The organism is Photorhabdus africana, from assembly GCF_035181445.1.
Classification (GTDB): Bacteria; Pseudomonadota; Gammaproteobacteria; order Enterobacterales; family Enterobacteriaceae; genus Photorhabdus; species Photorhabdus laumondii.
The window spans coordinates 1-115,343 of the sequence record NZ_JAXBVE010000014.1 but is presented as its reverse complement, the minus strand read 5'-3'; the positions used below and the strand labels follow the sequence as shown (position 1 = coordinate 115,343).

Genomic DNA, 115,343 nt, shown 5'->3' with positions numbered 1-115,343 from the left:
GGTTTGTTGGTTATTTAGGATATGAATTAAAGGCGCTGACAATTGGCAACAACAAATACCGTTCAGAACATCCTGATGCCAGCTTAATATTTACTCCGCATTTTTTTGTATTCGATCATCAACAGAGTAAACTTTATGAATGTCTTATCACACCAGTAGGGCAGCCACATCATTGGTCACCGGAACTTTTGGTTACCATGGCAAAAAATACCGGTGAAGTGATACCTGACTTTATTCCTGGCGCTATCGATCAGAATAAAATTTGTCTGGAATATGGCGCTGAGAAGTATATGGCTGGAATCCATAAATCACTCCAATACATCACAGATGGCGAGTCCTATGAAATCTGTCTGACGAATAGGGCAAAGATGACCTATTCAGGACATCCATTGGACGCTTATCGGCGTATGCGTCATGCCAGTCCTGTACCTTATGGCGCTTATCTGGCATGTGGGAATTTTTCTGTACTCAGCGCATCACCAGAAACGTTTTTACGTATTGATGAGGCCAGAAATATTGAATCCAGACCGATTAAGGGGACCCGGCCACGCGGAAAAACGGCAGCCGATGATCAGCATTTGCAGATGGAATTGAGCCAGTCAACTAAGGACAGAGCAGAAAATCTGATGATAGTGGACTTGGTGCGCCATGATCTTAATCAGGTATGTCATCCAGGTAGTGTGCATGTACCTGAATTATTTAAAGTTGAGAGTTTTTCTTCTGTACATCAATTGGTTTCGACCATACGCGGTCAATTATGTGAAGAAACGTCATCCATAGAGGCTATCCGGGCATGTTTTCCAGGAGGATCAATGACCGGCGCGCCGAAGAAGCGCACGATGGAGATTATTGATGCTTTGGAGTCATCGGCTCGCGGTGTTTATTCTGGTGCGCTTGGATGGTTGTCTTTCAGTGGTGAAGTGGAATTGAGCATTGTGATACGTACCGCGGTATTACATCAAGAGTGTGCTGAATTCGGCATTGGGGGGGCAATTGTTGCTCACTCTGATCCTTATGGCGAATTTGAAGAGACATTGGTCAAAGCGAGTGTGCCATATTTCAGTTTTAGTCAGATGGCGGAGGAAGTGTGTGAGTAACCATAAAGTGGTCATTCTTGGTGGGCAAGGTGCTATTGGTTCTTTATTAGAGCGCCTTTTTACTCGCTGTGGTCACATTGTATACAGTGTTGACAAACGAACGCAGGGAGTGCGTTCTCATCACTATCATTCTCATTACTATCAGATTGATATCTTAAATCCGGCTGCTGAGGCTGGAGCGGTTTTGAGTGAGGCAAAGGCGGTCGTCTTTGCCTTACCGGAAGCGGTTGCCATACAAGCGTTGCCTTGGGTGTTATCTGCTATTGGTGATGATGTACAGATCGTGTCAACCTGTTCAGTTCAGGCCCCTTTCTATTCTGCATTAAGAGCTGCCGCCCCCGGGCAGCCTTTCATTGGTGTTAACCCGATGTTCTCGCCATCTTTGCCGGAGCAAAAAAGGCCAGTTGCAGTCATTCTCGATAACTGTCATGTTAGTGAACATTGGATTGAGCGGGTATTGATGCAGGCCGATATGCGTATCAGTAGGATGACACCGGAGGAACACGATCGGGTTATGGCGCTTTGTCAGGCTTTACCTCATGCCGCGATACTGATTTTTGGCTTGGTGTTGGCGAAAAGCCCGTTAGATATTCGTACCTTGGCAACTATTGCGCCACCGCCCATGCGTACAATGCTGGCGTTATTATCAAGGATCTTACGCAATCCAATAGAAGTGTACTGGGACGTTCAATATGAAAATCCGATGGCTGCCGAACCGCGTCAGGCGTTGCTGCATGCCATACAACAGTTAGATTCGATAGTACAGGCTGGCGATCAAACTGAATTTGGCTATAACCTCAGAGATATTGCGCAACAATTGGGGGAACAGCTTGATATCAGTGCGGCTGATTGCCAGCATATTTTTTCAACGCTTGAATAATATAGGAAAGGAGTTGAGGGGATGTCGTTAAATAGAGTTGCTGAGGCTAACGGGCGGGCAGGACTCAGAAATTGGCTGGGATTACTGATATTGATGTTACCCGTATTACTGGTGACTGTGGACAATACGATCTTAAGTTTTGCTTTACCAAAAATAGCTGAAGCTCTGGGACCCAGCGCGAGTCAGCAATTATGGATAATTGATGCTTATTCATTGGCATTGGCTGGTTTGCTGGTCTCAATGGGAAGTATTGGTGATCGTGTTGGTCATCGTTCATTACTGTTATTTGGATCTTTGGGATTCACGGTTATTTCGGTGTTCACGGCACTGTCAACTTCACCTGAACAATTGATTTTAGGGCGAGCCGTACTTGGGTTTTTTGGTGCGATGCTGATGCCTTCAACTTTGGCTTTGATCAGCGTTCTTTTTGAGGATCGTGAACAGCGTCGATTGGCTGTTGCTATCTGGGCGACAACATTAACTATCGGTTCGGCCGTCGGTCCTGTAGTGGGTGGTGTTCTATTACAATTCTTCGATTGGAGTTCAATTTTTCTATTGGCAGTACCAGTATTAGTGCCATTGTTGATCTTCGGACCGATGTTATTGCCAGAGTCCGATAAAAAACAGACGGGCATTATCGATGTGTATAGTGTTCTGTTATCGATCGTTGCTATGGTTGGTATTGTTTACGCGATTAAACACCTTGCTAGTGATGGGTTTGAAATAAGTGTAATACTCGAACTGTCGGTTGGTCTTATTGCTGGTGTGCTATTTGTTCGCCGACAACAGCGTCTGCCTGTGCCGTTGATGGATCTTTCTCTGTTCCGCAATGGTATGTTCACGGGTTCGATTATTGTTAACTTACTGAGTTTGGCATTGCTGGTTGGTTTTGTCTTTTTTGCCACACAGGTCTTGCAAATTGTGCTCGGTATGGAGCCGATTTTGGCTAGCCTGGCATTGGTTCCCGGGCAAATAATGGCAATTGTTATGGGTATGGCGATAGTGCCTATTGCTCAACGGGTTCCGGCTCATTATCTGGTGCCAATTTTGCTGAGTATTGCAGGTATTGCATTTCTTCTGGTCGCGAGTATCGGCAGTGATTTAGTCACTCTGATTGTTGCTTTCGCATTATTAGATATTAGTGTGGGGGCCATTGCTTCGGTGTCTAACGATTTGGTGCTTTCGTCAGTACCCTCCTCTAAAGCAGGGGCGGCATCATCAATAAGCGAAACGGCTTATGAAGTGGGTGTTGTACTTGGCACGACTATTCTGGGGGGATTGGTTACTGCTTTCTATCGTATAACATTGCAATTACCAAATGAGATCTCTCAGGAACAGACGGGATTAGCTTTAGAGACTTTAGCGGGGGCTTACGTTGTCGCGAACTCATTAGCTGAATCAGAGGGGCAGAAGCTGATGACAGCAGCGGCGGAATCATTCACCAGCGCTATTCATATGATGAGCTGGATGACCGTGGTATTGACCGCAGGAGTGGTATTGCTCGCTTGGCGTTTGCTGAAAGCTCCGCAGAAAGAACAAGTGCTTGAATATTGATAGTTTGACATGCAGCCATTGGAAATGGCTGCACTGCATCATGATAATTATTGATTTGGTTCTATACCTTATGGATTTCAAGATGCATCGCGACGGCAAGGGAGCGAATCCCCGGGAGCATAGAGAACTATGTGACCGGGGCGAGTGAGTGCAGCCAACAAAGAGGCAACTTGAAAGACGACGGGTATATTGTTTGATTCAGTTATTTTGATGTATTGCCTATTACTAAGGTTATTTTATTTACTTTTTTATCGGTCATTTAAGCGTTTATTTTCTTATTTTCATTTAAATCACATTCATAATTTTATTGTTTAATAATATCTATAGTTTTCTATTTTTCTGTGATTTTTTAAAAATATAATTATATTTATTGTTTTTATTTGTGTTTTCTAATAATACTCAATAAGATAAATATATACCCTATGGATTTCGAGGTGCATCGCGACGGCAAGGGAGCGAATCCCCGGGAGCATAGATAACTATGTGACCGGGGTGAGTGAGTGCAGCCAACAAAGAGGCAACTTGAAAGATAACGGGTATAGAATTGAAATTTTTAATTGGCTACTATTGAAAGATAGTGATGTATCACAGAAATATTTCCCATAATTAATGGAAAAAGTGGGAATTTATATTAATATTTTAAATTGCATAATTTCAATATTGCGTCTAATTGCTCTCTGTAAAGCGAATAAATACTTACCTAATTAATTCTCATCGTAATTATTTTTCTGGCCTACCTGTTGTTGAAGTGGCTGTATATTTTGCCAGAAAAATCGGTGCTTTCGTTATGGCTAATTTGGTGATTAGCCAGAGGCAAAATTTTGACTATCAGCAAATTAGAGACATAACCAGTAGTGATAGTAGTAGAGACTTTGGAACTTGGTTAGATGATATGAAGTTATTCTAAATGTATAAATTTAAACTCAGGAGAATTCTCATGGATAAAATAAGAACGGTTGCTGAGACTTTGGCAATATTATATCAGTATCATTATCCGTTTGGTCTGGAACGACAGCCGAAGCAACTAAAGACCTCGGATTTTGACGGTAAGGTAATATTCTCCAACGATCCAGAAACAGCGACTGTGCCACCGGCATTTTTTACGGTACAAACCATACAAGAGTTGAAAGCGCTTGGCGGTGTACCTGACAGTGAGTATGGTCCTGGAAAAATGGAACCCCATCATCCGTTACCGGAGCCGTTTTCTGCTGAACGACTAGCAAATGTCACTGGTAATCATATTGATCTGTGCAAAGCTTTTAGGGCCTATATCTATAGTGATTCTGCTTTAGTCAAAGATTATGAAGAAATACTTAATGCTAAGCGCTTCCCGATGAAGGTTGCGTTATACAGTGGTGAGAAAATGATTATCTCCTCCGATAATCCATTGGTTGTTGAAGATAAAGATGATTATGGTGAACCGGTTGTCTTGGTGTATGAGCAGATAATCATTGAACCGGGAGGTCAAATTATTTACCGCACTAATGGTCGAATCGAAGCTAACACTATTGTAGGGAATGAAAATACTGGAAAGGAGAATGTTGTCAATAGAGGCAGTAATGGCGCCGATGGTCTTGATGGTGCGCCAGGAAATCAAGGGGCTAATGGCAGTGATGGTAAAGATGGTAAAGATAGTAAAAATGGCTGCTTAATTAGCGCCACATCAGGTACTGATGGAGCCAGCGGTTCTGTCGGAGGATTAGGGGGGGATGGTGCAGCAGCTGGAAATGCGAATGACCTGACTATTACTACTAGTCAATCTTTTACTGGAACAGTAAATGCGGCAACGATAGGTGGTAACGGTGGTAACGGTGGAAGAGGCGGTCTTGGGGGGCGTGGGGGTAATGGGGGTAATGGGGGTAATTGGGGCAATGGAACAATCAAGTGGTGTCCTGCTGGGGCGGCAGGAAATGGGGGCACTGGAGGAAATGGAGGCAATGGAGGCAAGGGGGGTAAAGGTGGGGACAGTGGTAACATATATATTAATTACTCTGACGGTAGTCCAGTACTTCAGGTTGTGTCAATTAATGGTCTTGGTGGGGAAGGTGGGAAGGCCGGTTGGGGAGGAATAGGGGGTGAACCTGGAAATAGTACCAGAGTACTCGGTGTACATGGTTTGCAGGGAGACTATGGTAAAGATGGTCTTAAAGGAGAATTTGGAGATGACGGTAACACCGGCAAGATATATGTCAACGGTCATGAACGGGAATCTGATCGGAAACTTAATCGCTAGTGGTGCCGTGATCAGACGGGTCTGAACGACGATAAATAAGGGGAAATGGGGGCAGATCTTGGTTTTGCTTATGTTCAAGTAGTTTACATTATGAATTACTGAATACTTATTGGGGCTGGCCTTGCTGGTTGGCTTCGTTTTTTGCCACTCAGGTTTTACAAGTGTGCTGAGTATGAAGCCGATTTTGCATTGGTTCTTGGGTAAATTAATGGCGATTGTTATCGGCATGGCAATAGTGCTTGTTGCTCAATGTGATTTTTGAAAAATATAATCATGATTATATTCTTTTATTTGTATTTTCTAATAATACCTAATGAGACAAATATGAAATTGAAGCATTTAGTCAGTACTTATTAAAAGGTTGTGATGTATCACAGAAATATTCTCCTTAATTAATGAAAAAAGTGGGAAATTACATTAATATTTTAAATTGTGTCATTTAAATATCGCATTCAATCGCTTTCTGTAACGTGGATAAATACTTGCCTAATTTATTCTTATAGAAATTATTTTTCTGGCATACCCGTTGTTGAAATGCGTATATACCCTATGGATTTCAAAATGCATCGCGACGGCAAAGGAGTGAATCCCCGGGAGCATAGATAACGATGTGACCGGAGTGAGTGCAGCTAATAAAGAGGCAACTTGAAAGATGACGGGTATATACCTTATAGATTTCAAGATGCATCGCGACGGCAAGGGAGCGAATCCCCGGGAGCATAGATAACTATGTGACCGGGGTGAGAGAGTGCAGCCAACAAAGAGGCAACTTGAAAGATGACGGGTATAAATTTAAACTCTGGAGAATATCTATGGATAAAATAAGAACGGTTGCTGAAACTTTGGCAATATTACATCAAAATCATCATCTGATTGGTGTAGAACGGCAGCCAAAGCAACTTAAGACCTCGGATTTTGACGGCAAGGTAATATTCTCTAACGATCCGAAGACAGCGACTGTGCCACCTGCATTTTTTACGGTACAAACCATACAAGAGTTGAAGGCACTCGGCGGTATACCTGACAGTGAGTATGGCCCTGGCAAAATGGAACCTCATCATCCGTTACCTGAACCATTTTCTGCTGAACGACTGGCAAATGTCACGGGTTATCATATTGATTTGTGTAAAGCTTTTAGGGCCTATATGTATAGTAATTCTGCTTTAGTCAAAGATTATGAGGAAATGCTTAATGCTAAGCGTTTCCCAATAAAGATTGCGTTATACGTTGGCGAAAGAATCACTGTTACCGCAGATGCACCATTGTTTGTTGAAGATAAAGATGATTATGGCGAACCCGTTGTCTTGGTATATGACCAGATAATCATTGAACTGGGAGGTCAAATTATTTACCGCACTAATGGTAAGATCGAAGCTAATACTATTGTAGGGAACAGCAATAATGATAAAAAGCAGAGCATTATCAGTAAAGGCTCTGATGGAGGCGATGGTTTTGAAGGTGAACAGGGAAGTAATGGGGTTAATGGCAGCAATGGTAATATTGGTTCAGAGAATAAACATGGTTGCTCTGTTAAATCCACACCAGGTACTGATGCAACTGGCGGTTCTTCGGGAGCACAAGGGATGGATGGCAAAAGAGGTGGCAGTGCAAATGACGTAATTATTAATGTTGACATTTTTACTGGAGTAGTCAATGCGGCATCGATAGGTGGTAAGGGTGGAAAGGGTGGATATGGCGGTAATGGAGGGAATGGAGGGAATGGTGGAAATGGAGGAGCTGCAACAAATAAATGTAGTGCTGGATATGGAGGAAGGGGAGGGGATGGCGGTAATGGAGGAGATGGCGGTAATGGGGGTAACGGTGGGGACAGTGGTAACATATATATTAATTTCACTCAGGGTCAGCCAGTAATTAATGCTCTGTCATATAGAGGTGATGGCGGTAATGGAGGGGGCGGTGGTAGGGGAGGAATAGGCGGAGTAGGTGGCGTTGGTAGTAGAGGATTAAATGCTAATGGTTATCTTGGAGTATCTGGTGAAGCGGGTAATGATGGAGAATCCGGCAATGCAGGGACTTCTGGCAAGATATATGTTAACGGTAATGCACGGCAGCATAGTGATAATCAGACTTTAGACTGGCTTGAAGACTATAAATAAGCTGAAGTATAGCAACTGACCGCCTCTCCTGAAAAATTCACTTATTAGTTGAATCCAGCTTGCATAATTGGCGGTCTTATTTTTCTGTGCAAGCAATATTTAATTGTATACCCGTACTCATTGAAGATGCTTGATTTTACCCGAAATGGAGATCATTGTTCTCGCCATGAAAATATTTATTACATCAGAACAAAAAATCAAACTTGAACGTCTTCACGACATAACTCGTGATGGTCAAGAATGTAGCGTATTTAAAGGTTGAGTTTATTCGTGGAAAAATCCTCTTCTGGTAAAGAGAGTTATTTTCTACTTTTAATTTAAATTATATTCATAATTTCATAATTTCATTATTCAATAATATCTATGGGTTTATATCTTATGGTGATTTTTGAAAATACAATTATACTTGTTGTTTTTATTTGTATTTTATAATAATACTTCATGAGATAAGTATAAAATTGAAATTTAATTAGTATCTATTAAAAGGTAGTGGCGTATCACAGAAATATTTTCCATAATTAATGGAAAAAATGAGAAATGACGGGTATATATGTTAACGGCGAATTGCAAGAGTGCGATTAAAGAAAGTCTATTTCCATTTCCTAAACACAAACTGTTTGGAAACGAGTAGATTAAGAATAGTGAGATTATCGGGGTGAAATCTAAGGTTTTTCATCAAAACGACTGTCGTTCTGTCGTTAATTCAGTGCACCATAGGGTTAATGTGTGCACTGAATTTGTAGTGTAAAATTTTCGAGAAAAATTATTTCAACCAACCTTTCTTCTGTGCGATTTCCAATTGTGGCAGCAGATATTGCCACAATTCAGGATAGGTATTGGCAATAAATTTATTGCGGTTAATCACCTGCTCAAAACGAATATTATTTTCTACCCAACTCTGTCCTTTATTATGCAGATTCATCAGCATCGGCATTAGTCTATCCAGTGTAATGGCGAAACGGGCGTCTTGGCTTTCTCCTGCTTCATACTCTTGCCAAAGTGACATAAAATGATTTTTCTGTGGTTCGGGGAGTAAACCAAAAAGACGGTTGGCGGCTTTAACTTCTTGTTCATGAATAGCTTCACGAGCCGTCAAATCGTAAACCATCACATCACCCGCATCAATTTCTACGATATCGTGAATTAATGCCATCTGGATAACTCGTTGGATATCTACTTCTTGTGCATATGGCGCAAAACTCATGGCGGCGATAGCTAAATGCCAGCTATGTTCGGCTGAATTTTCCTGACGATGGTTATCCAGTAACTTAATTCGCCGCTGAACTTTCTTTAACTTATCCAACTCCATTAAAAAACCGACGATATTGGTAAAAGGGCCAAAATCAACGACAGATACTGCTAACGACATACAAACCTCATCTATTTTTCTTCGTTGAGAGAATAAGGCAGAGGCTGAATAGTGAGGGAATGCCCTTCATCGTCACGGACGCGGAATACACTATGACTTTCCATATCATTATTCATGACGACTTGTATCCAGATATTATCATTATTCAACTTAACGGCAGCCAAAATGGTACCCGTTCTCCGCCACTTATCTCCTAATTGCCATTCTAAATCATCTCCGGCCATCGGAATTTTAGAGGCACTGCCCGCCAGCCAGTACATGGCACGTTTATTTGCTCCACGGTATTTAGCACGGGCGACCATTTCCTGACCGGTATAACACCCTTTTTTAAAGCATATCCCCCCTGCCAATGCCTGAAGGTTAGTTGCTTGAGGAATAAATTGCGCACTATTTGCGGCATCAATGATTGGGAAGCCAGCTTCAATATCCAGAGCTAACCACTGTTCGCTGTTATTAAGCCGGGCTTGAAGTTTTTCTGTTAACTGTTCAGCGGTTGCGGTGTTTGTTACCAGAAGGAAACGTTCAGACGGCAAGGTAAAATGGAGTAGAGTAGTGGCTTCATGTGCAACGACAGCGTTATCAGCATCCGGCAAGGTTGGGAAGAGGCCGCTTAATGCTTGCCGACAGTTTTTACCTGCGACGCCTAGCAATACCGCATTTTCATCCTGTGCAAGAGCAATTTTAGAGAATATCGCATATTTTTTTAATTCTGTAAGCTGATTCTCCAGCACACTACGGCGCTCAATATAAGCAAGACTTTCACCACGATGGAAGAGGCGCAGATTACTCCACATTTTACCCTTTGCGTCACAGTGCGCACTAAGCACATGTTGATTTGCTGCAAGTGCAGAAATATCCGCTGTCACCTGACCTTGTAGATATTTTTCTGCATCCGGTCCAGTTGCTGTTACCAATCCCCAGTCATCCAGAGATATTAACGTCAGGGGAAGGATTGATGAAGACAATGGAGATTGTGAAGAAAACGGAGTTTTATAAGCCATGACACATCCTGCCAGTCAGATATTTGAGCCAATGATGCATAATGGTAAAAGAGCTGAAGCACAATGCAAGTAGTTATTATTGCTATTAGCTGGCATGATGCATCAGTTTGCCGGGCGACTCAATGGCTAATAGCGTTAAAACTAACAATGAGAATTAAAAAGGGGATTTTTTGAACATGGATATCGATAATAAAGCACGTATTCATTGGGCATGTCGGCGTGGAATGCGTGAGCTGGATATTTCAATTATGCCGTTTTTTAAGTATGAATATGACTTACTCAGTGATGATGATAAACGACTTTTTATTCGCTTGCTTGAATGTGCTGATCCTGATCTATTTAACTGGCTAATGAATCATGGACGTCCAGAAGATGAAGAGCTGTTTCGCATGATTAAACTTATTCAGAATAGAAATAAAGATCGTGGTCCTGTGGAAATGTGATCTCAGGGTATCTTGGCATACCCAGCTAATTTCTACCTGTGTTCATGGTGCAATAGCGCTTATCGTACTACTTGCTCCGTGGCCTGCGGATGACGCTATTTTCTGGATTTTCTGGCTTCCTTTGGTACTGTTGATTATTACCAGTTGGGGGCGTAGTCAGAAAAATATCCGTAAATCTCAAGGGCTTTTAGTTCTTCTCAGTGATAATAAGTTGCAATGGAAGAAGCATGAGTGGCAAATTATCCGGCGGCCGTGGTTGTGTCGTTATGGCATATTAATTACGGCTCAATCTTTTTATAACCAGAAAAAAATCTGTTTATGGGTCGCATCCGATGGTATGTCACAGGATGAATGGAGGAGTATTAATCAACTGTTGTTGCAATATCCTGATATCTGATTGAGCTGGAATTTCCCTGATTTAAAGTAGAGGCTCCATTTCTTGCAGGATTTGCATACACCATTGCGATAAACGATCATCAGTTTGTTCATACTGGTTTACGTCATCTAAAGCCAGCCCGACAAATTGTGAGCCATTATCCGTTAATGGTTTCGGGCTGGTAAACTCATAACCTTCAGTTGGCCAGAAGCCAATAAAATGCACGCCTGAAGGGCGTAAATGGTGATATAGCATCCCGAGAGCATCGAGGAACCAATCGCTGTAATCAATTTGATCCCCCATACCGTACATGGCGACAATTTTTCCCTGTAAATCGAGGGAAGAGATTTGATCCCAAATAACCAGCCAATCTTCCTGTAATTCGCCAAAATCCCATGTTGGGATGCCGAGAATCAGGACAGAATACGTTTCCATTAATTCAGGTGCTGTCTCTTTGATATTGTGAAGATCAATTAAATCTTCGCCAAGGATATCGCGGATTTTCTCTGCTACCATCTCGGTGTAACAGGTGCTGGAGCCGTAAAAAAGACCAATTTTCATCATTAATCATTATGGTTTTTGAATATCTGGATTGGCATTGTAACAGAATAATTGCTTTTTCAGGCATAATAGCCGACAGAGATGTACAGATTTAAGGAAAGTAATTCATGTCAAAACAACCAACTCAGTTGACTAATCCACTGATAGAGCAATTTCTTGATGCTATCTGGTTAGAACATGATCTTGCGGAAAATACGCTTGCTTCTTACCGGTTGGATTTGCAGGCATTGGATAATTGGTTGATACATCATGGCCATAGTTTATTATCTGTCCAGACGATAGATTTACACTCTTTTCTGGCAGAACGCGTGGATGGAGGGTATAAAGCCAGTAGTTCGGCGCGTTTACTCAGTTCCATGCGCCAATTGTTTCTCTATTTTTATCGGGAAAAAATGCGGGAAGATGATCCGACAGCACTTTTGTCTGCACCGAAATTACCAAAGCGATTGCCTAAAGATTTAAGTGAAAAGCAGGTAGAAGATCTACTTAATGCGCCTTGTACAGATCAGCCGGTGGAGTTAAGGGATAAAGCCATGCTTGAAGTGCTTTATGCCTGTGGTTTGCGGGTATCTGAGTTAGTGGGATTGACACTTTCCGATGTCAGTTTACGTCAAGGCGTGGTGAGAGTGATTGGTAAAGGGAATAAAGAACGGTTAGTGCCTTTAGGGGAAGAAGCAATTTATTGGCTAGAGAATTATCTGGAATATGGGAGAGTTGGGTTGCTAAATGGTGCAACGTTGGATGTCCTTTTTCCTAGCAACCGAGGGCGACAAATGACCCGACAGACATTTTGGTATCGTATTAAACATTATGCGCTGTTGGCTGGAATCGATACTGGACGGCTATCTCCTCATGTTTTACGTCATGCATTTGCCACGCATTTGCTTAATCATGGCGCTGATTTGCGAGTTGTGCAGATGTTATTGGGGCATAGTGATCTATCTACAACACAAATATATACTCATGTAGCAACAGAACGGCTCAAATTGCTACATCAACAACATCATCCGCGTGGGTGAGCACGGATTTAAAGGAACTGAAAATGAAAAAAAGCGTGTTATGTTTCCCTCTTTTGCTGGCCTGGTTTAGTGGAAATGCGCTTGCTGATGATGGTGCTGTCCATAGAACAATGCAAAAACTAGGGATAAAAGCAGAAAGTATCCAGCCATCACCTATCGTTGGTTTAAATACGGTAGTGACTGAGCAAGGTATCATTTATCTATCTGATGACGGGAAATATTTATTACAAGGGCCAATTTATGATGTTAGTGGTAGCGCTCCTGTGAATGTCAGTAATCAATTATTGATGAAAAAGCTGGAAGCCATGACAGATCAAATGATCATCTATAAAGCGCCGGAAGAGAAGCATGTCGTTACCGTTTTCACGGATATTACCTGTGGTTACTGCCATAAATTGCATGAAAACATGAAAGAGTACAATAAACTGGGTATTACTGTGCGCTATCTGGCATTCCCTCGTCAGGGTATGCAGCACCAATCTGCTAAAGATATGCAATCTATCTGGTGTAGTGCAACACCGCAGAAATCATTAGATGCTGCGTTTAAAAATGAAGATGTTTCGCCAATTAAGAGCTGTAAGGTGGATATTGCTAACCAGTACAAATTGGGTCTCCAGTTTGGTGTGCAGGGAACGCCGGCAATTGTCCTTAAGGATGGCAGCCTGTTAGGTGGATATATGCCACCAGAGGCTTTGGCAGCGGCACTGGCGCAACGTGGTAAATAAGTTTAGTGAATATTGAAACACAACTTCGCCGCCGCCCGGCGGTGAATGACAGTCACCTTCCACAACAGATTCATCCATTACTGCGTCGCTTATATGCCATTCGTGGTATCCAGCAAGCTAATGAATTGGAGCGTGGTGTTCAAGGGTTATTGAATTATCAGCATCTGAATGGCGTGGAACAGGCGGTGGCACTCTTGTTGACTGCACTTCATGAACACTGGCGTATCGTTATTGTCGGTGATTTTGATGCTGATGGGGCCACTAGCACGGCATTGGCGATCCGATCATTACGCTCGATGGGATATCGGCATCTGGATTATCTGGTACCAAATCGTTTTGACGATGGTTATGGTTTAAGTTCACAGGTGGTAGAAGAGGTCGTCAAAAAAGGCGCTGACCTGATTATTACCGTGGATAATGGTATCTCTTCCCATGAAGGGGTTGCGGCTGCCCATCAGCACCGTATGAAAGTGATTGTCACAGATCATCACTTGCCGGGTGACATTTTACCGGCGGCTGATGCCATTATTAATCCTAATCTTGCCGATTGTTCGTTCCCGTCTAAATCATTGGCCGGGGTGGGTGTCACATTTTATCTGATGTCTGCCTTAAGGGCGGCGCTGAGGAAAGATCAGTGGTTTGAAAAGCAAGGAGTCGCGTTGCCGAATCTGGCCGAAATGTTGGATTTGGTTGCGCTAGGAACCGTTGCCGATGTTGTACCTTTAGATACCAATAACCGGATTCTGGTTTATCAGGGTTTGAACCGGATTCGTGCAGGACGTTGTTGTGCGGGGATACGTGCATTATTGGAAGTTTCCAAACGTGATGCTTATAAGCTGACAGCCAGCGATTTGGGTTTTTTTCTGGGGCCAAGACTGAATGCCGCTGGTCGCCTTGATGATATGTCCATTGGCGTCACTTTATTGCTAACTGACGACATAGCAAAGGCGCGTCAGATAGCTTGTGAATTGGACAGTCTTAACCAGACTCGGCGTGAAATAGAGCAGGGAATGCAGCAGGAAGCACTGCAAATCTGTGACAAACTTGAACGTACCAGCACTGAACTGCCTTATGGGCTAGCGCTCTATCATCCAGAATGGCATCAAGGGGTAGTCGGAATTTTGGCTTCTCGAATTAAAGAGCGTTTTCATCGGCCTGTTATCGCTTTTGCACCGGCCGGTGACGGTATTTTGAAAGGTTCTGGTCGTTCAGTGCAGGGATTGCATATGCGTGATGCGCTTGAGCGGCTTGATACTTTGCATCCGGGGTTGATACTTAAATTTGGTGGTCATGCAATGGCGGCCGGTTTGTCACTTGAACAGGATAAATTCGAACAATTTCAGTATCACTTTTCTACGCTAATGGCGGATTGGCTAGATATTTCGCAACTTGAAGGTGTTATCTGGAGTGATGGTGAATTAGCGATTAATGAACTGTCATTGGACATTGCAGAAATGTTGCGTGATGGCGGTCCTTGGGGTCAGGCATTCCCGGAACCAATTTTTGACGGTAAATTCAAACTACTGCAACAGCGTATTGTTGGAGAGCGCCATTTAAAAGTGATAGTAGAGCCATTAAACGGTGGGCCGATGCTGGATGGTATTGCGTTCAATATCGATCCTACCCGCTGGCCCGATAACAGTGTCCGCGAAGTAGAACTTGCCTATAAACTGGATGTTAATGAATTTCGGGGCAACCGTAATGTACAGCTTTTGATCCAACATCTCTGGCCTTATTAACTGTTTGATCGGCAGGTAGTCAGTCATTGTCACGTACTCTCGTATGAATACGTGACAAATCTGTTGAAGTGCTATAAACCCTGTGCCGAATCCGTTACAATACGCGGTTCGAAAATTATCCATTTATCTACGACTACATAACGTAAGACACGAAAATATGTTTGAAATTAATCCGGTAAAAAACCACATTCAGGACCTGTCTGAGCGGACAACGGTTCTGAGGGGGTATCTTTGACTACGATGTCAAAAAAGAGCGTTTAGAAGAAGTTAATGCTGAATTAGAACAGCCTGATGTTTGGAATGAACCGGAGCGGGCACAGGCTTTGGGTAAAGAACGCTCCTCATTAGAAGAGATTGTCGAAACAATTGATCAGCTTGAGCAGGGACTGGAAGATGTACAAGGTTTACTGGAACTGGCAGTAGAAGCTGACGATGAAGAGACTTTTAATGAAGCTGTGGTAGAGCTGGAACAGCTTGAAGAAAAATTGGGTCAGTTAGAGTTTCGCCGCATGTTTTCTGGTGAGTACGACGGTGCTGACTGTTATCTTGATTTGCAGGCAGGCTCTGGTGGCACTGAGGCTCAAGATTGGGCAAGTATGCTGATGCGTATGTATCTGCGTTGGGCTGAATCCAAAGGCTTTAAAACGGAAATCATTGAAGAATCAGATGGTGAAGTTGCTGGCTTGAAATCCGCGACCATTAAGATTATGGGCGATTATGCTTATGGTTGGTTGCGTACGGAAACCGGTGTTCACCGTTTGGTACGTAAAAGCCCATTTGATTCTGGTGGTCGTCGCCATACTTCATTCAGTTCTGCTTTCATCTATCCCGAAGTGGATGATGATATTGATATTGAAATTAATCCGGCAGACTTACGTATTGATGTTTATCGCGCGTCTGGTGCGGGTGGTCAGCACGTTAACAAAACAGAATCTGCGGTGCGTATTACCCATATTCCAACCAACATTGTGACTCAGTGTCAGAATGATCGTTCTCAGCATAAAAACAAAGACCAGGCGATGAAACAGCTAAAAGCGAAGCTGTATGAACTGGAAATGCAGAAAAAGAACGCCAATAAACAGGAAATGGAAGAGAATAAATCCGATATTGGTTGGGGTAGTCAAATTCGCTCTTATGTTCTGGATGATTCACGCATCAAAGACTTGCGCACCGGCGTTGAAACTCGCAATACACAATCGGTGCTGGATGGTGATCTCGATAAATTCATTGAAGCAAGCCTGAAAGCTGGCTTATGAGGAACTAAAATGTCGCAACAACAACAGGGTGCGGAACAGGCTCCCGATTTAAATAATGAGCTGCAAACTCGCCGTGAAAAACTGGTAGCTTTACGGGAGAGTGGAATTGCATTCCCGAATGATTTTCGTCGTGAAAATATTTCAGAAGATTTGCATGCGAAATACGACGGCAAAACTCAGGAAGAGCTGGAAGCACTGAATATTGAAGTGACGGTTGGCGGTCGTATGATGACACGTCGCATTATGGGTAAGGCTTCTTTCGTGACGCTACAGGATATGGGCGGTCGTATTCAGTTATATGTTGCCCGTGACGATCTGCCGGAAGGTATTTATAACGAACAGTTTAAAAAATGGGATCTGGGAGACATTCTGGGGGCTCGTGGCAAACTGTTTAAAACCAAAACCGGTGAACTTTCCATTCACTGCACTGAATTGCGTCTGTTGACAAAAGCGCTGCGTCCATTGCCGGATAAATTCCACGGCTTGGCTGATCAGGAAACTCGCTATCGCCAGCGTTATTTGGATCTAATCGCGAATGAAGAATCGCGCAAAACTTTCCAAATTCGCTCTCAAGTCTTGTTGGCCCTACGTAGCTTTATGGTCAGTAAAGGCTTTATGGAAGTAGAAACACCCATGATGCAGGTAATCCCTGGTGGTGCGGCGGCTCGTCCGTTTATTACTCACCATAATGCGTTGGATATTGATATGTATCTGCGTATTGCACCGGAACTTTACCTGAAACGTCTGGTTGTTGGTGGTTTTGAACGTGTATTTGAAATTAACCGCAACTTCCGTAACGAAGGCGTATCTCCGCGCCATAACCCTGAGTTCACCATGATGGAACTCTACATGGCCTATGCGGATTACAAAGATCTGATTACCCTGACGGAAGAGCTGTTCCGTACGTTGACGCAGAATATTTTGGGGAATACCCTGGTTAAATATGGCGAGCAGGAATTCGATTTTGGTAAACCGTTTATCCAAATGACCATGAAAGAGGCCATTTGCAAATATCGTCCTGAAACCAACATAGCTGATTTGGATGATATGGATAAGGCGGTGGCTATCGCTGAATCTCTTGGTATTGAAGTGGAAAAAGGTTGGGGCCTTGGTCGTGTTCAGTGTGAAATCTTTGAAGAAACGGCGGAAAGCCACCTGATTCAACCGACATTTATCATTGAATATCCGGCAGAAGTTTCTCCGCTAGCGCGTCGTAATGATGCAAATCCGTTTATCACCGACCGTTTTGAATTCTTTATTGGTGGACGTGAGATTGGTAATGGCTTCTCGGAATTGAATGATGCCGAAGATCAGGCTGAACGTTTTGCTGAGCAGGTTCGCCAGAAAGACGAAGGCGATGACGAAGCCATGTTCTACGATGAAGATTATGTAACGGCTTTGGAACACGGTATGCCGCCAACAGCGGGTTTGGGCATTGGTATTGACCGTATGATAATGTTGCTGACAGATAGCCATACTATCCGTGATGTCATTTTGTTCCCGGCAATGCGCCCGCAGAAATAACAGTTTGAATGAAATTTCAAATTCCAACTCCTCTATAGCATAGCTGTCAGGGGAGTTTTTATTTTCAACTGCCTGAAATATAGACAACTTAAACAGATAATGGCTTGCTGATGCCAACGAAGTCGCTATAATAATTTATGTTATCCTTAAGCGAGCGTAGTTCAATGGCAGAACGAGAGCTTCCCAAGCGTGCGACCTGAGAGTCGTGGAGGTAGCTAGCCTCTTCGCCACGATATAGAGTGAAGAAAATAGCATTCTAGACCAAGTGAAATCAGACCTCGTGTCGGTTTCGCATCCATGATGCAAGCCGGGTAAATGATTGTTCAGCAGATGCAAGTCTGTAGCGAACCGGATGTCCGATCATCCGTCATCTAGGAGCGGTGCGTGGCGGGTAACTGCCGGGTGCTAAGCGCTCTGACAATGTAATCACCCTCATGGGTCTATTATACCCCGTAAGGGTTATAATAGGATCTTGCTTCCGTGAGCAAGTGAGATGCTAGATGAAGTTGCAAGGTTAACGTAAGTGAATCATCGTTGAAGCGTCGTCAAGCTCAATGGGCTTATACGGACAAGTGGCTCATCCCCTTAATTGGGGAGTTGGTTTGGTTAGAGTACTGCTTGGTTGCTCTACATCGGCAGAATAACCACCGGCGTTAAGATGGAACCCTAACAACTTGTGTCATTTACCCGGAACAGGGTAAGACCCATATCATGTCTCATCGAGACTAGCGAACCGTAAGGGGCTGCGAAGTGGTAGGGGTTAAAGGATGATGGAAAAAGCGAATGCCATGCTGTAATGGTATGGATAGGGGATGCAAAGATCGCCCCAACCCGAAAGGGTGCTGACTTCTATCAGGTAGTCTGTTGCTAAACAGATTTTTTTGCAGTCCAACTGAAAATTCCAGAGGGGCGTAAACAATAACCCATCCGGGTCTAGCGTTCACGCCACATGGTTTCTCATGAGCGGGTGTAGCTCAATGGTAGAGCAGAGGCTTCCCAAGCCTACGACGGGGGTTCGATTCCCCTCACCCGCTCCACTTCCTTAATAAGTGGAGGCAGATATGGACGCGAGCCATCGTGATATCGTCTCTCTCCAATGGTCTGAATGGCACTCAATTGAGTGGCGATCAGTGACCACTCGGGTTAGGAGACTGCAAGTCCGAATAGCAAAGGCAGCTAAAGAGTGTAACTGGCGACAAGTCAGGCAGCTCCAGCGCTTGCTCACGCGGTCCACAAGTGCGAAGGCATTAGCCATCAAACGCGTAACCGAAAACCGCGGACACAAAACACCGGGTATCGACGGTGCTTTGTGGGGTTCGCCAATGATCAAAAGGCTTGCGCTGAATAATCTTTCGCTGAAAGGTTACAGGGCCATGCCGCTACGTAGGATTCACATCCCAAAATCCAACGGGGGAAAACGCCCGCTAGGTATTCCGACAATGAAAGACAGGGCCATGCAGGCTTTATTTCTGCTGGCGTTGGAACCTATATCGGAAACATCGGGTGACGTTAACTCCTACGGTTTTCGCCCTCACAGATCCACACAGGATGCAATGATGCAGTGCTGTAATGCGCTGGCTCGTTCGCATTCCCCACAATGGATACTGGAAGGTGATATTAAAGGGTGTTTTGACAATATTAGTCATGAGTGGCTGCTAAAGAATGTTCCACTAGAACGAAACATTTTAAAACAGTGGCTTAAGGCTGGCTTTGTTGAGTTACGTAAACTATTTCCCACCGAGGCAGGAACGCCACAAGGGGGAATCATTTCACCTGTACTGGCAAATTTGGCTCTGGATGGCATGGAAGGAATGCTCAAAGCGCATTTTCCAAGACGTCGAAAGGTCAATTTCGTCAGATATGCCGATGACTTCATTGTCACCGCCACTGACCCAGAAACTTTGGAAATAGCTAAGCGGCTTATCAGGGACTTTCTGGCAGAGCGTGGTTTGGAGCTGTCGGAACAGAAAACCAAAATCACTCACATCAGTGATGGGTTTGATTTTCTTGGTTGGACGTTCCGCAAATTCAAAAACAAGTGGCAAATGATACCATCACAGAAAAACCAGAAACGGTTCTACGCCAGAATCAGAGAAGTAGTCATGGCACACCGGGGATCTTCCCAGGAATCACTGATTATTGAGCTGATACCGATCCTCAAGGGTTGGGGAATGTACCACAAGCACGTGGGTGCAACGCGGACATTCGCCAAACTGGATCATAAAATCTGGCAATTACTCTGGAGGTGGGCTAAGAGAAGGCATCCAAATAAAGGGCGTCGATGGTTAAAAAGCCGATACTGGCGGAAAATCGGCAAACGGGATTGGGTGTTCTCTATCGGTGAGTTGCAATTGTTCCAGCTCTCCCGGATTCGCTGCACAAAGTATGTGAAGATCCGATCAGAGGCAAACCCATATGATCCCGCCTTCGAGGAATATTTCGAGGGGCGGATTCAGAAGTGGATGATGGAACATGCCAAAGCCAAGATCAACCGGATTTGGCGCGCTCAACAGGGGAAATGTCCTATCTGCCACGAACCTATCACTCCAAAGACCAAATGGGATATTCACCACAAAGTCTGGAAGAGTCTAGGAGGCGGCGAAGAGGAAAATAATCTGATTCTCTTACATGGCAACTGTCATCGACAAGTTCATGTAAGAGGTTGCACTCAATGGCCACCGGTCTGGTTGAAAAACCAGATTTAATGGCTGCTTGAGCCGGATGCAGGGAAACTTGCACGTCCGGTTCTTAGGGGGGAAGACAGCCGTGAGGCTGTCTTCCTACCCGACTCTATACGAGGGTTCGATTCCCTTCGCTCGCTCCAGTTCTGTATTCTTTCTAGAAAATGCTGTCGCATTGAAAATATACCTTTTGATATGATGTAAATTAAATCAAAAGAATTTACGAATGATAATCAATATAAGTTAATAATTAACTCATTATCTAATATGAAAAGAATCCCGTTATTAAATCAACCCCGAATCAGCTAGGCGTGATGTATTTTGAATGCGAATACATCACCATAGAAAGCATTCTATGGTAAATGAATAATTAATAGAGACAGACTATTTACCATGAAAGAAAAACATTGGTCAAAAATTCAATTCCTACATGAAGCTGTAACTAATCAGAGTATTGTCATCAAAGGAACCCATAGCTATTATAGCGATTGCTGGAGTGGCGGTTTTGAAGAATCTGTCGTTCGCTATTTATACGGTGATAAAATCAGTCTTCAATGGGAGTCTAAGTGGCCAATTGATAAATTGTATATTGGCGATTATGTTTGCATAGGTGCTGAAACTATCATTCTTATGGGTGGAAATAATACGCACAGAGCGGATTGGTTCTGTTTATATCCATTCATGGAATACATCGAAGAGGCATACGTAGGCAAAGGTGACACGCATATTCATGATGGCGTATGGCTTGGTATGCGTTCAATGATTATGCCTGGCGTTACTATTGGTGAAGGCGCTATCGTTGCTGCTAATAGCGTTGTTACTAAAGATGTTGAGCCATATAGTATTGTTGCTGGAACGCCTGCTAAATTAGTTCAATATCGCTTTGCGCCGCACATTATCAATGAGCTACTTGCGTTAAAAATATATGATTGGTCAGAAGAGAAATTTAATGCTTTAAAACCCTATCTCTGTGCTTCGGATATTAAGGCATTAAAATCTGCTGTAAGATCATATTAAGAAAAACAGTTAATTAATTCCGTAAAATAATTAATTAGGCTTGATTCGATTAATTAAGTATATTTTTTAAAAATGTTCTATTGCTGAATTATTTAACCGAAGTCCATTAATTGTTAGCTTAAATACCGTTTCGGCATTCAAGCCGCAAACGGTATTTATTTAATATTACTTCAATATAAAAGAAAATATGCTACTATCCTCTTATGAAAAGAAAAAATACACCGACGCCACATGATGCTATTTTTAAAAAGTTTTTAAGTCATATTGATACTGCCAGAGATTTTCTAGAGATACACTTACCTGCCACATTACGGGCAGTTTGTGATCTTGATACACTGCGACTGGAATCGGGGTCATTTATTGAGGACAATCTGCGGGTACATTATTCCGATATCTTGTATTCACTAAAAACTACGCAGGGTGAGGGCTATGTGTATTGCGTGATTGAACATCAGAGTTCCCCGGATAAGATGATGGCATTCCGGCTGATGCGTTACAGTATTTCAGCCATGCAATGGCATCTGGAGCAGGGACATAAAAAATTGCCGCTGGTCATTCCAGTGTTGTTTTATCACGGAAAAATACGGCCGTATCCGTGGAGCACCAACTGGCTCGACTGCTTTGATGCTTCGGCTCTGGCGGAAGAGATCTATTCCAGCGCGTTTCCGCTGGTAGATGTGACGGTAATCCCGGATGATGAAATCCTGACGCACAAACGAGTTGCACTACTGGAAATAGTACAAAAACATATCCGGCAACGTGATATGGCGGAGTTACAGCAAGAGCTGACCATGTTGTTTGCGTATGATTATTATACATATGAGCTGCTAAAAAGCATGCTAAACTACATATTACTGGTGGGAGATACCGCCGATCCAGAAGGTTTTATCCGGCAACTGGCAGAACAGTTCCCGAAGTATGAGGAGGTACTGATGACAATAGCGCAGAAATTGAAACATAAAGGACACCAAGAAGGATTACAGAAAGGTGAAAAACGGGCGAGTCTGAAAATCGCGCGTGCATTGATGGATAATGGTATCGATCATGAAACGATAATGAAAAGTACAGGGTTGAGCCAGAAAGAACTTGAACAAATACATCACTGATTCGTGCTGAGAGCCGTAATCGGTATTTAAAGATTCGTGTTAGAAGAGGGGCTTGTCCAGCGAGTAACGGGACCGTCCCCTAGAAATATGAGGAGGTAATTGATGACAATAGCTCAAAAACTGGAGCAGAAAGCGTTCCAAGAAGGATTTCAGGAAGCATATCAAGAGGCATACCAAGAAGGATTACAGAAAGGTAAAAAACAGGAGATTCTGGAAATCGCCTGTAGAATGATGAACAATGGTATTGATCATGAAATAATAATGAAAACTACTGGATTGAGCCAGAACGAACTTGAGCAAATACATCACTGATTCGTGCTGAGAGCTTTAATCGGTATTTAAAAATTTGTGTTAGAAGAGGGGCTTATCCGGCGAATAGCTGAACCGTCCCCTAGAAATATGAGGAGATACTGATGACATATGAAGAACTACTGATGACAATAGAACAAAAACTGGAACAGAAAGAATTCCAACAAGAATTTCGAGATGGATTACATATAGGGAGGAAACTGGCGATTGTGACAATCGCGCATGCAATGATAGACATTGGTATTAACCTTGAAACAATAATTAAAATCATCGTGCTGAGCCAGAATAAGCTTGAACAAATAGCCGATTGACTTATACCGATACTTTAATCGGCATGAAAGTTCGTGTAAATAAGTGGGCAAAACTTTACATATAAGCGGTATATTATTTGGATAAGTTTGAAATCATACTTTTTCTGTCGGGTATTAAGCTTTTTAATTGAAATAGTATTTTAATAATTAAATAATATTCCTCAAATAGAATATTCGAAACATCGTGATCCGATAAATTTTCTCTTGGAAGCGGCAACCGGATTGGTTGCCTATACCTTTTAATCTAAAAAATAAATCTGAATCTATGTACCTCTGAGTTAGACGTTCTTAGAATAGGAAATATTTTCGTTATTGGTAAATGATCGAATGTTGAAACAGGTTGAATTAAGCCATCATACGAAAATAGATTCAGTAGATATCTAATATTCTTTTGGCGCTTTTAATTAAGATTTCTTTGTAATCAGGCGTCTGTTTTTCCACATTGGAAAATATAGCTTGAAGCGTGGCATGAGTTATTTCTTTGTCGGTGAATTCTGGCATGCCGCTATTGAACGGGGGTTCCGGGCTATATTGCATTGCTAATTGGACTGCTTGGGCATATTCTTCACCTTTGATTTCAGCAAGCAATGTTAAACCGAAATCAATACCTGCGGTGACTCCACCTCCAGTAACCCGGTTTCTATCGATAATGACTCTTTTATTAACCGGTATTGCATCGAATTTGTTGAGATCGTCTATCATCGACCAATGAGTCGCCGCCTGATACCCTTTTAGCAAGCCTGCGGCCCCTAACAGGATAGATCCTGTACACACGCTGGTGACCCAAGATGCTTTACTTCCCACTTTATGTATCCAATCAAGCATGTCTAATTCGGCAAGCAAAGCATAAGGATTTCCTGTACCGGGAATACATAGGATGTCAACTTTATCTAACTGCTCAAATGTCATGCTCGGTGAAAATGATATATGTGCCAGCTCAGTACGCACCGGAAGTAAATCGCGCCAGACATATTCAATATTTAACCATCCTCCCACTCCAAGAACTGTCGCGGGACCAATCATATCAAGTGGTGTCATGCCTGGGAAAATGACAAAAGCAAGAGTGGATTTTTCTCCAGATGATGCATTCATTAACGAAGATAATGCCGCAGGATATTCCTTAGATGTGTTTTTCATGGAGAAGTTTTCCTTATTGAGATTGAGAAGTGAATTGAAATTCATATGCCGCTATTTTTAGCGATCGCTGAACATCTGTATTCCCGGTAGTAAATTGATATACCCGTCATCTTTCAAGTTGCCTCTTTGTTGGCTGCACTCGCTCACCCCGGTCACATAGTTTGCTATGCTCCCGGGGATTCACTCCTTTGCCGTCGCGATGCATCTTGAAATCCATAGGGTATAGAATAACTGTAACCGTTAACTAATTGGCGTATATGCCAATATTGCGACGATTTACGCCAAGTGCCATAATTGCCTTATGAACATTAAAACTCTCTATTTTCTGATCTTCCCCAATGTCAATTTGCTGGACCTTTCAGGGCCATTGCAGGTCTTTACCACAGCTAATGAGCTAGCAGAGAAGTTTGGTCACAGACGGCCCTACGCTATAAAAGTTGTGGCTTGTGATCCCGGACAGGTAATGACGCAGGCTGGAATAACTGTGCAGGCAGAACCTCTACCTAAGTTGGATTCTCCCGCCGATACTCTGATTGTTGCAGGGGGCATTGGCGTTGAGTCAGCGGCGAACCATCCGCCATTGCGTAATTGGTTAAAGGGACATGCGTCGCTGGCTAGGCGTATTGTGTCTGTATGCAGTGGGGCATTCATTCTGGCTGCTTGCGGGTTGCTTGATGGCCGCAGAGTCGTTACACACTGGAGTAGCTGTGCCGAACTGGCCCGGCGTTACAGTAAATTGCGGGTAGAATGTGATCCTATCTTTATTCAGGATGGTCCGGTGTGGACTTCTGCTGGTGTCACCGCCGGAATCGACTTGGCTCTGGCATTGCTGGAGGAAGATTTCGGTCATAAACTGGCGCTGGATGTTGCGCGGGATCTCGTTATGTTTCTCAAACGTCCCGGTGGACAGGAACAGTTTAGTGCTCCACTGGCATTGCAAAGCAGTACGAGTAAATTTGCAGATTTGCACGCTTGGATGACTAACAATTTGGCGGGGGATCTTTCAGTGGCAGCTTTGGCCGCTCGTGCCAATATGAGTGAGCGTAGCTTCGTGCGCCACTACAGCCAACATGCAGGAATTACGCCAGCCAAAGCGGTGGAGAGATTCCGCCTGGAAGCAGCGCGTCATCTTTTGGTTGAATCTACTCTGTCGCTCAAGTGCATAGCCTCCCGTTGCGGTTTTGGCTGTGAAGATACTTTACGCCGCAGTTTCTTTCGGATGTTCGGTAGCACTCCACAGGACTACCGTAAGCACTTCAAGGCGACATTTTAGCTATTTATTCCCTTTATTCTCTTTTTCTGCCATCTCTTTCTTCAATCGTCGCCATAACGTAGTACGGCTAATCCCCAGATATTCTGCGGTTGCATGGTGATTACCGGAAAACCGTTTCAAGGTTTCATGAACTGAAAGCGGTACAACAAGTGAAGATTGTTGGATTGAAGGAGGGGAAGACTTCGTACTTTGTTCTGCCTGCTTGAGTATAGATTGGCGTTCCGGTGAAAGCGCCAATATCAATTCTGGTGTTAAGATATGCTCTGGATGAGCACTGAGGTATAACGTGAGCCGTTCCATAAGATTACGTAGTTCCCGGACATTGCCGGGCCAATGATAGGCTTGCAATGCCTCCTGACAGGCAGCAAGCTCCTGCACTCTTGATTGTGATACCGGCAAATTTAATACAGCAAATGCTCGTCGCAGATATTCCAGCGCCAATATACCAATATCGTGACCTCTTTCCTTGAGGGCCGGAATGTTGATCCGCAATACACTCAGGCGATAGAACAGATCTGTTCGGAAACGCCCTTCTTGAACCCAGGTATCCAGATCGCAATGTGTGGCGCAGATGATCCGAACATCAACGGCAATGGGGCGGTGTCCTCCTACTCTGACAACGGATTTTTCTTCCAGTACCCGCAATAGCCGTGTTTGAAGGGGCAGTGGCATTTCACCAATTTCATCCAAAAATAGCGTGCCTCGATGTGCAACTTCAAAAAGACCCGCACGCCCTCCGCGTCGTGAACCGGTGAAAGCCCCTTCCTCATAACCAAACAATTCAGCTTCCAGTAGAGATTCAGCGATAGCGCCACAGTTAACGGCAACAAACGGCCGTTGATGTTTACCTGCAACCTGACCATACCGCAGGGCATATTCATGGTGAATGGCTTGTGCTACTAGCTCCTTTCCTGTGCCACTTTCCCCCTGTATCAGCACTGTGGCAGGCGAACGGGCATATAGCATAATAGTGTTGCGCACATGTTCCATCACCGCTGAATCTCCCCGGATATCATTGAGAGTGTGGCGGGTACGCAAGGTATTCTCGGTTGGGTAGGCAGAAATTGAAGCTTGGCTGAGCGTGGTCATTCTGGCGATATCCAGTGCATCATGGAATGCCTGGCGAATAGAATCAGCAGAGTAGATAAAAACACCTACCAATTCAGCTTCATAGGCGAGATCGGTAATTAGCCCGGCGCCGACAATCACTTTAATGCCAATGGCTTTTAGTGCATTGACTTGGGCCCGTGCATCTTCTTCCGTTACGTAACTGCGTTGTTCAATACGCAGGTTGAACCGTTGTTGAAATTCTTCTAGCGCAGGTAATGTATTCTGATAGGTGATAACACCAATGCGTGAACTGATTTGTCGTGCGCGGGCCAATGCTTGCATAAAATCAAATCCACTGGCTTTGGCAATAATAACGGGCACTGACAAACGACTTTTAAGATAAGCTCCGTTGGAACCGGCACACAGCACCGCATCACAACATTCAGTTGTTAACCGTTGACGAATATGCTGAACCGCATTTTCAAACCCAAGTTGGATAGGCGTGATATTGGCCTGATGATCGAACTCTGGTGTGATATCACGGAAGAGATCAAAAAGACGGGAAACAGAGACTGTCCAAATGACCGGTTTATCACGGTTATCATGTTCTGCTGATGGTGTTTCTGCCATGCTATTCCTCTATCTGTACGCTGTTTCCGTTGTTCTTAGCTGAACCTTATTCGCTTTTCCCACCACAATAATTCAATGTTTCGCAATTGTTTCATTCATGTTTCATGAAACGTAATTGATTCATTATGGAACAGATGAGTTTTTCTATCAAGGGTACTTTTCTACAAGCTAATAAATATTTTTAGCGCTATTTTTTGATGTAAAAACAAAATATTAACTTTTTTATTGTGTTTGTAATTTAAAATTATCCGCTATTTTTTCTTTGTTGGCGCGAATTTTGCTAAATAACAAATGTGTTTCATTATAATAACAATGAGGTCTTATATGACTCTTTCCTCGGCCGGTTTGGCGTTTCGTCAGGCTATAGAAGCTGAATCTCCGCTACAGGTTGTCGGGACCATTAATGCGAATCATGCGTTGCTGGCAAAACGGGCGGGCTATAAAGCTATCTATCTTTCTGGCGGCGGTGTATCGGCGGGTTCGTTGGGTATGCCTGATCTGGGAATTTCAACGCTGGATGATGTGTTAACAGATATCCGTCGTATTACAGACGTATGCGATTTGCCATTGTTGGTGGATGCGGATATCGGTTTTGGTTCTTCTGCCTTTAATGTGGCCCGCACTGTGCGTTCCATGATTAAAGCGGGGGCAGCGGGGCTGCATATTGAAGATCAGGTCGGTGCGAAGCGCTGCGGTCATCGTCCGAATAAAGAGATTGTATCCAAAAAGGAAATGGTTGATCGCATTAAGGCTGCTGTCGATGCCCGTACTGATAAAAATTTCGTCATTATGGCTCGCACTGATGCTTTGGCTGTTGAAGGATTAGCAGCGGCTCTTGATCGGGCAAAAGCCTATATCGAAGCCGGGGCGGACATGCTGTTTCCTGAGGCGATCACCGAATTACCTATGTATAAAGCATTTGCGTCAACAACCGGGGTTCCTGTATTAGCCAATATAACTGAATTTGGTGCGACTCCACTTTTCACGACTGAAGAGTTGAAAAGTGTGGATGTCTCTATTGCGCTTTATCCACTTTCTGCTTTCCGTGCGATGAATAAGGCAGCCGAGCAGGTTTACACCACACTTCGCCGCGAAGGGACACAGAAGAGTGTGATCAACATGATGCAGACTCGCAACGAGTTATACGAAAGCATCAACTACTACGATTTTGAACAAAAACTGGATCTGCTTTTCTCCCAGAAAAAATCTCAATGACGGACATCCCCACCTAATTTCGTCGTTTTATATGGCATAAAAACCGTAGAGGTGATACCCATGAGCGAACAGAACACGATGACTGAGTTAACCACTTTCAAGCCTAAAAAATCAGTAGCCCTTTCTGGCGTCAGTGCGGGTAACACGGCACTTTGTACAGTTGGAAAAACCGGTAATGATCTGCACTACCGTGGTTACGATATTCTTGATCTTGCAACCCAGTGTGAATTCGAAGAAGTTGCATACCTACTGATCCACGAAAAATTGCCTTCCCGTGCTGAATTGGCTGCCTATAAAGCGAAATTAACCGCACTGCGAGGTCTGCCGGGTAGCGTAAAGGCAGCACTGGAAACATTACCCGCAGCCGCCCATCCGATGGATGTTATGCGTACCGGCGTCTCGGTTCTTGGTTGTACATTGCCTGAGAAAGACGATCACAACCTCGCCGGAGCGCGTGATATTGCTGACAGATTACTGGCTTCTCTCAGCTCCATGTTGCTCTATTGGTATCACTATAGCCACAATGGACGCCGTATTGGGGTGGAAACTGATGATGTGTCGATAGGCGGGCATTTTCTGCACCTCCTGCATGGTAAAAACCCCAGTGAGTCGTGGGAAAAGACCATGCATACCTCCCTAATCCTTTATGCTGAACACGAATTTAATGCCTCAACATTTACCAGCCGGGTGATTGCAGGAACGGGTACGGATATTTACTCCGCCATCATCGGGGCGATTGGTGCTCTGAGAGGGCCAAAACACGGTGGAGCAAACGAAGTCTCTTTTGAAATTCAACAGCGCTATGAAAATCCTGATGAAGCAGAGAGTGATATTTTGGCGCGCTTGGCGAGAAAAGAGGTCATTATCGGCTTTGGTCACCCGGTTTACACCATTTCTGATCCCCGTCACAAAGTGATTAAAGATGTGGCTCTGCAACTTTCTAAACAGGCAGGAACCACCAAAATGTTTGATATTGCGGATCGACTAGAAGCGGTGATGTGGGCCAATAAAAAAATGTTCCCGAATCTTGATTGGTTCTCAGCGGTTTCCTATCACATGATGGGCGTGCCAACGGCGATGTTTACGCCGTTGTTTGTAATTGCCCGCACCGCGGGGTGGGCTGCTCACATTATTGAACAGCGTATTGATAACAAAATTATTCGTCCAGCAGCCAACTATACCGGGCCAGAAAATCGAGTATTTACGCCAATAGATAAACGTGGGTAACGCTATTTTTGATGCAGAGATCCCGGCGTGGGTGTTTTTTAAACAAGGAATTATTATGTCTACCTCTGTTGCAAGCAATCATCCTGAATATGATCAGGTCATTGCGGATATTGTGGATTATGTTATGGAATACGCCATCACATCATCCGTCGCCTATGAAACGGCTTATTACTGTTTTCTGGATACGTTGGGTTGTGGGTTAGAGGCACTGGAATACCCGGCCTGTAAGAAACTACTAGGGCCGATTGTGCCGGGGACAGTGGTGCCCAATGGCGTGCGGGTGCCGGGAACCCAGTTTCAACTCGATCCGGTACAGGCGGCATTTAACATTGGTACGATGATCCGGTGGCTAGATTTCAATGACACATGGCTTGCCGCTGAATGGGGGCATCCATCCGATAACCTCGGTGGCATCTTGGCAGTGGCTGACTGGCTATCAAGAAATGCCGTTGCTGGTGGAAAAAAGCCGCTCACGCTCAAAGATGTTTTGACGGGTATGGTTAAAGCGCATGAAATTCAGGGATGTCTTGCACTGGAGAATGCATTCAATAAAGTCGGTTTAGATCACGTCGTGCTGGTAAAAGTGGCTTCGACCGCTGTTGTTGCTGAAATGTTGGGGTTGAATCGGGAAGCGATCCTGAGTGCGGTATCATTGGCTTGGGTTGATGGTCAATCGCTGCGAACTTACCGTCATGCTCCCAATACCGGCTCACGTAAATCTTGGGCTGCCGGTGATGCAACATCCCGCGCGGTTCGCTTGGCCCTGATGGCGCAAAAGGGTGAAATGGGATATCCCTCGGTATTAACCGCAAAAACGTGGGGATTCTATGATGTCCTGTTCAATGGTCAGCCTTTTAAATTCCAGCGTGCCTATGGCGCTTATGTGATGGAAAACGTGCTGTTCAAGATCGCTTTCCCGGCAGAATTTCATGCGCAAACTGCGGTGGAAGCTGCAATGAGCCTGCATCAACAACTGAAAGACGCCGGTAAGACTATCAATGACATTACAAAAATCACTATTCGTACCCATGAAGCTTGTATACGGATTATCGATAAGCAAGGCCCGTTAAACAATCCTGCGGACAGAGACCACTGTATTCAGTACATGGTTGCGATTCCTTTGATCTTTGGTCGTCTTACTGCGGCGGATTATGAAGATAGCGTTGCGGCAGATCCCCGTATTGATGCCCTGCGGGAAAAAATAGTGTGTGTTGAAGATCTTGATTTTACCCATGATTATCATGATCCGGAAAAACGCTCTATTGCTAACGCATTAACTGTTACGTTTACAGATGGCAGCCAGCTTGATGAAGTTAAAGTTGAATTCCCCATCGGCCATGCTCGTCGCCGTAAGGAAGGCATTCCATTATTGCTGAAAAAATTTAGAACCAACCTGGCACGTCAGTTCCCTGAAACGCAACAGAGGAGAATCCTGTCTGTTTCCCTTGACCGTTCGTTGCTAGAAAACATGCCGGTAAACGAATACCTCGACTTATACGTTATCTGAATTTCCAATACTATCGGCGGCCGCTCTCCCAAAGTGCCGCTCTATCGTCTACGGCAGCACGAGGAGAGATTATGTCATTCAACGCTTTTTATCAGCAGTCCATTGATGATCCCAACGCTTTCTGGGCTGAGCAGGCGCAACGTATTTTCTGGCAACATCCTTTTGAGCAAGTGCTGGATTATAGCAATCCTCCTTTTGCTCGTTGGTTTTGCGGGGGAAAAACCAACCTATGTTATAACGCGTTGGATCGCTGGCTGGAAAGCCAGCCTGATGCTAAGGCGCTCATCACCATCTCAACAGAAACCAATAGTGAGAAAGTATTGACTTTCAAGGAATTACATCAAGAAGTGAATCGAGCGGCTGCCATGATGCTCTCTCTGGGCGTTAAAAAAGGCGACAGAGTTTTGGTTTATATGCCGATGATTGCCGAAGCGTTGTTTGTTTTGCTCGCTTGTGCCCGTATTGGTGCCGTTCACTCTGTGGTCTTTGGTGGCTTTGCTTCTCAGAGCCTTGCCACACGGTTGGATAATGCTGAACCGGTGTTGGTGGTGTCTGCTGATGGGGGAGCGCGTGGTGGAAAAATTATTCCTTACAAGCCATTGTTAGATGAAGCCATCGAACTGGCGAATCACAAACCCCGCCATGTATTGATGGTTAACCGTGGACTGGCAGAAATGGTCTGGGTGCCTGAAAGAGATATCGATTTCGCGACATTGCGGCAGGAGTACTTTGATGCTGACATTCCCGTAACCTGGCTTGAATCAAATGAAACCTCCTGTGTGCTCTACACATCCGGCACGACGGGTACCCCAAAGGGTGTACAGCGTGATGTTGGCGGTTATGCTGTCGCACTGGCAACATCTATGGATATCATTTTTGGTGGTAAAGCGGGTGAGGTATTTTTTAGCACATCAGATATTGGCTGGATCGTCGGGCATTCTTATATTGTCTATGCTCCTTTAATTGCAGGAATGGCGACGATTATGTATGAGGGGCTGCCGATACGGCCGGATGCGGGTATTTGGTGGAAAATAGTAGAAAAATATCAAGTAACGCGGATGTTTTCAGCACCGACAGCTATTCGTGTACTGAAAAAATATCCAATTGAATGTATTGGTAAATACGATATTTCATCACTTAAGACATTGTATTTAGCGGGAGAACCGCTAGATGAGCATACTGCTCGCTGGATTGCTGAGGCTATCAACGTCCCTGTTATCGATAATTACTGGCAGACTGAGACTGGTTGGCCAATTATGGCTATCGCCCGTACGCTGGATGACAGGCCGAGTCGATTTGGCAGTACTGGCTTCCCGATGTATGGCTTTCATGTCAAGCTCATCAATGAACTGACTAGCAAGGCGTGTGGTGATAACGAAAAAGGCATGCTCGTTATTGAAGGGCCTTTGCCCCCGGGTTGTATTCAAACTATCTATGGTGATGATACCCGTTTTATCAACACCTATTGGCGACACTTTGATCATGCTGTTTATTCCACATTTGATTGGGGTATTCGTGATAGTGACGGCTATTATTTTATTTTGGGGCGTTCGGATGATGTGATTAATGTGGCCGGGCATCGTCTGGGAACGCGGGAGATAGAAGAGTGTATTGCTAGCCATGAAGATGTTGCCGAAGTGGCTGTGATTGGCATTAAAGATGCTATCAAGGGGCAAGTCGCGGTTGCTTTTGCTGTCCTCAAAGATGGGAAGGAGATCCAGAATGCTGAGCATTTTGCTGCTTTGGAAAAGGTTTTGATGGGTTTGGTAAATAAACAAATTGGTAGCGTAGGCCGCCCGGCGCGGATCTATTTTGTCTCTCAGCTTCCCAAGACGCGTTCAGGAAAAATGCTACGTCGAACCATGCAGGCAATATGTGAAGGGCGTGAACCTGGCGATCTTTCTTTGATTGAAAATCCTACTGCACTGGAGATCATTCGAGAGGCTGTTTCAGTGAATAGCTTGTCATGATATTGCGGCACTTTTATTTTTCCTTGTTGATTTTCTAACGAGAAAAGTGAAATTTGAATATTTGAATGGTTTTGTTTGTTTAGCACAACTATAACGCTTGTTAATTAACTCCAAGAGTTTCTTTCTAATATATACCCTATGGATTTCAAGATGCATCGCGGCGGCAAAGGAGCGAATCCCCGGGAGCATAGCAAACTATGTGACCGGGGTGAGTGAGTGCAGCCAACAAAGAAGCAACTTGAAAGATGACGGGTATATTCGTTTTTTTGATTAGTGTTTGCTTTTATTAGTGTTTTGTTTGTGTTAATGTTCAGCCTATGTTAACGTTCCTTTGTACTTTAAATATAAACAATTATTTCAAGATGTATTTTACTTTTGATTTAACATAAGTTGGTTGGCTATTATCTGCCAACATATATCGAAGTGGAAAATTAAATAACACAATGTTAATTGACTGTAATTTGAACGCGGTTATAACCGTAGTGGATTTAAAAATGGTATTATGGAATAAAAAAATATTAGAAATATACCCTATGGATTTCAAGATGCATCGCGACGGCAAGGGAGCGAATCCCCGGGAGCATAGATAACTATGTGACTGGGGTGAGTGAGTGCAGCCAACAAAGAGGCAACTTGAAAGATGACGGGTATAAACTAAAGATTATAATAATAAAGTTACAACAGAAATAGCTTTTTTAGTTATTATATTATGATTGCTTCAATATAAACAGGTTGCTCCGACTTAAATCAATCTAGCTTTTATCTGGATTACTGTGGAGTTATTATGGAAATAGAAGAAATATTTAATAATTATGAGTCTGAAGCTCGTTCATATTGCCGTAGATTTCCCGTAATATTTAGAAAGGGTATAGGTTCTACCTTAATCGATATAGATGGTAAAAGTTACATTGACTTTTTATGTGGCGCTGGTGCGTTGAACTATGGACATAATAATACAATCATAAAACAACAAATTTTTAAGTATATTCAAGATGATGGTATTATTATGGGGCTTGATTTATACTCGGAAGCAAAAATGGAGTTTATATCGACATTTGTTGATAAGATTTTGAAACCGAGACAGCTTGAATATCGTTTACAATTTACCAGCCCTACGGGCACGAGCGTCATTGAATCTGCGGTAAAATTAGCAAGAAAGTATACAAGAAGAGAAAATGTTGTTTGTTTTACCAACGCCTTTCACGGAATGACCGGGGTGTCGCTCAGTTTAACCGGTAGTCAACATCACCGCCAACCTGGATTATATTCTCAAATTACGCGCTTACCATTTGATGGCTATATCGACGGAGAATTTGATTATATAGGGTATTTTAGAAAGTTACTGACTGATTCCAGTTCAGGGGTTGATCTTCCCGCTGCGGTAATTCTTGAGACTGTACAAGGAGAAGGCGGATTAAATGTTGCTTCTGTTGAATGGTTGAGGGCGTTGAGAAAACTCACCGAAGAGTTCAATATTCTATTAATCGTTGATGACATTCAATCTGGTTGTGGTCGTACCGGAACATTCTTTAGTTTTGAACGAGCAAATATTAAACCTGACCTAGTTTGTCTTTCCAAATCTATTGGCGGTATTGGGCTGCCTATGTCTTTACTGCTTATTTCTCCCGATATCGATGTGTGGAAACCGGCAGAAGACAACGGCACATTTCGAGGTAATAACTTAGCATTTGTTGCTTCAAAAGCGATGTTAAATGAATATTGGGGTGATAGCTCTTTTCAGAAGGTCATTCAGCATAAGGCTGAATTAATTCGAACTTACTTGAACTCTTTGGCTAAAGAGTATCATGAATTTGTACTGCGAGTTAAAGGGATTGGATTCATGCAAGGTATAGAAATGGTTGATTCCTCATTAACACAGTATTTGGTGAAGCATTGTTTTGAAAATGGTTTGATTGTGGAGTTGTGTGGCCCCAATGATGAAGTGTTGAAATTGATGCCTGCCTTGACCATTGACGAAAACACACTTGTAAAAGGACTGAATATTATAGAACAGGCTCTCGCCAGTTTAAAATCGAGGAATAGTAATAACTGCGAAAGTGAATTCCAAAGGTTATCGGTTAGCAGCCATTATTAGCTGGGAGTGTAGAATTATGAGCCGTGTAGTAGAACTTACTAAGTTTAATCAGCTTGAATTTCATCACACACTTGCTCGGGGATACGCAATTGTTTACCGAGGTTTATTGCAAGACTGGCCAGCGATAAGACAATGGAATTCTGAATACTTTCAAGATAAGTGTCCTCAAATTGACGTTGTGATCAAATTTTTTGATGCAAATGGCGTGCGTTCTGAGCAAGCTAAAATGTATCGTTATTTAGAAATTCTGAATGCATATAAAAAAGGGGAGATGGGGAGCGATATTCCCTATTGTCATGACATCCCTATCTTTTTACAAGCTCAGCAGTTACTTGATGACGTTAGTGATTTTCCGCTAACTATTTTGCCAAAGCTTTACCGAAATGAATGGTGGAAATTTGTTCAATTTTTTATGTCTCCAGCCGGCGCTATAACGCCACTGCATTTTGATACTTTAAGAACAAACAATCTATTTTTTCAGATAAAGGGAAGCAAAAGATTCTCTTTTATTCCTTGGGAAAAAAGAGATGCTTGTTCTCGTCGAGGGTGGCGCTGGTTTGAGTATAATCCTGAAATTCAGAATGTGGGTGAGATAAACAAATCCACAATTGAGGTGCATGAAGGCGATATATTAATCATGCCAGCGGGTATGCTTCATCATGTAAGAACGTTGACGGATAGTATTTCTTTTAATATCGATTTTCATACTCGAACTTCAGCCCTTGTAAGTTTTAAGAGCATTAAAGAAAAAATGCCACGTGAAAATCTGTATTACAATTGGCTAAGTTTATGTGGACTTTTGGGATTAATGAAGCGTGAAAGTTTTTTCGAAAATTACCGTCCGTATCTTAATTATATTTCTTAAAAAGTAAATAGGTTAATTATGAAAGTATCTTTGATTGATGTCGATAAAGACAACTATGAGGATGTAATGTCTCTTGAAGTTGAACCTGGACAAGAAGTTTTCGTCGCACCAAACTCAGAGTCAATTGTTGAATCACATTTTAATGAATATTGTAGAGCAAGAGTGATCTGCTATGACGAAGAGGTCGTTGGTTTTGCAATGTATGAACGTTGCGTTAATGAAGGCAAACCCAACGAATATAATCTGTATCGAATGATGATTGATAAGTCTTACCAAAACCAAGGTATTGGCGGCGCGGCGATGCAGTTATTGCTGGATGAAATGAAACAGCAGCCTGATTGTCACAGGATTACTGTCTGTTATGACGAAACTAGCGAACGTCATAAATCATTTTATCAACGTTTTGGCTTTATAGAAGTCGGTTATTATGATGAATATGAGGAAATGCTAGCTGAAATTATTGTGAGGAGATGATTTTAATGAGCTTGTAAATAATAAAAACTAAAAATGACATCTTTCAAAGGGATTATAGTATGTTTCTAGATAAAGTTGAACAGCTTGTTATTCCACTAAATCAACAGCAAAAGGAAATTTATCTTGATCATATAAATAGAGAGGATACCGCAGCATTCAATATAGGTGGTTATGTTGAGATTAAACAATCTATTAATATAAAGAATCTCGAATGCGCCATAAAACACACTATCCAAGAACATGCTGTACTTCGATGTTCAATAGTCGATAAGTACTCAATGCCGCATCATATTGATTCGGATGCGTTAAAAGGTACAGTTGAGTTTGCTCATATTGTTCAAGACCATCACTTTGAACTGTCTCATTTAGATCTTTCGGGTGAAGAAGAGGCGGAATCTAAAGCCTTGGCTATTGTTCAACGGATATTCTCTGAGCCATTTAATTTAGCACAGGATGTGCTTTATCGAGTCGGCTTAATTCAGTTGGCGACAAATCGTTTCTGGCTATACTTTATTTCTCACCACATCATCATTGATGGTGTCGGTTATGCTAACTGGTTTCGAAGTATTTTCGACGCCTACCGGCAGTTGGCGCTGGGAAATATGCCTAAAGAAAACACGGGAGTACGGTTTCTTGATCTTGCTGCACAACCGTTACCGGAGAATTATAGTCAGCAATTCGCAAAGGCAGCTAAGTACTGGAAAGCGTTGCTCCACCGCTTGCCGGATGTGCCTTTCCAATGTCGGAAAGAAGGCTTTGGAACTGCCGATTCAAGAAAAAATAGCAGGCTTGTATACTTTATCAAACCTGATAGATATCAGTCATTTTTAACCAAGGCGAGTCAGTGCAATTTACCCATATCGCCACTTTTTATCACAGCTATTGCTTCTCTGGTAAACCGTATCAACCAAAGTGATGGCGTCCTCATCGGGACGCCTTTACATAATCGTACTACATCAGCTCAACGCAATATGGTTGGGTCGTTTATATCGATGCTACCGGTAATGTGCGTGCAAAATGAGCAGATGTCGGTGGCCGAATCAGTGGCAATGACAGCACGTACGATAAAAAGTAGCTATCGTTATCGCTCTTATCCTTCGAGTGCCTTATATAAGGATTTGTCTTTACGTGCTCAAGGTCGTGAACGTCTTTTTGATATTGCTTTTAACTATCAACAGATTGATTTTGATTTCAGTGCTAGTGGCTTGGATACGGAGACTCATTACCTTAGTCATGGGCGTGAAGATATTCCTCTCACCGTTATATTATGTGATTACGGTGATAAGCAAAGCACTCAGCTCCAACTCGATTATCGTCATGATTACTTCTCGTCACATCAGGCTGAACATTTATTGCAAAGCATTATGACCTTGGTTGAACAAATGGTTGCACAGCCTGAAGCGTTATTAACTTCACTTGATCTGGTGAGTAAAGGCGTTGAACAGGCGTTGTGGAATCTAAGTCAATCTGCTGTGACAGGAGAAAAACCTGTCTGTCCGACCATCACATTAGTGCATGAGCAAATTGAGCAATATGCAAAACGGCATCCTGATGCCATTGCTATCGTGGATGGCGAACGACACATGTCTTACGCCACATTGAGCAATAAAGCCAATCAGTTAGCTAACTATTTAATTGAGCAGGGGGTTCGGCCTGATAGCCGTGTCGCGATTTGCTTGCCGCGTTCGAGCGAGATGATCGTGGCGATGTTGGCGACGCTGAAAGCCGGAGCGGCTTATGTACCGATGGACCCCGATTATCCCGATGGTCGTTTGCAGTTTATGCTGACCGATGCTGAACCTGTTGTTTGCATCACAGTCTCTTCCATTGCACATCGATTCGCAGCATGCAAGATCACAACACTATTGCTTGATGATGCTCAGCTTAATGAACACTTGGCTCTGCGTTCTGTGGCAAACATATCTGCAAGCAATATTGGCTTGCAGTTGGAACATCTGGCTTATGTGATTTATACCTCCGGCACAACGGGGCAGCCCAAAGGGGTGATGGTTGAACATAAGCAGTTGAGTCATTTTGTCGCACACATTACAGCGTCTTATAGACTGACTGAACATGATAAGTTTTTGCAGTTTTCTTCGGTCAGCTTCGATATTTCCGTGGAAGAGTGTTTCGGCTCTTTATGCAACGGCGGCACTCTGGTATTACGAGCTGATGATATTCATTACGATTTTGATGCATTTTGGGCATTTTGCCGACACCATGAAATTTCGGTGACCAGTTTACCTACCGCTTTTTGGCATCAACTGGTGAATTACAGTCGTCAACCTATTGATTCTTCACTACGTTTAGTGATCTTAGGTGGCGAAATGGTTAAATCCGTGAGTGCTCGCGAATGGTTCGAGCAGGGTCCTGCTATCGAACTTATCAACACATACGGCCCGACCGAAACCACCGTAACCGCATCTGCTTACTGCATGACATCCTTGGCTGATGTCACGGCGATGATTCCCATTGGTAAAGCGAATTATGGCACCCAACTGTATATATTAGATACGAATTTAAAAAGTGTCCCCTTAGGGTTTCAGGGGGAATTATATATTGGTGGAACAGGTGTAACACGTGGCTATCTTAATCGTGAACAAGATAGCGCGAAGTACTTTGTGGCTAATCCTTTTGGTCCGGGGCGACTTTACCGCACCGGAGATATCGTACGTCAGTTACCCGATGGTAATTTAGAGTTTATTGGGCGTAATGATAACCAAGTAAAAATAAACGGTTTTCGTATTGAGCCGGAAGAAATCAGCAATCAATTAATGGATTATCCCGGCATTCATGAGGCGGTTGTCTATCCTCGACAGCTTGGCTCTGATGATCGACTGCAATTAATTGCTTACGTTGTTGCTGAAGGAACCATCAATATTAATGCTATTCGTCTGGCGATGAAGAGCAAACTGGCTGATTACATGTTGCCTGTTGCCGTTGTGCAGTTAGAAAAATTACCCCTGACACAAAACGGCAAATTAGATTTTAAGCAATTACCGCTACCACAAAAACAAGATTATAGTCAGCAGGAATTTGTTGCCCCTGAAGGCGAAGCCGAGCGGGTATTAGCACAACTGTGGCAATCGCTATTAGCTTTAAATAAAGTCTGCCGCCATGACAACTTTTTTGCTCTGGGTGGTCACTCTTTATTAATTATGTCAATGCGAGCAGAGTTGGCTCAGCGTGGTTATGAACTGCCTATGCGCGCGATTTACCGAACTAACACGCTGGCAGAACTGGCATTACATTTATCTTGTGTCCGTAAGGATGAGGAAACGTTAACCCACCAAGAGATGGCGGTTAACAGGCTTGCAGAGCATGTTGAACATATCACGCCTGATATGTTGGATCTGGTGATTTTGAATGAAAAAGAGATCGCCATTATTTGCCAACAAGTTGAGGGTGGTGCCAATAACATACAAGATATTTATCCATTATCACCGTTGCAGGAAGGTATTTTCTTTCACCATCGAATGAATGAAGAGCATGATACTTATATCATTCCCATTCTAATAAAGTTTACTAATGAGCAAAAGCTGACAGCATTTCTACATACGCTTGATAAGATAGTGGCGCGTCATGATATTTTCCGCACCTCTATTCATTGGCATGATTTAACCTCGCCGGTTCAGGTTGTTCATCGAACCGCTTCGGTTCCTTTACAATGGCAAACTATTGCTCCAGGTTTCTCAGCATTGGAAACGTTGGCAGAATTATCGGCTATAGAACATCACCATATGAAGCTGGATCGTGCGCCTATGATGCAAGCGATTGCGGCTAAAGATGCGAAGAGCGATGCGTGTTTTCTACTATTAAAGCAACATCATTTATTAAGTGATCATATTTCTGTCTTATTGCAAATTGCAGAAATGTACGCTTTGCTTGAAGATCCCAATGTATTATTGCCTACGCCGGTTCAATATCGTGAGTTTGTTGCTCATTCGTTAAGAGCTAATCAATCCAATAGCGGTGTTGATTACTTTAAAGCTAAATTGTCTGATGTTGCTGAAACCACCGCGCCTTTCGGGTTATTAGATGTTTATAACGACGGATTGAAAATAGAGACTGCCAGAGAATTGGTCGGTCCGCGTTTAGCGCAACAGATTATTGGCTTGTCTATTCAACACCGTATCAGTGCTGCGAATATTTTTTATTTGGCTTGGGCGTTGGTGGTTGCCAAATGCAGCGGTAAATCCGATGTTGTTTTTGGCTCCATGATGTCAGGACGACAGCAAGCTATTCGTGGTAGCGATCGTATTCTGGGCATGTTGATCAATTTGTTGCCTATACGCATTAATTTGGCGGATTTGTCGGTAAGCGAAGCATTAAAACAGATTCATGATGAGCTTATTGAATTAGCCGACTATGAGCATTTTCCGCTTTCCGAGGCGTTGCGTTACAGCGCGTTGCCCGGTGGCACGCCCTTGTTTACCAGTTTGTTGAATTTCAGTCATAAAAGCGAATTAGCGGTTGCCAACCAAAGCCATCATTTTGAAATGATAGGCACTCAAGAGTACACCAACTATCCGTTAGAAATGGGCGTTGAGCAACTCGATGATGATTTCATCATACAAGTTCATGTTGAGTCACCAGTCGGGGCGGATAATGTTCTGACTTATATAAGAACAGCATTGGAAGCCGTTATTCATGCGCTTGGTCAAGCTCCGCAAACACCATTGCTGACATTATCCATAACGCCTATTAGCGAACAGCAGCGGATTATTAACGAATTTAACAGCCCTGTCGTTGCTTATGATAAAACAGTGGCGATTCATCAACACTTTGAACATCAGGTAGTAAAAACACCGGCGGCCATTGCTGCTGTATGTAATACAAATCGCATCACTTATGCTGAACTTAATCAGCGCGCTAATCAGCTTGCTCACTACTTGATAGCACAAGGTGTGGCACGCAATCATATTGTTGCTATCTATGCCGAACGCTCCATTGAGTTTGTCATTGCCATACTTGGCATTATGAAAGCCGGCGCTGCTTACGTTCCTTTGGACCCCACTAATCCTCCTGAGCGTTTGTCATATATGTTGGCTGACTCTGGGGTTAATGTGGTTTTAACTCAAAGCCATTTAAATGGGTTAACCTTCAATGGTCAGAAACGTTTTCGGTTGGATGTGGACTGGCCCTTATTGGAGCATTACCCAAATACTCACCCAGAGGTGGAGTGTTATCCTGATGATCTGGCTTATATGATTTATACTTCCGGTTCTACTGGCAAACCTAAAGGCGCGTTGGTGCACCATGCCGGAGCTTTGAATCATATTGCTGCCGAATTTGATGTTCTCGGTTTTATGGGGCGTAATAACCAACTGTTATCGCGTAATTTTCTACAAAGTGCCGCTTCCTCTTCCGATGTCTCTGTGTGGCAATTTCTGGCGCCTTTGTTAAGTGGGGGTAAAACAGTCATACTGCCTGATGCGATGGATTTGCCTGAATATGTTCGTGTGTTGCAAGACGAACAAATTCATCTGATTCAAACCGCGCCGTCTGTGTTGAAAATATTGTTAGAACATTTGCTGAGTCAGGGTGGGGTAGCAACGCCATTGCCGAATCTGAAATGGTTAATGATTATTGCTGAACCTTGTCCTGTGCCTTTGGTTAATCGTTGGTTGCAATATTACCCTGAGATTCCGGTGATGAATGGTTACGGACCTAGCGAAGCATCGGACGATATTACCTATTTTATTATTGATAAACCGCTAGCAGAGCAGGTTAAAAATATTCCTATAGGCAAGCCGTTGCCAAACCTAACCATGTATGTTCTGGATCAACATATGCAAATTCTGCCGACGAATGTTATTGGCGAATTGTGCGTGTCCGGTGTGGGGGTGGGCAAAGGTTATTGGAATAAACCGGAAAAAACCGCAGAAAGTTTTAAAGATAACCCCTTCCACACCATGAACGGGCATGGGACCCGACTTTATCGCACCGGCGATTTAGGTTATTGGAACGCTAATGGCAATCTCGAACTCATTGGGCGTATCGATAATCAGGTAAAAGTTCGTGGTTTTCGTGTTGAACTGGGGGAAGTTGAGTCGGCTTTGGTGAAGTTACCCCAAGTGGCGGAAGCCGCGGTACTCGTTCATAAAGACAGAACAGGTGAAAATTGCCTGGTCGCTTATCTCGTATTAACTGCAAATATTGCTCAGGTTGAGCAGATTATTAATAACATTAAACAGGGATTAAGCCATCACGTACCGGATTATATGATCCCCGGCTACTACGAGATTCTGGATAAGATGCCATTGAATGCGGCGGATAAAATTAATCGTCATGCATTGCCGAAACCTTGTTTGGTGAATCATCACGTTGAGTGGGTTGAACCTGCCAACAAAATCGAGCGAGCATTAGCCGCTATTTGGCAATCAGTACTCAATGTTAACCGGGTCAGTCGAAACGACAACTTTTTCTACCTCGGCGGCCACTCTTTATTGGTCATTCGGGTCATTTCAAAAATACGTGCGGAACTTGGACGGGAAATTGCCGTTAAAGCTATTTTTGATCATCCAACGCTTGCCGAGCTTGCGGCTATGCTTGAACAGCGGACGGTGACGACAGTGGATTCGATTGCCAAACAGCCGCGAACCGGTGAATTACTGCCTCTGTCATTTGCGCAAGAACGCTTGTGGATTCTTAGCCAAATTGATCAAAGTAGTGCGGAATATAATATGCCGATTGCATTTGCTGTTGAGGGCGAATTTGATGTTGGCGTAGCTGAACTCGTACTTAATCAGATTATCGAACGTCATGAAATATTACGTACGGTCTACATTAAGAAAGACGGAAAACCGTTCCAGAAAATTTTATCTGGAAGAAACCTGACGCTTAATTATATTGATTTAACCTGTATGCCTAAGGAGCAACAAAGTCAGCATATAGCTGAATTAATGGAAAAAGACGCTAAACAAATTTTTGATCTAAGCCGCGATTTAATGATTCGTGCCACCTTTATTCAGCGTCAAGCCAATAATGGCGTATTGCTATTTAATGCTCATCATATTGCGTCTGACGGTTGGTCTGAAGATATTCTTACCCATGAGTTTGTTGCTCGTTATGATGCTTTACGCAATGGGAACAATGTCGAAATAAAGGAACTTGATATTCAATATGCTGATTTTGCAGTTTGGCAACGTGACAGGTTGCAAAGTGAGTATTTAGCGTCGCAGATCAGCTATTGGAAACAGCAGTTGGATGAGATACCACCCGTACACGGTTTGCCGCTGGATAGACCGAGGCCGAAGATAAGGCAACATCAAGGTGCGGTGGTGACAGGTTCATTGCCGGAAGACACGACGCAAGCACTTGTCAGTTTAGCCAGACAACATCAACTGACTCCGTTCATGCTGTTCCATGCTGCATTGGCATTATTGCTATCTCGTCACAGCAACAACCATGACATTGTGATAGGCACGCCAGTGGCGAACCGTTTGCAGGCAGAGCTGGAAACGCTGATTGGCTTCTTTGTCAACACCTTGATACTACGAGTGGATACTCGGCAGGCGATGCTTAGTGATTACCTTTCTCATGTCAAACAGGTGCATCTGGATGCTCAGGCCAATCAAGATGTGCCGTTTGAACAATTGGTTGAACAGTTACAAGTCACAAGGAGTACAGCCTATACGCCATTGTTCCAAATCATGTTGACGACCGATACAGATTATGGACTGACTAGTGACGTTGGCGAGGTTACCTTCAGCTTGCCGAGAATGAAGCTGAATTCAATAGCTCCGAACCATATCCAAACCAAGTTTGATCTCAATATTGACCTAAGTATTAGTGAAAATAGACTGCATTTGCATTGGGTCTATGACACCAGCTTGTTCAGCCATGAACATATTGAGCAGCTTAATGATCACCTGTCACGTTTACTGATAGGGCTGGCCGAAGCGACGAAGGCCGATGACGATACACGGGTTTCGCTTGCCAGTTTGCCGATGCTGTCAAATGTGGAGATCGAGTACCTGCGGCATACTCTCAATGATACTTATGTAGCATATCCAAAGAACAAATGTATCCATGAGCTGTTTGAACAACAGGCCGAAGAAAACCCCGATAACGTCGCGTTGGAGTGCGGTGAGCGCCAATTGACTTACCGGCAGCTCAATGAAAAATCCAACCAGTTGGCGCACTATCTGTTGGAATGCCACGCGATTGAGCCGGATACGCGAGTGGGTTTATGTGTGACGCGTTCACTGGAGATGGTCATTGGCATTTTGGCGATCCTCAAAGCGGGGGGAGCTTATGTGCCGCTGGACCCAAGATATCCTCAGGAACGTCTGGGTTACATGTTGGAAGATGCACAGCTTGAGGTGGTGCTGATCCAATCACATCTGGAGCAGGTACTGTCAGACTTCAACGGTCATCGGGTGATATTAGATAATCTGGGCTGTGTGAGCGGTCAAATCAGCACGGCATACAGCCACTACCCTACCACTAATCTGGATAAGCATGCATTGGTGTTGACTGCCGGTCATCTGGCCTATGTGATTTACACCTCGGGATCAACGGGTAAACCTAAAGGAGTGATGATTGAGCATAGTAATACAATTGCCATGCTCAGTTGGGCTCGTTCGCAATATACCAAGGAGGACATTGCTTGTGTTCTCATGTCAACGTCTCTGAACTTTGATTTATCAATATTTGAACTATTTTTACCTTTAGTCTCGGGGACACGGGCGTGTATTGTTGAGGACATTCTGGTTCTACATCAAGGCATTGACTGCAAGGTAACTCTGATAAATACAGTACCTTCGGCAATGAACTCTCTGGTTGAACGAAATGCGATACCGGCGTGTACTCGGGTAATTAATTTGGCTGGCGAGGCGTTATCTGCAAATTTGGTCAATGCAATATATGAGAAAAATCAAGGTGTAACCGTTTATAACTTATATGGGCCGTCAGAGGATACGACATATTCTACTTGGGCGAAATTGGATTCTCCCGTGCTCACTACACCGGCTATTGGCAGGATCATTAGCAATAGTCAGGCTTATATTTTGGATAAAGAGCAGCAACTTGTGCCTTACGGCTCTACGGGGGAGCTTTATATCGGCGGCGCGGGCTTAGCCCGTGGTTATCTCAATCGTCCTGAACTCACGAAGGAACGTTTCGTTGCCAACCCATTTCATGATCCGGCCAATACCAATAGTAGTGAGCGTTTGTATAGAACTGGCGATTTGGTGCGCTACCTGTCAGACGGTAATCTGGAGTTCACTGGTCGTATTGATGATCAGGTGAAAATCCGTGGTTTCAGAATCGAGTTGGGTGAGATTGAGTATCAACTCAATCAGCAAGCCGGGGTGAACTCGTCTCTGGTGCTGGTCAAGACAACCCGGGCAGGTGATAAACAACTGGTTGCCTATATCAAACAGGTATCGGATAAGCTGATGGATGAGAATGCAGAATGGCAGCAGGCTCAAACTCAGTTTATTCAGGGTATCAAATCTGCATTAACCAAATCCTTGCCGGACTACATGATACCGTCAGTCATGGTTGTGGTTGAAGAATGGCCGTTGACGCCTAATGGCAAGATTGACCGTAAGAGGTTGCCTGAACTTAATCCAGAGCATGATAAAAGCGATAATTTTATTGCACCGGTTGGTGAAACGGAAATCTCTTTGGCGGCAATTTGGCAAAGGATACTGAATGTCAGACAAATATCGCGTAACGATGACTTTTTTGAACTCGGCGGTCACTCATTATTGGCAATCAAATTAGTCACGGAAATCAATGCGGCATTTGTCATTGAGCTTGGTGCTATGCAGGTTTTCCAGACACCTCTCTTGCATGAACTTGCAGAATTAATCTGCAATCAGCAATTACAAGGGCAAATCCAAAGTGAGCTTGAAACGGCAGGTGAAGAGGGGTGGTTATGATGGACATGTTTAAATTAGTTAAAGACGCTTATGAGCAGGGTGTATTGCTATTCAGTAAAGAGAATAAGTTAGGGTTTAAGCTAATAAAGGGGGCGCACTTCCCCGATGAACTAAAAGCCAAGATTCAAGCACACAAAGCTGAGCTGATCGATTTTCTCGATAAAAACAGAGTGGATATCTCTGGTAATGAAATGGTGATTGAGCCGGCTCTTCGAACCCAAGAGTTGCCTCTAAGTTCTTCACAGCAACGGATCTGGTTTATCGAGCAGTTTGGCGGTGGGAGCACCGCCTACAATATGGTGTCAGCTTATACGGTAAGCGGTGAATTTGAATTGGCGGCGGCGAATCTGGCCTTGCAAACCATCATAGATCGGCACGAAGTGCTGCGTACTGTTTACCACAGCGATGAAAATGGAACCCGGCAGGTTATCAAGCCGGAGTGGTCATTCGAGATAGCCCAATCAGATATCCATGATAGAGGCGAAGCCGGACAAAAGGCGTGGGTTGAGCAGGCGATTCAGGATGAAATGACCTACCGATTTGATTTGGCACAGGATGTGATGGTGCGTTGTCGCTATATCAGCACCTCGATGAAGCAGGGCGTGTTGTTGTTTAACATGCATCATATTGCTTCCGATGGTTGGTCGATGGGGATATTGGTTAAAGAGTTTGTGAGCTTGTATCAGGCTTATTGCCAAGGCCGGACTAACCCGCTACCGGCGCTGGAGATTCAGTATGCCGATTATGCGGTCTGGCAGCGCAGCCCAGAGAGAGAAGCTCAGTTAGCGGCAGGGTTAGCATATTGGCAGCAACAGTTGTCGGATTTACCTCCGGTACACGGGTTGCCTCTGGATTACGCGCGACCAACCAATCAAACCAGTCATGGCGGCAGTGATGAATTTAGACTGGACAACGCGGTTAGCAAAGGGTTGCAGCAACTGGCGCTGGCACAGGGTTGCACGCTTTTTATGGTATTGCATGCGGCGTTTACGGTACTGCTCGGTCGCCACAGCGGGCAACGGGATATTGTGGTAGGAACTCCGGTAGCTAACCGTTTGCAGATATCATTAACGCCGTTGATAGGCTGCTTTATGAATACGCTGGTGTTGCGCAGCGAGTGTGATCTCGAACAATCATTCATCGATTACCTGGGTTCGGTCCGCGAGATAAACCTGACTGCCCAGCGGCATCAAAATGTCCCATTTGAGTTATTAGTGGAGCGATTGCAGCCGGAACGCAGCACCAGTTATTCACCGTTATTCCAAATCATGTTTTCTATGAATACGAATGACCGTGTGGAATTGCAACTGGAAGGGGTAAGTTTGCAGCCGCGGTCAGCACAGACCCGCAATGCGATGTATGAGTTGACGTTAGAAGCCCAGCAAACAGAGGAAGGTCTGACTTTTAGTTTCGAGTACAATACGGATTTGTTTGCAGAGGAGACAATAAAGCGGCTGGCGGCGCGTTTTACGACTTTGCTGATGGGCATAGTGGCCTCTCCGACCGAAAAGCTTGGCGATTTGACGCTGTTGCCGCCGGAAGAGCAGGATTACCTGCTGCACAATTTGAACCAGACCGCAGTAGAGTATGACCGTAGCCAATGCATCCATGAGCGTATAGAAGCATTTGCTGAACGAACGCCGGATGCCATTGCGCTGATCTTTGGCGACCAACAGTTGACTTATGCGCAACTCAATGCCCGCGCTAATCAGTTAGCGCATCAATTAAGAGCTCAGGGCGTTTCAACGGGTGGACGAGTTGCTGTGTTGTTGCACAGGGGCATCGACATGGTTACCGCACTATTGGCCGTGATGAAAGCCGGGGCTGCGTATATTCCGGTTGATCCCAGCTTTCCTGCCGACAGAGTGGGGTATATGCTGAACGATGCGGAGCCACAATGTCTTATAAGTAACCGCGAATGTGCATCACGATTAGTCGGTTTTGCGGAATTAACCTGCTTACTGGATCACCTTGACTTTAGCCAATCACCCACCACAAATATTCCTAAACAGTCGATTGGGTTAGCTGCATCTGCGCTGGCCTACGTGATTTACACCTCGGGCTCTACGGGCAAGCCCAAAGGTGTGATGGTCAGCCACTCTGCGGTTAATAACTTCTTGATCGCAATGCAAGATCACTTGCAGTGCGTGGCACAGGACAATATTTTAGCCATCACGACAATTTCCTTTGATATTGCAGTGTTAGAGCTCTATCTGCCTTGGCTGTCTGGTGCCGCTTGTGTAGTGGCGGCGCCGCCGGATGTGACTGATCCCGCCAGGCTGATTGCACTACTCGAACAACGTAACATTTCGCTGTTACAAGCCACGCCAACGACTTGGAATATGTTGCTTGAATCAGGTTGGCAGGGGCGCTCATCGTTAAAAATGATCAGTGGCGGCGAGGCGTTGCCATTAGCAACAGCAACGGCATTATTGAGCAAAGGCCACGCGCTCTGGAATATGTACGGACCGACGGAAACCACGGTTTGGTCAACCATTGCGAAACTGGATGCACAATTGCTTGAGCAGCAACTTGTTACTATCGGGTTACCGCTAAATAACACCACAATTTATTTACTTGATGAACAATTAAAGCCGGTGCCTTTTGGGGCGGTGGGAGAGTTATACATCGGCGGTGATGGGCTTGCTGAAGGCTATTTTAAACGAGCAGATCTGACTGCTGAGCGATTCATTCACCTGACCTTCTCTGACGGTTTAACCGCTAAGGTTTATAAAACGGGTGATCTTGTCCGTTACACTACCGAGGGTTCACTTGTCTATTTGGGCAGAAATGATTACCAAGTGAAATTACGGGGTCACCGAATTGAACTTGGCGAAATTGAACAGGTGATTAACCTGTTTCCACAGATAACCCGTTCTGTTGTGGTGGCGCTAAACGATCAGCAAACACAACAGTATCTGGCGGGTTATGTGGTCGCCGAGCAACAAATTGATATCGATGCGCTACGTCAACATCTTGAACAGACATTGCCGGCCTATATGTTGCCTCGGGCAATTATTCAGCTCGAAACATTACCACTTACGCTAAATAACAAGATTGATCGCAAAGCGCTTCCGGCACCGCAAGACAGTGATATTGCGGTTAAAGCCAGTACGCCACCTATCGGTGAGACAGAAGCAGCACTAGCAGCTATTTGGTGCGAAATGCTAGGTATTGAGCAAATAGGCCGGGATGACAACTTTTTTATGGCTGGAGGTCACTCATTAATTGCGACTAAGGTGATCACAAAGATTAATGAGCAGTTTCAATGCTGTTTACAGGTAAGAGATATCTTTGAAGCTGCAACAGTGGCCTTACTTGCCGAGAGAGTGCCTTATGCCGCGTCGGATAAGTGTTATCAAACAATTCCTATTATTGAAAGCAAGACAAATTTATTACCGCAATCTTATGCTCAACAGCGGATCTGGTTTATCGAGCAGTTTGGCGGTGATAGCACCGCCTATAACATGGTGTCAACCTATACGGTAAGTGGTCAATTTGAACTGGCGGCAGCAAATCTGGCCCTGCAAACCATCATAGATCGGCACGAAGTACTGCGTACTGTTTACCACAGCGATGAAAATGGAATCTGGCAGATTATCAAGCCGGAGTGGTCGTTTGAGATAGCTCAATCGGATATCAGTGACATAGGCAAAGCTGAGCAAGAAGCGTGGATTGAACAGGCCATTCAGCATGAAATGGCCTACCGATTTGACTTGGCACAAGATGTGATGGTGCGTTGTCACTACATCAGCACCTCGATGGAGCAAGGTGTGCTGTTATTTAACATGCATCATATCGCTTCTGATGGCTGGTCAATGGGGGTACTGGTTAAGGAATTGACGAGTTTGTACCGGGCTTATCGTCAAGGTCGGGCTAACCCGTTACCGGCGCTGGAGATTCAGTATGCCGATTATGCGGTTTGGCAGCGCAGCCCAGAGGGAGAAGCTCAATTAGCGGCAGGGTTAGCATATTGGCAGCAACAGTTGTCGGATTTACCCCCGGTACACGGGTTGCCTCTGGATTACGGGCGACCAGCCAACCAGACCAGTCATGGCCGCAGTTATGAATTTAGCTTGGACCATGAGGTTAGCAAAGGGTTGCAGCAACTGGCGCTGACACAGGGCTGCACGCTTTTTATGGTATTGCATGCGGCGTTTACGGTACTGCTCAGTCGTCACAGCGGGCAACGAGATATTGTGGTAGGAACCCCGATAGCTAACCGTTTGCAGACATCATTAACGCCGTTGATCGGCTGTTTTATCAATACGCTGGTATTGCGCAGCGAGTGTGAGCTGGAACAATCGTTTATCGATTACCTGAGATCGGTCCGGGAGGTAAACCTGTCTGCCCAGCGGCATCAAAATGTCCCGTTTGAATTATTAGTGGAACGGTTGCAGCCGGAACGCAGCACCAGTTATTCACCGTTGTTCCAAATCATGTTTTCTATGAATACGAATGACAGTGTGGTGCTGCAATTGGAAGAGGTCAGTTTGTGTCCGAGGCCGGAACAGACCCGCAATGCGATGTATGAATTGACACTGGATGCCAGCCAGACAGAGGAAGGTCTGACGTTTAATTTCGAGTACAACACGGATTTGTTTGCAGAGGAGACAATAAAGCGGCTGGTGGTACGTTTTACCACCTTGTTGATGAGCATAGTGGTTTCTCCGTCCGAAAAGCTTGGCAATTTGGATCTGTTGCCGCCGGAAGAGCAGGATTACCTGCTGCACAGCTTGAACCAGACAACAGTAGAGTATGACCGTAGTCAATGTATCCATGAGCGGATAGAAGCGTTTGCTGAACAAACGCCGGATGCCATTGCGTTGGTCTTTGGTGACCAACAGTTGACTTATGCGCAACTTAATGCCAAAGCCAATCAGTTGGCACATTATTTGGTTGTTCAGGGCACCAAACCGGATTCAATGATTGCGATATGTATTGAACGAAGTATTGACATGATTGTGTCGGTACTTGCCATCTTGAAATCGGGTAGTGCTTATTTACCGCTCGATCCTGCCTATCCGCAAGAAAGGCTTGCTTATATTATTGATGATGCACAACCTTTGATGGTAATAACCAACAGCCATAACCAGAAATTATTGCCTGAAAATAGTCCATTTAGCATTGATGTGACGACAACCTCGTTTGCCGAACTTCCAACCGATAATATTCCCGCCGTTGAGTTGGGTTTGTGTTCTAGCCACTTGGCCTATGTTCTCTATACCTCGGGTTCTACGGGCATGCCGAAAGGTGTGATGATTGAACATCAGGCATTGGTGAATCTGGTGGTGGGGCTTGCAGATGCCTATCTTTATTCAAAGCAGGATCGGGTATTGCAATTTGCCGCGCTCAGTTTTGATATGTCTATCGAAGAGATATTTGGTGCTCTTGGTAATGGCAGTACTTTAGTCTTACGTGGTGAAGATTGGTTGATGGATGTCGCCACTTTCTGGCAAAGGTGCCGGGAATACCAGATCAGCGCGGTGAATTTGCCAACCACGTTCTGGCACGAAGTGGTCAGTGAAGAGACGGTGTTGGTACCGGAGCATATTCGCCAAATCAGTGTCGGAGGCGAGCAGATTAAGCCGGATAAAGTGGTTGCATGGCACCGGCGCCTGGGGCATTTACCCCGTTTAGTCAATGCTTATGGGCCAACCGAATACACGGTCAATACTTGCATTGCCTCCGATTTTCAGGGAGACACCCTCAGTATTGGGCGCCCAATTCAAAATACGGCCATCTTCTTGTTGGACAAAAACCAGCAGCTTGTGCCTTTTGGTGCTGTTGGGGAAATTTGTGTCGCGGGTGACGGCGTGGCGCGGGGTTATATCAACAAAGAGCAATTAACCCGTGAACGATTTATTGATAATCCTTTTGTAGGCCGCTATCCAAAGCTCTATCGAACCGGCGACTTAGGACGTTACTCACTGGCCGGGGATATTCAATATTACGGGCGTGATGACCATCAGGTTAAGATCCGTGGATTCCGCATTGAGTTAGGGGAGATAGAAACAAGGTTGCGCAACCTGCCGACAATTCGTGATGCAGTTGTCATTGCTCGGGAGGATGAACCGGCTCACAAGTATCTGGCGGCCTATATCACCCTTGATGGTCAGCAGAAAGTTGCTGAGATTCGACACCTATTAAGTCAGCAATTACCGAGCTATATGGTCCCCGCCGCCTTTGTGGTGCTAGAGGAGATACCGCTTACCGCCAACCGTAAAGTGGATCGTAAAGCGCTCCCTAAACCAGATTTTGTTGCTCAGGGGGAAATTGAATATATCGCTCCGACCACTGAACAGGAGATATTGCTAGCTGAAATTTGGCGAACACTGTTTGGATTGGCGCAAGTTAGTGCTGTCGCCAATTTCTTTGAGTTGGGTGGACACTCGTTGTTGAGCATGAAGATGCTATCCCATCTTAAAAAGCAGGGTTATCGATTGGATATTCGGGCCTTGTTTGAGCACCCGAAATTGCGGGATATGGCGAAACAACTTTACAATCCACTACAGGCAATCGAGCAGGAATCACCATCGTTAACAGCCCATGAAGCACTGGAAAGTAGGGTTTCCCTGTCGGAAACTGAGCGGGCCTTGATCGTATCTCAGTCGCCGGGAGGTGAGCAGAATATTGTTGGCATTTATCCTTTGGCGCCATTACAGGAAGGGATCTTATTCCATCACATGATGTGCGGGCAATCTGACCTTTATGTGACGCCGATGCTGTATTCATTTCCGTCAAACACCGAGATGGAAGGCTTTATTAGCGCATTGGATAAAATAGTACAGCGGCATGATGCGCTGCGAACCGGCATTTTTTGGAGAGGCATTGATGAACCGGTGCAGGTTGTCTACAAAGCGGCGCCATTACCGGTGGTTGACATCGATTTGAGGGATGATGTTGATATCCAGCAGCAGTTAGCGCAGTTTATGGAACCGTCACAACAATGGATGGATGTTACTCAGGCACCGTTGGTCAGAGTAACCCGGTTTATCGACCGTCAGCAAAAACAGTTCTATGTTATGGTGCAGGAGCATCACCTGATAAGTGATCATGTGTCATTGGAGATTATTCAAGAAGAGTTGCTGGTTATCTTGGCAGGTGATGAAAAGTCACTGCCAGAGGCGTTGAGTTATCGGGATTTTGTCTTAAACGCGATCAGCAAAACCGATACCAAAGCGGCGCAGCAGTTTTTTACCGAGCAGTTGGCTGGGGTTGATGAAATCACAGCGCCTTTTGGGATCACAAGTGGAATGGTTGACAATAACTTATTCACTGAAATCCAAGTTGGCTTGCCTGCCGATTTATCCGCGCAGATTCGTCGCTCTTCTTCTGCATGGCGGATAAGCCCGGCGCTCATTTTTCACATGGCATGGGCATTGGTTCTGGCAAAAACCAGCGGCACTAAAGATGTCATATTCGGTACTGTATTATCTGGTCGCTTGCAGGGTGTTGATAATGTTGAGCGAGTCGTTGGTTTATTCGTTAATACCTTGCCACTGCGTGTTGATTTGAGTCAGTTGAGCGTTGCTCAGTTAATGCAGGAAATGCAACAGAAACTGGCTAGCTTACTGCAATTCGAGCAAGTCCCGACGGCGATTGCTGAACAGTGTAGCAAATTGGCCGGTTCTAGCCGTTTATTCGACAGTATTTTGAATTACCGTCACTCCGAAGTGAGTGGCGAGACCAGTGAGCTTAACCAGCTTTGGCAAAAAACCGGCATTGAATTAGTTGATGTAAAAGAACGTACCAATTACCCGATGACCCTATCCATTGACGATTTTGGTGATGATTTTGCTGTTGCAGCCCAAATCGACAGTCGATTTGATGCTGAACGCTTGGTGGCGTATCTCATCAACGCTAGCAGGCAACTTGTTGCTGCTTTACAAAGTCAGGAACAGGTTGCCGCATTGTCACTCGACATCCTTGATGCTGAGGAGCGGGCGTTCCTGCTGTATTCATTAAATCAAACGGTATTCCCGTATGACAACTCACAAACTCTGATTGATAGATTCGAAGCCCAAGTTAAGGCGACGCCTGATGAGATTGCGTTGAATTTTGCTGGCGAGACGATGACGTATCGTGAGTTAAATCAGCGAACCAATCAACTCGCGCAGTATCTCCTGAACCGTGGGGCGAAAGTGAATACTCCCGTCGTGATGTTTATTGAACGCTCCTTTGAGATGGTCATCACTGTTATCGCCATCTTAAAAACGGGTGCCGGTTATGTGCCGCTGGATACCTCATTACCGACAGAACGCTTAAACATCATTCTTGGTGATCTGTCTGATGAGATCTTAGTAACGACCTGCGCCTTGAATGACAGGATTGCGGTAAAACGCCAGAAAATAGTGTTATTGGATGACCCTTCCACAGCAGAGATATTGGGTGCCCAACCAACCAGCAATTTGGCAATCGAATATTCTCTGGATAACCTTGGTTACGTGCTCTATACCTCAGGTTCAACGGGTAAGCCTAAGGCGATTGAAATGCCGCAGCGGGCGCTGAGCAATTTATTACAAGGTATCAGCCAGCTTGAGCCAGCGCTTGCGGGGCCGAACCGTTGGTTACAATTCTCATCAATTGGTTTTGATCTCAGTTTTGAAGACATCTTCATGCCGCTGTTGTCCGGGGGTTCCGTACAGCTTATTGATAAATTGACTCAGTTGGATATTCGGCTGCTCGCGAAGCAGATCCAGCAGTCGCAACTTCAAGTTCTGAACTTACCTTATGCCGTATTACAGAATCTGGCTGAATATAGTGGTGTCAATGGGCTACAGTTTCCCGAATTAAGGGTGATTGTGTCGAGCGCTGAAAGGCTCAAAATTACGGCGGCCATCAGACAGTTTTTCACGACACATCGTCACTGTAAGTTAGTGAACCACTATGGCCCGGCGGAAACTCATGTCGTAACGTCTAAAACATTACAGGGAGAACCTGCTTCATGGCCGGATTTGCCGACGATTGGCCGATCATTGTCCAACGTGGCCGGTTATATTTTGGATGAGTATTTACAGCCTGTTCCGATGGGCGCCATCGGCGAGCTGTATTTAGCAGGGGACTGTTTATCAAGAGGCTATTATCAGCAGCCCCAGCTTACCGCAGAACGTTATCTTGATTGCGATTGGGTTTTTGGGAAACGAGTATATCGAACCGGGGACTTAGCCAGTTTTCATCGAAACGGTGAAATCAACTACTTTGGCCGCAATGACCATCTGGTCAAGATCCGTGGGTTCAGAATTGAGCTCGGTGACATTGAAGCCCAATTGAGTAAGTTCGATGGAATAACCGGAACCGTAGTCATTGCTATTGATACAGAAGCCGGTGATAAGCAGCTTATCGCTTATTTTATCGCGGCTAACCCGTTGGATTTATCCGAAATTAAAACCTATTTATCGGTTAACTTACCTGATTACATGTTGCCATCCGCGTATGTGCAGATGGCGGCTTTTCCGCTGAATACCAATGGCAAAGTGGATCGCAGCCGACTTCCACAACCTGAAGCAGATAACTTTGTAAAAGCCAAATACATCGCGCCGGTGACTGAACTGGAACAAAGCGTTGCGAAAATTTGGCAGGGATTGTTGCAACAAGACAGGGTAAGCATGGCCGACAGCTTTTTTGATTTAGGTGGTCATTCTTTATTAGCGATGAAGCTAATTTCTCGAATTGAACAGGCATTTTCCGTTGGCGTACCGATTGCGATCGTGTTTGAGCGATCAAAATTAGAGCAGTTATGTGATTGGCTTGAAAAAGAAATGGTTATTCAACGTAACAAGTCAATTGGGGCTGTAGTGGAAGAATATGAGGTAACCGAGTGGTGATTATGAACCTAAAAGGCTTTATTGATAGATTGTCCGAGCAGGAAGTGCGTCTTTTTGTTGAAAATGGGACGTTAAAATCTCAGTCTGCTCTGGGTGCCATTACACCTGAACAGGGAAAATTTATTAAACAAAACAAACAAGCAATTATTGATTTTCTCTCTCATACAGAGGTAGAGGGGCAACAGAAGTTTTCGTTATTACAACGTCGGCACCTTACCAAGGCACCGTTATCCTTTGCTCAGCGCCGTTTTTGGCTGGTCGAACAGGTTTCTACCATTGAACGTCAGTATAAGATTTCAACCGCGTTCAATTTATATGGTCAATTTTCCTTGGAAGCCGCGAGTCAGGCGATAGATGCCATTCTTAAGCGACATGAAATTTTACGAACGGTTTATCAGGAATCACAGGGCATGCCCGCACAAGTCGTGTTGAACGACTATGTTTTCCAAATTGACAAAGACACCCTTGCCGATGGTGTTGACCAACAGCAACACATAGAAGATTGGCTGGAGGGGCAGAGACAGAGAAGGTTTGACTTAAGTAGAGATTTACCGCTAAGAGTGGCTTATTTGGCCTCTGGTCTAAAATCAGAGACATCTGATAAGCCGTTGACCGGCGTATTGTTTTTTGATTTGCACCATATTGCTGCTGATGGCTGGTCTCTGGCGATATTGGTTGATGAATTTACCCTGCTTTATCAGCAAATTGTTCATGGTAAACCCGCTTTGCTGACTGAGCTTGAATTGCAATATTCGGATTATGCCTACTGGCAGAATCAAGCTGAAACTCAGCAACTGTTTGACGAGCAGTTGCAATATTGGCAACAACAGCTAGTTAACTTGCCATTGGTTCATGAATTGCCGTTGGATTATGCGCGCCCGCAAAAATTGGATATGCGTAGCGCAATATACACACAAAAGATCTCAACGGAGACGGTGAGTAAACTCAAGCGATTAGCGGTGGATGCAAATGCCACGTTATTCATGCTGTTGCATACCGCTTTTGCGGTGATGCTGGCTCGCTACAGTGATAACCCGGATGTGGTTATTGGGACACCTATTACAAGTCGGCCGGTACAGAAACTGGAGTCGCTGATTGGCTGTTTCCTCAATACGCTCGTATTGCGTTTGGATTGTACACCGACGCTGACATTCAATGCGTTGTTGAAGAGTGCAAGGCAGGTGCACCTTGATGCACAGAGCAATCAAGCCATTCCATTCGAATTATTAGTCGAGAAGTTGCTGGCTGAGCAAAGCACCGCGTTTACTCCCTTATTCCAAGTGCTTTTTTCAATGCAAAATTATGAATCTCAACAGCTAGAACTTGCTGATGTTGAATTTGAAGAGGTTATGGAACAAAGGGGACAAACGCAGTTTGATTTGACCTTAACCGCAGCAGAAGATCAGGACGGACTGTCGCTGATTTTTGAGTTTAATCAAGGGCTCTTTAATTCGGACACCATCGCCCGTTTTGCTGAAAATATGCAGTTGTTGTTGGCGCATATTGCGGTCAACGGTGATAGGCCAATTAATCAATTGGCGATCATCAGTGAGCAGGAACAAGCTGTGTTGGACAAATCTCATCAATCAGCCTGGCAACTGCCTGAGGAGCAACCTTTTGTGCATCGGCTTATTCAACAGCGGGCGGCTGAGTATCCTGAGCGAGTAGCCATTCGCTATCAGGAACAAAGCCTCAGTTTTGCTGAACTTGATGCAAGGGCTAATCAGATCGCTCAATTATTATTGACTAAAGGTGCCGACAACAACCCGTTGGTTGCTATTTTGATGGAGCCTGGCATTGACTTTGTTGTCAGCATGCTAGCGATATTGAAAGCAGGGTGTGCTTATTTGCCATTAGATCCCACTTATTCTGTAGCGCGGTTAAGTTTTATCTTGGCTGACAGCCATGTTGGTTTAGTTATCGTCGATAACAAGAGTATCAATAAGGTCGATTTACCAACGGATAGCGTTTGCACTATCTTGCTTGATGAGACTGAAATTGTCGCCCAGTCCCGTACTGAACCGATGTTGACCTCAAGTGTGACAGCGGATTCCCTTGCTTATGTCATTTATACCTCGGGTTCAACGGGAAATCCTAAAGGGGTGATGATCCCGCATGGGGCGTTGAGCGCATCCACTGCTGGGCGGTTTAATTCATACTCGATAGTACCGGAGACATTTTTACTGGTTTCCTCCTTTGCTTTCGATTCATCGATTCCAGCGATATATTGGGGGCTTGGCAGCGGTGCAACGTTGCATTTAATGGCCCCTCAAGATGCGAAAGATGCATCGTATGTGGCGAAGCTGATAGACAGTCAACAAATTAGCCACGTTCTTTTTATTCCCAGTTTCTACGATGCTGTTCTTGATTACCTTGTCGGACATTCACTACGTAAAGTGATTTGCGCCGGCGAAAATTTGTCGGATAACGTAAAGACAAAACATTTCCAGTGTCAGCCTCAGGCAACGCTTGTCAACGAATATGGGCCAACGGAAACCACGGTATGGTCTTCGCTGAAAATCTTTGAAAAGGCGACTGAGCCAGTCACGATTGGTCGTCCCGCTCCCCATGTGTCACTTTCTGTGTTGGCAAAAGATCGCTCCCAATGTCCGGTCGGCGTAGTGGGAGAACTGTATGTCGGTGGTGTCGGATTAGCAAAAGGGTATTTGAACCGCCCGGAACTGACGGCTGAACGTTTTATTGATCATTTGGATTCTAAAGGTAACCGCGAACGGCTATATCGCACCGGTGATTTAGTGAAGGTGTTGCCATCAGGCGAAATTGCCTACATTGGCCGAAATGATTTCCAAGTGAAATTGCGCGGTTTTCGTCTCGAATTGGGCGAAATTGAGCACTGTATCCGCACTCATTTTGATGTCGCGGATGCTGTGGTTTGCGTGAGACAGGATGACAAGCAGCGGCAATCCTTGGTGGCCTATTTGGTGGCTCCGTCGCTGCTCGACATACGAGAACAGCGCGATAAAGTCGAGCGCATCTTACCGGAGTTTATGTGGCCCAGCTTCTATGTGTTATTGCCGGAAATGCCGCTGACTGAGAATGGCAAAGTTAATCGTAGAGCCCTGCCTGCGCCAGGCATGGAAAATATTGCTAAAGAGCCTTTTACATCACCAGAAACGGCAACTGAAAAGCAGTTAGCTGGCTTGTTCCATAGAGAGCTTGGGTTGACGCCCATCAATATTGAGGCCCGGTTTGTACAGCTCGGCATTCACTCACTGCAATTTGTCAAACTCGGCAGTGCCATCAGTGAAGAATTGAAGATCGAACTGTCCGTGAAGGATTTTTATGTCTATGACACGTTGTTTGCTTTAGCACAGTATGTTGAGCAGCAGCTTGCCGAACGACAGAAACAGATTGGGGGAGAAAGGGAGGTTGTTGAACTGTGAATATCGCCGCATTTTTAGCTGACTTAAAACAGCAAGACATTATGGTATACCTTGAATCTGACTCGCTTAAGCTGAACGCGCCTAAAGGCGCGGTATCGCAGGATATGCTGACTGAGTTGAGAACGCATAAGGTAGAAATTATTGCGTATCTGCAAGGGCAACAATCAAATCCATTACCGATCAAGATCGTCGACAGAGGGCTGACTCGATTACCTCTCTCTTTTGCACAACAACGCCTGTGGTTCATCGACCAGCTCTTTGGCAGCAGCGAACATTACAATATGGCGACCGTGTTGGAAGTGAGTGGTGCATTCGATTTAACGATGGCTGAAAAAGTCATGCAACGAATTGTTGAACGCCATGAAGTGTTGCGTTCAGTTTATCGAGAAGGGCAGGGCGAAGTATGGCAAGAGATTCAGACAAATGTTAAGGCAAAAATCAATGTTCGGCACTTGACATGTGAACCTGCCGAACTGAAAGCGATATTTTATCAGTATGTTTCTGCTCCGTTTGACTTACAAAAAGATCTCATGGTCCGGATCGACTTTTTTACCACGGATATTCAGCGGCAATTCCTTATCATCAATTTGCACCATATTGCGGGAGACGGATTATCTTTCTCGCTATTGATGGAAGAATTTGTCGCCCATTATCAAGCGATTAAGCAAAATCTGCCGGAATCCTTGCCGGAATTGTCCGTACAATATGCAGATTATGCTTACACTCAGCAGTCATGGATTGCAGACGGGGTGTTTGATGCGCAACTTGATTATTGGCAACAAAAATTAGCGGATATACCGCAAGTTCACCAATTTCCATTAGATTTTCAGCGGCCGGTGAAACAGACCAACAATGGTGTTAAGGTGCGATTCCGATTGGAGCGGCAATCTTCGGCGATGTTGCGTAAACATGCAGGCAATGCCGGTGCGACCCTGTTTATGTTATTGCACGCCGCATTCTCAGTATTTATTGCTCGCTACAGCCGGCAAACGGATATTGTCATTGGTACGCCGGCCACCAACCGTAAACAGAAAGAGTTACAGCCACTGATTGGGTTGTTTGTCAATACGCTGGTGTTGAGAACCGAATATCAGGGCAAGATTGATTTCATGCAGTTTATGCAGCATGTAAAGCAAGTCAACATTGAAGCACAAATGAATCAGGATTTGCCGTTTGATGTTCTCGTGGAGAAATTGGCGGTGAGTCGGAGCATCGCTTATTCACCTATATTCCAGTTCCTGTTCTCAATGGATACGACCGAGGCCGGTGAATCGCGACTGGATGACGTGGTGTTTTCGCCGGTATCTTCGGGTGAAGCATTCTCTAAATTTGATTTGGAACTCGATGCGATTGATGACAATGACACGATTCTGTTTGAAGTGGTATACAACAGTAGCCTATTTCATGAAGACACGATTGCAAGGTTACTCAAATCGTTTGCAGTCTTGTTGATTGATATCGCCGAAAATCCTTATAAAACATTAGACTCTTTAGCGTTGTTAAATGAAGACGAAAAGCGCCGATTAGGGCAACAACTGGCGATACCGTCTTCTATTGCAACAACGACAGAATCTGTGCAATGTCGGTTTGAGCGTCAGGCAGCACAAAGATCCGATGCGACTGCTTTGGTATGGCAGGTTGCAGGCGAAACGCAAACCCTGACATATCGCGAATTAAACCAGCGGGCTAACCGATTGGCGCATCACCTAATCGAAAAGGGGGTTAGGCCGGGCAATATTGTCGCGTTATGTTTACCTCGTTCCCCTGAGATGATTGTCAGTATGTTGGCTGTACTGAAAGCAGGCGCTGCTTACACCCCTATTGATGTTGACAATCCTCAATCCCGAATTAATCACATTATTGCGGATTGCCGGCCGGCAGTCGTATTGACCAACAACAGATATGCAGACAAGTTTGCTGAACTGAATGTCATTGTTGAGCGGTTAACTGCGGAAGTGGAACAGTTTTCAGGGGCTGCATCGGATAATCCGAATATCAACCATCGCTTGGATGAACTTGCCTACGTCATGTATACCTCTGGATCGACGGGCAAACCTAAAGGGGTCATGGTAGAGCATACGCAGTTGAGCCATTTTGTGGCGGCAGCATTGGCAATGTATGCCGTTAAACCTGACGACAACATATTACAGTTCTCCTCATTTGCGTTTGATATTTCCATTGAAGAGTGTTTTGTCACCCTAAGCGCAGGGGCCACTTTGGTATTGAGGAACGATGATTGGCTCGACAGCGCTGACCTATTTTGGCAACAGTGTGGTCAGCACAATATCACCGTAATGAGTTTACCCACCGCATTTTGGCATCAGGTGAGTAGTGGCGACGCTTTAGTGCCTGACACGCTACGGTTGGTTATCGTTGGCGGTGAAGCCATTAATGCTGAAATTGTCAGACATTGGTTCGCATCAGCAAACCGTCCTCCGGTGATGAATACCTACGGGCCGACCGAAACAACCGTCTTGGCGAGTTACTACTTGATTGAATCCGCGTTGCAGATTGAGCAATCGGTGCCTATTGGCAAGGTATGTGGTCATGTTAAAGCCTATATTGTTGATGAGTGTTTGAATCTAGTGCCACAAGGCGTCATTGGTGAATTAGTTGTTGGTGGTAAAGGTGTTTCCCGCGGTTACTTAAACAGACCTGAAGAGCAGCAGAGAAGTTTCATCCAGGTTGCTTTTTTCGACGGTGAGATTGAACGACTTTACCGAACCGGCGATCTGGTGAGGTTTAATGTTCATGGTGAGCTTGAATATATCGGGCGCAAGGATAGCCAGATAAAAATTCGGGGTTTCCGCATTGAGCCGGGTGAGATTGAGAACCAACTTATTGCGATTGATGGGGTGAGGCAGGCCGTTGTCACCGCTGCTGAGCTTAACGGCAATAAACAACTGGTTGCATATTACGTTGCGGATACGCCGCTGGAGCTAGGCACATTGAGGGAACAAATAAGCCAAACCTTGCCGGAATATATGGTCCCCAATGCCTTTATTGCGCTAGCCGATATTCCAATGACGGTAAACGGAAAAGTTGACTACAACGCGTTGCTGAGTGTGGAGACGCAAGAGCCGTTACCGGAGAACGACAGTGTCCCGCAAGGGGAGCTGGAGGAACAACTGGCTGATATGTGGCAGCAGTTGTTAGGCCATCCTAAAGTGAGCCGTACCGATAACTTTTTCAAGCTAGGGGGACATTCCCTGTTGGCGATTAAGTTGGTATCGGAGATCCAGAAAACCTTGGCCGTATCGATCTCTGTTCGGGGCGTCTTTGAAAGCCAAACCTTGGCGGAACTGGCGCAATTGATCGCTGAACAACAAAGAGCAACTAGCGGCAATGCAGCGATAGCGCCAATTACGCCTGTCGCTGAAATGGCGCGGCTTCCGTTGTCGTTTTCCCAGCAACGGCTTTGGTTTATTGACCAGTTAGATGGGCAAACGCCTCAATATAATATGCCGCTGGCATTAACCATCAAAGGGGACTTCAATCTCGCTATCGCTGAACGTGCGATAAACATGATTGTCCAACGCCACCAAGTGCTGCGAACGGTCTATCGGCATGATACCGCCGGTGCATGGCAGGAAGTGTTGGACAAGGTAACCGTGAAGATTGACCGTATTGACTATCAAATCCTTGGGGAAAAAAGTTGTCAGCAGCAGGTGCAAGAATTTATTCAGCAGCACGCGGAGCGGGCATTTGATTTAGCTAACGATGTCATGCTGCGAGCGGCCTATCTAAAGATAGCCGAAGATCAGTGTGTTATGGTCTTCAACATGCACCATATCGCATCAGATGGTTGGTCAATCAAAGTGCTTGCTGATGAGTTTATCGACATATACCGCCAACTGCTTAAAGGCAGTCAGCAACCGGCTTTGCCATCGCTACCCATTCAATATAAAGATTATGCGGTCTGGCAACGGCAACAACTACAGGGTGAAACGTTACAAACGGATCTTAACTACTGGCTAACTCAGCTTCATGAATTGCCACCTGTACATGACTTACCGTTGGATTACCCGCGTCCATTACAACTTGGCAGCCGTGGCGGGCTATTTGAATTTAGTGCCGATAACTCTCTGTTAATTGGGCTCAAATCGCTTGCCGGTCAACATAATACGAGCCTGTTTGTGGTATTGCATGCGGCATTTACCCTGTTACTTGCCCGTCATGGACAAAGCCAGGATATTGTCATCGGGACGCCGGTTGCGAATCGTTTGCAGGCGGAAGTTGAGCCACTTATCGGCTTTTTCGTCAATATGCTGGTGCTGCGCACCCAATACCAAGCCGATCTCACGTTTGCTGAATATCTGTCACATATTCGCCGGGTTAATATTGATGCTCAAGCGCATCAGTTACTGCCGTTTGAATTGTTGGTTGAAAAAATGCAGCCGGAGCGGAGTACAAGTTATTCGCCGCTATTCCAAATCGTATTCTCGATGGATACCAATGAATCCAAGGTATTGCAATTGAGCGACGTCGAATTTGAGTACCTTGATAGCGAACATGTCACGGCCCAGTTCGATTTGACCTTAGATGCCAGTGAAAGTGAGAACGGTCTTGATTTTAGTTTTGAATACAACTGTGAACTGTTTGAACGGTCAACAATAACCCGATTCAGCCAACGGTTCCTGACTTTACTGTCTGCATTAGTGAGTGAGCAATATCAAACGGCTCCTTTGACGAAACTGCCGGTGTTAACTGAGCAGGAAAGACAATATCTGTTGGTCGATATTAATGACAATTGGCAGCCTTATCCTACTGATAAGTGCATTCATCAATTGTTTGAAGAGCAGGTAGAACGGAGTCCAGAACAAACAGCGGTTATTGACGGCGATCTGCATCTCACTTATCGGCAAGTGAACGCTCAGGCTAATCAGGTCGCTCACTTTTTGTTGGACAAAGCTTATACACCAGATTCCTTTATTGCGGTTTGCATGGAGCGTACTGCGGCCTCGGTGATTACCGTACTTGGCATCTTAAAGGCGGGTTTAGCCTATGTGCCATTTGATGCTGATCAGCCATTGCAGCGGATTGAATACATTCTTCAAGATAGTGGTGCGCCATTAGTTGTGGTTGATGATATTCAGTGTTTGCCTACTGAGGTGGCTTCGGCGTACAACGTCTGGAGATTGGATGAAATATTAAGCCGGTCACGGATTGAGACCCATATTGCGGCGACGCAGCGTCATTCAACCGCGACCAATTTGGCTTACATGACTTACACCTCAGGAACAACGGGTCATCCCAAGGGCGTGATGGTTGAGCACACGGCGATGATTGCGCGTTTGTATGGTTGGGATGCGGTATTTGGCTTATTCCAGAAGCCACCAACCGTATTGCAAATGGCGGGTTTGGCTGTGGATATTTTTCTGGGTGATATCGTTAAGAGCTTGACCACCGGTGGCCGCTTGGTGATTTGCCGCAAGTCGGATTTAATTACCACAGAAGCTTTGTATCAGCTTATCGAACAACAACACGTGACGTTTGGTGACTTTGTGCCGGTCATTCTGAGAAATTTACTCGATTATGCTGAACAAAACAGGGTTCGATTGAATTCACTGCGCCATATATTAGTGGGTTCCGAAGCTTGGTATGGTCGTGATTTGAACCGATTGCAAAAGCTGATGCATACCGATGCCCGTTGTTTCAATATTTATGGGCAAACAGAATCAGTGATTGATGCCAGTTACGGTGATGTGACGCATCTCTCCTTGCCTGACGATGCCTATGTTCCCATCGGTACGCCGTTTGCCAATACCTACATTTATATCCTTGATGCTTATGGCGAGCCTGTGCCTATGGGGGTGGTGGGTGAAATTGCGGTAGGCGGCCCTGGTTTGGCAAGAGGTTACAACCGCAATAGCGAATTAACGCAACAAAAATTTGTTAAAGACAACCTTTCTGGTCGTTGTGGTTACATTTATCACACGGGTGATCAAGCGAGATTAAAATCTGATGGAACGCTGGCGTTTTTAGGGCGTAATGATGATCAAATAAAACTGCGTGGATTCCGTATTGAACTGGCTGAAATTGAGGCCAAACTTCGTGCATTGCCTGATGTGCAGAATGCTATTGCCGTGGTGCGGGAAATTGAGCCGGGCAATAAACAAATTATTGCTTATCTCCAAACGCCACAACCGTTATTGGTTGAACAGATCAGAGAACAGCTACGGCATCAATTACCTCATTACATGATCCCCAGTGCATTTGTCTGTCTGAATGCTTTCCCGGTGACGATTACCGGAAAAGTGGATAAAGAAAAACTCCCTGCACCGGAAGCCAGCGCTTTTACCAGTACTGAATATGTTGCGCCACAAAATGATGTTGAAAGAACATTAGCGTCTATTTTTGCCGTTGTTTTGAAGCAGGAGAAAGTGAGTCGTTACGATAATTTCTTTGCTTTGGGTGGTGACTCAATATTAATTGTGCGTGTTGTTGCAATGGCTAAACAGGCGGGTTTGGCACTCAGTGTAAAAGATATTTTAGCCTATCAAAGTATTGATGAAATAACGCAGCAGTTACCTGATTTAAACCACAAAAATGTCTCTTCTAAAGAGACTTATCACGCATTTTCATTACTCACTGATGACGAACGGGCGGCATTAAAGGAGCCCTCCGCATTGGATGATGCATATTCATTGTCGAGTTTGCAAATGGGGTCTATTTATCATCAGCTAAAAGATGAAAGTTACCACATTGTAGAACATTACTCGATTGATGCCGTATGGAGTGAACAAGCGTTTCGTCAAGCATTTAATGCCATAGTACAACGCCATGAGTTATTGCGTGCGACATACAACTTCGAATTAGGCAGAGCATTGCAATATATTCATAAAACGATTGCTTTGCCGGTTACGCTTAATGATTATCGCCACCTTTCCGCGCAGGAATTTGAGCATCAATTAGTGCACTGTTTAGAACAGGAAAATAGCCACTTTTTCGCTGAAAATGAATTAATGTGGCGAGTTCATGTATTTATTGATGCGAATAATACATTTGCGCTGGTTTTGTCCCATCAACATGCCATTCTTGATGGTTGGAGTGTCTCCAACCTAAAAGTTGAGTTTATGGAAAACTATTTATCGCTGTTGTCTGGCGGTTCTATTCCACCAAGAGCCGACTTACCGCATTACGGTGAATACATTGCTGAAGAACTGGCTGCGATTGATGATCCTGAACACAAAGCCTATTGGCAGCACATCGCCAACGCGGCGGTACTCCCTGACTGGACCGGAAAAGGGTCAACACAACATTATGCTGCTCGCCTTGAACTATCTTATTTACAAGACGATTTGCAACAACTTGCGACGCACTTAAAAGTACCGGTGCGCACCTTGCTGTTGGCGGTACATGTTTATGTCTTGGCGAAAATCAATGGCACTGATTCCATAACCAGTTCGGTGGTAAGCCACGGCAGACTTGAAGTGGAGGGCGCTGAATCTTGTCTTGGATTATTCTTAAATACGCCGCCGGTTAATGCCGATATCCATCAACAAACTTGGGCGTCGTTGATTCAGCAATTAACCGAATATAGCACGGCAAGCTGGCCTTATCGGCATTATCCGGTTGCTATGATGCAAGAAGAATTCAAGTGTGATTACTCTGGCGCTTTGTTTAACTATGTCGATTTTCATGTGTCTGATGAGTTACAGACAACTCAAGATGTTGAGCTTGAGCAGGCTGATGATCATGAATATGAACGAGTTGATTATGGTTATGATTTTGTTTGCCATCATAGTTCCGCTAATCGTTTTCTGGTTCTGCAATTAGCGTTGACCCAATCGGTGTTTGGAACCCATCAGGCAGCTCAAATATTGGCCTATTATGAAACGGCAATAAAATCGATGTTAGCTTCACAACATCATCGCTTGGGGCATGCGGATTATCTGGCATCAGGTCAAATCCAACACTTGCATCAATTAGCCCATAATGCGTCATCTATTGCGAATGAGTGCCCATCTCTGACGCAATTATTTGCCCGAATTGCGCATCAGATACCTGATGAAGTGGCCTTGTCAGGGCCTTGGGGAAGCATGAATTATGCTCAGTTGGCGTTAGCGGCTGACAAGCTGGCGACACGCCTTATTGCGCGGGGTATCGGGGTAAATGATACGGTGGGTATTTATTTATCAAGTAGTCCCGAGGTGGTCATTAGTGTCTTGGCTATTTTGAAGGTGAACGCAACGTTTGTGCCATTGGCAACCGATTATCCACCAGAACGCATTGCCCATATTATTAATGATGCGGATATTCAGCTTATTGTTTCACAACGTTCTGAAAGCCACACTTTGCCTGTTGATGAACAACGTATTGTTATGGTTGATGAGATTGAATCGGTTGATACTGCGGTTGTGGCACAAGAAGTGGCATTATCAGCGCAAGAGCGTGTTGCTTACATCATGTATACCTCGGGTTCAACGGGTACGCCTAAGGGCATTAAGATCAGTCATCACAATTTACTGAGCTATTATGAGGCGGTTCAACGCTGTTATCCGACAAATTCTGCCCACGCGGTATTGCAAATTGCCAACATTGGTTTTGATATTTTTATCGAAGAATTAATGTTGTCGGTATTTTCCGGTGGTCGTCTGGTTCTGGATAGTCATAAAACAGCGTATAGCGTTAAACAGCTATGTCAGATCATTGATGCACAAAAAGTCACCCTGATTTCAGTGCCCACAGCCTTATGGCATGAGTGGACGTATCAACTAACTGTCGGCGATGTTGAACAACTGGTTGAGCATTTGAAGATATGCATCGTTGGTGGCGAAGCCATGCGAATGGAGTTATTGGCGCTATGGCAACAAAAAACAGACGGAAAGATCCGTTTATTCAACACCTATGGACCGACAGAAACAACCATTGTGGCAACCGCTATCGATGTCACACAACTCGATACCTCAACAAACTCAGTGGTGCCGATAGGACGTCCTTTGGCGCATTGTCAGACCTATGTTTTGGATTCTCTGGGTGGATTGGTACCGCCAGATGTTATAGGTGAACTCTACATTGCGGGTGATGCTTTAAGCTTGGGCTATGTGAATAACCCGGAGCAAAATGCGGCACAGTTTGTTGAAATGGCTATCTTGCCGGAACAAACAGCACGCTTATATAAAACCGGTGATCGTGTTTATTGGAATAACGAGGGGGAACTGGTTTATGTCGGTCGTCTTGATAATCAGGTCAAGATCAGAGGTTTTCGTATCGAAACCCGCGAAATAGAGTCAGCACTGTCAGCGATTGATGGTGTGGCGACAAGTATTGTGCGAGTGACTGTCGATGCAACCGGCGAAAAACAGCTATGTGCCTGGCTGGTGATGCCAGAGGGTGCTGAAACTGAGGCTGTCATCCCCTCGATAAGAGAGCAACTGAAAACCCGATTACCAGAATATATGGTGCCAACCCTATATGCCGTGATAGCTGCTATACCAACCACGGCTAATGGTAAAGTGAATTTTGCTGTCCTACCTGAGCCAAAACCTTGCATTACGCGTGGGTTAGAGCGCGTTGCAGAAACTGAAATTGAAAAACAATTGGTACAACTGTGTGCCGATGCACTGAAATTACCGTTAAGCATGGTGAGTTTAACCGCCTCTTTTATCGAATTGGGCGGGAACTCCTTAACCTTGCTGAGGTTTTTACATCAGATACAACAGACTTTTGCTATAGCGGTAAGCGTTGCCGATATCATGACGGCCAGTGATCTGGCAATACTGGCACTGATAATTGAGCGTAAGCAGTTGCAACAGGCAGAACAAGCCAATCAGGAACATAACGCGGTGGCAGAAGAAGGCTGGTTATGATGATAAAAATAGACGCTGATAAAAAGGTGGAATAATGCGAGTCGTTGATATTATTCGGCAAACTTCGGCTGCGGGAGTGCAGTTATTTGTTGAGCAGGGCAAATTGGGTTTTAAGGTCATGTCAGGTTGTGTTTTTACCCCTGAACTAAAAAACCTGGTGATTGCTAATAAAGCTGACATTATTGCTTTTTTAGCACCAGATGACGCCATTAAATTGGTGTCATTGGGTACTGACCAAACGCCATTATTTTTGGTTCCTGGCGCAGGTGCTCCAGTATCATCTTTTATTGATTTAGCCCGAGAAATAAAAAACGATTTCTGCCTCAAGGTATTTGATGCAACGTCCCTATTCTTGGCAGGGAAAACAGTGACTGTCAAAACATTGGCTGAACGTTATGCGGCATTACTTTTGCAAGCTTATCCTCAAGAGCATTATCGACTGGTGGGTGATTGTGTGGGGGCATGTGTTGCTTTCGAGGTCGCTTTGGCGTTGGAAAACGCAGGAAAAACGGTTGACTTGATAGCACTTGATAGTTTTCTTATCGCCTATGAGCAACAGCCTTATACCCGCGAGGAGATCGATGAAGTGACTGCCGAGTTAGCTCAAGGCATTGAAGGCGAAGCTTTAGAAAGCTTGATTGAAGTTTATAAAAGCTACTCTAAGATGACTTGCAATTATGTACCATCGGCCAGGTTAAAGGGTAAGATGACATTCATTTATTGCGAAACCTCTATACAACTACGGGCAGAAAAAGAGAAAATTATTGCCTCCTTACAAGATTATGTCACCCAACCGATTATTAGTGGCATGGTAAGTGGTGATCATTATTCAGTATTAAAACCGGGTTACGTTGAAGCTCTGGCAGAGGCTATATTGCTACAACGTTACCGACCAGAACCTTCATTCAAAAAATCGAATTTAACCTATCAGGAATTGCTCGACATTGTGCAATATCGGGCCGATATTTATCGGCCTGCAAATGACATCAATCATTGCCACCGAGTGAGGATATCACCGGTCGGACGTTGGTTTATTGAGATAGCGGATGGCCGTGTACATATTAATTTCAACGCTGATGATGCAATGTATGAACAATATGATTTTTATAGTGAGATTGAAATCAGTGTGGATTCATTAATAGCGTGCGTAGCCAGTGAGGAACCCGCAATCACTATCGCTAAGGCGATATTGGATAATAAAATTCAGGTACAACGAGGAGAAGAGTTGTATCACTTATTATGGATTATTTTTGGCATCACGAAACCTGATGACGTTTTTCACTCGATTGATCAACAGGATAGCCAAGATCAATATTTAGGTGTTCAAACTAATGGCGTTTATTTTGACGATAAATCGCATGTCAATTCTTACGATTGCACTTACTTTATACCGGCTCATTACAGTGTGATTCATAAGGCATTAATATCTCTGCCGATCGAGTACAGTGACTTTGAATTTGTCGATTTGGGATGTGGGAAAGGGCGGTCGATTATATGTGCGTCTAATTACAATTTTAGCAAAATTACCGGAGTAGAAATTGTTGAATCATTGGCGTTAATTGCACAGCAAAATATTAACGTTATAAATAAAAAAAATCACATTGAGATAATACAGACCGATGTAAATAATTACCAATTTAATGAAAACCATGTGGTTATTTATAACTTTGATCGTTTTTTGGATGGTCAGCTTAAACAACTGCTACGGCGGTTAAAAACAGATATTTATGACAAAGGTTATAAAGTGTTTATTTTGCAAATTAATGGTGATGATACTCTTTATCAACACTGTTTTTGGTTAACGCCAAAAATAATTAGCCGAAGTTTTATGGGAGGATGGAATATCACTTTATGGCAAAATAAAGATTGTTAAAGTCTGGCAATAGTAAAATCTTATTTAGGAGTTAATCTCGATGATCTCTGATTTGGTTAAAGCCAATCGGTTAAAAATTATTCTTAATAGTATTGTGGGTGCTTTTAGTGCTTTCTTTAGTATTTGGCTAATTTCCTTAATTACCGATGATGCATTGGAACAGATTAGTGCTGACTTATTATCATGGACAGTTAGGTTCTTTATCGGGCTCGCGTGTTTATTTATTGTGAGCTCTTTTGCTAATTACCTAATGACAAAGTTAAGTATCAAAATTATTTTTGAAGTTCGTAGTACCTTAGTGAAACGTATCTTGAATACTCCTTATGCTATTTTGGATAGTATCGGAGGACATAAAGTTCAGGCTAGCTTGACATCTGATGTCAGTGATATTGCCAGGGCGATTTCTACCATGCCGCAGTTTATTTATCATGTGATTACAGTAATTGCATGTTTAGGTTTTCTGGCATTCAAATCGATTGATCTATTTATGGTCACGCTGGTCATTCTGCCATTAGGGCTTTTGGTTTCGCGTTATTTCATCCGCAAAGCCGAAGCTTATGATGAGGTATATCGTGATGATTATGATACTCTTCATGAACAGTTTAAAAGTCTGGTGGATGGGGTTAAAGAACTTAATAACAATGAGAAGCGTAAACATTCATTTTTTAATCGAGGTGTTTTACCATCATTAGAAAAGATCAATGACTCTGATCTTAAATCAGAAATTTTCTGGAAATTGAATGAGAATTGGGGACAAATACTATTATTTCTGGTCCTTGGTACTATTTTATTTTCTCATGTGATGTGGGGGATAGGGGAAAGTAACGATATTCTTACCTTTGTCTTTATTATGACCTTTTTACTGGGCCCTGTTGATTTTATTTTATCCTCACAAGAAACCATAGTAAAAGCGCTCATCTCTCTGCGTAAGATTGATCGCTTGAGATTTTCTGAAAACTTATCAATGGAACCAACGTTAACCAACACAGAAGAATTTAAAGAGTGGTCTCGAATTTCCCTGCGTTCCATCAGCTTTAAGTATGCCGGTGAAGGGAACTGTTTTTCTGTTGGGCCGATTAATCTGGATATTCAGCGCGGCGAAATTATCATTATTAAAGGCGGTAACGGCAGTGGTAAATCAACTTTTGCCAAATTGTTGATTGGCCTATTGAATAAATCTGAAGGTGATATTTTCATAGATGATAAGGTGATTAATCAAGATAACCAAGAGAATTACTTGAATATGTACAGTGTTATTCATTCGGATTTTTATCTGTTTGATACGGTAATTAATCGAAAAGGTGAACTTGCTGATGATGAGTTAACTTGTCAATATCTGAAAAAATTGGATTTAGCAGCAAAAGTCACGGTTAAAGATGGCAAATTGTCCACAACTAAGCTTTCTCATGGTCAACGTAAACGCTTAGCACTGGTTATCTCTTATATGGAAGATGCGCCTATTTATTTATTTGACGAATGGGCGGCCGATCAGGACCCTAATTATAGAAAATTTTTCTATCATGAATTACTTCCTGAAATGAAACGCAATGGAAAAACTATCATCGTTATTAGCCATGACGATAAATATTTTCATATCGCTGACAGAGTTATCACGATGGATAATGGTTTAGTCGATAATATTGAAATCAATGTACACCCCAATAAAGTAGAAAATGCTGCTTTAGAACCCGCTATTTCTACTACGTAGTTATAATAGGAAAATGTAATTATACCCAATGGATTTCAAGATGGATCGCGGCGGCAAGGGAGCGAATCCCCGGGAGCATAGATAACGATGTGACCGGGGTGAGAGAGTGCAGCCAACAAAGAAGCAACTTGAAAGACGACAGGTATATAATTAGAGAATAGATATCAGGAGGTTATAATGTTGGAACTATTTGAAGATCAATTGGCTGGAATTAAAGAAAAATATGGGAATGATTGTTTAAAAAGAGTAGAGGATATGTTTTATCCTTTACTACAACAAAGAGCGCCATTACAAGCAGATGCCAAATATATCATGCCCGGTCTTTCTACCACGCCGTGGTTGGATACGAATGCTTTTCCGCAGTTGCAGCCGTTAGTCACCTCATTGATGAATAATGCGGGTAAAATAAAACAGGAAATTAACGCGGTTATCAGCGGTGAGTCTCAATATATCACCGATTATGAGCACTATTTGGGAACTCAAAAAGATTGGAAAGCGTTATATTTATTTAAAAATGGTCAGCCTAATAACGCAGTTGCCAATATTTTGCCCGCTACGTGGCATATTTTTAATAATGAATTACGGGATTGGCATTGTCCTCTATTAGAAGTTCACTTTTCGGTGTTGCAACCAGGTACGGTGATTAAACCGCATTGTGATTTATGGAATTTCACCCTTAATTTACATTTTGCGGTCGATATTCCTGCTAGCAATTGTGAGATCATCGTTGCTAATGAAGCCAGATGTTGGAAAGAAGGCGAGTGTTTACTTTTTGATTATTCTTATCAGCACGAGGCTTATAACCGTTCAGATAAACATAGAATTTGTTTATTAATGGATATCTGGCATCCCAATTTATCGTTTGCAGAACGAGAAGCACTGGTTTTGATCATTACCGGTATTCGTAAACTTTTTGGTTAGTTTATACCCTACGGATTTCAAGATGCATCGCGACGGCAAGGGAACGAATCCCCGGGAGCATAGATAACGATGTGACCGGGGTGAGTGAGTGCAGCCAACAAAGAGGCAACTTGAAAGATAACGGGTATATTTTTCTAGATATGAGTGTGTTGCTGGCTATTAGCAACACAGTTTAAAAGGGAAGCCTATTATGAATAGAAAAGGGCAATGCATCATGTCTGATATTCAGGAATTTGATGACTTTGTTTTTGAGCTTGACTCAACAGAACAGACATATTTAAAGCAGCAATTGTTAGAGTCTACTCTAAAATATGACATTGATCATTTCGAAGATTTTTATTGGAAATGTTTTTATCAATCATTTAATTTGCCTGTACGTTTACAAAAAAAACTATTTGATTTTCGTGCGTTAGAGAATGAAAATTATTTGCTGATAAAGGGATTACCTGTCCCTGATGATCTTTGCTTAACGCCGTTATCTTATGAACAAACAAATGGTCCTGAGGTGGCGGGTGTTCGTACTTTGATATCAACGATTTTATCTCGAATTGGATATATTTATTCGTTTGTTAATAAAAAGAACTTTAATTTTGTTGATGATATTTTTCCAATGGAAAAATATAAGAATATGCAGTTAGGGACAAACAAAGCGTTTTTGGAATGGCATGTTGAAGATGGTTTCCATGATGCAAAAGCGGACTGGGTTGCTTTATATTGTCTGCGTGGCGACAAAAATGCTGAAACTTATTTGTTTCAAACAAAGAATATTCGTTTGGATGCTGAAACTATTGCTGAATTGCAAAAACCAAACTTTGAGATCGATGTCGATCCGACCTTTGTGTCGAATATTGGTGGCCGCCGTTGTGTTGCCATATTAAGTCAACATGAAGAGCCAGAAATGATATTTGATCCCGCTTATATGCGTTGTTTAACACCAAAGGCAGAAGCTGCGTTGGAAAAGTTGAATCAGTGTATTAATGAAAATAGAGAGGCTTTTATATTATCTCCTGGAGAAATGTTGCTATTTGATAACCGTAAAGTCGCTCATGCACGCAGTGAATATGAACCTCGATACGATGGTTATGATCGCTGGTTACTCAGAGCATTAATATTGGAATCAAAATTCAAAGCCAGAGATTGCTTTTATACAGGCACTTTAAGGGCAAAATAAAAATGACATCATTTAAAACAATATTATTCAAAACAATATCATTTAAATCAATTGCATTACTGTCAACTATTCTGTTGACAATAAGTTGTGGCGGATTTAAAAGTTACTCAGCAAAGACGACGACAGCCTTTGAAGCGAAAATTGTTCGTACTCATTATGGTGTCCCTCATATTTATGCGCCCGACTTGGGAAGCCTGAGTTTTGGCAATGCTTATGCTCAGGCACAAGATAATATATGCATTATGGCGGATAATTATGTGCGCATTAGGGGGGAGCGTGCGCGTTTCTTTGGTGCTGATAGAGACAAGGTAGGAGACTCACTGAATTTAATTCAGGACTTCGGTTATAAAGTTTTAGCTTTGGTGGAACAGGCGCGTGAAAAATGGCCGCAATTAAGTGCTGATTCACAGGTAATTATTGATGGATTTGTTGCAGGTTATAATACCTACCTGTCCCATGTTAAGGAAGGGCGTTATACCTTGCCAAAAGCTTGTCGAGATCAAGAATGGGTAGTGCCTATTCAACGTGAGGATGTACTCGCATATGTGTTTTCTATAGCGGTATTTCCGGGTTCTGCTCAATTTCTTGCTGATTATTATGCGGCTGATCCCAATAAAGATGATCAAAAACAATTGTCTTTAAATATATCCAGGAATAATGGTTATTCCATTGGTTCGAATGGTTGGGCATTAGGCCGTGACAAAGTTGAAGAAGTCAATAGTCTGTTATTGGCGAACCCCCATTTTCCTTATGAAGGCGACATGCGTTTTTGGCAAGTGCATCATGTCATGAATGGAAAGATTGATGTCATGGGAGCGTCTTTAATTGGTTTCCCGGGTATTGTTAATATTGGATTTAATCACAATATTGCCTGGACTCACACTTATTCATCGGCTGAACATGTCATTGTTTATAAAATGCAAACTGCTGCTAACAATCCGCTGAATTATGTGATTGATGGTGTTATTAAGCCGGTAATGTCGAAGCCAATTCATATTGAAGTTAAAACCGACAGTGGTATTGAAACTGTCACGAAAGATTATTTTTATACTGATATTGGGCCCATTATTGAAAATGAAGACTTTGCTTGGTCCGAGTCTGAATTTTATGTCGTGAAAGATGTCAATCTTTACAATCTTAATATGATTGATCATTGGTTGGCGTTGAATCGAGCGGATAGTCTTGACGATGCAAAACAATCTTATAAAGATTTTAATGGTTTGGCTTTTAATAACACGTTGTTAACCGGTAAAGAAGGCGTTGGTATTTTTATTGGTGATAGAGCTGTACCGGCATTGTCTCTTGAAGCCATTCAATTGTTGAATGATAACGAAACTCTGGCGGCAGCACGCGAGAAGTATGGCGTGACTATTTTACCGGGGAACTCATCATCAATGATTTTTACCGAAGCCTTGGGTTATGATCAGATCCCACAACTTGTGGAAACATCCTATGTACAAAATTCCAATGATTCTCACTGGGCAACGAACCTGGAACATTTACTCGAAGGTTTTTCTCCACTTCTCGGTAATGAACAAAAACCTCTGTCGTTCAGAACTCGTATGGGATTGCAACTAATACAGGATGCGGCGGGTGATAATAAGCGATTTTCTCTCATGGAGTTAGAACGGGCGTTATTCTCTGAACGTTCATATTTAGCTGAACTGATATTAAAAGATATGGTTGCCCTATGTGATAAAACACAGAACCGATTAATTAGATTGGAGAATGGCATGAAGGTCGATATTACTCAGGCATGTCAATTGCTATCACAATGGAACGGTGAATTTAATGCTGATAGTCGGGGCGCGATTATATTCCGTGAATTAGCTTTTTTAATTGATCAGCAAAAACATTTTTCCGTACCGTTTGACATAACCCACCCGGCAACAACGCCACGCCAATTAAAACAAAGTGAAGAGTTTGTCACTTTATTAGCACGAGCGGTTGCTAATGTGAATAATGCGGGGCTGGCTTTAGATACTCCGGTGAGTCAGTTTCAATTTATTGAAAGTACCGCACCTGACGGTAAACCGGCAGATAATCGCATGAGTTGGCCGGGATTGTTTGGAAAAGAAGGTGGCTTTAATATGATCGCTCCGTGGGATGGGGATGAAACCCTGTTTCCTAAACATCATTATACGGTGAGTAATGATGTGGTGAGTGGTGAAGCATTGGAATCGGAGCTAACTGATCAGGGATATCATATTCGTTATGGTTCTAGTTGGATAATGTTGGTGGCATTTGATCAACAAGGACCTAATGCGCGTGGGTTACTGACTTATTCGCAATCTTCTGATATTGATTCGCCTCATTTTGCAGATCAGAGCAGATTTTATTCTCATTATAAACAGCTATTGCCGTTGCCTTATTGGTCAGAAGAAGTTCAGCAATCAACTATTTCGGAATTGGTTATCCAACATTAAATTAAGATTGTTTGGTGCCGGTTCACAAGAAATTTTTTGATGTTTTTAACATAAGCATTATAACTGGCTGCTTCAGCCAGTTATAGAAATTTTTATTCTTTGGAACGATATAAATATGATGGATTTTTCTAATTCTGGTTATCAGAAATGCGTAGAGTTCACCATGCCATCCATAGAGGATGTGTTTGCTTGTATGATAAATAGAATTCCTTTTATTATTCGAGGCGGCGCTGAACAGTGGGTAGCAAGAATAAAGTGGACATGGGACTATTTTCAGCAAAAATTTGGTCATCATCTGATAAAAGTATTTCGATCATCAAATAATAAAGATAATAAATATATGTCTCTTGGTGACTATATTGATTATATAAAAGAGGCGGAAGAACCCGATCCTTATTATGCCTCTGCGTGGCCGTTTTCGCTCTATTTTAAAGAGTTGGTGAATGATTATGAGGTTCCTGACTACTTTTCTTGCTTAATTCGTCAGCGTGTTGCGGACGATATTTTGCATAATGAAGCAGCATTACTATTACTTCGTTGGATTTATATGGGGCCTAAAAACAGTGGCTCTCGTATGCATTTGGATATTGCTGCTACTCATGCTTGGAATGCGGTGATGAGTGGTCGAAAAGAGTGGGTATTTTATGGGCCGGAAGAAGCAATGAAAATAGGTTATGGCAAAGTTGATGCTTTTAACCCTGATCGGGTCTTATATCCCGATTTCATTCAGGCTCAAGGTATTCATTGTATACAGAATCCTGGTGATATTGTTTTCACACCTTGTACACACTATCATCAAGTTAAAAATTTGGAGGCAGGAATTTCAATCACTGAAAATTTTATTAATGACACGAACTTGGAGCTGGTTAAGCATTCCATAAATAATGATGATGATATATCACCGGAACAAGCAAATTTTATTCGGATGTTGATTCCTGAGTTAAGTTAACTCGAATTCTGCTTAAGCCGTCACTCCCGAATGGAAAAATTCAGTGGCGGTTTCTTCTTATTTAAATAATAAATCTAACCAACATGGTTAATAAATCCCTCTTGCCAGAACATGGTCGTGAACGTTCTAATATTACGTCTACGACCATGATATATACCCTATGGATTTCAAGATGCATCGCGACGGCAAGGGAGCGAATCCCCGGGAGCATAGAGAACTATGTGACCGGGGTGAGCGAGTGCAGCCAACAAAGAGGTAACTTGAAGGATAACGGGTATAGTGTGGAAAACCCAGAATTATCAATAAATTGATGTATCTCTGAAAGGTTTAATACTTAAGGTTCAGTGCGAGAAAGGAACAACCATATGGGAAGTTGTCTCCGTGTTCAAAGAGATGTATGACTCTGATGTCTTTCCTGCACTTACTATTAAAAGTGACGAATGCGGTAAAAGGATAGGGCATTGAGTGGTGAAATCGTTTACTGGAATCATTGTATTCTGTTGTTTCCAGATATCTTGAGCTGCTTACAGCCTGCAAAGATTGTATGGTTCGGCACAATGCAATTACAAGAAGTTGTTTTCTCTTGCCCGCCAGCATCTTCAATGTCAGAATCACAGATTACCAGCAGGTGATTGATAGTAGCGTGCTGATTTTCATTAAAATCATGGGACATTAGAAAGTTCGGGAGTATTCAATAGATCATGAATCGCTCAACCTACTTTAATTTATGTGAAGAAAAGCTTTCATTTCTATGTACTCGAGTGGAGCTACGTGGAAAGTTGAACCTACTCGATTTGCATCTTCATCGTGAAGACTTTTACGTTCATTTTTTTAATCTACTCTTTGGGTATGTTTTGAAGAATGTTAATCAGTATACTCACAATGCTGAAGGTATCGACTTGATTGACTCTGTTCAGAAAGTTGTGTTACAGGTTTCTTCGACTGCGACTAAACAAAAAATTGAGTCTGCTCTGTCAAAGAACCTTACAACATATAGGGGGTACAGCTTCAAATTCATTTCTATCTCAAAGGATGCTAGCGCATTAAGAAGACTTTCCTATAAGAACCCTCATTCATTGGTGTTTGAGCCTATATTTGACATACATGATGTCAGATCTCTACTAGATCACATTCTCCATTTAGATATTGTCAAACAGCAAGCAGTCTATGAATTTCTTAGCAAGGAGTTGTCATCGGTAGGTGTGAAGAGTCCACTTACTGAAACGAACATTGCTGCTGTGATAAATATATTAGCGAAAGAAAATCTTTCCGATATGCCGAGTGTGGACAAACCGACTCCATTCAATGTTGATGAAAAATTGGTTTTTAACGATCTTAATACTGCGGCTATGGTTGTTGAGGATTACAAAATTCACCACGGCAGACTAAGCCGTATTTATGCAGAGTTTGATGTGGCTGGTCAAAATAAGAGTAAATCTGTCCTTGATTCGTTACGTAATAGTTACATTAAGTTGTGTACTACATATTCAGCTGATGAACTATTCTTTAATATAGTTGATCGGGCTGTCACAGTAGTCAAGCAAAGTGCTAATTATGTATCAATGCCCCTGGAAGAGCTAGAACTTTGCGTGAATGTCATTGTTGTTGATGCATTCATTAGATGCCGTATTTTTAAGAATCCTAAGGGCATAGAAAATGTTGTTGCCTAAAGACATTCATCCTACTAATAGCCTTTACTTTAATGGAGCTTATGTGCTTCAGGCTGTAAGACAGTATAAAGAGGTCAGTATGATGGATCTCTTTGTGGAGTCTCGTAAATTACGTGATATTCCGATGCCGATTTTCGTTTTAACGTTAGATTGGTTATTTCTTGCAGATTTGGTTTCATATAACGATAGCGGAAATATTGTACCATGTTCCTAAAATCACTCCGAATTTCCAACTCTGAAGGTGTAATCCGTCACATTCCTTTTCACGCGGGCTTAAATCTCATCGTAGATGAGACTCTCTCAGGGCCAGAGCAGACTACTGGGAACAATGTTGGTAAGACAACAGTATTAATGTTGATTGATTTTTGTTTGGGAGCAAATGGTAAAGGAATTTATACTGACCCAGAGAATCGCAAAAGCGAATATGTGCTTGTTAAGAATTTTCTCATTGACACAGCTGTTTTAGTTACTCTTACTCTTACTGCTGACTTAGATAACCCATTCTCTGAGGAGCTTGTTATTGAGAGGAATTTTCTTCCACGTAAGCAAATTATTCGCCGGATCAATGGTCATCAAAAAACTGCTGACGAATTTGAGGCGGCACTCACTGAGCAACTTTTTCCTGGGCATTTCGGTAAAAAGCCAACTTTCCCACAAATTATTTCTCATAACATCAGATATAGAGAGTTGAGTGTTATAAATACGCTTCGTACCTTGAGTGAATTTACTCGAGATGATGAATATGAAACTCTTTATTTATTCCTCTTGGGATGTAATTTTGATCAAGGCGATACCAAGCAGAATCTCCTGGCAAGCATTCGTATGGAGATGTCCTTTAAGGGTAGACTTGAGTCGAAGCAAACCCGATCTGCATATGAAGCTTCTATGGCTTTGCTTTCTACAGAGATTGCTAAACTAAATGAAAAGAAGTCGGAGTTTTATATCAACCCTAATTTTGAAAGTGATCTTGAGACACTTGATGAGATTAAATATAAAATTAATGTATCGAGTTCAGTTATTAGTAGGTTAAAACTTCGTCGAAGTTTGATTGATGAAGCAATCAGAGAGATAAATTCCAGCCATACTGAAATTGATACTAATCAATTAAAGGCACTCTACGGTGAGGTAACTGAACGTTTGTCAGGTGTACAAAAGTCGTTTGAGGATTTGTTAGAATTTCATAATCGGATGGTGGATGAGAAGGCACGTTATATAGCTAAAGAGATTCCAGCACTTGAGCAGGAATTAGTTGTTAGGGAAAATAAGCTAGCAAGTTTATTAAATGAGGAGCAGACTTTAGCCGCAAAAATTAGTAAAAGCGGCTCTTTAGAAGAATTGGAATCCTTAATTATAGAGTTGAATGAAAAGCACCGTCGAATGGGGGAGTTTGAGACAATTATTGAGCAAATTCTAACTGTTGATACAACCCTTAGAAATTTGAATAAATCTCTTAATGAAATTGATGAAGAATTATTTTCGGCAGATTTTGAATCTGCAATTCAAATGCAGCTTAATAAGTTAAATAAGTACTTTTCCTCTATTTCTCAGGAACTTTATGGTGAGCAATATGCGTTAAAGGTTGACCGAACTACTACTCGAACTGGGCAAAGAATATATAAATTCAGTTCATTCAATACAAATTTTAGTTCGGGTAAGAAGCAGGGCGAGATTACCTGTTTCGATATAGCTTATACCCTTTTTGCGGACAAAGAGGGGATTCCATGCTATCACTTTCTTCTAAACGATAAGAAGGAGCTCATGCATGACAATCAACTAACGAAAATTGCTATGTTAGTTGAGCGAGAACATAAACATGTTCAATATGTGGCTTCAATCTTGAAAGACAAGTTACCGTCAGAACTTAATCAAGAAAAGTACTTCGTTCTCAGACTATCTCAAGATGATAAGTTATTTAGGATAGAATCAAGTAATTAAAATACTTAAGAAAAATTGGTTAGTTTGAGTTTCGTCTAAGAAGAAAAATAAGTTATTGAGGCACTATTAGTTACTTGCAAATAGTTCTTTGCAAATAATGAGTTTGTTAATGTTAACAAGCCTGATTAGTTTAGAAGAGTTTTACTGTAATTATAAGAAATGAAAGCACTTAGTAACTGTAATGAACGTCAGCATGTTAGGTAGCTGACAGTACCTTTTAGATTGATGGTAGGTATACTAACCATCAATCTGGGGTTCTCATTCTTTTTGAACAATGAATGTGTTGTAGCGATTCCCCTTTTTCCAAAACAACCTGTTAATCATTTTGGATTGTTTCTAGGTCATAGTGTTCTTGGTTCAATAAAACGAAGAGTATTTTATAAAAACAACAAATTTTGTCGCTAAAGCGACATTCCTGCATAAAGTGTTTTAACATTTGGTCGTTAAATACGTACAATCCCGTCCCTGAATGTGTTCTCTACAGAATAGGCTTAGTTTGTCACTGATCCAATTTTACACATCGCGGAGTCGCCTGCCAGCTTGGCTCGGTATATTCGCGATACTGATGTTGTTCATTGCGCCAGTGATCTCCCGGTCACTGGAACATGCGTGCATTGGTGAGGCTCATTCATCGAAAGTGGTCGATTGCCATAGGGTGATGTCATCTGATGATGATATACCTCGGAATAGGCCTCATTCTGACGTTTCTTCCGCATCACATGTGACTAAATCACATAGTACTAACCATCATGATGGCATGCAGATGGGTATGCATAGTGGCGGTATGTCGATGTTGGAGGATATTGCCTGTGGATACTGCGTTTTTCTGATCCATATACCTATGCTGGATTTGGCGAACACCCCGTTATTTTGGTCAACTTCGCTGACTTCACGGCCACCACCGATTCAAACCGTAGCTTCCTTTCTGCCGCATTTCATCTTTTCTGATTCGTTGCCTCGCGCTCCGCCTGAACAGATCTCATCTCATTGATTTAAACGTAATGAAATCTCTTGTCCTGCTCATTATTGAGTCAGGGAAAGTTTGTTCATACCAAAAACAATTTGGTTGGATTCTATAACGTATTCCGCTGTTGATAGAAATATCTCTTCGGAAGGTGGATTCACATTAAGGAAAGATGATGTTAGAAAAAAATTCTCCTCATAAAAAAAATAGGCTATCCCATTGTATCTGTTCGGCAATGCCACTTTTTTTGCTGGCAACTTTTAATGGCTATGCGGCTGAAACCGCAGCGGATGTACATGACCGTGTAAAGGGCTCAAAAACTCATGATGGGGATGTGATTACCGTAACAGCACCTTTGTACTCTCCTTTGGCAATTGTCACCTCGCCAAAAACGCCTCGTCAGCCCGTTCCGGCAAGTGACGGCTCTGATTATTTAAAAACCATCCCCGGATTTTCTCAAATCCGTAATGGTGGCACCAATGGTGACCCAGTATTTCGCGGAATGTTTGGTTCGAGGATTAAGCTTCTGACTGATGGTGCAGAAATGTTAGGCGCTTGTCCCGGCAGAATGGATGCGCCTTCGTCCTACATTTCGCCAGAAAGTTATGATTTGCTGACCGTCATTAAAGGGCCTCAAACGGTATTGTGGGGGGCCGGTGCTTCAGCAGGGACCATAAGGTTTGAACGTGAACATCCACGATTTGATGAGCCGGGAGTCAAATTCAATGCCAGTGGATTGAGTGGTTCAAATGACCGTTGGGATGGCAATGTGGATGCCAGTATTGGCAATGAATTGGGATATTTACGTTTAATGGCAAATAAATCCCGTTCAAATGACTACAAAGATGGTGGTGGATATCGCGTTCCTTCACGTTGGGATAAATGGAATAGTGATTTGGCGTTAGGGTGGACGCCGGATAAAGATACATTGCTTGAATTGACCGCAGGAAAAGGGGACGGAGAAGCGCGTTATGCTGGACGTAGCATGGATGGTTCGCAATTCAAACGTGAAAGTCTCGGTGTGCGTTTTGAGAAATCTAACCTCGGTGAGGTGCTTGATAAGGTTGAAGCCCAAGTTTATTACAACTATACCAACCATATTATGGACAATATCACTTTGCGTTCTCCGAATAGCGCCATGTCAATGGGTATGCCTTCTTCGAGTTGTAAACATATGTGTGGTATGCACATGAATATGAACCACGGTATGTCTATGCAACTGGATCGTCGCGTTGTGGGAGGGCGAGTCATGGGCACTTGGCTATGGCAAAACTTCAAATTGGAAAGTGGTGCAGATACGCAGACCAATACCCATCGTAATAAAGTGGGTAATGTATGGCAAAAGGATGCTCAATTCTATAACTATGGCCTATTTGGTGAGCTAACTTGGTATGCCACGGAACAGAGCGAATTGATAACCGGTGCCCGTCTTGATCGCAGCCGAGTAAAGAAATTTGCGGGTAATAGCGAAAAAGAGCGTAATGATACTTTACCGAGTGGTTTTATGCGCTTAGAGCATACTCTGGCTGATATGCCAATGATGTTTTATGCCGGTATTGGTTACACCGAACGTTTCCCTGACTATTGGGAACTGTTCTCGCCTACCTATGGTCCGGCGGGGAGTACCAGTGCTTTTGATGGGGTAAAAAGTGAGAAAACCACTCAGCTTGATATTGGTGCTCAATATACCGGGGAACGTTTTAATGGTTGGGTATCTGCCTATGTAGGGCGTGTAAATGATTTCATTTTATTTAGATATAGCCCGACAAACGCCCGTATTAGCCAGGCTGATAACGTTAATGCCAATATCATGGGCGGAGAAATGGGCTTTGGTTATCAATTAACAGATCATTGGAAAACGGATGCCAGCCTTGCCTATGCTTGGGGAGAAAACCGGACGGATAACAAGCCGATGCCTCAGATCCCACCTCTGGAAGCTCGCTTCGGCTTGACCTATGAACAAGGTGATTGGAGCAGTACTGGTTTGTGGCGATTGGTTAGCAGCCAGCATCGGATTGCCGTGGGGCAGGGGAATGTTGTCGGTAAAGATTTTCAAGATAGTTCAGGTTTCGGCGTGCTTTCTGCCAATGTTGCCTATAAGGTTAACAAAGATATAAAAGTGAGCGCTGGCATTGACAATATCTTGGATAAAGAATACAGCGAACACCTCAACCTTGCCGGTAATAGCACCTTTGGTTATTCAGCGAATACCTCAGTGAACGAACCCGGTCGGACAGTGTGGGCGAAAATAGGTATAAAATTTTAATGAGAAATAGGCGTCCAATTATTGGACGCCATTTGCCTTTTTCCTGATCGAGGATTATTTCTTATTACCGATATACGGATAGACTTTGACATAATCCACATCGAATGTTGCGGTTGTTGCATTTATCGGGCCATAACCCTGGGCTGGATAACTGCGCGGTACTTCGGAGCTCAAAATAATATATTGGTTGGCGATTGAAATTGGCACTTGATCTAAACCCGACAGATTTTGGGGAATATCGTCAACATAAAATGTATAACCATTTGGTGTCCACGCCACAGCAAATTTGTGGAATTGACCATCAGCAAGTTTATTTGTAGACAATCTCTTTGACCACTCCTTATGAGCGCTGCCATAACCATTCCAGTGAATAGCGTGATCATATTGCTCCTGTGTTGCTTCGGCTAAATGTTCAAACACATCAATTTCGACACCTGATTTTGCTGGATTTGTTAAATCGTGACCCATTGTCGGTGACTGGACCCAGAATGCAACTTGATTACCTTCTGCACGATTAAATCTGATAGCAGCTTCCCAATAGCCATATGATTGTAGAAAACTTTTTTGTGTTGAAATCATGCCGCAATAATTCTGTAGCTTGCCAGAAGAACTATCGGAATAGGTTTTTATGGTTAAATGACCATTTTGCACAATAACCGCTGATTGAGTATTAATACAATTTTTTCTGACCCCCAGGCCACGGTAATCCCACTTTTGGGTATTAAGTGTTGTGCCATCGAAATTATCTTCAAATGACGGTGTAGGGCTGAATTCATTGGGGATTTGCGCTAGAGCATATCCACTGAACAAGGTGCTTAATAACAACGTATAGGCTAATTGAACTTTCATTTATTTTCCTTGTATATTTAACATGAATATTTATCCGAGATCTATTACCGATTTCTATTCGAATCCTTGAACCTTATGGATATCAATTTAAAAAATGAATGTTATTAATTTCTCCTGTTTGTCGTGGAGAGATGCGTTACTTTATCGAATATTCGCGACAGGGTTACCTATTTAATTTATTACCCCAACGCTTTTCGTTTTAGTTATTCAATATGGTGTTAATATTGGTTGATAAAAATGCAAGGTAATTAAAGTCGGCAACATGGGGTGGGAAAAAATAATTGAGATAGGTAGAGTAAAAAACAGTGAATATCGATGAATAAAACCCCGTTCACTGGAACGGGGTGTATGACAAATTTAAATTATTTCGATGCATCCAGAGCTTGAGCAAGATCAGCAATAATATCATCGATATGCTCAATGCCGATTGATAAGCGAATCATATCCTGTGATATGCCAGCTTTAATTAACTCCTCATCATTTAATTGGCTATGGGTTGTTGACGCGGGATGACAGGCGAGTGATTTAGCATCGCCAATGTTAACCAGTCGCACAATCAATTTTAGTGCGTCAATAAATCGCGCACCGGATTGTTGCCCGCCTTTAATACCAAAAGAGAGCAGTGCTGATGGCTTCCCATTCACATACTGTTGAGCCAGTTGATGTTCTGGGTGGTTTGGCAACCCGGCATATTTCACCCAACTAACTTGAGGATGCTCTTGCAGATAATGAGCGACTTTCAGTGCATTTTCAGTATGACGTTCCATTCTTAATGCCAGTGTTTCCAATCCTTGCAGGATAAGGAAAGCATTAAAAGGCGACAGTGCAGCGCCCATATTACGTAGCGGTACAACACGGCAATGCCCGATAAATGCAGCTTTGCCAAATTGCTCGGTATAAACGACGTTATGATAGGAGGGGTCCGGGGTAGTCAATATAGCAAACCGTTGCTTATATTTTTTCCAAGGGAAATTGCCGGAATCCACAATGATGCCGCCAATAGAGTTACCATGCCCTCCCATATATTTGGTTAAAGAGTGAATAACAATATCAGCGCCATGTTCGAAGGGGCGGCAAAGCACAGGAGTAGCGACAGTGTTATCAACAATTAAGGGGACGCCATGACGATGGGCGACTTCGGCAAATTTTTTCAGATCAACAATATTACCGGCCGGGTTACCAATAGATTCACAAAATACCGCCTTGGTACGATCATCAATCAGTGACTCCAATGCTGCAATATCATCGTGTTCAGCAAATCGCGTTTCAATACCGAATCGCGGCAATGTGTGAGCTAGCAGGTTATAAGTGCCGCCATATAACTTAGCAACAGATATAATGTTATCTCCAGCGCTAGCAATGGATTGAATCGCGCAAGTGACGGCCGCCATGCCAGATGCAACGGTCAAAGCGGCTATTCCTCCTTCGAGTAAAGCAACCCGTTTTTCCAATACATCATTGGTTGGGTTCATAATGCGGGAATAGATGTTACCCTCAACCTTTAAATCAAACAGATCGGCACCATGTTGAGTATCGTCAAACGCATAGGATGTTGTTTGATAGATAGGAACGGCAACGGCTTTAGTTGTTGGATCTGGGGAATATCCGCCGTGGATAGCAAGAGTTTCTGGTTTCATTTTCGATCTCTTCTTTTACGGTAAGATGACATGTATCTTTGATGGATGGTGTAAGCAGCTTTTGTTAAAACCATAGCCTTACTTACTATTGCTCACAATTGCTCACAAAAAACTTGATTTATCTCTCTTTTTGATTGATGAACTATTAGAATAGACATCTGTATAGACATGATATTTCCTCTAATTCTTTACCCGTCATCTTTCAAGTTGCCTCTTTGTTGGCTGCACTCGCTCACCCCGGTCACATAGTTTGCTATGCTCCCGGGGATTCACTCCTTTGCCGTCGCGATGCATCTTGAAATCCATAGGGTATTTATTAATTAAAGAAATAATTTGAAAAAGTGACTAATTATCTGCTTTTGCTATGCTGGCATCTTTATTTTTTAAGAATGTGGATATTATCACAAAAGACTTCAACGATTTCAGCGAAGTAACATTAACTATTAAAATAAAAAATGAGAACAAAATATGCAAATAAATATCCAATCTTTTAGAAAGATCACAAAAATTTCTGTGAAATAGTTAGTTTTCGTTAGATTGGTTTAATTTACTTCTTCACTGTTGCCTGAACGAAAATAGACGGTATACTCATCGTTCTAATTTTTTCAAACTTTTCTAAATGATTTTGGTCGTAATTTATTGTTAGTATGATCAATATTGGCACTAACTAATAAATTAATGGGATTATTATGGCTAAGTTTTCAAACCGGCGGGAATTAAAACAACTTTTATTTTTCTCTTTCCCTATCATCGTTAGTCAGATAGCACGCACAGCCATGAGTTTTGTGGATATTGTGATGTCTGGTCACTATGCTACGGCTGATTTAGCCGCCGTAACATTAGGAAGTAGTATTTGGTTTCCTATATTTGTATTAGGATATGGGACGATTATCATGCTGGCAGCAGATGTCGCTAAGCAGAAAGCGCAACATGATGATGAAGGGATTAAAGATAGTCTTAAAAATTACTTGTTTCTGGCGGTGATACTTTCGATACCAATAATTCTTTTATTAATGTTAGTTAGCTGGCTACTTTCGTTTATAGGCATCGATGAGCATATTTTAGAAATTACCCAGGGCTATGTTATTGCTCTGGCCTGTGGTGTTCCTAGTGTTATGATATTTAATGTTTTTCGTTCATTTCTACAAGGATTGGAAGACACAAAAATCGCAATGTATTTGTCTGCTGGTGCTTTATTATTGAATATACCATTAAATTACATATTTATTTATGGAAAACTGGGTTTGCCAGAAATGGGAGGCATTGGCGCGGGTATTACAACTGCAATTATTAATAATCTAATTGCTGTATGCCTAATTATCTATTTTTTGCTAAAGAAGGAATATCGGCGATATAGGCCAGATTTCAGTTTACCAAAATATAATTCTTTGATTAGAACTTTTTATATTAGTATTCCAAGTGGATTGGCTCTTTTTGTTGAAATGGTTTTTCTGGATGTGATTGCGATAACCGCGGCTCCTTTGGGGGCGCAAGTCATTGCTGCACATAATATTCTGCTTAATATTACCTCTATCATCTATACCATAACTGGCGGAATTGCAGCCGCTGTAACTGTGAGAGTCGGCTCCTATATTGGGAAGAGAGATAGAACATCATTAACAGGTACTATAAAGATCTCAATTGCTTTGATTTTATCTATTTCCGCAGTTATTGGTGTTTTAATCTACTATTTCGCAGGTTCATTTATTTCACTCTATACTAACGACAATGGCGTTATAATAATTGCGCTTAACATAATCTTTCTGTTATGCCTGTTCCAATTCTTTGACTCTTGTCAGGCGGCTTTATCCGGTATTTTACGGGGTTTTCATGATACCCGATCGGTATTTTACGCGCCGCTATTCGGTTATTGGCTAGTGGGTTTACCATTAGGATTTATTTTGGCTTTGACAGACTGGGTAACCGAGCGTATGGGAATTATCGGGTTTTGGTATGGATTGGTTTTGGGTCTTCTGGTGAATGCTATTTTGCTGTTTATCATTTTAAGGGTTAGACAGAGAGGAATGATTTCTCGGTTAATTTCTTAATTTGACCACATAGTTGATGCAGCAAGGATATAAAGAACCTGAATGATGTTTATATTAGTCTATTCGTTATTATACCCGTCATCTTTCAAGTTGCCTCTTTGTTGGCTGCGTTCACTCACCCCGGTCACATAGTTCGCTATGCTCCCGGGGATTCGCTCCCTTACCGTCGCGATGCATCTTGAAATCCATAAGGTATATATCTACATTTAATTCCCTGTCTAAAGATAGGGAATTTTATCGAGTTATTTAAATAACTTATTTAACTCTTTCAGTTATGTTAAAAGATCATCAATATTGCCATTTAACGCTTTATTTTATAAAAATTTTTCATTATGAATAAAAATTTACTTTCTAAAATCATGGTTATTAAATTTTTTACCGATGGATATTTATATTTAAATAGTAATTTAAGTTATATTTTTAATGTATTTATTTTAATGATCCTAGTAATTAATATATTAATTATTTTACCTTGAATAAATATATTAATATTTGGTGTAATAATTTTTCTATTTAAATCATTTAGATGAAATATATATTTTTGATTTTTATTTCTCATTGTTAAATATTTCTTATTTAACATGAAATAGTTACAATTGTAATAATAACATTTAAATTAGTTTACAATGGAAATAATTACTCATTCATCTATCTATATGTATTGATTTTTTTACGCTAATTATTGGTGACTTACCTAAGATTATATCCATTATTATATTAAGGTTATAGTGAATATTTATTTAATAATTAAATAGTTATCGGCATAAATTGCCATTCTATACAAATAGATACAATTGTTTTATGATAATGATTATCATTTCATTTTTTATTAAAAGTACGTTAATATGCGCGCCAGTCTTCGGACGGTACTAAAACTATGTAGTAAGCAATCTCTAACATTTAATTATTCGACATAAGGAATATGCTATGAACAAAGTTAAAGTGTTAATTGCAGTATTAGGTACATGTGGATTAGTAACACAAGCTATAGCGGCCCCGGGTTTTGGGCAAACTCAAGAGTTTGAGGAGAATAAACCTAGCATTAATGTAGGTGTGACTAAACAGGGTGGTTCTGGTCATGGAAGTCCTGGGGGGGAACCGGGAGTTGGGGTACATTCCATTGCTGGTGGTCAAATTGTTAGCTTTTCAGGGCTTACCCGTTATGCCGCGGCGGATGCCAATGGAATTCACAAAATTTCTATGCCTGGATCGGGCAGCCACAGCGGGATGGGGGTATTTAATTTTAGTAAAGTGACTAACGCTGATGTCTATTTTGGTGAATGGTCACAAACCGGTAAGGTGAATGATACTACTCATACCGCCTATTATTCCGGTAAAGATGTGACCACTAATTTGCCTACCGGTGGTATTGCAACTTATACGGTTAAAGGAATTAACCAATATAGTGGTAGTAATGCCCTACATGGGACATTTACTGCGGACTTCGGTCAGAAAAGGCTTACTGGTTCAATAGCAAATAGCGCATTGACCGTTGGTATTGATTCCAGAATTAGAACGGATGGTTCATTTGCGGGTAGGGCAACTGCTGGAAATGTTGTCGGTATAAATAGAGGCCATTTCTTTGGTGATAATGCAGCTAGTTTAGCAGGAACTGCTACGTTTGCTGCGGACCATAGCAAAGATACCGCCTTTGGTGGAACTAAGAACCCATAATATGCGTTCTTAGTAACTGGATAAGGCAAAGCCATATGGGCTTTGTCTTATTTTTGTTTATTTTTGACTCGACGATTAAGCAGTGATATTACCGATGCTAAATACCTCAATTGTTCGTTTTACTTTACTCATTAGTTGCTTGTTTATAGAGCCATCTCTAGTGTTGGCAGATGAAGATACCGGTAGAAGATTGTGGTATAACGTACAGCGAAATTTGCAAGATCAAGAAAAAGCGCTTGTCACAGATGAAACCGTGGATAAAAAAACGGATCATTTATCGATAGTACTTAATGGTCAAACGTTTAGTGTTGAAAATAATGTGAATGATATTGGTCAGGCGCTCTATTTAGCTATTAATCATCAACAAGTGCAGGATATCGAGCGCTTTTTGTTGATATACCAGAAGTTACCTGGGCATGATATCCAATTAGTCCATTTTGCTCAGGGGAATTTGGCGCGTTTACAAGGTGACTTAGTAGCAGCAGAACAGCATTATCAGGCCATTTTGCAGCAACAACCTGACTTTACCCGGGCTAAATTAGAGTTAGCTAGGGTCTATTATGAGAATCAAAAAAATAGAGAAGCCAGTTTACTATTTAATGAGATTTCAGCAGTTAGTCGCGATAATGAAAATAAATTACCACCAGCAGTTATTAAGAATATAACTAATTATCAGGAGGCGATTAATTTGCGCAATTCCTGGCGTGGATCTTTTTCCGTGGGATATATCTTTAACGATAACACGAATATGTCGCCAGATAAGCCTCCTGTTTGCACTTTCTATCGTGAAAATGGTGAGTGTGCGGTTGAACGTAAGCTGCCTATGGCAAAGAAGGCAAATGGTATTAGTTATGATGCTACGTTACGTAAGATATATCCGCTAAGTGGTCACCACGGTGTCTTTTTACGCTCAATGACTTATGGAGAAAGTTATCGTCATCATAGTGAGGAGAATGAAAATACTACTTCTGCTTATTTGGGTTATAGTTATAAAGCACAAAAAAATGATTTCTTAATGGGGCCAGTTGTTGAATTTAATTATGTTGGTAATCATTCCCGTTATCGTACTACGGGAATAAAATCCGAATGGATGAATATTCTATCTGAAAATTTGGTATTGAATTTGGAAGGTGAATATAAGCAGTTTCGTTATCAGAAACTTTATAATCATAATGACGGTAATATGGCCTCTGTTTATGCTACTTTATCTTATTATTTAACTGATCAAACAGTTACCTTTGCGGGTGGTGATTGGGTTAATAAAACCAGTGTTGAGAAAGTGGACGATTATCAGCAAAAAGGTGTGAGAGCAGGCATTTCAACTCAATTGTATCCGGGAATTAATGCAGTGGTATTTACTGTATTACGCCAGCGGCAATTTGGTGATTACAGCGTACCTTTAAATGCGCGTCGTAAAGATAATGAACAATTCTATGCGGCAATTGTGAGTATGCCTAAATTTGAAGTTTTCGGTTTAACCCCAGTAATTACTTATCGATTTAGAAAAAATAGTAGTAATGTTGATTGGCTCTATTCCTATAATAAAAATGAAGTGTTAGTCAAGTTTGAAAAGTATTTTTGATACTGATTGAAGTAACAAGTTATACCCAATGGATTTCAAGATGGATCGCGACGGCAAGGGAGCGCAGCCAACAAAGAGGCAACTTGAAAGATGACGGGTATATTTCAATCCCCACTATGGCAGATAATGATTATGTATAAATTAAATAATAAATATAGCAAAATAACACTCATGCTGGCATTGGCTTACAGTATGATGCCTTATCGTGCTGATGCAGAAACACTAATAACCCCGACTCAATCATCTAAACAGCCTGCTGAAAATAAGGCTGACCTCGGTAAAATTAACGTTTCAGCTACCAGTGAAAAAGATGAGGCAGGTTATGATGCGGTTTATGATAAAGATATTACCAATATTTACTTGGGTAAGGATTTGGTAGAACGCTATAAGGGGGCTTCACCGGCGGATGTTTTAAAAAGCGCAGTCGGCGTATTTAGTGGTGATTCGAGAAACAGTGGCGCATTAGATCCTAATATTAGAGGTATTCAGGGGCAGGGACGGGTGCCTGTTACCATTGATGGTACTGAGCAGGCAATTACCACTTGGCGTGGTTATAACGGTGCGAATAATCGTAACTATATTGATCCTAACCTGATCAGCAGCATTGAAATAGAAAAAGGTCCATCACTGACACGTGGAGTAAAAGGTTCGATCGGTGGGGCGGTAATGATCAAAACTTTGGGTATTGATGATGTGGTACCAGTAGATGAACGATTTGGTATTAACTTGAAATTGGAAACCAGCAGTAATGCTATTAAGGAACGAGTACCGCATCTGGAATTGGGGCAAGATTATCGGGATATTCCCGGTTTTAATCAGGGATTTAATTATGTTGATCCTGCGTTAGAAATTACGCCAAAAACTTCAAAAGACAATAAATTATTGGGCCTAAAAGATAATGCGATACGTCTGGCGTTAGGTACCCGACAGGAGTATTTTGATTTAATGGCAGCTTATAGTTACCGTAGTAAAGGAAACTATTTTGCCGGCAAGGGTGGTGCTGATCGTTATGATGATCCCGTTAGTAAAGAGGATATAGAGATCCTTGATGGCGGTACCCGGCCGTATGATCCTTATCTGCCTTTTGTGGCACGTATATATCGTCCGGGAAATGAGGTGCCGAATACCTCCAGTGAAATGGAATCTTGGTTGCTTAAAAATAACTGGTATCTGGCTAATCAACAGACGATTGGGGTTGGTATCCGCGATACTAAAACGATTTACGGGGAGATTATGCCTTCACGGCTTGGTTGGGTTCGGGCTGAAAATAACGTTGTACCACAGTGGCCGCTGGCGAATGTACATCAGCAGGCATTTAATCTGGATTATAAATGGAAACCTGATGGGAACAAATGGGTTGATTTTGATATGAAATTTTGGATTACCCGTACTATCAGCGATACCAATACTGCCGGGGGATATCCACGTGAACCGCGAGAGCGGGATGCCGTTTGGGATGTAAATGGTAAGGAAAGAGATCCAAATAAAGATGGTCGCCTGGTAGATACTGCTTCTACCAATACCCATAATAACCGTTGGGGTGTTGATCTCTCTAATGCTTTCCAATTGACCTCAAGTTTAGATTTAACTTTGTCAGCTAGCCTACAACAGGAACGTTTAGGTTCCCATGATGATTATAAAGGGAAGAATTTTTCTAGTTTTCGATCGCCACCAAGAAAAGGGCGCCGTCAGGAGAATAATATTGCTTTTAATTTTGATTGGCGGCCTACTTCATGGCTGACATTAAGTGCCGGTGCTAGACGGGTAAGTTATTGGTCTAAGGATGATTTTTTAAATGAACGTTTGGCTGCCCGTGATATTGGTTATAGTAAGCATGAAAAATTGGTTGGTAAGGGGTTGCGATATATGAGAACACTTACTGATCGGGAAGCTGAGTTATATAGAAAATATGAGGAATGTTTGTGGTGTCTAACTGATGATGAATTTGATGAATATCATGCAAAGAATTTCACGACATTAGAAGAACGGGATTCAGTTCTTCGCCCTATGGTGCCGGTAGATGCGCTTTGGAAATATCATGACGATGGTAAGTTATATAAACAAGATAACCCTTATTTTAATGGGAAACTTGATATGAACGAACGCGTTATTGATCCCGTGACGAATAAAGAAGTGTATAAATATGAATATAGTACTGCTCAGCAGAATAGCCGTTATATTGATGACTCTGGAGAGATATTGAATAATAGTGATAAGGGCGTTTATAAAGCAAAAAGTGAACAAGAGCGCTGGTCTAAACAACCTAAACGTAAAGATCATGCCTGGGCGCCGGTATTTTCTGCAACAGCCTATGTGAGTGATAATGCACGTATTTATACTCGTTATGCTGAAGCAGTACGTATGCCAAGTATTTTTGAGGATACCGTTGGCTTTTCCTCCGGTTTGACTGATAAACCTACTCGTGCCTTTAAACCTGAACGTAGTAAAACAGTGGAAGTGGGTTATGTGCATGATTTAAGTCAGTTATTGGGTGCGGAGCGTAATGCGGATATTAGATTCGCTTATTACAATACTGTTATTGAGCATGTTTTTGATCGTGACAGTAACTTTGTATTTACTCAACTAGATAAACAGAAATTATCCGGTTTAGAACTACAGGGGCGTTATGATAACGGTAGTTTCTTTACCCATTTTGGCCTATCTTATAATCTTAAGAATAAAGTTTGCGATCAAACCGCATCGCTGATGTTAGATCCAAGAAACCAGTTTGGTGTTCCTGAATGTATTGATGGTGGTTTTCCCGGTGGTTTTTTAAGGACAACTATTCCACCGCGTTATTCTCTTAATCTGAATATTGGTGGCCGGTTATTAAATGAAAATTTAGAAATCGGCAGTAGAGTATTATACCACAGTAGCGTGGAGAATAAGGATGAAAAATGGTTAATGAAGAAATTACCCGGTGCTTATAAAGGGATAAATAATAATCCGATGCACTGGAATTCAGTGATGACGATAGATGCTTATATTAATTATCAGGTTACGCCAGATGTAGTCGTCGAATTATCCGGCACTAACTTAACTGATCGCTATTATTTGGACCCGTTAACACGTTCCATGATGCCAGCGCCCGGACGGACGTTTAAGCTTAGTGTCACCAGTCGGTTCTGACTCTTTAAGGGAGATTAGTCGGTTGCCTGTTAAGAGTGCTGGCAATTTCCATAGATAACGAACGGAAAGATGGCTTGAAGTTATGATGAAAAATCGTATTTATATTGGCTTATTTGCTTCCTTACTGTTACACGCGGGCATTCTCGTGTTTATGGCGTGGCATTTACTGCGTGATGACAGTGCGAATAATCAATCAGTGAATTCGCCAATAATCAGTATGTCAGTAGAAATGGTTGCTTCGGCAGCACCGGCCGGACAGGAGCAACCTGTGGACCCGGAACCTATTTCGTTACCGCCAGAGATAGCGGTAGCGGAATCACCTCATGAGGCAAAAATAGCTCTCAATAAGTCAGTGGATAGGCCACGGAAACAAGAACTGCCAAAAAAACAGGCAGATGCTAAACCGAAGAACAAGTCTCAGCCACAGAAAGAGCCGGTGGAAGATCCTCAGCCAAAATTGGCAGAGCAAACGGAAGGCAGCTCTCAATTAGCAGGGAGAGATGCTGTGGATTCACAAGCTGGTGCCCGTCAAGCGACGACCAGCCAACCGATGATTGGCATGGGGGCTGATGAGTTACAAAACTATCAGTCCGCCTTGCGTCGTGAAATTGAAAAACATAAACGCTATCCGCGTCGGGCTAAGAAGATGAAGCAACAGGGTATCGTACAGGTCAGGTTTAGCTTGCTGGATAGTGGCGATTTGACAAATCACCAATTAGTGCAGAGTTCAGGCGCTGATGAATTAGACCGCGCTGCCCTTGCGGCTATCCAACAGGCTCGGTCGGTAGGACTGAAGCCGGCCGGTTTGCCAAGGGATCTCACTTTAGCAATAGAATTTAATTTGAAATAAAGGTTTGGGCAGCGAAGAGACTGTCGCTGCCCTGATAATAATGGTGCCATGTGAGTTTGGTACAAGTTAGGTAGCTTCGGTGTTCGGCCGTTCAATTCGCATATGTAATAACGGAAATGGATTACCTTGACCGTCAATTTCTGAGCGGTTAAAAACTTCAAATCCCAAGTGCTGATAGAAACCCACTCCTTGAACATTTTGTTCATTAACATCAAGTTCATTGATACCTAATTCGCTAATAGCAAAATTCAGCAATGTCTTGCCGATGCCTTTGCCACGGGAATCTGGTGAGATAAACAACATTTCAACTCGATGCTGATCAACGCTAATAAAACCCTCAATTTCGTGTTTATCATTTATCGCTTTATAAACCGTCAGCATCGGTAAATAGGTATGCAGAATCAATGGGCGTAGTTGATTAATATGTTCGTCAGATAAAAAGTCATGTGTTGCTCGTACCGAGGCTTCCCAGATTTCGATCAGTTTATTAAAGTCGGCCTTTATTGCTTGCTGAATTTTCATATTCATTCTTCTTAATCTTTTATTTTTCTAAATCGATGATGAATTAACGCTATCACATTTGTTGTGATGGATCGCTTCAGAGATTACTCAGAACTGGCCATTATTTCTATCAGAATATTTTGTTGTCTGTTTTGTGATCTATTTCATGAAACAAAGGAGAGGATTCAATCTATTTGGTCTAATATTACTTTTTATAGATAGTTGAATTTTAACCAATTTGGTTAATTGAACAATCAAGCAACACTAAACTTTAAAACCTAAAAAAACAGTGCGGGATTCTCCCTGTTGCTAACTATAATGAGGTATTGGTTAATCAGAAAGGGGATTGCGTCATATCTCATTAACGTAGTTTCGATTTGGATTGATCATTTCAGTTGAACGGTTAGTTCAATGATAAATATAAAATAACTTCTTGAGGATCATATTAATGAAAAGGGCATTTATATTTGCACCAGGCATGTTAGCACTTTCGATAAGTGCAATTTCGAACGCACACACTTATGACCATCTATATGTTTTTGGTGATAGCTTGAGTGATGGAGGAAATAAAGGTCGATATACGACCGATGGTACAACCAGTAAGTTGTATAACGATCTTATTGCTCAACATCTAGGGACTAAACTGACCCATTCCAAAAGTGGGGGGAATAATTACGCAGTAGGTGGAGCGACTGCTATTCCTAATTCTGGGAATAAAGATAACACTACTCAGGAGCAGGTAGGCCGTTATTTGGCAAGTCATGGTAATCGTGCTGATCCTAATGGTATGTATGTTCATTGGATTGGTGGTAATGATATTGAGGCGGCATTGAGAGATCCCGGTAACGCACAAAAAATGATTGAGGATGGTGCGAAAGCCGCTGCATCCCAGGTACATATGCTTCTCGATAAGGGGGCAGGATTAGTGATCGTGCCTACGGTTCCTGATGTTGGTATGACGCCGAAGATTTTGGAGCTTGTTATCGCTAAAGGAGCCACTTCTAAACAGATGGATGAAATTCATGCGATAGTTAACGGATATACCACAATTGATAGAGATACTCGCCTTCAAATTATCGACGGTGTTTTTAAAAAGATGGCGTCAGTAGTTTCAAAGGACGATGCCAAAAAAGCTGAGGATAGTTATAAGCAATTAAGTAGCAACGCTTCAGCATTGGTTGACAGCTATAATAAATTAGAAGATATCGCACTTAGCCAGAAGGGCGGCAATATTGTTCGGGTTGATGTTAATGCACTTTTACATGAGGTCATTGATAATCCTTTACGTTACGGTTTTTCTAACACGGTAGGTTATGCTTGTGCTCAGGGTATTGAAGCTAGCTCCTGTCATGCTGCTGATACCGGTTTTAATGCCAGTCAAATCTTTTTATTTGCTGATAATTTTCATCCGACTCCAGCCGCACAGCGTATGATTGGTGAGCAGACTATTTCAATCCTTAATGCTCCACATCAAGTTATGTCACTGACGAATACCAATAATGTGCCGGTGAAGGGGGCGCTTGCCTCTCTTGACGGCCGTTTGCAACAGCTACGCAGCGTGGGTAATGAGCAGAGTAAAATAGGCGTATTCGGTGGTTATAGTGGAAATCACAACAGTACATTGACACTGGGTAGTGACTATCAACTCACGGATAATATTCTGTTAGGCGGGATGATCTCGCGTTATCAGGATAAACGCTCAGTGAATCATTTCCGCGCTGATGGCCGTGGTTATCTATTCACCACTTATGGCTTATGGCGTTACTACGATAAAGGTTGGATTAGCGGCGATCTTCACTATTTGGACATGAAATATGAGGATATTACGCGCGGTATCGTGCTCAATGAGTGGCTGCGCAAGGAGCATGCTTCGACTACCGGTCATCAGTGGGGAGGACGCATTACCGCAGGTTGGGATATTCCGCTGACATCTACAGTGATGACCAGCCCGATTATCCAGTACGCTTGGGATAAGAGTTATGTTAAAGGTTATCGTGAATCAGGTAATAGCAGTACGGCTATGCATTTCGGTGATCAACGTTACGATTCACAGGTCGGAACATTAGGCTGGCGTTTTGACACCAATTTTAGTCGTTTTAACCCCTATGCTGAAGTTCGGTTTAACCATCAGTTCGGCGATAAGCGTTATCAGATTAGTAGTGCCATTAACTCGACTGAGACATCTTTCGTGAGTAAAAGCCAAAAGCAGGACACTAACTGGCGTGAATACGTTATCGGTATGAATGCTGCTATTACAAAAGATTGGGGCGCTTTTGCGTCAATATCACGCAATGATGGTGATGTTCAGAATCACACTTATGCGTTCAGCTTAGGTGTTAATGCCAGTTTCTAATTTCTGGTTAAAAGATACAAGTTGATAAAACAGTAGCGCCCTGCTTGTCGCAATAGTGTGGCTATTGTCGTCGTCATGCCCGATAAAGTAATCGGGCATTTTTCGTGATGATTGCCTCATATCTTGGATTGTTTATAAATATCCGGCCGAACAATTTGCCAGACAAAGTTTTCTTCGTTTATCGGGGAATAACCCATTTTTTCATACAGCCACGGTGCCATCGAAGTGACAAGCATAATATGACGAAGTTGTGCTATTTGGGGATGTTCCAGGCAACATGTCATTAGCCAGCGCCCTAATCCCAATCCTCGATAGTCATCTAAAATAAAAACATCACTAAGATAACCAAAGGTTGTGAAGTCAGTCACGATACGAGCAAATCCTATTTGCTGAGTATTTTTATACAGACCAAAGTTCAAGCTATTTTCGATCGACAACTTCACTGTCTCCTTGTCGATTCCTTCCGCCCAAATGGATTTCGTTAAAAACTGCTGTATGATCATAATATCTAATTTATTTTTATCTGTAGTGACAACATATCCATCCTTTTCCCAACGATGCAATTTTTCCATGCCAAGCTTCCTCTTAAGATAAAATGATAATAATGGGTTATGATATCTCTGTGCTTGAATGTTTTGCCGAGACTTCTGTCATGGAAAGAATATAGCGATTTGAATGAATAACACCATAGGGCCGTATGTTGTCTCTTCAAGTTTTTGACTATATAGACAGGCCCTTCTGTACAGAGCAGACATCCATTTCTTCAGAATTGTTTGACATTAGATAGACTTAATTTTGTCTTCCGGTATATACCATCGGAGAGAATTCTTAATGGGAGATGGAGTTACCATAACTAATCCTTTGTTAGCCAGTTTCAATAACAGATAACGTGCTTTGTAGATGGTGAAATCGCATTGTTCCGCTACATCACGCGTACTAGGCCATGATTCTGGTGGAGGAGCCGCTTGCATTTTCCGAATAGTACATAATTCGGATATGACATTGAGTATTTGATCCGTCTGGGAGGGTTGAGTCGAATCTTTCCGGTTTTCCATATTAACTCCAGGCTTTATTGAACCCTGTTGGATATCTTGAGCAATTATACCTGTCATCTTTCAAGTTGCTTCTTTGTTGGCTGCACTCACTCACCCCGGTCACATCGTTATCTATGCTCCCGGGGATTCGCTCCCTTGCCGTCGCGATGCATCTTGAAATCCATTGGGTATAGGATAATCCAACGGTTAATTTCAACACATAAGGGCAATCTGAATGCTTTAGTCATAAAGAATTGCCGGGTATATCCTGTTTTGTCAAGGTTGGTTTTTATACGATGCAGAATGATTATATCGAAAAATTGAAATTTTAGATCTTTTAATTTGAAAAACAAATTGCATAAAGTATTTTATTCTTATATAGATATAATTTGCGACACTATAGATCGCAAATGATCGTATTGAAATGTTATCTAAGTATTTTGTTGTGAAATTATTTGAATTTGTATTTTTTGTTTTTATTAATTGAATTATTCTGTAATACTTGAAAGGTCAATAGGGGCATTGTTCATATATAAATGTTTTTTATGATTTATTACTTGCATCAAATTTTTTCTAATCTTCATAAGATTAAAATAGGATTGATAATGAAATTATTTATTTAAAATATATTGTTGTTCTATGCTGGTATTGATTGTTATTAGATAATCGTAATAATTCGAAATGAAACTGAATAAAATTATAATAGCGGCCATGTTGATATTGGGTGTTGTTTCTATTGCATCTATAGCAAATAAAGCTGATCGAAGTTATATCACAGTGACCTTTAATGGTGCTATTATTGCTATACCTTATTCTACCGGGCAGGGTCTTTTTGGTAAAAGTGTAAATTCTGGGGAAATTTCCAACGTAATATTGAAAAGAGCAAGAGCTTCAATTCATAAGAGTCTTGAGAATCAATTGGTAAATTGCAGATCACAACCAGTAGTTCATCAGTTATTATCCCGGGCAACATTGAAAGTATTACTGGCTTTACCGTGGGTAGCTAATAAGACGGATAAATCTCCGAAGTTGTGCCAGCGAAAGAAGCTTCATATATTCAGATTAATGATGAATTTTACTTTTTAATAGCGATTTATTGATTATGAAAAAGTGAAGTCTGATTATTTTCAATAAAACTTTGGTGTTTAAGTTATCCCCATTATATGATTTTTTATTCATAATATCTCTCAATATTAAATTATTTTCACATCAGTCTTATCCTCTTTTTTATATTAATATAAAAAAGAGGATAAGTGGAATAGATAAAAAAGATTTGAATTTTAATTCATTTTTTCCAATGATATATACCCTATGGATTTCAAGATGCATCGCGACGGCAAGGGAGCGAATCCCCGGGAGCATAGGTAACTATGTGACTGGGGTGAGAGAGTGCAGCCAACAAAGAGGCAACTTGAAAGATGACAGGTATAAATTAGAATGATTTATCCAATCTATAATTAATCTTATAAGTTTGTAATTGAATCATTTATTCATAAAAGTAATTGATTTATTGGATATTAGTTGTATATTGCCTGAGTAATAATGTTGATATTTTTAATAAATTAATTCTATTGTATAAATAATCAATATGTCTGTTAGATAAATATCAGTAAATATTAATTGAGAAATATTTTTGTAATAGATAATCTGTAAACAAAATTAAACATTAATAACGTGATTTTATTGTTGATTTATGTTAACAATTATAAAGATAAGGTATCTACTTTAATATTAATTTTTCCTTGCTAATTGTTAGTGAGTGTAGCCAACAAAGAGGCAACTTGAAAGATAACGGGTATAGGCTTTTAACCGTTTAATAACGTTGTAAATACCTGCTTTCCTTTAGCATTGATTGTTATCTATTCTGTTAAAATAGTGATTTTGGTTTTGTATTTTCTAACGAAAAAAGCATGAAAAATAACAAAAACGTGAACAAATATGGCAAAACATCGTTTTTCGGACAACATTTTTTTGAGCTGTATATGGATCATGTGGAGCATTGCTCTGGGATTCTATCTGGCGGGTAATCTTTTTGGCTGTGCAGTGACAGCGATTCTCTCTTTTTTGGCGCTAATATTTTGCTTTATTCACATGAGGTCGAGATTAAAAACTATGTTTGGAAAAAAAACAGAGGCAGCGGCTGTCGAGCCGGTATCTCAATTTGTTGATGATAAAAAGAACGCCGGTGCAGAAGCTCGTCGTTGTACTATTGTTGCCAAAAGCTCGGTATTTAAGGGCGATATTGATGTAGAAGGTGATATACAAATCTGGGGCAAAGTGGTTGGCAATATCCGGGTGAAAGAGGGAGCGATCCGCATTATGCATGCTGGGCGGGTTGAAGGTGAACTTAGCGCGCCAGAAATCATTATTGATGGTGACGTTGTGGGGACTTGCTGTGCAGCAACGTTGGATATTCTTGAACATGGTGAGCTGCGTGGAATCAGTCGTTGCAGCAGTATGTCTATCAAGCGTGGAGGTTTGTTTTTTGGACAATCGGAACAGGTTGAAAACAAAACCGCATCTGAACGTGTTGTACCGATAAAAGATACCAATAATGATAAATCTAAAGATAAGGCCACGGTAAAAACAAGTGCCTGATAAACCAGGCCCGTGTGACATCTGATTCAGAGACTTTTGGCACGGGCCACTTCCTTTTTAGTTTAAATTACGTTGTTCCATTTCCTCTTTAGTTTGCTCATTCTGGCAATTTATATCCTATAATTGTTTTAATTACTCTGATTGAAGTATGTGGTTTGTCGCATAGTAGGTATCCTGTTTGCTAACTAATATTGGGGGAGAATAGGGTTATGGTGTTGGAAACAGACAGGTTAATTATGCGTTCATGGAGAGAAGAGGACAGATTACCATTTTATCATTTGAATAGTAACTCAGAAGTTATGGAATATTTTCCTGCCACTTTGACGGCTGAACAGAGTAATACCATGGTGGATACGATTATCCAGAGATTTGAGCAACAGGGAGGCTGGGGATTATGGGCTGTAGAGCTGAAAGAAACCGGGGATTTTATTGGCTTTGTCGGTTTGAATATTCCTGTGGCGGAATTACCGTTTTCACCTTGTATCGAAATTGGATGGCGTCTTGATAAGCCATTTTGGGGTAAAGGTTACGCCAGTGAAGCCGCACGTAAAGCTTTGGATTTTGCTTTCACCCAATTAAAATTTAAGGAAATAGTTGCATTTACGACAATTTCCAATTTGCGATCTCAAAAAGTTATGGAGCGGCTTGGCATGGTGAAAGATGAAAATACTTTCTTGCATCCTTCATTACCGAATGGGCATCCGCTTCATGAACATGTGCTTTACCGGATTCGTCAATAATAACGCGATTCTCTTTTCTGGTTTTCGTTACTTTGATGTTTTATACTATTGTTGCATAGATTGTATCTTGGAAATTCAAATGAAATATGAATTAGCTGTTATGGCGGCCTTGACTAAACTAGATCATCCTAATACCCGTTCAATTGTAGAAGCGACAGGGATATCTGAACGTAAGGTGCAGCAGGTTTTGCAAATATTGCAACAAGACTTAGAGGTAAAGCTTAACCGTATTAGAAATGGGAAGAACAGTTATTTTGAAGTTATTTCTTGGGGAATATTTGAAAGTGGTCAGGCGATTAACTGTAAATTGAGCGATTTGGATCTAGTTAAGTTTAAATATTCCCGTCAGCAAGAGAAAGATATTAGAAACCAAAAGAATAGAAAAACAATAATGACAACTTATAATGAAAAAAAACATTATTTTGACCATGTGAAATTAAAAAACTATAGAGACAGTATGCGTCTTGAAGGGATGAATATTGTTATGAATAGTTTGCCTGAAACACCGAAAGAGCAAAAAAATCTTAAAGATAAACTAATTAGAAAATATAGTTTACAATGAGGTAGTTATGGTAGATAAATATGGCGCAGGGCAAGATCCCTATACATATCCGGGCATAGACACACTTATTAATAAATTAGCTATTCGTGATCCCGTTATTCTTGAGCAGGCAGAAAGGGAACTCACTGAACTTGCTATATTGAATATTTCATTCCAGGAACCACCTTACGATTTAGTCTTTTGGCGTAAACTTCATAAACAGATATTTTCTGATTTATATGATTGGGCTGGTCAGCTAAGGATAATTGATATATCTAAAGGGGATACCCGTTTCTGTCATGCTAAATGTATTGAGATAGAAGGGAATAGGATATTCTCTATGCTAGAGAATGAAAATTATCTTGTAGGATTAAACTATCAGGAACTTATTAAAAAACTTGCTGAATATTATGCGGAATTAAATGTAATTCATCCTTTTAGAGAAGGAAATGGGCGAACACAGCGACTATTATTTGAATATATTGTTATAAACTGTGGATATAAAATCTCTTTTGAGTCTATAAATGCTAAGCAGTGGATTGAAGCTAATATTTCTGCTTATCAATGTCACTATCAGCCATTAATAAGGATTTTTGAAAATTGTGTCTCTTAAATTATATCATTTAGAGATGATATAATGAATTATTTACTGGTATTTTTTATCTAAGATTTCTGGTGATTTCAACTTATGAGCTTGCCGATTAAGCATTCCACTTAATTTTGATTGAATTTATTTAAAGTGATTGACGGTTTAAAAAATATAAAATAAATAAAACCGCACAATGAAAGCGACAAGAACAAAAATATCCTTGTCACTTTGTTATTAAATATATTATTATCAATTGATTTAAAGACAAATTGTCCAAAAGAAAAGGCTAATAATCATTACTGGCGTACATGTCTTAGCGCATTTACTCAGAGATTTCTCATTGTAATAACATAAATTTGCCGACGCGAAGTTAGGCGAGAAAGCGGTAAGGCTCAATACTAAAAAACAAATTGATAGCTTTTTCATGGTTGGTACCTCATCAGGGGATTATTGAAGTCAAATAATTTATCTGAGTTACTAATTATTGTTCAAGAATAGGTAATAAGTTCTCTTTTCGTATAATTTTTTGTTGTATTGTTGAAAATCCGTTGAAGTAGCGCTGGTGGATTTGTGACAAAAGATGGGTAAATAACTGCTATTGATTAATAGTAATGAATTATTTAATGCTGATTTTTTGATATTTTATCTTTTAATATATTGTTTGATATCGTTTTTAGAATGGCGATATATTCATTTAATATTAATTTTGTGAAAGTTAAAATAAAATTTTTTATTTGTATTATTGCATCCATATTTATATGATAAGTGTTGCGGGACATCACATAATGGAAACAGTAGGAAGGTAATTTTTTGATATTATTAATAAATAACTTTGTGTATTTTTTCCTTCAAAACTATTTATTAATATTAATTGCTCAGTAATGGTTAATCACTATTAGTGATAAAAATAATTCATCATACTTTATTTAAGATCTACTATAGTTAAAGTGAATTATCAATGTACGATTTATGTAATTAAATTTCTATTGTATTAAATAATTTAGTCGGCAAATCTCTTTTTAAAAAAAATATTAATTATTAACTTTAAGGAGAACCTATGATTAATATCACTGAAAATACTGCCTTAAAAGCCGTAAACGGTTGGTGGAAATGTGGCGATACCGGAATAATTTATCAATGGGGATATAATCCGAAAGGAGGTCCTGGACAAATTACAATAACGTATCCAATCCCGTTTCCTACAGCATGCTTATCTATGCAAGTTAGCGTCTATGCCAATGGTACTCCTGTGGATAACTATTCAACAATTTACGAATTTAATGCGACCAGTGCTGTAATTGGACGTGACGATTTAGGTTCATATTGGTTCGCGATAGGATATTAATTAATATGTTATTATAGAGAGAATTAATATATTCTAGCTTTGTAATTGAAGAGAAATTATATTGAAAGCTACTTAGTGAACTGCTCTCATAATATTGGGTATCAATCAATATATAGGGAGCAGTTTTTATAGAATGTCCGTCGTAAATTAAATTAACCATTGTCTGTTATTATCCGGTTGAATATGAAGGAGAAAAGATTACGGCTGGAAAGATGGTGGATAATAAACACGTAAAATACGCTTATCTCTGAATAGAGCATTATACCCTATGGATTTCAAGATGCATCGCGGCGGCAAGGGAGTGAATCCCCGGGATCATAGCAAACTATGTGACCGGGGTGAGCGAGTGAAGCCAACAAAGAAGCAACTTGAAAGATAACGGGTATAAATATTCAGCCTATCGGGAGTTGAACTCAAGCCATGCTCAGGCAATGAGTTAAACAAATCAGATAATCTCAATTTTCCATCCATACTCTCGAAGCAACTGGGTTTGCTCATCTGATATCCGGTCTGAGTGTAGTGCTAAACACAGTAGATGCCTTGGACAACTCATTGCAACATAAAACTGACGCATAAAAACTTTATTAGGTTTGAATGCTCTACGTGAATTAGGCTTATCAGGCAGATTGGAGTTAGGATACTCTATGTTGGGTAGCTTGCCAGTCAAATATGGCAGCATAGTTTGTAGATCGAATGTGTGGTTCTTTGTCTCAATGACTAGTGTTGCATCATGAGTTTCACCTTTAACCGCATGTATTGTTGAAAGCTCAATATGGAAACCATCTACATGGGCTATCGTGTTATCTTTCAAAGAAACAAGAGTGGGTGCTTGTTCGACAGTTCCAGTTTCATTGGGATTTATAACTACGTTAAACGTCATATATTCTGTTGCTTCAGCTGTGATATTTTCAAGCAGAAGTAAAGAGGCTAATGTGCGACATGCTACTTCCCAGTATCGTGGTTTTACTGCTCTAGGATCAGTTAATAAATAAAGTAATCCTTTACGAAAGCGCTCCCAATTCCCTGCATTTATTAAATACTCTCGTAAAGTTGTACTGGATAAGCTCCGGCCATTGTCATCAGTTACATTATTCATTCGCATAATTTTAAGGATGCAAGTTAATAAGAATTTATAATTATCAGCTAAATCGATAGATGAATTTTGCTGACAATGACGAACTGCATCTATAAAGCAGGACTCCTTGAAATTAGTTTTCGATTTTATCTTGTCAAAATCAGGCCAATAATGACCTAGTCTGAATTGGTCTTTATCTGGAGTTATTTCTGCACCAACCGCACCAACAACTTTTACCGTGAATTTTTTGTCTTTTTTATATTTTTCTGCGAATTGATTTGAAACAATCTGAGAAAAATACTCAATTACTTTCTCGTGGGTATTATCATTAAAAATGATGATGGTATGAGAAAATTTATCACCAGCAACATGTGCTTGTGCTCTTTCTAATAAACTTGCGTCTGTTAACTCAGTTTCTAAAGGAATTTCATTGAAGCTTAATCCACCGCTTTTGTTAGATAAAGCTCCATCAAAGCGATGAGATTTCTGAATGACATAATCCATCTGGTCTCGCAACTTACCGTTGAAGCTTTGATTAGGCTCTTCTGTTCCAATATTATTAAAAATAGATTGGTCTGGATCTCCAAGCCTCTGAATAATTGAACTTTTATCAAAAGGAAATATTTTACATAAAAGTTCATCTTGGAATTTTTGTGTATCTTGCATCTCATCAATCAAAATGAATGGGAATCTTGTCCTTATCACCTTCGCTAATTCAATATTATTTGTGCATGCTTTATTTGCCTGTATATACATATCTCTAAAAAGGAATATACCCCGTTTATCTAAATAATCTTTTAATCGATTTAGATCACTGATTGCCTTTTGGAAATTATTATCGGTTTTCCAAGCTTTAGGTTTTTTATTAATATTTATTTCCTCACCATTCTGTGAGATATATCGAAATGTCCCTCTGAAAAAGGCCTCTTGTTTTTCAGTATTTCCTAATCCATTTAATGTTCCTTTAAACCAGCCAAACTGATCTAGTTCGAGCAATTTTACTGCCTGTTTTGCATAGGTGTCATTGTCTACCGTGATATCACTAATACCATTAGATCTTATATATGGAAGAGTTAAAAAGCGGTGTACAAATTCCTGAATTGTGCCGATAAAGTGTGGGTAGCTAAGTAGACGCTGCGCAACTTTTGACTTTGAGCGTTGAAGGCGGTCAATGATCTCATCTTTAGCTACATTGGTATGAGATAGGACACATATTCCTTGGTGCTGATAGTTCCACTTTTTGGCCAGAAGAATAAGTTTTGTGGCGATTAATGTCGTTTTTCCACTTCCGGGGCAAGCTTGTACGTCAATGGAACGCATAGCCTTTAGAATTGAAATACGAATGTCATCCTGTAGGATGAGCTTTTCAGTTTCTGCTATCTCTATAATGTCATCACGTGTAATAAGACCTTCAAACGAGGGCAGCATGCTGCACCTCCTCGGTATCTTCTTTAATTGGCTCTGTTACATATTCAATAGCTTCAATAAGGTAGTGCGGAAGCTTCTGTTTGAGTTCAACTGCAAATTCGTTTTTTGATCGTATTTGGACAGAATTAAGAATGCCGCTATTAATGGCTTCATCATCACTAAGAGAAGCTATCGCGTCCTTAACTTTTTGGTCTTGTTGTTTTTGAAGAATGCGAGATAGTTCATATGCAAAGTCTGTTTTTGAAACCAGACTCAGAATGAATATTGCTTTAGTATCATCATCGCCAACTATGTCATCTATTCCTTCATTGGAGCCAATGATAGCTTCATAGCATTCATTAAAAAGGCCGTATTTAGCCAGGCAGTATTCGAAAGTCCAATCATCCGATATTTTGACTGCAACATTCTGCCTATCTAATTGAGCAATATGGTCAGTTTTTCTCTGCTGGTCGTCGGGGTAATTTCTTCGCCAATAGGCTTGGAATAGCCTAAAGTTTGATATTTCAATATGTGATAAGTACAAATTAAAGCCTATTTTATGACAACGCCCATAAGACACGCCTATGCAACAAAGTTGTTAGGCCTCTAGTTCTACGATGAATCACAATTACGTAACCTTTAATTTTACACCTATTTACAATTTTCTATCTGTGACATTGATCCAATAGACGGAATAGAGGGCTGTTGGATCAATCAGTTACTTGCGATTTAACGAAATAGTAGACATAAAACTATATTCCCAGAATAATAGAAATATAGTTTTGTAGGAGATGCTATGAAAATTGACGATGCGGCCAATCTCCTGAAAGAGCTCGGCCATCCAACGCGTTTACGGGTTTACAAGCAGTTAGTGAAATCGGGTATAGAGGGAACACCTGTTGGAGAATTGCAGGAAAAACTGGGTGTACCTAATTCGACACTCAGTCATCATCTGTCTGCGCTGATCTCAGTGGGTTTGATCCGACAACATCGAGTAAGCCGGACGCTTTATTGTATTCCAGAGTATGATTTGCTCAATGAGCTTATGATTTTTCTAACGGATGAGTGCTGCGCTGATGAAAAATAATCTTAACGACCTGAGCAGTATTGAACAATTTAATCACTGTATGTCCACTATGGGGGAGCTAATACGAGATACTGGCAACCTGGTTCCCGTGCACATCAAGACATTGATTGAAGGGTACATTGACATACTGGGGAGGCGTAACTTAGGTGAGACGTGGTGAATTTTATGATGAAGATTGGGCTCGTATATCTAACGCAATAAGCGAGTTAATAGATCGCGATATTCATATTCTTGATGCTAGTGAATTAAGCGCTGAACAGATATGTGCTATCAGTGAAACGCATAAGCGCAGGTACCCGAATCTGAAAGGTATTTTTGTTGATTATCTTGGGTTGATAGAAAGGCCCAAAGCCGAGCGTAATGACCTTGCTATCGCTCAAATATCCAGGGCCCTCAAGGGACTAGCTAAGCGATTGCATACACCTGTTACAGCATTGAGTCAGTTATCAAGAGACGTTGATAAACGGCCTATACATCAGCGTCGTCCTGTTGCAGCGGATTTACGAGACTCAGGTAGCCTAGAGCAAGACGCAGATCGAATTATTTTTACTTATCGTGATGTTGTTTATAACCCACAAAGTCCAGCCAGAAATTATGCTGAGATTATTTTGGATAAAAATCGTTACGGTGAAACCGGAACGATATTCCAGGAATTTAAAAACGGGCATTACTTACCAACTGATCAGCTGGAATATGTCGTACACAGCAACAGGCTAAACAAAAAGAGCACCGATATGACCATAAACAGTAAACTGATTTTATTAGATAATTTGGGTAGTTATGAATTATCCCGTTTTGGGTGCAGTGCTGAAAGCATCGTTATTTTACAAATTTAGACTTAAAAACTAGTCGATTCAACGTAAACGGCAGCAGGATGCTGGCTTTACCAAAATAGAATTGCTGGTGGATAACTAAGAGCTGGAGATGCTGAAGCGCAATTGTACTCTTCGAAGGCGGGGGAAAGCCTTTCTGTAGCTGAATATTGTTTTTCTAGTGAAGTGGCCTGATGGAACACACTGGGATGGTATAAGAGTTGAAGTTGTATTTGTAACGTACAAATTACATATCAAGTATATTGCTTGCGTTCAAAACGAAAAAAAAATACCATAAAATCTGCTTAACGCAATCAGGGTATCTAAATGAGCATTAACGACACACAAAGTGATATTACCGATTTGATAATAAACGCTTTTAGGCGTGATTTTTGGCTTAACGTACAAGATGCATTATATGCTAAGTATGCTGCAGCACAGGAAGTAACCGTAGGCAATATATTAAAACTTGGTGAACCGGAGCAACATAGATTTAGGCCTCAGGCTAGGCACTATGGCCTTAATTCAGCATTGAGGGAGGCCGCAAGTCGCTCTGGTTATCTTTGTTACGATGCTGATACATCCCCGAAAGGGGAGCATTACATTATTATCGATTCAGAAGGTGTTAAAATTAGCCGTATTGGGTTAAATCACGATGAGCGCCATATAAGAGGTGCTAAACATCGTTCATTGATAGCCCAATTGAATGAAAAATTTGAAGGCTATACTCCAGATCTTTTTAGAGAAGAAGATAGTAAACATCATAATGACATTGATACGTTAGGTGTGTTGTTAATAAATATTAATCCACCATATCATGAATCTCAGGCCAGCATGATGGATTTAAGGATTGTGGTTCCTTTTACCAATATGAAAGGTTTTCACTATAATAAATCTGTAACGGAGCTTTTAGCCCTCTATACTGGAGAGAAGAAGATAGTCATTCCTGATATGGTTTTACCTAAGCTCAAGAAGCGCCTGAAGGATCAGGAAAAATAGAATAGGTGAGACATTATGAGAGTGGGAATTTCTGGTTTCCAATCTGAAAGGTTGACACAGATAAGAGAAGCGAGGGGATTATCGAAAATTAACCTTGGTAGGTTAGTAGATCGTTCGCCATCAACTATTACCAAATGGGAAAACGGTAATCATTCCCCCGATGCAGAAGTATTGCATAGCTTAAGTCAGATTCTTAATTGCCCGGTAAGTTGGTTCACAAAGCCTATTGTTAAGTACGAAAAAAAACCAGTATTCTTCCGAACACTGTCAACCACGGCAAAAGACTTATGTATCGCCTCAGAGCGATACATGGGGTGGTTTCAAGAGTTATCATGTAAGATGCAAGAATATCTTGATTATCCAGAGGTTAACATTCCTCATCTTAACGTAAAGGATTACAGAGCGATAGATGATCAATTGATTGAAAGAATGGCTTTTGAGTGTAGGAAAGCTTGGGGATTAGGTATTGCACCGATAGATGATCTATTACTGGTAATGGAGAATGCGGGGATAGTCTGTTCCAGATTTGAACAAGGTAGTTCTGTAATGGATGGCTATTCTCAATGGAATGATTTAGAGAATAGACCGTATGTGGTTTTAGCTAGTGATAAAGATAACTATTATCGTAGTCGATTTGATGCTGCTCATGAATTAGGTCATATAGTCTTACATCGATATATAAATAAATTTGATAATATCAATTTTAATCCAATAGAAGAGCAAGCACATAAGTTTGCGTCGAGTTTCATGCTGCCGGAAGAGTCATTTTCTGTAGAGCTTCCTCCATATCCTACATTACAGAATTTCATATCTCTAAAAAATCGCTGGGGGATGTCTGCGCAATCTATGATCCTTAGAGCGAGAAATTTAGAATTAATATCTTCTCTGGAATATCAGAGGTTATATAAAAATATTTCCGCTAGAGGTTGGCGAAAAGGAGAGCCGCTTGATGATCTTAGAAAACCAGAGTCGGTTCGTTTGTTACCTAGGTGCTTAAATCTATTATTGGATTCTAGAACTTTTAGTAAAAAAACACTTCTTGAGGAATTTGGTTTCCCAAAAGGAGATTTAGAGGATTTATGTTCAGTTCCTAAGGGATTCTTGTCAGAATCACAGGTACTTGATTTCCAATCCAGAATACAATTGAAGAATAGTATTAATATATCTACTACACAACAAGATACAAACGTCGTCAATTTATTTAATAGAAAGTAAAATTGGGAATTAATACTAACACCTGTTATTCTGTTCGTATCGGCCTGAACATCTGATAACCTAAACAAAAGCTGCTGTGTCATAACTTTGAGGATAAGTAATGACGCAGCATAGTTTTATCAAAATTTCGAATGACACCCTGAGACCTGCGACTCCCGCAGCCAGGGAATACCTGCACTCCAAAGTGAAGTGGGGCGATGTGCTCTATGCGGATTTTAAGAAAGCACGTAACCCGCGTTTCCATCGTAAATATTTTGCCCTTCTGAATCTCGGCTATGAATACTGGGAACCTGCTGGGGGTACCATTTCCCCGGAAGAGAAAGCGCTTGTGCGTGGCTACGTACAATTTCTTGCACACTTCGCGGGCAGTGAAGATGTCTTACAATCCGCTGCGGATGAATATCTTGCTGGCATATCTAAAAACCGAGCCCAGAATATTACTGCCACCAAATCCTTTGATGCCTTTCGGCGCTGGGCAACAGTGGAATCAGGGCACTATGACATTTACGAAATGCCCAACGGCAGTCTGTACCGTGAACCTCGTTCAGTCAGTTTCGCCAAAATGGAAGAGATGGAATTTCAGGAACTTTATAAAGATACATTAAACGTGCTTTGGAACTTTATTTTGTATCGCAATTTCCCGACCCGAAACGCCGCTGAACATGCAGTTTCTCAGTTGTCCGATTTTATGTAATGAGAGGCAGAGCCAATGGCTAAAAGTGAAAAACAGTGGCTTTCTAATGTGACATTACTGGGATGTATCTGTTGTCGGAATATGGGGTTGGGAGTAATACTTGCGGAAATTCATCATGTGAGAGCGGTACAAGATATGGCCCAAAGGGCTGCTCATTTCTCCATTCTGCTGCATCCTCGCTATCATCGAGCGTTTGCATCCCACGGGTTTTCATGCGGCACCGAAGACATGGCAAGCAATCCACAGTATGGCAACGGAACTATTGCCCCAAGTTAAAAGGGAAGTTGGAGAGGTACGGTTATGTCGGGTGTGATATTTTCAACGGATGGGCTGCAATTGACTCAGGCACAAGAAATTTGGTTGCAGGACTGGTTATCCAAGTTCGGTGCATGGGTGTATTCTGGCAGGCTTGATAAACGTCAGAGCAGTATGATTGCTGAGCTTATGGCGACGGTAGAGCTGAGAGGTTATCCAGAACGTCCGATATGCAATGATGATGACGGAATGTTAATCGCTAGGGTAGTAGACCATATTTACCACATTGATCGGGTTGCATTTGGGATGTTGCTTAGTCGATATGTTTATTGTGTATCTGATAGAGCAATTGCCAAACATTATCATACAACGGTTCAGCCAAGAATTATGATCCGCAGAAATGGTATGTTGCGTAAGCGAAAGCCATCAATGTCAACTTGTCGGCGTGAGGTTGAGGAAATATTAAGAGCAACGGAATATTTGATTTATCAACCATTGCAAGATGCCTTTATAAGACGGGAACAGGAAAGAAAATCAAGACTTTTGTCACGAACGTGTTGACATCTTTGAACTTATGAGCCACTATTTCAGTATATGTTGTGATAGTAGTATTCGTGACTGATAGCCTCGCCCAGTGCCTGTCTCTTCTACACAAATCCCTCGATTAAATCGAGGGATTTTTTGAACCTTTTTCTACCTGGCTGATCTCAATAAGAAATACTACGTTGAGGTCACGTATGATGTTTTCA

71 protein-coding genes, 1 tRNA gene and 2 pseudogenes (1 of these 74 running past the window's edge) are annotated in these 115,343 nt (G+C 42.1%); 62 read left to right on the top strand and 12 right to left on the bottom strand.

Going from position 1 to position 115,343, the window contains the following annotated elements; translation table 11 throughout:
• The 5 genes from pabB to SLS51_RS10290 all read left to right on the top strand — a co-directional run.
• On the top strand, positions 1 to 1,097 hold the 3' portion of the coding sequence (pabB, locus tag SLS51_RS10310) for an aminodeoxychorismate synthase component I (RefSeq protein ID WP_323837991.1). Its footprint begins 979 nt before the window's first position; only the last 1,097 of its 2,076 coding nucleotides appear in the window; its start codon lies off the left edge, out of view; the stop codon is at positions 1,095 to 1,097.
• Positions 1,090 to 1,977: a prephenate dehydrogenase dimerization domain-containing protein gene (locus tag SLS51_RS10305; RefSeq protein WP_323837989.1), complete on the top strand. Its 888-nt coding sequence runs from the start codon at positions 1,090 to 1,092 to the stop codon at positions 1,975 to 1,977. The genes pabB and SLS51_RS10305 overlap by 8 nt, the downstream gene beginning before the upstream one ends.
• Before the next feature lie 21 nt (positions 1,978 to 1,998).
• On the top strand, positions 1,999 to 3,531 hold the full coding sequence (locus tag SLS51_RS10300; protein ID WP_323837987.1) for an MFS transporter: 1,533 nt from the start codon (positions 1,999 to 2,001) through the stop codon (positions 3,529 to 3,531).
• Between the two features lie 937 nt (positions 3,532 to 4,468).
• Positions 4,469 to 5,764, top strand: a complete 1,296-nt coding sequence (locus tag SLS51_RS10295; RefSeq protein ID WP_323837985.1) for a hypothetical protein — start codon at positions 4,469 to 4,471, stop codon at positions 5,762 to 5,764.
• Positions 5,765 to 6,576: 812 nt separating this feature from the next.
• Positions 6,577 to 7,881 (top strand): hypothetical protein, encoded by a 1,305-nt coding sequence (locus tag SLS51_RS10290; RefSeq protein WP_323837983.1) that lies wholly within the window; start codon positions 6,577 to 6,579, stop codon positions 7,879 to 7,881.
• A gap of 763 nt (positions 7,882 to 8,644) precedes the next feature.
• On the opposite strand, the gene SLS51_RS10285 is transcribed toward SLS51_RS10290, so the two are convergent.
• Positions 8,645 to 9,250, bottom strand: a complete 606-nt coding sequence (locus SLS51_RS10285) for an HD domain-containing protein (protein ID WP_323837981.1) — start codon at positions 9,248 to 9,250, stop codon at positions 8,645 to 8,647.
• 11 nt (positions 9,251 to 9,261) lie between these two features.
• A complete protein-coding gene (ygfZ, locus tag SLS51_RS10280) occupies positions 9,262 to 10,251 on the bottom strand; it encodes a tRNA-modifying protein YgfZ (RefSeq protein WP_323837979.1) in 990 nt (329 codons plus the stop codon).
• A gap of 176 nt (positions 10,252 to 10,427) precedes the next feature.
• Between ygfZ and sdhE the strand changes: the two genes are divergently transcribed.
• Positions 10,428 to 10,694 carry an FAD assembly factor SdhE gene (gene sdhE, locus SLS51_RS10275; protein ID WP_323837977.1) on the top strand — a complete coding sequence of 89 codons (267 nt, stop codon included), beginning with the start codon at positions 10,428 to 10,430 and terminating at the stop codon, positions 10,692 to 10,694.
• A complete protein-coding gene (locus SLS51_RS10270) occupies positions 10,675 to 11,091 on the top strand; it encodes a protein YgfX (RefSeq protein WP_323837975.1) in 417 nt (138 codons plus the stop codon). The genes sdhE and SLS51_RS10270 overlap by 20 nt, the downstream gene beginning before the upstream one ends.
• Positions 11,092 to 11,112: 21 nt before the next feature.
• Here SLS51_RS10270 and fldB read toward each other — a convergent pair whose 3' ends face one another.
• Positions 11,113 to 11,631: a flavodoxin FldB gene (fldB, locus tag SLS51_RS10265; protein WP_323838006.1), complete on the bottom strand. Its 519-nt coding sequence runs from the start codon at positions 11,629 to 11,631 to the stop codon at positions 11,113 to 11,115.
• A gap of 107 nt (positions 11,632 to 11,738) precedes the next feature.
• Between fldB and xerD the strand changes: the two genes are divergently transcribed.
• The 12 genes and pseudogenes from xerD to SLS51_RS24645 form a co-directional block, all read left to right on the top strand.
• Positions 11,739 to 12,650, top strand: a complete 912-nt coding sequence (gene xerD / locus SLS51_RS10260) for a site-specific tyrosine recombinase XerD (RefSeq protein ID WP_323837973.1) — start codon at positions 11,739 to 11,741, stop codon at positions 12,648 to 12,650.
• Positions 12,651 to 12,673: 23 nt separating this feature from the next.
• Positions 12,674 to 13,375: a bifunctional protein-disulfide isomerase/oxidoreductase DsbC gene (dsbC, locus tag SLS51_RS10255; protein ID WP_323837971.1), complete on the top strand. Its 702-nt coding sequence runs from the start codon at positions 12,674 to 12,676 to the stop codon at positions 13,373 to 13,375.
• A 5-nt stretch (positions 13,376 to 13,380) separates the two neighbouring features.
• Positions 13,381 to 15,114 carry a single-stranded-DNA-specific exonuclease RecJ gene (gene recJ / locus SLS51_RS10250; RefSeq protein ID WP_323837969.1) on the top strand — a complete coding sequence of 578 codons (1,734 nt, stop codon included), beginning with the start codon at positions 13,381 to 13,383 and terminating at the stop codon, positions 15,112 to 15,114.
• A gap of 157 nt (positions 15,115 to 15,271) precedes the next feature.
• Positions 15,272 to 16,370 (top strand): peptide chain release factor 2 gene (prfB, locus tag SLS51_RS10245; protein ID WP_323837967.1). Its coding sequence is split into 2 segments (ribosomal slippage): positions 15,272 to 15,346 and positions 15,348 to 16,370, totalling 1,098 coding nucleotides; the frame shifts between segments, so codons are not numbered across the junction.
• A gap of 9 nt (positions 16,371 to 16,379) precedes the next feature.
• Positions 16,380 to 17,894 (top strand): lysine--tRNA ligase, encoded by a 1,515-nt coding sequence (lysS, locus tag SLS51_RS10240; protein ID WP_323837965.1) that lies wholly within the window; start codon positions 16,380 to 16,382, stop codon positions 17,892 to 17,894.
• Positions 17,895 to 18,857: 963 nt separating this feature from the next.
• Positions 18,858 to 18,931: transfer RNA gene (locus SLS51_RS10235), tRNA-Gly, on the top strand.
• Positions 18,932 to 18,955: 24 nt separating this feature from the next.
• Complete coding sequence (gene ltrA, locus SLS51_RS10230) at positions 18,956 to 20,599, top strand: group II intron reverse transcriptase/maturase (RefSeq protein WP_323837963.1); 1,644 nt, start codon at positions 18,956 to 18,958, stop codon at positions 20,597 to 20,599.
• 369 nt (positions 20,600 to 20,968) lie between these two features.
• Positions 20,969 to 21,592 carry a CatB-related O-acetyltransferase gene (locus SLS51_RS10225; RefSeq protein ID WP_323837961.1) on the top strand — a complete coding sequence of 208 codons (624 nt, stop codon included), beginning with the start codon at positions 20,969 to 20,971 and terminating at the stop codon, positions 21,590 to 21,592.
• A 203-nt stretch (positions 21,593 to 21,795) separates the two neighbouring features.
• Positions 21,796 to 22,698, top strand: coding sequence for an Rpn family recombination-promoting nuclease/putative transposase (locus tag SLS51_RS10220; protein WP_323837959.1), 903 nt, complete (start codon positions 21,796 to 21,798; stop codon positions 22,696 to 22,698).
• 83 nt (positions 22,699 to 22,781) lie between these two features.
• Positions 22,782 to 23,010 (top strand): annotated as a pseudogene (locus SLS51_RS10215) (Rpn/YhgA-type helix-turn-helix domain-containing protein); the annotation flags it as partial.
• Between the two features lie 101 nt (positions 23,011 to 23,111).
• Complete coding sequence (locus SLS51_RS10210; RefSeq protein ID WP_323837957.1) at positions 23,112 to 23,318, top strand: RpnC/YadD family protein; 207 nt, start codon at positions 23,112 to 23,114, stop codon at positions 23,316 to 23,318.
• A 147-nt stretch (positions 23,319 to 23,465) separates the two neighbouring features.
• Positions 23,466 to 23,561 (top strand): annotated as a pseudogene (locus SLS51_RS24645) (IS982 family transposase); the annotation flags it as partial.
• A 126-nt stretch (positions 23,562 to 23,687) separates the two neighbouring features.
• On the opposite strand, the gene SLS51_RS10205 reads toward SLS51_RS24645, so the two are convergent.
• Positions 23,688 to 24,455: a DJ-1/PfpI family protein gene (locus SLS51_RS10205; protein ID WP_323837954.1), complete on the bottom strand. Its 768-nt coding sequence runs from the start codon at positions 24,453 to 24,455 to the stop codon at positions 23,688 to 23,690.
• 301 nt (positions 24,456 to 24,756) lie between these two features.
• Here SLS51_RS10205 and SLS51_RS10200 point away from each other — a divergent pair, with 301 nt between their 5' ends.
• Complete coding sequence (locus tag SLS51_RS10200; protein ID WP_323837952.1) at positions 24,757 to 25,728, top strand: GlxA family transcriptional regulator; 972 nt, start codon at positions 24,757 to 24,759, stop codon at positions 25,726 to 25,728.
• Here SLS51_RS10200 and prpR read toward each other — a convergent pair whose 3' ends face one another.
• Positions 25,729 to 27,408 carry a propionate catabolism operon regulatory protein PrpR gene (prpR, locus tag SLS51_RS10195; RefSeq protein ID WP_323837950.1) on the bottom strand — a complete coding sequence of 560 codons (1,680 nt, stop codon included), beginning with the start codon at positions 27,406 to 27,408 and terminating at the stop codon, positions 25,729 to 25,731.
• 324 nt (positions 27,409 to 27,732) lie between these two features.
• Here prpR and prpB point away from each other — a divergent pair, with 324 nt between their 5' ends.
• From prpB to SLS51_RS10090, 22 genes are all read left to right on the top strand, one after another.
• Positions 27,733 to 28,623 (top strand): methylisocitrate lyase, encoded by an 891-nt coding sequence (prpB, locus tag SLS51_RS10190; protein ID WP_323837948.1) that lies wholly within the window; start codon positions 27,733 to 27,735, stop codon positions 28,621 to 28,623.
• A 60-nt stretch (positions 28,624 to 28,683) separates the two neighbouring features.
• Positions 28,684 to 29,850, top strand: a complete 1,167-nt coding sequence (prpC, locus tag SLS51_RS10185) for a bifunctional 2-methylcitrate synthase/citrate synthase (RefSeq protein ID WP_323837946.1) — start codon at positions 28,684 to 28,686, stop codon at positions 29,848 to 29,850.
• 55 nt (positions 29,851 to 29,905) lie between these two features.
• Entirely contained in the window at positions 29,906 to 31,357 is a 1,452-nt protein-coding gene (locus tag SLS51_RS10180; protein WP_323837944.1) for a bifunctional 2-methylcitrate dehydratase/aconitate hydratase, read from the top strand.
• The gene (locus tag SLS51_RS10175; protein ID WP_323838004.1) at positions 31,333 to 33,327 is read left to right on the top strand and encodes a propionate--CoA ligase; all 1,995 of its coding nucleotides are present in this window, start codon (positions 31,333 to 31,335) and stop codon (positions 33,325 to 33,327) included. The genes SLS51_RS10180 and SLS51_RS10175 overlap by 25 nt, the downstream gene beginning before the upstream one ends.
• A 784-nt stretch (positions 33,328 to 34,111) precedes the next feature.
• Complete coding sequence (gene ectB / locus SLS51_RS10170; RefSeq protein ID WP_323837942.1) at positions 34,112 to 35,422, top strand: diaminobutyrate--2-oxoglutarate transaminase; 1,311 nt, start codon at positions 34,112 to 34,114, stop codon at positions 35,420 to 35,422.
• A gap of 16 nt (positions 35,423 to 35,438) precedes the next feature.
• Entirely contained in the window at positions 35,439 to 36,287 is an 849-nt protein-coding gene (locus SLS51_RS10165; protein WP_323837940.1) for a cupin-like domain-containing protein, read from the top strand.
• Between the two features lie 18 nt (positions 36,288 to 36,305).
• Positions 36,306 to 36,761, top strand: coding sequence for a GNAT family N-acetyltransferase (locus SLS51_RS10160; RefSeq protein ID WP_323837938.1), 456 nt, complete (start codon positions 36,306 to 36,308; stop codon positions 36,759 to 36,761).
• Between the two features lie 59 nt (positions 36,762 to 36,820).
• The gene (locus tag SLS51_RS10155) at positions 36,821 to 46,654 is read left to right on the top strand and encodes a non-ribosomal peptide synthetase (RefSeq protein WP_323837936.1); all 9,834 of its coding nucleotides are present in this window, start codon (positions 36,821 to 36,823) and stop codon (positions 46,652 to 46,654) included.
• Positions 46,651 to 56,481, top strand: a complete 9,831-nt coding sequence (locus tag SLS51_RS10150; RefSeq protein ID WP_323837934.1) for a non-ribosomal peptide synthetase — start codon at positions 46,651 to 46,653, stop codon at positions 56,479 to 56,481. Before SLS51_RS10155 ends, SLS51_RS10150 begins: the two co-directional genes overlap by 4 nt.
• Positions 56,482 to 56,483: 2 nt before the next feature.
• Positions 56,484 to 59,885 carry a non-ribosomal peptide synthetase gene (locus SLS51_RS10145; protein WP_323838002.1) on the top strand — a complete coding sequence of 1,134 codons (3,402 nt, stop codon included), beginning with the start codon at positions 56,484 to 56,486 and terminating at the stop codon, positions 59,883 to 59,885.
• Entirely contained in the window at positions 59,882 to 69,697 is a 9,816-nt protein-coding gene (locus SLS51_RS10140; protein ID WP_323837932.1) for a non-ribosomal peptide synthetase, read from the top strand. The genes SLS51_RS10145 and SLS51_RS10140 overlap by 4 nt, the downstream gene beginning before the upstream one ends.
• Before the next feature lie 34 nt (positions 69,698 to 69,731).
• A complete protein-coding gene (locus tag SLS51_RS10135; protein WP_323837930.1) occupies positions 69,732 to 71,570 on the top strand; it encodes a thioesterase domain-containing protein in 1,839 nt (612 codons plus the stop codon).
• Positions 71,571 to 71,610: 40 nt separating this feature from the next.
• Positions 71,611 to 73,278 carry a cyclic peptide export ABC transporter gene (locus SLS51_RS10130; protein ID WP_323837928.1) on the top strand — a complete coding sequence of 556 codons (1,668 nt, stop codon included), beginning with the start codon at positions 71,611 to 71,613 and terminating at the stop codon, positions 73,276 to 73,278.
• Positions 73,279 to 73,455: 177 nt separating this feature from the next.
• Positions 73,456 to 74,199 carry an aspartyl/asparaginyl beta-hydroxylase domain-containing protein gene (locus SLS51_RS10125; protein ID WP_323837926.1) on the top strand — a complete coding sequence of 248 codons (744 nt, stop codon included), beginning with the start codon at positions 73,456 to 73,458 and terminating at the stop codon, positions 74,197 to 74,199.
• A gap of 190 nt (positions 74,200 to 74,389) precedes the next feature.
• Positions 74,390 to 75,370, top strand: a complete 981-nt coding sequence (locus tag SLS51_RS10120; RefSeq protein ID WP_323837924.1) for a TauD/TfdA family dioxygenase — start codon at positions 74,390 to 74,392, stop codon at positions 75,368 to 75,370.
• 2 nt (positions 75,371 to 75,372) lie between these two features.
• Positions 75,373 to 77,796 carry an acylase gene (locus tag SLS51_RS10115; protein WP_323837922.1) on the top strand — a complete coding sequence of 808 codons (2,424 nt, stop codon included), beginning with the start codon at positions 75,373 to 75,375 and terminating at the stop codon, positions 77,794 to 77,796.
• A 163-nt stretch (positions 77,797 to 77,959) separates the two neighbouring features.
• Complete coding sequence (locus SLS51_RS10110) at positions 77,960 to 78,745, top strand: cupin-like domain-containing protein (RefSeq protein WP_323837920.1); 786 nt, start codon at positions 77,960 to 77,962, stop codon at positions 78,743 to 78,745.
• Between the two features lie 701 nt (positions 78,746 to 79,446).
• On the top strand, positions 79,447 to 80,415 hold the full coding sequence (locus SLS51_RS10105; protein ID WP_323837918.1) for an ABC-three component system protein: 969 nt from the start codon (positions 79,447 to 79,449) through the stop codon (positions 80,413 to 80,415).
• Positions 80,402 to 80,629 carry an ABC-three component system middle component 6 gene (locus SLS51_RS24120; RefSeq protein WP_011147702.1) on the top strand — a complete coding sequence of 76 codons (228 nt, stop codon included), beginning with the start codon at positions 80,402 to 80,404 and terminating at the stop codon, positions 80,627 to 80,629. The genes SLS51_RS10105 and SLS51_RS24120 overlap by 14 nt, the downstream gene beginning before the upstream one ends.
• Positions 80,620 to 82,350, top strand: a complete 1,731-nt coding sequence (locus tag SLS51_RS10100) for a DUF2326 domain-containing protein (RefSeq protein WP_323837916.1) — start codon at positions 80,620 to 80,622, stop codon at positions 82,348 to 82,350. The genes SLS51_RS24120 and SLS51_RS10100 overlap by 10 nt, the downstream gene beginning before the upstream one ends.
• A 469-nt stretch (positions 82,351 to 82,819) precedes the next feature.
• A complete protein-coding gene (locus tag SLS51_RS10095; protein WP_323837914.1) occupies positions 82,820 to 83,341 on the top strand; it encodes a DUF2946 domain-containing protein in 522 nt (173 codons plus the stop codon).
• 145 nt (positions 83,342 to 83,486) lie between these two features.
• The gene (locus tag SLS51_RS10090; RefSeq protein WP_323837912.1) at positions 83,487 to 85,580 is read left to right on the top strand and encodes a TonB-dependent copper receptor; all 2,094 of its coding nucleotides are present in this window, start codon (positions 83,487 to 83,489) and stop codon (positions 85,578 to 85,580) included.
• Positions 85,581 to 85,634: 54 nt separating this feature from the next.
• On the opposite strand, the gene SLS51_RS10085 is transcribed toward SLS51_RS10090, so the two are convergent.
• Together SLS51_RS10085 and SLS51_RS10080 are read right to left on the bottom strand one after the other, a co-directional pair.
• A complete protein-coding gene (locus tag SLS51_RS10085) occupies positions 85,635 to 86,429 on the bottom strand; it encodes a glycoside hydrolase family 16 protein (RefSeq protein ID WP_323837910.1) in 795 nt (264 codons plus the stop codon).
• A gap of 362 nt (positions 86,430 to 86,791) precedes the next feature.
• Positions 86,792 to 88,066 carry a bifunctional O-acetylhomoserine aminocarboxypropyltransferase/cysteine synthase gene (locus SLS51_RS10080; protein ID WP_323837908.1) on the bottom strand — a complete coding sequence of 425 codons (1,275 nt, stop codon included), beginning with the start codon at positions 88,064 to 88,066 and terminating at the stop codon, positions 86,792 to 86,794.
• A gap of 689 nt (positions 88,067 to 88,755) precedes the next feature.
• On the opposite strand from SLS51_RS10080, the gene SLS51_RS10075 reads away from it, so the two are divergent.
• From SLS51_RS10075 to SLS51_RS10055, 5 genes are all read left to right on the top strand, one after another.
• Positions 88,756 to 90,114 carry an MATE family efflux transporter gene (locus SLS51_RS10075; protein ID WP_323837906.1) on the top strand — a complete coding sequence of 453 codons (1,359 nt, stop codon included), beginning with the start codon at positions 88,756 to 88,758 and terminating at the stop codon, positions 90,112 to 90,114.
• A gap of 927 nt (positions 90,115 to 91,041) precedes the next feature.
• Positions 91,042 to 91,788 (top strand): Slam-dependent surface lipoprotein, encoded by a 747-nt coding sequence (locus tag SLS51_RS10070; protein WP_323837904.1) that lies wholly within the window; start codon positions 91,042 to 91,044, stop codon positions 91,786 to 91,788.
• Between the two features lie 94 nt (positions 91,789 to 91,882).
• Positions 91,883 to 93,370, top strand: a complete 1,488-nt coding sequence (locus SLS51_RS10065; RefSeq protein ID WP_439126869.1) for a surface lipoprotein assembly modifier — start codon at positions 91,883 to 91,885, stop codon at positions 93,368 to 93,370.
• Between the two features lie 90 nt (positions 93,371 to 93,460).
• Positions 93,461 to 96,499, top strand: coding sequence for a TonB-dependent receptor domain-containing protein (locus SLS51_RS10060; RefSeq protein ID WP_323837900.1), 3,039 nt, complete (start codon positions 93,461 to 93,463; stop codon positions 96,497 to 96,499).
• Positions 96,500 to 96,581: 82 nt separating this feature from the next.
• Positions 96,582 to 97,349, top strand: coding sequence for an energy transducer TonB (locus SLS51_RS10055; RefSeq protein ID WP_323837898.1), 768 nt, complete (start codon positions 96,582 to 96,584; stop codon positions 97,347 to 97,349).
• Positions 97,350 to 97,415: 66 nt separating this feature from the next.
• Here the strand turns inward: SLS51_RS10055 and SLS51_RS10050 are convergent, their stop codons facing one another.
• On the bottom strand, positions 97,416 to 97,871 hold the full coding sequence (locus tag SLS51_RS10050; RefSeq protein ID WP_323837896.1) for an acetyltransferase: 456 nt from the start codon (positions 97,869 to 97,871) through the stop codon (positions 97,416 to 97,418).
• Between the two features lie 427 nt (positions 97,872 to 98,298).
• Between SLS51_RS10050 and SLS51_RS10045 the strand changes: the two genes are divergently transcribed.
• A complete protein-coding gene (locus SLS51_RS10045; protein WP_323837894.1) occupies positions 98,299 to 100,203 on the top strand; it encodes an autotransporter outer membrane beta-barrel domain-containing protein in 1,905 nt (634 codons plus the stop codon).
• Positions 100,204 to 100,319: 116 nt separating this feature from the next.
• On the opposite strand, the gene SLS51_RS10040 is transcribed toward SLS51_RS10045, so the two are convergent.
• Both SLS51_RS10040 and SLS51_RS10035 read right to left on the bottom strand, forming a co-directional pair.
• Complete coding sequence (locus SLS51_RS10040) at positions 100,320 to 100,775, bottom strand: GNAT family N-acetyltransferase (protein WP_323837892.1); 456 nt, start codon at positions 100,773 to 100,775, stop codon at positions 100,320 to 100,322.
• Positions 100,776 to 100,982: 207 nt separating this feature from the next.
• Entirely contained in the window at positions 100,983 to 101,258 is a 276-nt protein-coding gene (locus SLS51_RS10035; RefSeq protein ID WP_112876683.1) for a FaeA/PapI family transcriptional regulator, read from the bottom strand.
• A 660-nt stretch (positions 101,259 to 101,918) separates the two neighbouring features.
• Here SLS51_RS10035 and SLS51_RS10030 point away from each other — a divergent pair.
• From SLS51_RS10030 to SLS51_RS10005, 6 genes are all read left to right on the top strand, one after another.
• Positions 101,919 to 102,323: a fimbrial protein gene (locus SLS51_RS10030; protein WP_323837890.1), complete on the top strand. Its 405-nt coding sequence runs from the start codon at positions 101,919 to 101,921 to the stop codon at positions 102,321 to 102,323.
• A 903-nt stretch (positions 102,324 to 103,226) separates the two neighbouring features.
• A complete protein-coding gene (locus SLS51_RS10025; protein ID WP_323837888.1) occupies positions 103,227 to 103,835 on the top strand; it encodes a bactofilin family protein in 609 nt (202 codons plus the stop codon).
• A 209-nt stretch (positions 103,836 to 104,044) separates the two neighbouring features.
• Complete coding sequence (locus tag SLS51_RS10020; protein ID WP_323837886.1) at positions 104,045 to 104,575, top strand: GNAT family N-acetyltransferase; 531 nt, start codon at positions 104,045 to 104,047, stop codon at positions 104,573 to 104,575.
• Positions 104,576 to 104,654: 79 nt separating this feature from the next.
• Positions 104,655 to 105,137 (top strand): YhfG family protein, encoded by a 483-nt coding sequence (locus SLS51_RS10015; protein ID WP_323837884.1) that lies wholly within the window; start codon positions 104,655 to 104,657, stop codon positions 105,135 to 105,137.
• A 7-nt stretch (positions 105,138 to 105,144) separates the two neighbouring features.
• Positions 105,145 to 105,729 (top strand): putative adenosine monophosphate-protein transferase Fic, encoded by a 585-nt coding sequence (locus SLS51_RS10010; RefSeq protein ID WP_323837882.1) that lies wholly within the window; start codon positions 105,145 to 105,147, stop codon positions 105,727 to 105,729.
• Between the two features lie 1,033 nt (positions 105,730 to 106,762).
• Positions 106,763 to 107,050, top strand: coding sequence for a gp53-like domain-containing protein (locus tag SLS51_RS10005; RefSeq protein WP_323837880.1), 288 nt, complete (start codon positions 106,763 to 106,765; stop codon positions 107,048 to 107,050).
• Between the two features lie 445 nt (positions 107,051 to 107,495).
• Here SLS51_RS10005 and SLS51_RS10000 read toward each other — a convergent pair whose 3' ends face one another.
• Positions 107,496 to 109,553, bottom strand: a complete 2,058-nt coding sequence (locus tag SLS51_RS10000) for a UvrD-helicase domain-containing protein (protein ID WP_323837878.1) — start codon at positions 109,551 to 109,553, stop codon at positions 107,496 to 107,498.
• Positions 109,537 to 110,112, bottom strand: coding sequence for a hypothetical protein (locus SLS51_RS09995; RefSeq protein ID WP_323837876.1), 576 nt, complete (start codon positions 110,110 to 110,112; stop codon positions 109,537 to 109,539). Before SLS51_RS09995 ends, SLS51_RS10000 begins: the two co-directional genes overlap by 17 nt.
• A gap of 216 nt (positions 110,113 to 110,328) precedes the next feature.
• Here SLS51_RS09995 and SLS51_RS09990 point away from each other — a divergent pair, with 216 nt between their 5' ends.
• The 8 genes from SLS51_RS09990 to SLS51_RS09960 all read left to right on the top strand — a co-directional run bounded on the left by SLS51_RS09990 (position 110,329) and on the right by SLS51_RS09960 (position 115,155).
• On the top strand, positions 110,329 to 110,619 hold the full coding sequence (locus SLS51_RS09990) for an ArsR/SmtB family transcription factor (protein ID WP_323837874.1): 291 nt from the start codon (positions 110,329 to 110,331) through the stop codon (positions 110,617 to 110,619).
• Positions 110,609 to 110,779 carry a hypothetical protein gene (locus SLS51_RS24640; protein WP_439126868.1) on the top strand — a complete coding sequence of 57 codons (171 nt, stop codon included), beginning with the start codon at positions 110,609 to 110,611 and terminating at the stop codon, positions 110,777 to 110,779. The genes SLS51_RS09990 and SLS51_RS24640 overlap by 11 nt, the downstream gene beginning before the upstream one ends.
• Entirely contained in the window at positions 110,766 to 111,455 is a 690-nt protein-coding gene (locus SLS51_RS09985) for a DnaB-like helicase C-terminal domain-containing protein (protein WP_439126867.1), read from the top strand. Before SLS51_RS24640 ends, SLS51_RS09985 begins: the two co-directional genes overlap by 14 nt.
• A gap of 303 nt (positions 111,456 to 111,758) precedes the next feature.
• Positions 111,759 to 112,430: a hypothetical protein gene (locus SLS51_RS09980; protein WP_323837872.1), complete on the top strand. Its 672-nt coding sequence runs from the start codon at positions 111,759 to 111,761 to the stop codon at positions 112,428 to 112,430.
• Between the two features lie 15 nt (positions 112,431 to 112,445).
• The gene (locus SLS51_RS09975; RefSeq protein ID WP_046975053.1) at positions 112,446 to 113,645 is read left to right on the top strand and encodes a helix-turn-helix domain-containing protein; all 1,200 of its coding nucleotides are present in this window, start codon (positions 112,446 to 112,448) and stop codon (positions 113,643 to 113,645) included.
• A gap of 100 nt (positions 113,646 to 113,745) precedes the next feature.
• Complete coding sequence (locus tag SLS51_RS09970) at positions 113,746 to 114,339, top strand: DUF1367 family protein (RefSeq protein ID WP_323837869.1); 594 nt, start codon at positions 113,746 to 113,748, stop codon at positions 114,337 to 114,339.
• 15 nt (positions 114,340 to 114,354) lie between these two features.
• The gene (locus SLS51_RS09965) at positions 114,355 to 114,615 is read left to right on the top strand and encodes a hypothetical protein (RefSeq protein ID WP_323837867.1); all 261 of its coding nucleotides are present in this window, start codon (positions 114,355 to 114,357) and stop codon (positions 114,613 to 114,615) included.
• Positions 114,616 to 114,639: 24 nt separating this feature from the next.
• Positions 114,640 to 115,155 (top strand): antiterminator Q family protein, encoded by a 516-nt coding sequence (locus tag SLS51_RS09960; protein WP_323837866.1) that lies wholly within the window; start codon positions 114,640 to 114,642, stop codon positions 115,153 to 115,155.
• Positions 115,156 to 115,343: the final 188 nt, after the last annotated feature.

What these genes read in the sequence shown, in the direction of transcription:
- SLS51_RS10220 (WP_323837959.1), top strand. Translation starts at nt 21,796, where the DNA reads ATGAAAAGAAAAAATACACCGACGCCACATGATGCTATTTTTAAAAAG.
- SLS51_RS10065 (WP_439126869.1), top strand. Translation starts at nt 91,883, where the DNA reads ATGCTAAATACCTCAATTGTTCGTTTTACTTTACTCATTAGTTGCTTG.
- SLS51_RS10105 (WP_323837918.1), top strand. Translation starts at nt 79,447, where the DNA reads ATGAATCGCTCAACCTACTTTAATTTATGTGAAGAAAAGCTTTCATTT.
- xerD (WP_323837973.1), top strand. Translation starts at nt 11,739, where the DNA reads ATGTCAAAACAACCAACTCAGTTGACTAATCCACTGATAGAGCAATTT.
- SLS51_RS10155 (WP_323837936.1), top strand. Translation starts at nt 36,821, where the DNA reads ATGTTTCTAGATAAAGTTGAACAGCTTGTTATTCCACTAAATCAACAG.
- SLS51_RS10300 (WP_323837987.1), top strand. Translation starts at nt 1,999, where the DNA reads ATGTCGTTAAATAGAGTTGCTGAGGCTAACGGGCGGGCAGGACTCAGA.
- SLS51_RS10130 (WP_323837928.1), top strand. Translation starts at nt 71,611, where the DNA reads ATGATCTCTGATTTGGTTAAAGCCAATCGGTTAAAAATTATTCTTAAT.
- SLS51_RS10030 (WP_323837890.1), top strand. Translation starts at nt 101,919, where the DNA reads ATGAAACTGAATAAAATTATAATAGCGGCCATGTTGATATTGGGTGTT.
- SLS51_RS09965 (WP_323837867.1), top strand. Translation starts at nt 114,355, where the DNA reads ATGGCTAAAAGTGAAAAACAGTGGCTTTCTAATGTGACATTACTGGGA.
- SLS51_RS10085 (WP_323837910.1), bottom strand. Translation starts at nt 86,429, where the DNA reads ATGAAAGTTCAATTAGCCTATACGTTGTTATTAAGCACCTTGTTCAGT.
- SLS51_RS24640 (WP_439126868.1), top strand. Translation starts at nt 110,609, where the DNA reads ATGAAAAATAATCTTAACGACCTGAGCAGTATTGAACAATTTAATCAC.
- SLS51_RS10080 (WP_323837908.1), bottom strand. Translation starts at nt 88,066, where the DNA reads ATGAAACCAGAAACTCTTGCTATCCACGGCGGATATTCCCCAGATCCA.
- ltrA (WP_323837963.1), top strand. Translation starts at nt 18,956, where the DNA reads ATGGACGCGAGCCATCGTGATATCGTCTCTCTCCAATGGTCTGAATGG.
- SLS51_RS10150 (WP_323837934.1), top strand. Translation starts at nt 46,651, where the DNA reads ATGATGGACATGTTTAAATTAGTTAAAGACGCTTATGAGCAGGGTGTA.
- SLS51_RS10015 (WP_323837884.1), top strand. Translation starts at nt 104,655, where the DNA reads ATGAAATATGAATTAGCTGTTATGGCGGCCTTGACTAAACTAGATCAT.
- SLS51_RS10010 (WP_323837882.1), top strand. Translation starts at nt 105,145, where the DNA reads ATGGTAGATAAATATGGCGCAGGGCAAGATCCCTATACATATCCGGGC.
- SLS51_RS09970 (WP_323837869.1), top strand. Translation starts at nt 113,746, where the DNA reads ATGACGCAGCATAGTTTTATCAAAATTTCGAATGACACCCTGAGACCT.
- SLS51_RS10025 (WP_323837888.1), top strand. Translation starts at nt 103,227, where the DNA reads ATGTGGAGCATTGCTCTGGGATTCTATCTGGCGGGTAATCTTTTTGGC.
- SLS51_RS10040 (WP_323837892.1), bottom strand. Translation starts at nt 100,775, where the DNA reads ATGGAAAAATTGCATCGTTGGGAAAAGGATGGATATGTTGTCACTACA.
- SLS51_RS10290 (WP_323837983.1), top strand. Translation starts at nt 6,577, where the DNA reads ATGGATAAAATAAGAACGGTTGCTGAAACTTTGGCAATATTACATCAA.
- SLS51_RS10145 (WP_323838002.1), top strand. Translation starts at nt 56,484, where the DNA reads ATGAACCTAAAAGGCTTTATTGATAGATTGTCCGAGCAGGAAGTGCGT.
- SLS51_RS10035 (WP_112876683.1), bottom strand. Translation starts at nt 101,258, where the DNA reads ATGGAAAACCGGAAAGATTCGACTCAACCCTCCCAGACGGATCAAATA.
- SLS51_RS10285 (WP_323837981.1), bottom strand. Translation starts at nt 9,250, where the DNA reads ATGTCGTTAGCAGTATCTGTCGTTGATTTTGGCCCTTTTACCAATATC.
- prpC (WP_323837946.1), top strand. Translation starts at nt 28,684, where the DNA reads ATGAGCGAACAGAACACGATGACTGAGTTAACCACTTTCAAGCCTAAA.
- sdhE (WP_323837977.1), top strand. Translation starts at nt 10,428, where the DNA reads ATGGATATCGATAATAAAGCACGTATTCATTGGGCATGTCGGCGTGGA.
- SLS51_RS10090 (WP_323837912.1), top strand. Translation starts at nt 83,487, where the DNA reads ATGATGTTAGAAAAAAATTCTCCTCATAAAAAAAATAGGCTATCCCAT.
- SLS51_RS09960 (WP_323837866.1), top strand. Translation starts at nt 114,640, where the DNA reads ATGTCGGGTGTGATATTTTCAACGGATGGGCTGCAATTGACTCAGGCA.
- SLS51_RS10160 (WP_323837938.1), top strand. Translation starts at nt 36,306, where the DNA reads ATGAAAGTATCTTTGATTGATGTCGATAAAGACAACTATGAGGATGTA.
- SLS51_RS10165 (WP_323837940.1), top strand. Translation starts at nt 35,439, where the DNA reads ATGAGCCGTGTAGTAGAACTTACTAAGTTTAATCAGCTTGAATTTCAT.
- SLS51_RS10120 (WP_323837924.1), top strand. Translation starts at nt 74,390, where the DNA reads ATGAATAGAAAAGGGCAATGCATCATGTCTGATATTCAGGAATTTGAT.
- SLS51_RS10005 (WP_323837880.1), top strand. Translation starts at nt 106,763, where the DNA reads ATGATTAATATCACTGAAAATACTGCCTTAAAAGCCGTAAACGGTTGG.
- SLS51_RS10100 (WP_323837916.1), top strand. Translation starts at nt 80,620, where the DNA reads ATGTTCCTAAAATCACTCCGAATTTCCAACTCTGAAGGTGTAATCCGT.
- SLS51_RS10000 (WP_323837878.1), bottom strand. Translation starts at nt 109,553, where the DNA reads ATGCTGCCCTCGTTTGAAGGTCTTATTACACGTGATGACATTATAGAG.
- SLS51_RS10225 (WP_323837961.1), top strand. Translation starts at nt 20,969, where the DNA reads ATGAAAGAAAAACATTGGTCAAAAATTCAATTCCTACATGAAGCTGTA.
- SLS51_RS10110 (WP_323837920.1), top strand. Translation starts at nt 77,960, where the DNA reads ATGCCATCCATAGAGGATGTGTTTGCTTGTATGATAAATAGAATTCCT.
- SLS51_RS10115 (WP_323837922.1), top strand. Translation starts at nt 75,373, where the DNA reads ATGACATCATTTAAAACAATATTATTCAAAACAATATCATTTAAATCA.
- lysS (WP_323837965.1), top strand. Translation starts at nt 16,380, where the DNA reads ATGTCGCAACAACAACAGGGTGCGGAACAGGCTCCCGATTTAAATAAT.
- SLS51_RS24120 (WP_011147702.1), top strand. Translation starts at nt 80,402, where the DNA reads ATGTTGTTGCCTAAAGACATTCATCCTACTAATAGCCTTTACTTTAAT.
- SLS51_RS09975 (WP_046975053.1), top strand. Translation starts at nt 112,446, where the DNA reads ATGAGAGTGGGAATTTCTGGTTTCCAATCTGAAAGGTTGACACAGATA.
- prpR (WP_323837950.1), bottom strand. Translation starts at nt 27,408, where the DNA reads ATGGCAGAAACACCATCAGCAGAACATGATAACCGTGATAAACCGGTC.
- SLS51_RS10200 (WP_323837952.1), top strand. Translation starts at nt 24,757, where the DNA reads ATGAACATTAAAACTCTCTATTTTCTGATCTTCCCCAATGTCAATTTG.
- prpB (WP_323837948.1), top strand. Translation starts at nt 27,733, where the DNA reads ATGACTCTTTCCTCGGCCGGTTTGGCGTTTCGTCAGGCTATAGAAGCT.
- fldB (WP_323838006.1), bottom strand. Translation starts at nt 11,631, where the DNA reads ATGAAAATTGGTCTTTTTTACGGCTCCAGCACCTGTTACACCGAGATG.
- SLS51_RS10205 (WP_323837954.1), bottom strand. Translation starts at nt 24,455, where the DNA reads ATGAAAAACACATCTAAGGAATATCCTGCGGCATTATCTTCGTTAATG.
- SLS51_RS10070 (WP_323837904.1), top strand. Translation starts at nt 91,042, where the DNA reads ATGAACAAAGTTAAAGTGTTAATTGCAGTATTAGGTACATGTGGATTA.
- ygfZ (WP_323837979.1), bottom strand. Translation starts at nt 10,251, where the DNA reads ATGGCTTATAAAACTCCGTTTTCTTCACAATCTCCATTGTCTTCATCA.
- SLS51_RS10095 (WP_323837914.1), top strand. Translation starts at nt 82,820, where the DNA reads ATGTGTTCTCTACAGAATAGGCTTAGTTTGTCACTGATCCAATTTTAC.
- SLS51_RS10125 (WP_323837926.1), top strand. Translation starts at nt 73,456, where the DNA reads ATGTTGGAACTATTTGAAGATCAATTGGCTGGAATTAAAGAAAAATAT.
- SLS51_RS10075 (WP_323837906.1), top strand. Translation starts at nt 88,756, where the DNA reads ATGGCTAAGTTTTCAAACCGGCGGGAATTAAAACAACTTTTATTTTTC.
- SLS51_RS10060 (WP_323837900.1), top strand. Translation starts at nt 93,461, where the DNA reads ATGACGGGTATATTTCAATCCCCACTATGGCAGATAATGATTATGTAT.
- SLS51_RS09990 (WP_323837874.1), top strand. Translation starts at nt 110,329, where the DNA reads ATGAAAATTGACGATGCGGCCAATCTCCTGAAAGAGCTCGGCCATCCA.
- SLS51_RS10045 (WP_323837894.1), top strand. Translation starts at nt 98,299, where the DNA reads ATGAAAAGGGCATTTATATTTGCACCAGGCATGTTAGCACTTTCGATA.
- SLS51_RS10020 (WP_323837886.1), top strand. Translation starts at nt 104,045, where the DNA reads ATGGTGTTGGAAACAGACAGGTTAATTATGCGTTCATGGAGAGAAGAG.
- ectB (WP_323837942.1), top strand. Translation starts at nt 34,112, where the DNA reads ATGGAAATAGAAGAAATATTTAATAATTATGAGTCTGAAGCTCGTTCA.
- SLS51_RS10135 (WP_323837930.1), top strand. Translation starts at nt 69,732, where the DNA reads ATGCGAGTCGTTGATATTATTCGGCAAACTTCGGCTGCGGGAGTGCAG.
- SLS51_RS10210 (WP_323837957.1), top strand. Translation starts at nt 23,112, where the DNA reads ATGACATATGAAGAACTACTGATGACAATAGAACAAAAACTGGAACAG.
- SLS51_RS10180 (WP_323837944.1), top strand. Translation starts at nt 29,906, where the DNA reads ATGTCTACCTCTGTTGCAAGCAATCATCCTGAATATGATCAGGTCATT.
- dsbC (WP_323837971.1), top strand. Translation starts at nt 12,674, where the DNA reads ATGAAAAAAAGCGTGTTATGTTTCCCTCTTTTGCTGGCCTGGTTTAGT.
- SLS51_RS10295 (WP_323837985.1), top strand. Translation starts at nt 4,469, where the DNA reads ATGGATAAAATAAGAACGGTTGCTGAGACTTTGGCAATATTATATCAG.
- SLS51_RS10055 (WP_323837898.1), top strand. Translation starts at nt 96,582, where the DNA reads ATGATGAAAAATCGTATTTATATTGGCTTATTTGCTTCCTTACTGTTA.
- SLS51_RS10050 (WP_323837896.1), bottom strand. Translation starts at nt 97,871, where the DNA reads ATGAAAATTCAGCAAGCAATAAAGGCCGACTTTAATAAACTGATCGAA.
- SLS51_RS09980 (WP_323837872.1), top strand. Translation starts at nt 111,759, where the DNA reads ATGAGCATTAACGACACACAAAGTGATATTACCGATTTGATAATAAAC.